The 84,287-nt window shown below is 63.7% G+C and carries 76 protein-coding genes, 2 tRNA genes and 2 riboswitches (1 of these 80 only partly in view); of the genes, 28 read left to right on the top strand and 50 right to left on the bottom strand.

From position 1 onward, the window contains the following. The 7 genes from JV551A3_RS19860 to JV551A3_RS19825 all read right to left on the bottom strand — a co-directional run. Positions 1 to 245: DUF1348 family protein (locus JV551A3_RS19860; RefSeq protein ID WP_133979051.1), on the bottom strand; the 245-nt coding region annotated here is incomplete at its 3' end. A 261-nt stretch (positions 246 to 506) separates the two neighbouring features. Beyond that, positions 507 to 1,679, bottom strand: coding sequence for an MFS transporter (locus JV551A3_RS19850; RefSeq protein ID WP_133971067.1), 1,173 nt, complete (start codon positions 1,677 to 1,679; stop codon positions 507 to 509). Continuing rightward, positions 1,676 to 2,020 carry a MoaF-related domain-containing protein gene (locus JV551A3_RS19845; protein ID WP_133971069.1) on the bottom strand — a complete coding sequence of 115 codons (345 nt, stop codon included), beginning with the start codon at positions 2,018 to 2,020 and terminating at the stop codon, positions 1,676 to 1,678. Before JV551A3_RS19845 ends, JV551A3_RS19850 begins: the two co-directional genes overlap by 4 nt. Continuing rightward, positions 2,017 to 2,970, bottom strand: coding sequence for a TIGR03571 family LLM class oxidoreductase (locus tag JV551A3_RS19840; RefSeq protein WP_133971071.1), 954 nt, complete (start codon positions 2,968 to 2,970; stop codon positions 2,017 to 2,019). The genes JV551A3_RS19845 and JV551A3_RS19840 overlap by 4 nt, the downstream gene beginning before the upstream one ends. Positions 2,971 to 2,974: 4 nt before the next feature. Next, positions 2,975 to 3,778, bottom strand: a complete 804-nt coding sequence (gene dkgB, locus JV551A3_RS19835; protein ID WP_133971073.1) for a 2,5-didehydrogluconate reductase DkgB — start codon at positions 3,776 to 3,778, stop codon at positions 2,975 to 2,977. 353 nt (positions 3,779 to 4,131) lie between these two features. Then, the gene (locus JV551A3_RS19830; RefSeq protein WP_013971943.1) at positions 4,132 to 4,626 is read right to left on the bottom strand and encodes a DUF934 domain-containing protein; all 495 of its coding nucleotides are present in this window, start codon (positions 4,624 to 4,626) and stop codon (positions 4,132 to 4,134) included. Beyond that, complete coding sequence (locus tag JV551A3_RS19825) at positions 4,610 to 6,262, bottom strand: nitrite/sulfite reductase (protein WP_133971075.1); 1,653 nt, start codon at positions 6,260 to 6,262, stop codon at positions 4,610 to 4,612. The genes JV551A3_RS19830 and JV551A3_RS19825 overlap by 17 nt, the downstream gene beginning before the upstream one ends. A gap of 213 nt (positions 6,263 to 6,475) precedes the next feature. On the opposite strand from JV551A3_RS19825, the gene JV551A3_RS19820 reads away from it, so the two are divergent. After that, entirely contained in the window at positions 6,476 to 7,552 is a 1,077-nt protein-coding gene (locus JV551A3_RS19820; protein WP_133971077.1) for an ABC transporter substrate-binding protein, read from the top strand. A gap of 378 nt (positions 7,553 to 7,930) precedes the next feature. Here the strand turns inward: JV551A3_RS19820 and JV551A3_RS19815 are convergent, their stop codons facing one another. After that, on the bottom strand, positions 7,931 to 8,146 hold the full coding sequence (locus tag JV551A3_RS19815; RefSeq protein ID WP_133971079.1) for a DUF2970 domain-containing protein: 216 nt from the start codon (positions 8,144 to 8,146) through the stop codon (positions 7,931 to 7,933). 160 nt (positions 8,147 to 8,306) lie between these two features. After that, entirely contained in the window at positions 8,307 to 12,014 is a 3,708-nt protein-coding gene (gene metH / locus JV551A3_RS19810; RefSeq protein WP_133971081.1) for a methionine synthase, read from the bottom strand. Positions 12,015 to 12,196: 182 nt separating this feature from the next. Between metH and JV551A3_RS19800 the strand changes: the two genes are divergently transcribed. The 5 genes from JV551A3_RS19800 to JV551A3_RS19780 all read left to right on the top strand — a co-directional run bounded on the left by JV551A3_RS19800 (position 12,197) and on the right by JV551A3_RS19780 (position 17,822). Beyond that, complete coding sequence (locus tag JV551A3_RS19800) at positions 12,197 to 14,497, top strand: fatty acid cis/trans isomerase (RefSeq protein WP_133971086.1); 2,301 nt, start codon at positions 12,197 to 12,199, stop codon at positions 14,495 to 14,497. Positions 14,498 to 14,706: 209 nt separating this feature from the next. Further along, positions 14,707 to 15,741, top strand: coding sequence for an acyltransferase family protein (locus JV551A3_RS19795; protein WP_133971088.1), 1,035 nt, complete (start codon positions 14,707 to 14,709; stop codon positions 15,739 to 15,741). A 58-nt stretch (positions 15,742 to 15,799) separates the two neighbouring features. Further along, positions 15,800 to 16,384 (top strand): Fe-S biogenesis protein NfuA, encoded by a 585-nt coding sequence (gene nfuA / locus JV551A3_RS19790; RefSeq protein ID WP_003250416.1) that lies wholly within the window; start codon positions 15,800 to 15,802, stop codon positions 16,382 to 16,384. Positions 16,385 to 16,730: 346 nt separating this feature from the next. Next, positions 16,731 to 17,339, top strand: coding sequence for an SCO family protein (locus tag JV551A3_RS19785; RefSeq protein ID WP_024086651.1), 609 nt, complete (start codon positions 16,731 to 16,733; stop codon positions 17,337 to 17,339). Further along, positions 17,340 to 17,822, top strand: a complete 483-nt coding sequence (locus tag JV551A3_RS19780; RefSeq protein WP_133971090.1) for a copper chaperone PCu(A)C — start codon at positions 17,340 to 17,342, stop codon at positions 17,820 to 17,822. 126 nt (positions 17,823 to 17,948) lie between these two features. On the opposite strand, the gene JV551A3_RS19775 is transcribed toward JV551A3_RS19780, so the two are convergent. The 8 genes from JV551A3_RS19775 to JV551A3_RS19740 all read right to left on the bottom strand — a co-directional run bounded on the left by JV551A3_RS19775 (position 17,949) and on the right by JV551A3_RS19740 (position 23,679). After that, the gene (locus JV551A3_RS19775) at positions 17,949 to 18,176 is read right to left on the bottom strand and encodes a hypothetical protein (RefSeq protein WP_003250422.1); all 228 of its coding nucleotides are present in this window, start codon (positions 18,174 to 18,176) and stop codon (positions 17,949 to 17,951) included. Between the two features lie 72 nt (positions 18,177 to 18,248). Further along, positions 18,249 to 19,082: an AraC family transcriptional regulator gene (locus JV551A3_RS19770; protein WP_112252370.1), complete on the bottom strand. Its 834-nt coding sequence runs from the start codon at positions 19,080 to 19,082 to the stop codon at positions 18,249 to 18,251. Then, positions 19,079 to 19,393: an AzlD domain-containing protein gene (locus JV551A3_RS19765; protein WP_112252371.1), complete on the bottom strand. Its 315-nt coding sequence runs from the start codon at positions 19,391 to 19,393 to the stop codon at positions 19,079 to 19,081. Before JV551A3_RS19765 ends, JV551A3_RS19770 begins: the two co-directional genes overlap by 4 nt. After that, positions 19,390 to 20,082 (bottom strand): AzlC family ABC transporter permease, encoded by a 693-nt coding sequence (locus JV551A3_RS19760; RefSeq protein WP_133971092.1) that lies wholly within the window; start codon positions 20,080 to 20,082, stop codon positions 19,390 to 19,392. The genes JV551A3_RS19765 and JV551A3_RS19760 overlap by 4 nt, the downstream gene beginning before the upstream one ends. 223 nt (positions 20,083 to 20,305) lie before the next feature. Then, positions 20,306 to 21,001 (bottom strand): SEL1-like repeat protein, encoded by a 696-nt coding sequence (locus JV551A3_RS19755; protein WP_133971094.1) that lies wholly within the window; start codon positions 20,999 to 21,001, stop codon positions 20,306 to 20,308. 138 nt (positions 21,002 to 21,139) lie between these two features. After that, a complete protein-coding gene (locus JV551A3_RS19750; RefSeq protein WP_133971096.1) occupies positions 21,140 to 22,222 on the bottom strand; it encodes a hypothetical protein in 1,083 nt (360 codons plus the stop codon). A 39-nt stretch (positions 22,223 to 22,261) separates the two neighbouring features. Continuing rightward, entirely contained in the window at positions 22,262 to 22,888 is a 627-nt protein-coding gene (locus JV551A3_RS19745; RefSeq protein WP_133971098.1) for a LysE family translocator, read from the bottom strand. A 2-nt stretch (positions 22,889 to 22,890) separates the two neighbouring features. Continuing rightward, positions 22,891 to 23,679 carry a YqcI/YcgG family protein gene (locus JV551A3_RS19740; protein ID WP_133971100.1) on the bottom strand — a complete coding sequence of 263 codons (789 nt, stop codon included), beginning with the start codon at positions 23,677 to 23,679 and terminating at the stop codon, positions 22,891 to 22,893. A 158-nt stretch (positions 23,680 to 23,837) separates the two neighbouring features. On the opposite strand from JV551A3_RS19740, the gene JV551A3_RS19735 reads away from it, so the two are divergent. The 7 genes from JV551A3_RS19735 (at position 23,838) to JV551A3_RS19705 (ending at position 34,884) form a co-directional block, all read left to right on the top strand. Further along, positions 23,838 to 24,758 (top strand): LysR substrate-binding domain-containing protein, encoded by a 921-nt coding sequence (locus JV551A3_RS19735; protein WP_133971102.1) that lies wholly within the window; start codon positions 23,838 to 23,840, stop codon positions 24,756 to 24,758. Positions 24,759 to 24,883: 125 nt separating this feature from the next. Further along, the gene (locus JV551A3_RS19730; protein WP_133971104.1) at positions 24,884 to 27,244 is read left to right on the top strand and encodes a DNA polymerase II; all 2,361 of its coding nucleotides are present in this window, start codon (positions 24,884 to 24,886) and stop codon (positions 27,242 to 27,244) included. Positions 27,245 to 27,324: 80 nt separating this feature from the next. Then, positions 27,325 to 31,827 carry an NEL-type E3 ubiquitin ligase domain-containing protein gene (locus JV551A3_RS19725; protein WP_133971106.1) on the top strand — a complete coding sequence of 1,501 codons (4,503 nt, stop codon included), beginning with the start codon at positions 27,325 to 27,327 and terminating at the stop codon, positions 31,825 to 31,827. A gap of 231 nt (positions 31,828 to 32,058) precedes the next feature. Continuing rightward, positions 32,059 to 32,613, top strand: a complete 555-nt coding sequence (locus JV551A3_RS19720; RefSeq protein ID WP_133971108.1) for a DUF4174 domain-containing protein — start codon at positions 32,059 to 32,061, stop codon at positions 32,611 to 32,613. A 163-nt stretch (positions 32,614 to 32,776) separates the two neighbouring features. After that, positions 32,777 to 33,268, top strand: a complete 492-nt coding sequence (locus JV551A3_RS19715; protein WP_133971110.1) for an HvfA family oxazolone/thioamide-modified RiPP metallophore — start codon at positions 32,777 to 32,779, stop codon at positions 33,266 to 33,268. Between the two features lie 76 nt (positions 33,269 to 33,344). Next, entirely contained in the window at positions 33,345 to 34,193 is an 849-nt protein-coding gene (locus JV551A3_RS19710; RefSeq protein ID WP_133971112.1) for an HvfB family MNIO-type RiPP peptide maturase, read from the top strand. Then, positions 34,186 to 34,884, top strand: a complete 699-nt coding sequence (locus JV551A3_RS19705; RefSeq protein ID WP_133971114.1) for an HvfC family RiPP maturation protein — start codon at positions 34,186 to 34,188, stop codon at positions 34,882 to 34,884. The genes JV551A3_RS19710 and JV551A3_RS19705 overlap by 8 nt, the downstream gene beginning before the upstream one ends. 124 nt (positions 34,885 to 35,008) lie before the next feature. Here JV551A3_RS19705 and JV551A3_RS19700 read toward each other — a convergent pair whose 3' ends face one another. From JV551A3_RS19700 to JV551A3_RS19685, 4 genes are all read right to left on the bottom strand, one after another. Then, entirely contained in the window at positions 35,009 to 35,497 is a 489-nt protein-coding gene (locus JV551A3_RS19700) for an HvfX family Cu-binding RiPP maturation protein (protein WP_133971116.1), read from the bottom strand. After that, entirely contained in the window at positions 35,494 to 36,129 is a 636-nt protein-coding gene (locus JV551A3_RS19695; protein WP_133971118.1) for a ferric reductase-like transmembrane domain-containing protein, read from the bottom strand. Before JV551A3_RS19695 ends, JV551A3_RS19700 begins: the two co-directional genes overlap by 4 nt. Positions 36,130 to 36,384: 255 nt before the next feature. Continuing rightward, the gene (locus tag JV551A3_RS19690; protein WP_133971120.1) at positions 36,385 to 37,671 is read right to left on the bottom strand and encodes a sensor histidine kinase; all 1,287 of its coding nucleotides are present in this window, start codon (positions 37,669 to 37,671) and stop codon (positions 36,385 to 36,387) included. Next, the gene (locus JV551A3_RS19685) at positions 37,668 to 38,408 is read right to left on the bottom strand and encodes a response regulator (RefSeq protein WP_003250463.1); all 741 of its coding nucleotides are present in this window, start codon (positions 38,406 to 38,408) and stop codon (positions 37,668 to 37,670) included. Before JV551A3_RS19685 ends, JV551A3_RS19690 begins: the two co-directional genes overlap by 4 nt. 218 nt (positions 38,409 to 38,626) lie before the next feature. Between JV551A3_RS19685 and JV551A3_RS19680 the strand changes: the two genes are divergently transcribed. Further along, positions 38,627 to 38,902, top strand: coding sequence for a DUF2790 domain-containing protein (locus JV551A3_RS19680; protein WP_133971122.1), 276 nt, complete (start codon positions 38,627 to 38,629; stop codon positions 38,900 to 38,902). Continuing rightward, entirely contained in the window at positions 38,892 to 39,422 is a 531-nt protein-coding gene (locus tag JV551A3_RS19675; RefSeq protein WP_133971124.1) for a thioredoxin family protein, read from the top strand. The genes JV551A3_RS19680 and JV551A3_RS19675 overlap by 11 nt, the downstream gene beginning before the upstream one ends. A gap of 116 nt (positions 39,423 to 39,538) precedes the next feature. Here JV551A3_RS19675 and JV551A3_RS19670 read toward each other — a convergent pair whose 3' ends face one another. Both JV551A3_RS19670 and aroQ read right to left on the bottom strand, forming a co-directional pair. After that, entirely contained in the window at positions 39,539 to 40,387 is an 849-nt protein-coding gene (locus JV551A3_RS19670; RefSeq protein ID WP_133971126.1) for a shikimate dehydrogenase, read from the bottom strand. Further along, complete coding sequence (aroQ, locus tag JV551A3_RS19665) at positions 40,384 to 40,833, bottom strand: type II 3-dehydroquinate dehydratase (RefSeq protein ID WP_133971129.1); 450 nt, start codon at positions 40,831 to 40,833, stop codon at positions 40,384 to 40,386. The genes JV551A3_RS19670 and aroQ overlap by 4 nt, the downstream gene beginning before the upstream one ends. Positions 40,834 to 41,155: 322 nt before the next feature. Between aroQ and JV551A3_RS19660 the strand changes: the two genes are divergently transcribed. The 3 genes from JV551A3_RS19660 (at position 41,156) to JV551A3_RS19650 (ending at position 46,894) form a co-directional block, all read left to right on the top strand. Further along, the gene (locus tag JV551A3_RS19660) at positions 41,156 to 42,376 is read left to right on the top strand and encodes a TolC family protein (protein ID WP_133979047.1); all 1,221 of its coding nucleotides are present in this window, start codon (positions 41,156 to 41,158) and stop codon (positions 42,374 to 42,376) included. 155 nt (positions 42,377 to 42,531) lie between these two features. Beyond that, a complete protein-coding gene (locus tag JV551A3_RS19655; RefSeq protein ID WP_133971133.1) occupies positions 42,532 to 43,731 on the top strand; it encodes an efflux RND transporter periplasmic adaptor subunit in 1,200 nt (399 codons plus the stop codon). Between the two features lie 16 nt (positions 43,732 to 43,747). Next, positions 43,748 to 46,894, top strand: a complete 3,147-nt coding sequence (locus JV551A3_RS19650; protein WP_133971135.1) for an efflux RND transporter permease subunit — start codon at positions 43,748 to 43,750, stop codon at positions 46,892 to 46,894. A gap of 134 nt (positions 46,895 to 47,028) precedes the next feature. Here the strand turns inward: JV551A3_RS19650 and JV551A3_RS19645 are convergent, their stop codons facing one another. From JV551A3_RS19645 to nhaR, 13 genes are all read right to left on the bottom strand, one after another. Beyond that, positions 47,029 to 48,366 (bottom strand): MFS transporter, encoded by a 1,338-nt coding sequence (locus JV551A3_RS19645; RefSeq protein ID WP_133971137.1) that lies wholly within the window; start codon positions 48,364 to 48,366, stop codon positions 47,029 to 47,031. Between the two features lie 329 nt (positions 48,367 to 48,695). Continuing rightward, the gene (locus JV551A3_RS19640) at positions 48,696 to 50,846 is read right to left on the bottom strand and encodes a TonB-dependent receptor (protein ID WP_133971138.1); all 2,151 of its coding nucleotides are present in this window, start codon (positions 50,844 to 50,846) and stop codon (positions 48,696 to 48,698) included. A 70-nt stretch (positions 50,847 to 50,916) separates the two neighbouring features. Beyond that, positions 50,917 to 51,327, bottom strand: a complete 411-nt coding sequence (locus JV551A3_RS19635) for a DUF2946 family protein (RefSeq protein WP_133971140.1) — start codon at positions 51,325 to 51,327, stop codon at positions 50,917 to 50,919. 174 nt (positions 51,328 to 51,501) lie between these two features. Then, a complete protein-coding gene (locus tag JV551A3_RS19630; protein ID WP_133971142.1) occupies positions 51,502 to 52,278 on the bottom strand; it encodes a ParA family protein in 777 nt (258 codons plus the stop codon). Positions 52,279 to 52,507: 229 nt separating this feature from the next. Then, on the bottom strand, positions 52,508 to 54,079 hold the full coding sequence (locus JV551A3_RS19625; RefSeq protein ID WP_133971144.1) for a sensor domain-containing diguanylate cyclase: 1,572 nt from the start codon (positions 54,077 to 54,079) through the stop codon (positions 52,508 to 52,510). 77 nt (positions 54,080 to 54,156) lie between these two features. Beyond that, a complete protein-coding gene (locus JV551A3_RS19620) occupies positions 54,157 to 54,636 on the bottom strand; it encodes a hypothetical protein (protein ID WP_112252401.1) in 480 nt (159 codons plus the stop codon). A gap of 208 nt (positions 54,637 to 54,844) precedes the next feature. Then, the gene (locus JV551A3_RS19615; RefSeq protein ID WP_133971146.1) at positions 54,845 to 56,185 is read right to left on the bottom strand and encodes an OprD family porin; all 1,341 of its coding nucleotides are present in this window, start codon (positions 56,183 to 56,185) and stop codon (positions 54,845 to 54,847) included. A gap of 16 nt (positions 56,186 to 56,201) precedes the next feature. Then, positions 56,202 to 56,990 carry an ABC transporter ATP-binding protein gene (locus tag JV551A3_RS19610; protein WP_133971148.1) on the bottom strand — a complete coding sequence of 263 codons (789 nt, stop codon included), beginning with the start codon at positions 56,988 to 56,990 and terminating at the stop codon, positions 56,202 to 56,204. Next, positions 56,987 to 58,003 carry a FecCD family ABC transporter permease gene (locus JV551A3_RS19605; RefSeq protein ID WP_133971150.1) on the bottom strand — a complete coding sequence of 339 codons (1,017 nt, stop codon included), beginning with the start codon at positions 58,001 to 58,003 and terminating at the stop codon, positions 56,987 to 56,989. Before JV551A3_RS19605 ends, JV551A3_RS19610 begins: the two co-directional genes overlap by 4 nt. After that, on the bottom strand, positions 58,003 to 59,013 hold the full coding sequence (locus JV551A3_RS19600) for an ABC transporter substrate-binding protein (protein ID WP_133971152.1): 1,011 nt from the start codon (positions 59,011 to 59,013) through the stop codon (positions 58,003 to 58,005). Before JV551A3_RS19600 ends, JV551A3_RS19605 begins: the two co-directional genes overlap by 1 nt. Positions 59,014 to 59,124: 111 nt before the next feature. Next, positions 59,125 to 59,322, bottom strand: a riboswitch (cobalamin riboswitch). A gap of 28 nt (positions 59,323 to 59,350) precedes the next feature. Next, a complete protein-coding gene (locus JV551A3_RS19595) occupies positions 59,351 to 60,517 on the bottom strand; it encodes a DUF1624 domain-containing protein (protein ID WP_133971154.1) in 1,167 nt (388 codons plus the stop codon). Positions 60,518 to 60,720: 203 nt separating this feature from the next. Next, positions 60,721 to 62,847, bottom strand: coding sequence for a TonB-dependent receptor (locus JV551A3_RS19590; RefSeq protein WP_133971156.1), 2,127 nt, complete (start codon positions 62,845 to 62,847; stop codon positions 60,721 to 60,723). A gap of 109 nt (positions 62,848 to 62,956) precedes the next feature. Then, positions 62,957 to 63,165, bottom strand: a riboswitch (cobalamin riboswitch). A gap of 34 nt (positions 63,166 to 63,199) precedes the next feature. Further along, positions 63,200 to 64,093, bottom strand: a complete 894-nt coding sequence (nhaR, locus tag JV551A3_RS19585) for a transcriptional activator NhaR (RefSeq protein ID WP_133971158.1) — start codon at positions 64,091 to 64,093, stop codon at positions 63,200 to 63,202. Between the two features lie 133 nt (positions 64,094 to 64,226). On the opposite strand from nhaR, the gene JV551A3_RS19580 reads away from it, so the two are divergent. Together JV551A3_RS19580 and JV551A3_RS19575 are read left to right on the top strand one after the other, a co-directional pair. After that, the gene (locus JV551A3_RS19580; protein ID WP_112252409.1) at positions 64,227 to 64,466 is read left to right on the top strand and encodes a hypothetical protein; all 240 of its coding nucleotides are present in this window, start codon (positions 64,227 to 64,229) and stop codon (positions 64,464 to 64,466) included. A gap of 29 nt (positions 64,467 to 64,495) precedes the next feature. Then, entirely contained in the window at positions 64,496 to 65,248 is a 753-nt protein-coding gene (locus JV551A3_RS19575) for a TerC family protein (protein ID WP_003260907.1), read from the top strand. A 133-nt stretch (positions 65,249 to 65,381) separates the two neighbouring features. On the opposite strand, the gene JV551A3_RS30725 is transcribed toward JV551A3_RS19575, so the two are convergent. After that, a complete protein-coding gene (locus JV551A3_RS30725) occupies positions 65,382 to 65,555 on the bottom strand; it encodes a hypothetical protein (RefSeq protein ID WP_166674237.1) in 174 nt (57 codons plus the stop codon). 222 nt (positions 65,556 to 65,777) lie between these two features. Here JV551A3_RS30725 and JV551A3_RS19565 point away from each other — a divergent pair, with 222 nt between their 5' ends. Then, complete coding sequence (locus tag JV551A3_RS19565) at positions 65,778 to 66,455, top strand: peptidase C39 family protein (protein ID WP_133971160.1); 678 nt, start codon at positions 65,778 to 65,780, stop codon at positions 66,453 to 66,455. A gap of 120 nt (positions 66,456 to 66,575) precedes the next feature. On the opposite strand, the gene JV551A3_RS19560 is transcribed toward JV551A3_RS19565, so the two are convergent. Next, on the bottom strand, positions 66,576 to 67,859 hold the full coding sequence (locus JV551A3_RS19560; RefSeq protein WP_112252412.1) for an NAD(P)/FAD-dependent oxidoreductase: 1,284 nt from the start codon (positions 67,857 to 67,859) through the stop codon (positions 66,576 to 66,578). A 202-nt stretch (positions 67,860 to 68,061) separates the two neighbouring features. Here JV551A3_RS19560 and JV551A3_RS19555 point away from each other — a divergent pair. The 7 genes from JV551A3_RS19555 to JV551A3_RS19525 all read left to right on the top strand — a co-directional run bounded on the left by JV551A3_RS19555 (position 68,062) and on the right by JV551A3_RS19525 (position 73,880). Beyond that, positions 68,062 to 68,138: transfer RNA gene (locus JV551A3_RS19555), tRNA-Val, on the top strand. Between the two features lie 261 nt (positions 68,139 to 68,399). Continuing rightward, positions 68,400 to 68,476 (top strand) — tRNA-Val (locus tag JV551A3_RS19550). 168 nt (positions 68,477 to 68,644) lie between these two features. Further along, positions 68,645 to 70,015 carry an oligosaccharide flippase family protein gene (locus JV551A3_RS19545; RefSeq protein ID WP_133971162.1) on the top strand — a complete coding sequence of 457 codons (1,371 nt, stop codon included), beginning with the start codon at positions 68,645 to 68,647 and terminating at the stop codon, positions 70,013 to 70,015. A 226-nt stretch (positions 70,016 to 70,241) separates the two neighbouring features. Continuing rightward, positions 70,242 to 71,384, top strand: coding sequence for a hypothetical protein (locus JV551A3_RS19540; protein WP_133971164.1), 1,143 nt, complete (start codon positions 70,242 to 70,244; stop codon positions 71,382 to 71,384). Positions 71,385 to 71,415: 31 nt separating this feature from the next. Further along, entirely contained in the window at positions 71,416 to 72,531 is a 1,116-nt protein-coding gene (locus JV551A3_RS19535; protein ID WP_133971166.1) for a glycosyltransferase family 61 protein, read from the top strand. A gap of 121 nt (positions 72,532 to 72,652) precedes the next feature. Continuing rightward, positions 72,653 to 73,222, top strand: a complete 570-nt coding sequence (locus JV551A3_RS19530) for an SPOR domain-containing protein (RefSeq protein WP_133971168.1) — start codon at positions 72,653 to 72,655, stop codon at positions 73,220 to 73,222. A 232-nt stretch (positions 73,223 to 73,454) separates the two neighbouring features. Further along, positions 73,455 to 73,880 carry a GTP pyrophosphokinase gene (locus JV551A3_RS19525; protein ID WP_112252417.1) on the top strand — a complete coding sequence of 142 codons (426 nt, stop codon included), beginning with the start codon at positions 73,455 to 73,457 and terminating at the stop codon, positions 73,878 to 73,880. Positions 73,881 to 73,893: 13 nt separating this feature from the next. Here JV551A3_RS19525 and JV551A3_RS19520 read toward each other — a convergent pair whose 3' ends face one another. The 12 genes from JV551A3_RS19520 to JV551A3_RS19460 all read right to left on the bottom strand — a co-directional run. Beyond that, complete coding sequence (locus JV551A3_RS19520; RefSeq protein WP_112252418.1) at positions 73,894 to 74,136, bottom strand: DUF1654 domain-containing protein; 243 nt, start codon at positions 74,134 to 74,136, stop codon at positions 73,894 to 73,896. A gap of 87 nt (positions 74,137 to 74,223) precedes the next feature. Continuing rightward, positions 74,224 to 74,979 carry an SDR family NAD(P)-dependent oxidoreductase gene (locus JV551A3_RS19515; RefSeq protein ID WP_085692097.1) on the bottom strand — a complete coding sequence of 252 codons (756 nt, stop codon included), beginning with the start codon at positions 74,977 to 74,979 and terminating at the stop codon, positions 74,224 to 74,226. 114 nt (positions 74,980 to 75,093) lie between these two features. Then, positions 75,094 to 75,801, bottom strand: a complete 708-nt coding sequence (locus JV551A3_RS19510) for a GntR family transcriptional regulator (protein WP_133971169.1) — start codon at positions 75,799 to 75,801, stop codon at positions 75,094 to 75,096. A gap of 218 nt (positions 75,802 to 76,019) precedes the next feature. Then, positions 76,020 to 77,045 carry a proline racemase family protein gene (locus tag JV551A3_RS19505; RefSeq protein WP_133971171.1) on the bottom strand — a complete coding sequence of 342 codons (1,026 nt, stop codon included), beginning with the start codon at positions 77,043 to 77,045 and terminating at the stop codon, positions 76,020 to 76,022. Between the two features lie 10 nt (positions 77,046 to 77,055). Further along, positions 77,056 to 78,537 carry an aldehyde dehydrogenase family protein gene (locus JV551A3_RS19500; RefSeq protein WP_133971173.1) on the bottom strand — a complete coding sequence of 494 codons (1,482 nt, stop codon included), beginning with the start codon at positions 78,535 to 78,537 and terminating at the stop codon, positions 77,056 to 77,058. Further along, entirely contained in the window at positions 78,534 to 79,814 is a 1,281-nt protein-coding gene (locus JV551A3_RS19495; RefSeq protein WP_133971175.1) for an NAD(P)/FAD-dependent oxidoreductase, read from the bottom strand. The genes JV551A3_RS19500 and JV551A3_RS19495 overlap by 4 nt, the downstream gene beginning before the upstream one ends. A 146-nt stretch (positions 79,815 to 79,960) precedes the next feature. Then, complete coding sequence (locus JV551A3_RS19485; protein WP_133971180.1) at positions 79,961 to 80,836, bottom strand: dihydrodipicolinate synthase family protein; 876 nt, start codon at positions 80,834 to 80,836, stop codon at positions 79,961 to 79,963. Between the two features lie 25 nt (positions 80,837 to 80,861). Then, positions 80,862 to 81,527: an amino acid ABC transporter permease gene (locus JV551A3_RS19480; RefSeq protein ID WP_133971182.1), complete on the bottom strand. Its 666-nt coding sequence runs from the start codon at positions 81,525 to 81,527 to the stop codon at positions 80,862 to 80,864. A gap of 10 nt (positions 81,528 to 81,537) precedes the next feature. Then, entirely contained in the window at positions 81,538 to 82,209 is a 672-nt protein-coding gene (locus JV551A3_RS19475; RefSeq protein ID WP_085692090.1) for an amino acid ABC transporter permease, read from the bottom strand. Between the two features lie 10 nt (positions 82,210 to 82,219). Next, a complete protein-coding gene (locus JV551A3_RS19470; RefSeq protein WP_133971184.1) occupies positions 82,220 to 83,041 on the bottom strand; it encodes an amino acid ABC transporter ATP-binding protein in 822 nt (273 codons plus the stop codon). Between the two features lie 56 nt (positions 83,042 to 83,097). Continuing rightward, positions 83,098 to 83,934: a transporter substrate-binding domain-containing protein gene (locus JV551A3_RS19465; RefSeq protein WP_133971186.1), complete on the bottom strand. Its 837-nt coding sequence runs from the start codon at positions 83,932 to 83,934 to the stop codon at positions 83,098 to 83,100. A 287-nt stretch (positions 83,935 to 84,221) separates the two neighbouring features. Further along, a protein-coding gene (locus JV551A3_RS19460; protein ID WP_133971188.1) for a LysR family transcriptional regulator crosses the window boundary here: on the bottom strand, positions 84,222 to 84,287 show its final stretch. It continues 861 nt past the right edge of the window; the window shows 66 of its 927 coding nt (coding positions 862-927); its start codon lies off the right edge, out of view; the stop codon is at positions 84,222 to 84,224.

The following is an 84,287-nucleotide window of genomic DNA, read 5'->3' as shown; positions in this document are numbered from 1 at the left end:
TTGCCTGTGAAAGCCCACAGTTCCTTGATCAGGCGGTACTCCAGTTCATGGTTCCATTTACGGGTCAGGAACGCCTCGACCTCGGTACGGCCGCGCGGGAACTCGACGCGGTTACGCCAGACGGTNTCGACGGTATAGGCAAGCGCGACCTTGGCCGGGTCGCGGCCGTTCCAGCCATCCTCGGCCAGGCGGACCTTTTCGATGGCGCTTTCGCGGGTGAAGGGCGGCAGGGGTGGGCGGGACATCGGGGTACTCCTCAGTTCGATTGGCCTGTAGGAGAGTAGTAGCCGCTGGCCGAACAGAGAATGGGTGTGCCTGGCACATCATAATTGCAGTGCGTGGAACAATGCTGAGGTGCCATGGCAGGCGCAGTCCACGTGTAGGAGCGGCCTTGTGTCGCGACAGGGCCGCCCAGCGGCCCCGGCAATTCATGCTGCGAAGCTGAAAGTCTGGGGCCGCTGTGCGGCCCTGTCGCGACACAAGGCCGCTCCTACAGGGGGGCTTTATCAGGCTGCGTCGGCTGCGGTTTTCCCGGCAGCCTTGCTACGGCCGCCCAGCCATACCAGCAGCAGCCCGGCAGCCGCCAGCACGCCACCTGCCATCGGCACTGCCGCATAGCCCAGGTCCAGGCTGATCACCGCACCACCCAGCGCCGCGCCCACGGCATTGCCCAGGTTGAACGCGCCGACGTTGATCGATGAGGCCAGCCCCGGTGCTTCGATGGCGGCGATCATCACCCGCATTTGCAGCGGCGGTACCACGGCGAAAGTGAACATGCCCCACACCAGCAAGGCGATGGCGGCGCCGATGTGGCTGCCCAGCACCAGCGGCATCAGCAGCATGATCACCACCAGTGCCGCGAGGAAGATCCGCGCCGCCCCATCCAGCGACCAGTCGGCCAGGCGGCCACCCAGGCTGTTGCCCAGGGTAAAGCCCACACCGATCAGCACCAGGCCGAGGGTGACGAAGCTGTCCGAGGCGCCGGTCAGTTCGGCCAGTACCGGTGCGACATAGGTGTACAAGGTGAACATGGCGCCCGCACCGAGCACGGTGGTGGCCATTGCCAGCAGCACGCTGGGGCGGGCGATGACCGCCAGCTCCCTGCGCACGTGCGGCACGCTGCCGCGTTCGCCCTTGGGCAGGGCATACCACAGCGCGGCCATGGCCAGCAGGCCCAGCACGGCGGTACCGGCAAAGGCCATGCGCCAGCCGACCTGCTGGCCGACCCAGGTGGCGGCCGGCACACCGCCGATGTTGGCGATGGTCAGGCCCATGAACATGGTGGCCACGGCACTGGCCTGTTTCTCCTTGGGCACCACACTGGCAGCCACTACCGCGCCAAGGCCGAAGAACGCGCCGTGGTTGAGGCTGGTGACCAGGCGTGAGGCGAGCAGGGTGTAGTAGTCCGGTGACAGCGCCGACAGCAGGTTGCCGAGGGTGAAGATGGCCATCAGCGCCATCAGCGCGGCGCGCTTGCCGAAACGGCTGAACAGCAGGGTCATGATCGGTGCACCGACCATCACTCCGATGGCATAGGCGGTAATCAGCATGCCGGCGCTGGGGATGCTGACATCAACCCCTTGGGCGATCACCGGCAGCAGGCCCATCGGGGTGAACTCGGTGGTGCCGATGCCGAAGGCGCCGATGGCCAGTGCAAACAGGACGCGTCCGGCTTTCATTGCGCAGGCTCCTGGGCGTCCAGCTCGGTCAATGGCCCTTGCATACGATAGAAAGTCAGGTCGCTGGCGGTGAAGAAGGCCTGTGAATGGCCGTTGGCGAAGTCATCGACATGCACCACGGTAGCACCGTCGGCTTCCTGCCAGGAGATCACGTAGACCCCTTCGGCAATCTGCTGCCACTGGCACTCGGCTTCGCCGCTGGCGCCAGCGTAAGGGCCGGAAACGATGGCGTAGCGCACGTGGCGGCCATCGGCGGAATAGATGTTGTGCGCGGCCAGGCCGGGGTATTCGACCTGGAAGCTGCGGCCTGCGAAGGCCGGCAATGGGGTAGGGGTACTCATGGGGTGGCCTCCGTCAGTTGGGCTTTTGTTTCATGGAATTGTGGCAATACGTATTCGGCAATTTCGCGCAGGGTTTCGTCCAGCGGCCGCACGTTACGCCGCAGGTGCAGGCCGATATGGTCGACGCCCGCCGCGCGCAGGGCGCCCAGCTCGGCCGCCAGCGCCTTGCGCCCGCCGCGGAAACCGAAGCGCCAGCGTTGCAGCGGTTCGTCGGGGTTGTCCGCCAGGTCCAGGTGGATGAAGCAGCTGTAGGGCTTGTTGCCCGCCACCGCGCGCCAGGCGGCGACCCGGTGCTGGTGGTCTTCCGGTGTGCCGGGGTAGGCCAGGCAGCCGTCCAGGTTGCTGCCGATCCATTCCGGGCTCTGCTGCGCCAGGCCGGCTACCAGCAATGGTAGCGGGGAAGCGGTGCCAGGTAACACGGCCAGCCCTTCGGGCAGGTGGCCGTTGGCACCATCACGCAGCAGGGCGACCTGTTCGCGGAATGCGTTGCCACGCCCCTCGAAATCCCGACCGAACAGTGGGTACTCCACCGGCCGGTCACCACTGGCCACGCCCAGCAACAGGCGGTTGCCACTGAGGCGCTGCACGCTGTTGGCCGATTTCAGGGTCAGCAGCGGTTCGCGAATCGGCAGCACCACGGCAGCCGTGCCGAGCAGGATGTCGCGGGTTACCCCGGCCAGGTAGCCGAGGTAGGCAAACACCTCGAACACCTGGGCGGCGTCGCCGAACGACGGGTCGTACAGCGGCACATCGCGAACCCACAGGGCGCGGTAGCCCAGGCGGTCGGCCAGTTGTGCCAGTTCTGCGTGGCGGGCCAGGTCCGGCTCGCCGAACTGACGGCCGTCGCGGCGCCGCGCCTGGTCGCCAGCGGGCGTCCAGTCGTGGTCCAGCGGCGCTTCCAGGCCGATGCTGAAGCCGCCAGCGGTCAGGCGTTCAAGGGGCGTGGTCATGGCTTCAGTCCCAGATTGGCGCCAGGCCGTCAGGGCTGACTTCGCGGCCATTGCGCTCGAGCTTGGCGATGCGTGCCATGTCGTCGGCGTCCAGCTTCAGGTCGCGGGCGAGCAGGTTGCTGGCCAGGTTTTCGCGCTTGGTCGACGACGGGATCACCGCGTAGCCCAGCTGCAGGGCCCAGGCCAGGGCAACCTGGGCGACGGTGGCCTTGTGCTTGGCGGCGATGTCGGCCAGTACCGGGTCTTTCAGCACCTTGCCGTAGGCCAGGGTCATGTACGAGGTGACGGTGATGCCTTGCTCCTTGAGGAACGCAGTCAGCTTGGCGTTCTGCAGGTACGGGCTGAGTTCGATCTGGTTGGTGGCGATTTCGCCTTTGCCGACCACTTCGATGGCCTGGCGGGTCAGTTCGATGTTGAAGTTGGACACACCGATCTGGCGCGTCAGGCCCAGTTTCTTGGCTTCGGCCAGGGCGGCCATGTACTCGGGCAGTTCAACGCCGTTGCCTGGGGCTGGCCAGTGGATCAGCAGCAGGTCGACGTAGTCGGTACGCAGTTTCTGCAGGCTGTCGCGCAGGCTGGCGATCAGCTTGTCGGCGGCGTAGTTTTCGACCCAGATCTTGGTGGTGATGAACAGCTCGCTGCGCGGTACGCCGCTTTCGGCGATGGCCTGGCCGACGTCGGCTTCGTTCTGGTAGATCTGTGCGGTGTCGACGACCCGGTAGCCCAGTTCCAGGGCGGACTTGACCGAGTCGATGACGGCTTGGCCGGTGAGTCGGAAGGTGCCGAGGCCGAAGGATGGAATGCTCATGGATCTGCTCCTGGTGAGTGAGGGGTGAATCGAACTGAGCCTATACGCTTGGGTTCGATTGCTCTTCGTGTGGGGAGCAGTGTGCGGCTTTGAAGGGGATTGATTAAGGTGGGGTGGGGCCAAGGTCATTTGATCTAGAGGCAAGAATAGGTCGCTGTGCCGTGACTGTTGCTGGGGGAATGCAGGGTACGCCTGAGCCGGCCTCTTCGCGGGTGAACCCGCTCCCACAGGACCGCTCCGCACTCAGGAACGGTGCAGTACCTGTGGGAGCGGGTTCACCCGCGAAAGGGCCGGTACAGGAAAACGAAACGGCCCGCCATAGAGGCGGGCCGTCTGGCATTGCAAGGTGACGATCAGCGGCGGCGGAACAACGGCAGTGGCTCGTCGGTGGCGGCCTGGTAGGTCACCGAGAAGTCCTTCAGGCTTTGCAGCGCGTCTTCCGGGTCCTTGTCGGCACGGATGGCGAACGCGTCGAAGCCGCAACGGGCCATGAAGAACAGCTGGTCGCGCAGCACGTCGCCAATGGCGCGCAGCTCGCCCTTGAACTTGTAGCGGTCACGCAACAAGCGCGCATTGGAGTAGTTGCGCCCGTCGGTGAAGGCCGGGAAGTTCAGGGCGATGACCTGGAAGTGCTGCACGTCTTCGCCGATTTCTTCGGCTTCTTCGTCACTGTCCAGCCAAATGCCCAGGCCGCCGTCGCGGGCTTTGAGCGCGTGGGCATGGTCGCGCCACATCTGTAGCGGGACGATGTAGTCGTCGCAGTTGGTCAGCTCGTCAAACGAGGTTTCCTTGGGCAGCAGGTGCCAGGTTTCGTCGACGATCTGGTTGTTCTTAATGATTCGCTGCATAGACGCGTTCCTTGAAGGGGTCGATGCCGATACGCTGGTAGGTGTCGATGAAACGCTCTTCCTCGGTACGTTGCTCGACGTACACGGCGATCAGCTTCTCGATCACATCGGCCATGTCATCCTGGGCGAACGACGGGCCGAGGATCTTGCCCAGGCTCGCGCCACGCGCGGCGTTGCCACCCAGCGACACCTGGTAGAACTCTTCGCCCTTCTTGTCCACGCCGAGGATGCCGATGTGGCCCACGTGGTGGTGGCCGCAGGCGTTCATGCAGCCGGAGATGTTCAGGTCGATTTCGCCGATGTCGAACAGGTAATCCAGGTCGTCGAAGCGGCGCTGGATGGATTCGGCGATCGGGATCGACTTGGCGTTGGCCAGCGAGCAGTAGTCACCGCCCGGGCAGCAGATGATGTCGGTCAGCAGGCCGATGTTCGGGGTGGCGAAGCCGCTTTCGCGCAGTTCCAGCCACAGGGCGTGCAGCTGGCGCTGCTCGACGTCGGCGAGGATGATGTTCTGCTCGTGCGAGGTGCGCAGGAAGCCGAAACTGTAGCGCTCGGCCAGGTCGGCCACGGCGTCCAGCTGCTTGTCGGTCACGTCGCCAGGGGCAACGCCGGTGGGCTTCAGTGACAGGGTCACGGCCACGTAGCCAGGGCGCTTGTGGGCGCGGGTGTTGCGTGAGCGCCAGCGGGCGAAGCCCGGGTTTTCGGCATCCAGAGCGCTGTAGTCGACATTGTCGAGCGCCAGGTACTCGGGGTCGACGAAGTGGCGCGATACACGCTGCACTTCGGCTTCGGTCAGGGTAGTGCTGCCGCCACGCAGGTGGACCATTTCAGCCTCGACCTTTTCGGCGAACACTTCCGGGGTAAGGGCCTTGACCAGGATCTTGATGCGCGCCTTGTACTTGTTGTCACGGCGACCGTAACGGTTGTACACGCGCAGGATGGCGTCGAGGTAGCTGATCAGGTCCTGCCACGGCAGGAACTCGTTGATGAACGAGCCCACCACCGGAGTACGGCCCAGGCCGCCACCGACCAGTACACGGAAGCCCAGCTCGCCAGCGGCATTGCGCACCGGCTCCAGGCCGATGTCATGCACTTCGATGGCAGCGCGGTCTTCCTGCGAGCCATTGATGGCAATCTTGAACTTGCGCGGCAGGTAGGCGAATTCCGGGTGGAAGGTGGTCCACTGGCGGACGATTTCGCACCACGGGCGCGGGTCGACGATTTCGTCTGCGGCCACACCGGCGAACTGGTCGGTGGTGGTGTTGCGCAGGCAGTTGCCGCTGGTCTGGATCGCGTGCATCTGCACGGTGGCCAGCTCGGCGAGGATGTCCGGGATGTCTTCCAGGGCCGGCCAGTTGTACTGCACGTTCTGGCGGGTGGAGATGTGGGCGTAGCCCTTGTCGTAGTCGCGGGCGATCCTGGCCAGGGTGCGGACCTGGGTGGCGTTAAGCTGGCCGTACGGCACGGCGACGCGCAGCATCGGTGCGAAACGTTGGATGTAAAGGCCGTTCTGCAGGCGCAGAGGGCGGAATTCTTCTTCGCTCAGCTCACCGGCCAGATAGCGGCGGGTCTGATCACGGAACTGCTTGACGCGGTCCTCGATGATCCGCTGATCGTACTCGTCGTATACGTACATAAAAGTCCTGTCTCAGGCATGCAGCTATTCGCGCGCACGGCCGCGCACTCCGCTTCGGAGCCGGGGAACGATAGCAGGTTGCGTTTATGCGCTAAAGTGATGTTTTTGCATATGAAAAGAACCAAATGGACTATGTGAGACTGACTGCCATTTGTGCGCTGGGTGTGGCCTGGCGTTTATAATCCGATGTTTGCTTTGCAGGGATGTCAGCCCATGCTCAAGGCGTTGTGCCAAAGCTTGTGTCTTGCCTTGCCGCTGGCGGCAAGCGCACAACCGGCTTCGGTGGTTTTCCTCAACCCGGGGCTATCCACCGAGGCGTTCTGGACCAGTTATACGCGTTTCATGCAGGCCGCCGCGAACGAGCTGGGCATGACCCTGCGCGTTGAATACAGCGAACGCCGCGCCGACCTGGCGCTGACCCAGGCCAGGGCTATCCTGGGCGGGCCGCAGCGCCCGGATTACCTGGTAGTGGTCAATGAGCAGTACGTGGCGCCAGAGATCATGCGGCTGTCGCGCGGCAGCGGGGTCAAGCTGTTCCTGGTCAACAACGGCCTCACTGCCAGCCAGGCCCGCAGCATCGAGGCCCAGCCTGACAAGTATGCCGAGCTGCTGGGCACCTTGACGGCCAACGACGAGCAGGCGGGCTTCCAGATGTTGCACCAGATGGTCGCGCAATTGCCCCGTGACAGCGGGCCGGTAGACTTGCTGGCGTTTGCCGGGGTCAAGACCACTCCGGCCTCGCAGCTGCGCGAGGAAGGCATGCGCCGGGCCCTGGCCGACTTCCCTCAGGTGCGCTTGCGCCAGGTGGTGTATGGCGGCTGGAGCCGTCAGCGCGCCTACGAGCAGGCGCAACAACTGCTGGAGCGTTACCCGGCCACCCGCCTGGTGTGGTCGGCCAATGACGAAATGGCCTTTGGTGCCATGCAGGCGTTCGAGGAGGCGGGGCGCAAGCCGGGGCGCGATGTGCTGTTCAGCGCCATCAACAGCTCGCCCGAGGCTCTGCACGCACGTATCGACGGGCGCCTTAGCGCGCTGATGGGCGGGCATTTCACCCTCGGCGGCTGGGCCATGGTGATGCTGCACGATGATGCCCTGGGGCTGGCGGTGAACCGCGATGGCGTGCGCGAGCATCGCGTGCCGGTGTTGCAACCGATCGACCAGGCCAAGGCAACCCATTGGCTGAAACTGCTGGAACAGCCCGACTACGGCATCGATTTCCAGCATTACAGTGCCGAAGGACGGCCGCCCGACTACCAGTACCCATTTTTGACATCACCGATCAATTATTGAAAGACCCTGCTTGAGAGAAGGGCATTGCTCGTCTTAACTGCTGGTGGTGAAGTGCATTCCCATAACCACTACAAGAGGCAATGCAATGGGAAACTCAACCAAAGTCCGCAAAGCTGACAGCAGCGTCGATGCCTGGGCGATCCTCTGCCTGATCGTTCTGGTGGTGGTCACTGCCGTGTATTGGGTCAGCCACCAGTAGACTTGTATTCAAGACCATGATGCAGCCAGAGCGCCTGCGGGAGGGAATCCCGCAGGCGTTTTTGCTTTTCCTGTGCTGGCCCTTTCGCGGCTAAAGCCGCTCCCACAGGTACTGCACAGGCCTTGGGCACTGTGGTGTCCCTGTGGGAGCGGCTTTAGCCGCGAAGGGGTCGGCACAGGCTAGCGGGCAAGGTGCATGGCCAATTGCACCAGGCCGATCAGCACGGCAATGAATATCAGGGTGAACAGCGTCCCCAGCGCAATGAAATGGCTGGCCTTGCCGTGGGTGAAGTCGCGGGCGCGGTTCTTGCCGCTTTGCACGCCGAAGGCGGCAGCTAGGATGCTGTGCAGCATCTGCCAGAAGGTCGGGGGTTTGCCCTGGCTGGAATCGTCCATGGTGGCTCCTGAGGAAATCAGAGGCAATCAGGGACAGTGTAGGTGGCTATTGGGGCTGCTGTGCAGCCCATCGCGACACAAGGCCGCTCCTACAAGGGATTGCATTCTCCTGTAGGAGCGGCCTTGTGTCGCGATGGGCCGCAAAGCGGCCCCCAAGGTCTTAGCTGTCGTACCCGAGGTTAGGCGCCAACCAGCGCTCGCTGACACTCACATCCTGGCCCTTGCGCGCGCTGTAGCGCTCGATCTGGTCCTTGTCGACCTTGCCCACCGCAAAGTACTGCGCCTGCGGGTGAGCAAAGTACCAGCCGCTGACCGCCGCCGCCGGGAACATCGCGAAGTGATCGGTGAGGAACACGCCGCTCGGCCCGGTCTCGCCGATGGCAGTGCCATCAAGCAGGCGGAACAGGGTTTCCTTCTCGGTGTGGTCCGGGCAGGCCGGGTAGCCGGGGGCCGGGCGAATGCCGCGGTACTGCTCCTTGATCAGCGCTTCGTTGTCCAGGTGTTCGTCGCGGGCATAACCCCAGTGCTCTTTACGCACCTGTTCGTGCAGCCATTCGGCACAGGCCTCGGCCAGGCGGTCGGCCAGGGCCTTGACCATGATCGAGCTGTAGTCGTCGCCCTTGTCCTGGTAGGCCTTGGCCACTTCCTCGGCACCGATGCCAGCAGTGGTGATAAAACCGCCCACGTAGTCGGTAACGCCGCTAGCCTTCGGCGCGACGAAGTCGGCCAGCGACCAGTTGGGCTTGCCGTCCGGCTTGATGGTCTGCTGGCGCAGGTGATGCAGGGTAGCCAGGGCCTGGCCGTCCTCACCGTACACCTCGATATCGTCATCGGCCACCTGGTTGGCTGGCCAGAAGCCGAACACCGCGCGGGCGCTGATGAGCTTTTCGTCGATCAGCTTGTCGAGCATCTCGCGGGCATCCTTGTACAGCGCCGTGGCAGCCTCGCCGACCACTTCGTCGGTGAGGATGCGCGGGAACTTGCCGGCCAGGTCCCAGGAGATGAAGAACGGGGTCCAGTCGATGTACTCGGCCAGGGTGCGCAGGTCGATGTCTTCCAGCACCTTGACGCCGGTGAAGGAGGGCACCGCTGGCTGGTAGCCAGCCCAGTCGTACTGCGGCTTGGCGGCGATGGCCTGGGCGTAGCTCAGGCGCTCGGTGCGGGCACTGCGGTTGGCGGTGCGCTCGCGTACTTCCACATAGTCCTGGCGGGTTTTCTCGACGAAGCCCGGCTTCAGTTCTTTGGACAACAGCTGAGTGGCCACGCCGACCGCACGCGAGGCGTCGGTCACATAGACTACGGCGTCGTTGCTGTACTTCGGTTCGATCTTGACCGCAGTGTGCGCCTTGGAAGTGGTGGCGCCGCCAATCATCAGCGGCAACTGGAAGCCCTGGCGCTGCATTTCGCGGGCAACGTGGACCATCTCATCCAGCGACGGCGTGATCAGGCCGGACAGGCCGATGATGTCGCACTTCTCGTCGCGGGCGGTTTGCAGGATCTTCTCGGCCGGCACCATCACGCCGAGGTCGACGATGTCGTAGCCGTTGCAGCCCAGCACCACACCAACGATGTTCTTGCCGATGTCGTGCACGTCGCCTTTTACCGTGGCCATCAGGATCTTGCCTTTGGCTTCCGGCTTGTCGCCTTTCTCGGCTTCGATGAACGGGATCAGGTGTGCTACCGCCTGTTTCATCACGCGGGCCGACTTGACCACCTGGGGCAGGAACATCTTGCCCGCGCCGAACAGGTCGCCGACCACGTTCATGCCATTCATCAGCGGGCCTTCGATCACTTCGATCGGGCGTGCGCATTGCTGGCGGCATTCCTCGGTGTCTTCGACGATGAACGCGGTGATGCCCTTGACCAGCGCGTGCTCCAGGCGTTTTTCCACCGGCAGCGAGCGCCACTCTTCGTTTTCCACTTCCCGGGTTGCGCCGCCGCCCTTGTAGTCGTCGGCGATGGCCAGCAGTGCGTCGGTGCCATGCGGGGTACGGTTGAGCACCACATCCTCGACCTTTTCACGCAGTGCAGCCGGGATCTCGTCATAGATTTCCAGCTGGCCGGCGTTGACGATACCCATGGTCAGGCCGTTCTGGATCGCGTGGTACAGGAACACCGAGTGGATGGCTTCGCGCACCGGGTTGTTGCCCCGGAACGAGAACGACACGTTGGACACACCGCCCGAACTCAGGGCGTGCGGCAGGTGGTCACGGATGTAGGCACAGGCCTCGATGAAGTCGACGGCGTAGTTGTTGTGCTCTTCGATGCCGGTGGCGACGGCGAAGATGTTCGGGTCGAAGATGATGTCTTCCGGCGGGAAGCCCACTTCGTTGACCAGGATGTCGTAGCTGCGCTGGCAGATTTCCTTCTTGCGCGCGGCAGTGTCGGCCTGGCCGACTTCGTCGAACGCCATCACCACCACGGCAGCGCCATAGCGCTTGCACAGGCGGGCGTGGTGTTTGAACTGCTCGACGCCTTCCTTCATGGAAATGGAGTTGACGATGCCCTTGCCCTGGATGCACTTGAGGCCGGCTTCGATCACTTCCCACTTGGACGAGTCGATCATGATCGGCACGCGCGAGATGTCCGGCTCGCCGGCGATCAGGTTGAGGAAGCGGACCATGGCGGCCTGGGAGTCGAGCATCCCCTCGTCCATGTTGATGTCGATCACCTGGGCGCCGGCCTCGACCTGCTGCAGGGCGACTTCCAGCGCTTCGGTGTAGTTCTCTTCACGGATCAGCCTGGCGAACTTGGCGGAGCCGGTGATGTTGGTACGCTCGCCGACGTTGACGAACAGCGACTGGCGGTCGATGGTGAACGGCTCCAGGCCGGACAGGCGGCAGGCCTTGGCGATTTGCGGAATCTTGCGCGGCTTGTACTTGGCCACGGCCTCGGCGATGGCCTGGATGTGGCCCGGAGTGGTGCCGCAGCAGCCGCCGATGATGTTGAGGAAACCGCTGGCGGCGAATTCCTCGACCACCGCGGCCATTTCCGCCGGGGTTTCGTCGTATTCGCCGAAGGCGTTCGGCAGGCCGGCGTTGGGGTGGGCCGAAACATGGGTGTCGGCCTTGGTCGCCAGCTCTTCCAGGTAGGGGCGCAGGTCCTTGGCGCCGAGGGCGCAGTTCAGGCCTACGGAAATCGGCTTGGCGTGGCGCACCGAGTTCCAGAACGCTTCGGTGGTCTGGCCCGACAGGGTGCGGCCCGAGGCATCGGTGATGGTGCCGGAGATCATGATCGGCAGTTCGATGCCGTCTTCCTCGAACACCTGCTGCACGGCGAAGATCGCCGCCTTGGCGTTGAGGGTGTCGAAAATGGTTTCGATCAGCAGCAGGTCGGCGCCGCCTTCGATCAGGCCGCGGGTAGCCTCGATGTAGTTCGTTACCAGTTCGTCGAAGGTGACGTTGCGGTAGCCGGGGTCGTTGACGTCCGGGGAAATCGAGCAGGTGCGGCTGGTAGGGCCGAGCACGCCGGCGACGAAGCGCGGCTTGTGCGGGGTTTCCAGGGTCTTGGCATCGGCCACCTGGCGGGCGATGCGCGCGCCCTCGACGTTCAGCTCGTAGACCAGCGACTCCATGCCGTAGTCGGCCTGGGAAATCTGCGTGGCGTTGAAGGTGTTGGTCTCGAGGATATCGGCACCGGCATCCAGGTAGGCCTTTTCGATGGCGGCGATCACATCCGGGCGGCTGAGCAGCAACAGGTCGTTGTTACCCTTGACATCGCTTGGCCAATCGGCGAACCGCGTGCCACGATAGTCGTGTTCCTCGAGCCGGTAGCTTTGGATCATAGTACCCATGCCGCCGTCGAGGATCAGGATGCGCTCTTCGAGTGCGTTCTGGAGTGCTTGGAGACGAGCGCTGCGGTCGGACATAGGAACTACCTGGTCGGGCGAATTTCAGAAGGTGCAGAATCATAACAAAGCTGCGCGGTTTTTAGGTGCATCGCCCATTTGCATGAAAATGGCTCATGTTGGGCGGCGTCGGCAAAGCAGGGCACCGAAGGACGACCAGGCAACAAATCGTGATGGCTTTCAATACCCAGGACTTTCCGCACATGGTGCATCGTATTCTTGCCGGCGTTTTCGCCCTGCTCATCAGCAGTGTGGCGTTCGGGCAAGCCCCCCAGTCGAGCCCGGCTATTTCCTATACCCGGGACATTCAACCGATCTTCACCGAAAAATGCGTGGCCTGCCACGCCTGCAACGACGCGGCCTGCCAGCTGAAGCTGGAAAGCCCCGAAGGCGCGGTGCGCGGGGCCACCAAGGTCCCGGTGTACCAGGGCGAGCGCAGCAAGGCAGTGCCCACCACGCGGCTGTTCTACGACGCCCACAGCGAGGACGAATGGCGCAAGAAGGGCTTCTACTCGGTGCTCGACAACCAGGGTAGCCAGGCCGCGCTGATGGCGCGCATGCTCGAACTGGGGCACAAGACCCCGCTCACCCCCAACGCCAAGCTGCCCGAGGAAATCGTCCTGGGCCTGAACCGCAACAACATGTGCCCGTTGCCGCATGAGTTCGATGCCTATGCCGGCGCCCACCCCAAGGAAGGCATGCCACTGGCGGTGACCGGCCTGACCGACAAGGAATACGACACCATGCGCCGCTGGCTGGCCGCAGGTGCGCCGGTCGAGTACCAGCCGATCAAGCCAAGCGCGGCCGAAGCCAAGCAGATTGCCGACTGGGAAGAGCTGCTCAACCGCCCGGGTTCCACCGAGGCGCTGGTCGGCCGCTGGCTGTACGAGCACCTGTTCCTGGCACACATCTACTTCGTTGGCGGCGAGCAGGGCCACTTCTTCCAGTGGGTACGTTCGCGTACACCGAGCGGCCAGCCAGTCGACCTGATCGCCACGCGCCGCCCCAATGACCCACCGGGCACCGACTTCTACTACCGGTTGATTCCGGTGCAGGGCGTGATCGTGCACAAGACGCACATCACCTACCCGATGGGGCCGCAGAAGCTCAAGCGGGTCAAGCAACTGTTCTACGCCGGCGACTGGCACGCCACTGCACTGCCAGGCTACGGCCCGCGCCACCGGGCCAACCCGTTCGAAACCTTCGAAGCGATCCCGGCCGTGGCGCGCTACCAGTTCATGCTGGATAACGCCGAGTACTTCGTGCGCACCTTCATCCGTGGCCCGGTATGCCGCGGGCAGATTGCCACCGACGTGATCCGCGACAACTTCTGGGCGTTGTTCCAGGAGCCGGCCCACGACCGCTACATCACCGATGCCAAGTACCGTGGCGAGGCCACGCCGTTGCTGGCCATGCCTGGGCAGATCGATGACGTAGGCAGCGTGCTGAGCCTGTGGCACGCCTACCGTGACAAGCGCAACGAGTACGAAAAACTGCGCCGCGAAGCCTATGCCGACATGCCGGCGCCGGGCTGGGCGACGCTGTGGGCCGGTAACGACAACGCGTTGCTGAGCATTTTCCGTCACTTCGACAGCGCCTCGGTGACCAAGGGCCTGGTCGGTGACGTGCCGCTGACCGTGTGGCTTTTCGACTACCCGTTGTTCGAGCGCACCTATTACCAGTTGGCGGTCAACTTCGATGTGTTCGGCAACGTCTCGCACCAGTTGCAGACGCGCCTGTACTTCGACCTTATCCGCAACGGCGCCGAGGTCAACTTCCTGCGCCTGATGCCGGCCGACCAGCGCAAGGCGATCCTCGGCGACTGGTACCAGACCAGCGGCAAGGTGAAAATGTGGATGGATTATGAAGACATCGACACCGACACCCCGAGCGGTATCCAGCTCGACCCGCGCAACCCCAAGCGCGACTTCGGCCTGAAGCTGTTGCAGCGTACCGGTAGCCTGAATGCCGCGCCTGACCCGATCAACCGCTGCCAGGGCGCGTTCTGCTCACGGCCGCAGGTGAGCGAAGAGTTCCGCAATGCCGAGCAGTCGCTCAGCCGCCTGGTGTCGCGCCCGGCTGCCGGGTTGAAGGTAATCAACCAGCTGCCCGAGGCGACCATGCTGCGCATCGAAGGGCAGGGTGGCCAGCGCCAGGTGTACAGCCTGCTGCGCAACCGCGCGCACAGCAACGTGGCGTTCCTGCTGGGCGAGGCATACCGCTACCAGCCGGGGCTGGACACCCTGACCCTGTACCCGGGCGTGCTCAGCAGCTACCCCAACTTCATCTTCAACATCCCGACCAAGGATGTGCCGGAGTTTGTCGAGGACATGGAATATGCGAAAGATGACCCGGCCAGGTTCGAGCGCATTGTCATGCGCTGGGGTGTGCGCCGCAGTCATCCAGAGTTCTGGCGCTACTTCCATGACTTGAACAGTTACATCAAGGAGACCGAGCCGGTCGAGGCGGGCGTGCTGGACATGAACCGCTACGAGAACCTCTGATCGGTTGGGCCGACCTTTCCGATTACCCTGCGGTCGGAAGGGGTGGATGGTCCGGGGGCTGCTGTGCAGCCCCATTCGCGGGCTTGCCCGCTCCCACAGGATATGTGGTGCTTTCAGGCATGGCATGAACCCTGTGGGAGCGGGCAAGCCCGCGAACGAGCGCGGTGCGCTCGCCGGGCCTCAATGCACCGGCAATCGCAGGGGACTCCATGCTGTATTCGCTTCAAGCACTGCGGGCGTTCGCCGCCTGGGTGGTGGTTTGCCACCATTTCATGCAAATCTTCTTCGACTTCCAAGCCTCCGGCCCCATCGGCCAACTGCTCACCGACCGTGGCGCCGCAGGCGTCGACATCTTCTTCGTCATCAGCGGGCTGGTCATCTACCTGTCGACCTGCGACAAGGCCATCGAGCCCCGCCAGTTCCTGCTCAACCGGGTGCTGCGTATCGTCCCGGCCTACTGGTTCTATACGGTACTGATGGCAGCCCTGCTGCTGGCCTTCAGCCAATGGATGCCGCACCAGGCATTCACCTGGCACCACCTGCTGCTGTCGCTGTTGTTCATACCGGCGGAAAACCCCGGCGGCTACGGCTTGTACCCGACCCTGAACGTGGGCTGGACGCTGAATTTCGAGATGTTCTTCTACCTGCTGTTCGGCCTTGCTTTCCTGGTGCGCCAGCGTCATCACCAGCTGCTGGTCACCGCCGCGCTGCTGCTGGCCAGCGAGATACTGGGCCGGCTGGGCGTGCTCAGCCACTTCTACAGCAACGACATCATCTACGAATTCCTGCTCGGCATCGGCCTGGGCGTGTTGCACCGGCGCGGGCTGATCCATCAGGGCCGCTGGCTGCCGTTGGTGCTGCTGGCGGTGGCGGGCCTTGCCATCTACCACCTGGACGCTTCCCGGCGCTTGCTGCACTGGGGCGTGCCGAGCGCAATGATCGTGCTGGCCTTCGTTGCCCTGGAGCCGGTGTTCCGTGGCAACCGGCTGCTCAAGGCGCTGGGCGACTGTTCGTATTCGGTGTACCTGGTCCATGTGCTGGTGCTGTATGCCGGCTGGTTCGCCAGCCAGCGCCTGCAGTTGAACCCGTACCTGGTGTTTGCCCTGTGCGTGCCGTCCATTGGACTAATGTCGTGGTTCAGCTACCAGTGGCTCGAGCGCGGCCTGTACCGGCGCATGCAGGCCTGGCTGGCGGCGCCACGGGGGCGAGCCCCTGAATATGCGCTTTCCCGAGTCAAATACTAGGACTTTGTTCGAGGGCCGGGTTGGCGTACACTTGGCCGCAAGTCTGTGAGGAACCTACATGAGCGCTATAACCATTACCGACGCCGCCCATGACTACCTGGCCGATCTGCTTTCCAAGCAGAACACGCCTGGCATCGGCATTCGCATTTTCATTACCCAGCCGGGCACCCAGTACGCCGAAACCTGCATCGCCTACTGCAAGCCGGGCGAAGAGAAGCCTGACGACACCGCCGTGGGTCTGAAGAGCTTCACCGCTTACCTGGACGCGGTCAGCGTGCCGTTTCTGGAAGACGCGCTGGTCGACTATGCCACCGACCGCATGGGTGGTCAGCTGACCATCAAGGCACCGAATGCCAAGGTGCCGATGGTCAACGAAGACAGCCCGATCAACGAGCGCATCAACTACTACCTGCAGACCGAGATCAACCCCGGCCTGGCCAGCCACGGCGGCCAGGTGAGCCTGGTGGATGTGGTCGACGACGGCATTGCCGTGCTGCAGTTCGGTGGTGGTTGCCAGGGTTGCGGCCAGGCCGACGTGACCCTGAAGGAAGGCATCGAGCGCACCCTGCTCGAGCGTATTCCCGAGCTGAAGGGTGTGCGTGACGTGACTGACCACAGCCAGAAAGAGAACGCCTACTACTGATTTAGAGGCAGGCGCGGTCTGTTGTGTGTGGGAGCGGCCTTGTGTCGCGAAAGGGCCGAAGCGGCCCCAACAATATCAGCTTCGCCGCCAATACCCCGGGGGCTGCTTCGCAGCCCTTTCGCGACACAAGGCCGCTCCCACAACGACCGCACAACCTGGTCAGGCCCTAGCAACAAAGTGTTACTGTTTCAACCCCTGCGACAACAGGCCGCAGCCCGTATTCAAAGGGCTGCAGCCGATCCTCGCCTTCGTCGGGTAGAACCCCTCGGGGTGCCGTGCCAGAATGCCCCGGTTTTTCGACCGGCCCGTCCCGAGGGCCGGCACCTTCCCTGTAAAGGATGGTTTCATGAATGATCTATATACCCGGCGCGCAGTTGTCGCCGGGATGGGCGTTCTCGGGCTTGGCCTGTTGGCAGGCTGCAGCCCGGCCCGGGGGCTCGAGTTCAAGTACGGCAAGAACATGAGCAATGAAATCCTTGGGCGCAAGTTCAGCCTCAAGGACACCCAGGGCAATGTGCGCACCCTGTCGAGCTTCTACGGCAGCATGCCGATGATCTTCTTCGGCTTCACCCAGTGCCCGGCGGTTTGCCCGACCACCCTGGCGCGCGCTGCGCAAATCCGCAAGCTGCTGCGCGGCCGCGATCGCGACCTGTTCCAGGTGGTGTTGATTACCCTGGACCCGGAGCGCGACACCCCCGAAGTGCTCGATGCCTACGTCAAGGCGTTCGACCCGTCGTTCACCGCGCTGACCGGCACCCCCGAGGAAATCGCCGCGGTGGCCAAGGAATTCAAGGTGTTCTACGAGAAAGTCCCGGCCGGTGACACCTATACCGTCTCTCACTCGTCCACCAGCTACGTCTACGATACGCGTGGCACCCTGCGCCTGAGCCTGGGCCATTCCCTGACCGCCCAGGAATGCGCCGAAGACCTGGTCACCCTGATGGAGATCTGCTGAATGTCGATGCAACCGATCAAGCAAGGCCTGACTGCCCTGGCCCTGTTGGGCCTGGCGCTGCCGGCCCTGGCCCAGACCACCGTGAGCGACGCCTGGGTCCGTGCGACTGTGCCGCACCAGCAGTCCACCGGTGCCTTCATGACCCTGACCGCCAGCAGCGACAGCAAGCTGGTGGGCGTGGCTTCGCCTGTGGCCAAGACCGTGCAGGTGCACGAGATGACCATGAACGGCGACGTGATGGGCATGCGTGAGGTCAAGGCGGTCGAGCTGCCGGCCGGCAAGGCGGTGACCCTCGACCCGAATAGCCTGCACGTGATGCTGATGGGCCTGAACAACCAGGTGAAGGAAGGCGAGAAAGTGCCACTGACCCTGACCATCGAAGATGCCAAGGGGGCCAAGGAAACCCTGGATGTGCAGGCCGAAGTGCGTGCGCTCAACGCCGAGGCGGGCGCTGGGCATGATCACATGCACATGAAGCACTGATCAGGCGGAACCCTTTGGGGGCGCTTTGCGTCCCATCGCGACACAAGGCCGCTCCCACAGGAGAACACGTACCCCCTGTGGGAGCGGCCTTGTGTCGCGATGGGCTGCAAGGCAGCCCCGGTTCAATCAGCTGCGAAACCTGGGCAGCGGCCTGTCGAGGGTCAGCGAGGTCAAGGTCTTGCGGACCTGGGCCTCATCAGCCTCCAGGGCCTTGAGACTTGCGCGGATCTTGCCGGCGGCGGGCACGTCGCCCTGCCGGTCGATCCAGTCGGCTATCTCCTTGCAGGCACTGCTCAGGCAGGCCTGGCGCTGGTTCATCAGCGACAGGAGGGTGGTGAGCTCTCTTTCGGACATGGCAGGATCCTCCATTCAGCCTTGTCAGTGTAGCAGTGGCTGGCCGACCTGCCCGAGGCCGGTTGTCGCAGCTCAGCCTTGCAGGCAGGCGCTGCGATAGGCGCCTGGCGTTACTCCGTAGGCCTGCTTGAACTGCCGGCTCAAATGGCTCTGGTCGGCAAAGCCCAGGTCGAACGCCACCTCCGAAGCTGCCCAGCCACGCTTGAGCATTTCCCGTGCACGGGCCAGGCGCCGCTGCTTGAGCCAGGCATGTGGCGGCAGGCCGGTGGCCTGGCGGAACACCCGGGCGAAGTGGAATGGCGACAGGTTGACCGCCGCCGCCAGAGCTTCGAGCGAGGGCGGGTCGGCCAGCTGGCTTTCCAGCAGCTCACGGGCGCGGGCCACTGCCAGCGGCTCGTGCCCGGGGGCGGCAGGTTCGGCGCATTGCCCGTGCCGTTGCACCAGGGCCAGCACCGCCTGGCGCCAGGCGGTCTGCTGCTGCAGGGCACTGGCGCCGGCTTCGGACAGCTGGTGCAACTGGCTGAAGGCAATCGCCAAGGCCGGGTCGTGGATCACGCTGTCCTTGAAGCTGGGCATGCCGTGGCGGCCAAGTTCCAGTTCGTCGAGCACCCCGGTTACCCGTTCATGTTCCGGGTAGAACCCACGGTAGCGCCAGCCCGCTTCGTGGGCGGTGGCACCGGTATGCAGCTCGTCGGGGTTGATCAGCACCATGCTGCCGACCGGCGCCAGGTGCTCGCTGCCGCGATGCCAGAAGCGCTGTGCGCCCGACTCGATCACGGTGAATACATAGCCTTCATGCACGTGCGGGGCGAAGCGCTGCTGGAAATAGCGCGCGTGCAGCATCTCGACGTCGCCCAGTGCCGGCGCCTGCCAGAGGTGTGTCTGCTCGCGCAGGGGCGTGCTCATGCCAGCCAGCTGCGCAGAAGGAAGAAGATCAGCATGCTCACCAGCATGCTCAGCAACACGCTGCGGGTCAACAGCACCAGGGCGATGGCCACCAGCGAGCCCAGCAGGTAGGGGTTGAGCAGGCTCAGGTTAAGCTGGTGCTCGGGCATGAAGATGATCGGGCCGCAGATAGCGGTGAGCATGCCCGGCACGGCAAAACCGAGGAATTGCCGTGCGTTGGAGCTCAGGCGCAAGGGCAGGCGTGGCTCCAGGAACGCATAGCGGTTGAGGAACACGATGGCGCCCATGGCGAAAATAAGGATCCAGGTCATGCGCGGGCTCCGGCGAACTTCTGGCAGATGAAACCGGCGCTCATGCCCAGCAGGCCTGCGGCCACCAGGGCGGTTTCCCAGTGCCAGTAGCTGAACAGCACCGAGCACAACAGCGACACCGCCACGCACACCAGCGTGGCCAGGTTGCGTACCAGTGGCGCGATCAGAGCGACGAAGGTAGCGACGATGGAGAAGTCCAGGCCGAGCTGGTCCAGGTGCGGAATGTTCTGCCCCAGCAGGATACCGGCCAGGGTGAACAGGTTCCAGGCGACGTAGAAGGTCAGGCCCACGCCCAAGGCGTACCAGCGGTTGAACTGCTGCTGGTCGTACTGGCTGGTCAGGGCGAAGAACTCGTCGGTCAGCAGGAAGCCCAGGCCCAGCCGCCAGCGCAGCGGCTGGCTGGACAGCACCGGGCGCATTGTCAGGCCATACAGCAGGTGCTGCGAGGTCAGCAGCAGGGTGGTCAGCAGGATCGACGCCAGGTTGGCGCCGCCCTTGAGCATGCCGATGGCCACCAGTTGCGCGGCACCGGCGAAGACGATGGCCGACAGCCCTTGCCCCTGCCAGGCGCTGAGGTTGGCTTCGATGGCCATGGAGCCGGCCAGCAGCCCCCAGGGGGCAACGGCCAGGGACAACGGGAGAATGGCGATGGCGCCGTGGAGAAAGGCTTGGCGGGCGATGTGGGGCATGGTGGCTGCAGTGCGTGTAAGGTGGTAGGCCAGCATGCCAGACGGGGCGGGGGATGGCTTGAACGATCTTGCTATGCCTGGCACGGTCCCTTGTAGGAGCGGCCTTGTGTCGCGATGGGGCGCGCAGCGGCCCCAGGATTTCAGCTTCGCCGCAGATATNGCCGGGGCCGCTGCGCGCCCCATCGCGACACAAGGCCGCTCCTACACAGACACCGCGTTCGTGTTACGGATGACTGGTCAGGTGCTGCTGCGCCGTCACGCAGCCGTTGGTGTCCACGGCCTTTTGCAGCAGGCTCTGGCGGTGCTGCGGGTCCAGGTCGCCGAGCAGGCGGTAGACCTCGGCCTGGTAGTCACGCTGGCGCCCCCACTGCATTTCCAGGCCTTGTGGCCGGTTGCGGTTGCAGGCCAGGCGCGTGGCCGGTTGTGGATAGTAGGGCGCATACAAGGTGGCCATGTTGGGGATGGCCTCCAGCGCAGTCCGGTACTCGTTGCTGACGTTATAGGGCGGGCACCAGGTGGCGATGGCCGGGGCCGGTGCGGCAAAGCCCTGCCTGAGGCTGGCTTCGAGCAGCGGGCAGGCGGCATCCGGGATTTGCGCTGCGGGCAGGTACGTCATGTAGTACAGCGCCAGGCGGTACTGTGCGACCGGGTGGCCCAGCTCCACGGACTTTTTCAGCAAGGCGACTGCTGTCGGCAGGGTGTGGGCCATGGCCTGGCCCTGGCGGCTGAGCTCCGGGTCGCCGCCGATGGCCGTGCGCAGCGTGCTGGCGCCGTCGTCCTGGCTGTCTGCCTGCTCCAGCAAGGGCAAGGCCTGGCGGTAGAGCAGGTCGGCATGAGGGTCGATGCGCACTTCCAGCGCATGCGTGGCCAGTGGCATCAGGGCGATCAACAGTGGGGGCAAGCGCAGCATGCGGCTCACAGGCAAGCTCCATGGGGTGCCAGGTACTGATGGATGGCTTCGATGTTCATGGCGGTCAAGCGTGCGCCTCGGGCAGATCGGAACGACGGCCTATTCTAGCCACCCAAAGGGCCTGGCCGAAAGTCCACCCGGCAACTGTCAGACGAGCTTGATCGGCGTGACCTTGCGCTGGGCATGTTTTTCCTGGGCCAGGCCAAGCTTGGCGGTAATGACCTTGGCCAGGGCATTGTTGCCCAGGTCGTTCAGGTGCAGGCGGTCGATGAACAGGTCGGCGCCGAATACCGGTGAGCTGCTGAGCATGCAGTTCATGTCATAGCAGGGCACCGGGTCGGCCTGGTTCTTGATGCGACGGAAGAAAGCCGAGTGCAACTGGCTGTCGAACGCGCCGTCCAGCAGCCGGTCAAAATTCGCCGGTCGCCGCTGCAGCGCGTCCAGCATGGCCTGCTCGCCAGCGGGCAGGCTATCCCGGCACCAGGGCAGCAACGGCTGCAGGATGAAGGTGAGGGTGGAATGGCTGTCTGCCAGCAGCCGCTCCCATTGGCGCAAAGTCCGGCCAATGCTGTCGGCGGCACGGGCCAGGCGCTTTTCTGGGGGCGACAGCGGCCAGGTCGCAGGTGTTGTGACCGAGGGCGTGGCCAACACCTGGCCGATACGCTGCCACAGCGATTGCCGGCGGGGTGACGTCGTGGGCTGCATGCCTTCGCTGAAACTGTTGAGAAAATCCTGGTAGGCCTTGGCGTGCTGAGGGCCATTCAGGTTGGCGAGGACCTCGCAAAGGGCTTCGTGGGCCAGGGTGTTGAGGCCGCTGAGCACCACCACATGGCCGAGCTGGCCAAGGCGATGTTGGTGGGTCAGGAACATCAGCAGTTCCTGGCTGGCATTCAGCCCGCAGCCGGCCAGGCTCAGCCAGACTTCGCCGGTAAGCATCGACAGGTGCGAGGCCACCGTGTGTCCGTCGGAGCTGGCGCCGATGCCCAGGGCAGCGGAGCCGCCGACCAGCAGGTTGATGCGTGATGCGCCCCCGCGTTCGGCCACCGAAAAGCGCTTGCCGGCGCAGTGGCTGTAACGCAGGCCCAGGGCATCGGTGTTGATGGTGCCGGAGCGGTAGCCGGTTTCGTGCACATGCACGGTGTGCGGGGCACGTCGGCTGCCCAGCAGCAGAAAGCGCTGGTAGTCCTGTTGCAACGGCGAAGGCGAAGGGCTCGTGTCAGTCGCGGTCATGGGTTCTCCTTCTGTTGCAGCGGGCGCTTTGCATCACATTCAGGCCGCCAGCTCCTTGACGTTGTACAGCAGGCCGCCAGCGGCGATCAGCAGCAGGGCGACCCCCGAGGCCAGGCTGATCATACGGTTGCTGCGTTGCGAGGCGATCTTGCCGATGGCGAAGATGTAGAGGCTGAGCACGGCAAAATCGATGGCCACCCACAGCAGCGACAGCACCACCATGCTCTTGCCGAACGACTCGGTGATCTGGATGAACTGCGGGAAGAAGGCGATGAAGAAGATGATGTCCTTCGGGTTGGAGATGCCCACCATGAAACCTTGCAGCAGCCCGCCGCGGCCAGGCTTTGCGAGCTCGCCTGGCGCCTCGGCTGCAGGCGCCTGCAGGGCTTCCCGCAGCGTGCCGACGGCGATGTAGCCGATGAACAGGCAACCCAGCAGGCTCATGGCGCTGAGCCAGGCCTTGTCGATGGCTGCACTGGTGAGGATGATCCAGGCCGCCGCGCCGATCAGCACCAGTGATGCCCAGTTGGTGCCGACAGCGGTAAACATGGCCTTGCGCGAGCCCGAGGCGGCCGCGGTGTTGACGATCAGTGCCACCACCGGGCCGGGGGTGGCGATCAGTAGCAGGACGGTGAGGGCATAGGTGGCGGTGAGTGCGGTATTCACGGTCAGGTCTCGATCAGTATGTCGGGTGTTGCCGAGTGTGCGGCATGGGCGTGGAACGGGCAGCGGGACGGGTTGAGCGACCCTGCCTCCTGCAGTTGGTACTGCTTCCACTCGAAGTTGTCGGCATCGCCGAAGAAGCCAAGGGTGTCGGGCATGACGCCGTCGTTGTAGTGATGCACGCGCTCGCGGATGCGTTCGCGGATACGCTGGCCGCTTTCGGTGTTGGCATTGGCCACTTCGTCGAAGTTCGCCCGCGGGTTGATGACGAAGGTGATGTGTGACCCGAGGTTGCGGCTTTTCATCTGCTGGTGACCGGGGAAGTTCATGTTGATGAACAGCGGCATGCCGGCAAAGCAGAATGACCAGGCGTTGTCGTCGGGGTCGGTCGGGATGCCCTGCGGCCAGGGCTGCGGGTCGCGCGCGTGCACGCCACGCAAGACCTTCCAGGCCAGCGCCTGTTGCTCGGCCAGTGTGCAGTCGGCGGCGGTTTCGAGAAATACCACCAGCGGGCTGCCGATACGCTGCTTGGGTGGAATAGGTGCGACGATGCGCACGTAGTCGGCCAGGCCCATGGCGATGTCATCGGCCAGCTGCCCGGCGCGGGCGAAGAGGATGTGGCAGGTTGCACCGTTTACCGCTTTGCGGCCGAACAGGCAGGGAAACTCGGGGTTTGCGAGAATACTGCGAAAATGTTCTACGGCTTTGAAGGTCCAATGTCGCGTGTTGCGAACATATTCAGCGGCCAGCTCTAGCGCATCCAGGCGATAGCAAGTTCCATAACCCGTCGACATGATTTCCCCAGGCGTAAATTGATGAACGTTCCAGTCACATGCAGGCAGGATCTTGGTTAGGTTTATTATTTACCTGCATTTTCCGAGACGTCCTTGACGTTGTAAAACGCGTGGAACTATGACCTACTATTAGTCTTACTCATGCTCGGGGCGTTGCCATGTCGGAACGGATTCAGGCCTTGCACGCACTGCGTGCCTTCGAGGTGGCCTCTCGCTATGGCTCATTTACCCGTGCCGCAGAAGAGCTGGCCTTGACCCAGGGCGCCGTCAGCCATCACATCAAGACCCTCGAAGCCATGTTCGGGTGCGACCTGTTCGAACGTCGCGGGCCGAAACTGGCCCTGACCGAGCACGGCCGCCTGCTGGCGCAGGAGCTCAAGGTTGGCTTCAAGATCATCGAGAATGCCTGCGCCCTGCTGCGCCAGGACCGCTACGGCCTGCGTCTGAAGGCGCCGTCCACGCTCACCGTGCGCTGGCTGCTGCGGGCGCTGGATGCGTTCAAGAAGGTCGAGGACAACTGCAGCGTGCAGCTGTCCAGCGTGTGGATGGACATCGACAGCGTGGACTTCTATTCCGAGCCCTACGACTGCGCGATCCTCCTGGCCAACGGGCGTTTTCCCGCCGATATCGAGAGTTTCAAGCTGTTCGATGAATGGCTGATCCCGGTGTGCCACCCCGACTACATGGCCCAGCCGCAACCGGACCTGGCCGACCTGGCCCAGTGCGAGTTCCTGCACCCGTCCCCCGACCGGCGAGACTGGCGGCGCTGGCTGGCTCGCATGGACGCGCTGGACATCAGCATCGACCACGGGCAGGTGTTCGATACCCTCGACCAGGGCATCTCGGCTGCCCAGCAAGGGCTGGGTATCTCGGTGGTCGACCTGGTGCTGGCCAGTGCCGACCTGGCCGCCGGGCGGCTGGTCACGCCGTTCAAGCACGCGGTGGCCACCGGCGACGGTTATTACATGACCTGGCTCAAGGCCAGCCCCAAGGCGCGGCAAATGCACAAGTTGCGCGAGTTCCTGCTTGGCCAGGTGCCACCGCTGGTCTGCAAGGACATCAATTACCTGTACGGTTGAACACGCGTTCGAGTAGGCGGCCGGCCGACGGCAAACGCCCGCTGGCCTCAACAAAACGCGCTGCGACAGTGCATCAGCGGTAGAATCGCCGCAACCAGCACAACAACGATTCAGAGGTCGACGCGGTGGAGTTGCAGCAGGGCTTTGTCCTGACCCGACATTGGCATGACACGCCCGAAGGCACCTGCGTGGAATTCTGGCTGGCCACCGACCAGGGGCCACGGCAGCTGCGCCTGGCGCCACAGGTATCGGTGGCATTCATCCCCCAAGCGCAGGAAGCGCACGCACGAGTGCTGCTGGCCAATGAGCCTGGTATCGAGCTGCGGCCGCTGCAACTGAAGGACTTTGACCAGCGCCCGGTGCTGGGGCTGTACTGCCGCCAGCACCGGCAACTGATACAGCTGGAGCAGCGCCTGCGCACGGCCGGTATCGATGTGTTCGAAGCCGATATTCGCCCGCCCGAGCGCTACCTGATGGAGCGCTTCATCACCGCGCCGGTGCAGTTCACCGGCCAACCGGATGCCCAGGGCGTGTTCTGCGATGCCCAGCTCAAGCCTCTGGCGGGTTATCGGCCGCCGCTGCGCCTGGTGTCGCTGGACATCGAGACCAGTGAGCGGGGCGAGCTGTACAGCATTGCCCTGGAAGGCTGTGGCCAGCGCCAGGTGTACATGCTCGGGCCGGCCAACGGCACGGCTGAGGGCCTGGACTTCGATTTGCACTACTGCACCGAGCGCGCCGACATACTGGCCTGCCTCAACCAGTGGATGGCCAAGCACGACCCGGATGCGATCATCGGCTGGAACCTGATCCAGTTCGACCTGCGCCTGTTGCATGAGCACGCCAAGTTGCTGCAGGTACCGCTGGCACTTGGGCGCAATGGCGCGCCGATGACCCTGCGCAGCCAAGCCGGTGGTGGCCACGTATTCGCCGATGCCCCGGGGCGGCTGCTGATCGACGGCATCGAGGCGCTGCGCTCGGCGACCTGGAGCTTCCCGTCATTCAGCCTCGAAAGTGTCGCCCAGACCCTGCTCGGTGAAGGCAAGGCCATCGACACGCCGTACCAGCGCATGGATGAAATCAACCGCCGTTTCGCCGAGGACAAGCCGGCGTTGGCGCGCTACAACCTCAAGGATTGCGAGCTGGTGACGCGCATCTTTGCCCACACCCGCCTGCTCGAGTTCCTGCTGGAGCGGTCTTCGGTGACCGGCCTTGCGGTGGACCGCAGCGGTGGCTCGGTAGCCGCGTTCTGCCACTTGTACATCCCGCAGATGCACCGCCTGGGCTTCGTCGCTCCCAGCCTCGGCAGCCGCCCCGACGAAGCCAGCCCCGGTGGTTTCGTCATGGATTCGCGCCCGGGCCTTTACGACTCGGTGTTGGTGCTGGATTACAAGAGCCTGTACCCGTCGATCATTCGCACCTTCCTGATCGACCCAGTGGGGCTGGTCGAAGGCTTGCGCCAGCCCGACGATGAACACTCGGTGGAGGGCTTTCGGGGCGGGCGTTTTTCCCGTAGCGAGCATTGCCTGCCGGCCATCGTCGAGCGGGTATGGCAGGGCCGGGAGGCGGCCAAGCGCGAGGGCAACGCGCCGCTGTCGCAGGCGCTGAAGATCATCATGAATGCCTTCTACGGAGTGTTGGGTTCGAGTGGCTGCCGCTTCTTCGACCCGCGCCTGGCTTCATCGATCACCATGCGCGGCCACCAGATCATGCGCCAGACCCGTGCGTTGATCGAAGCCAGGGGGTATGAGGTGATCTACGGCGATACCGACTCCACCTTCGTCTGGCTCAAGAGCCCGCATGACGAAGCGGCTGCGGCCTCCATTGGCCGGGACCTGGCAGCGCAGGTGAACGACTGGTGGCGCCGCCATCTGCGCGAGCAGATGAACCTGCAAAGCGCGCTGGAACTGCAGTTCGAAGTGCATTACCGGCGGTTTCTGATGCCGACCATTCGGGGTGCCGAAGAAGGCAGCAAGAAGCGCTACGCGGGCTTGGTGCGGCGCGCGGATGGCACCGAAGAAATGGTCTACAAAGGGCTGGAATCGGTGCGCACCGACTGGTCACCCTTGGCTCGCCAGTTTCAACAGGAATTATACGGTCGGATCTTTCGCGGTCAGCCGTATCGTACTTTTGTACAGGGGTTCGTGCGCCAGACCTTGGCAGGTGAAATGGCCGCGCTGCTGGTGTACCGCAAACGCCTGCGTCGACCGCTGGCAGATTATCAGCGCAACGTGCCGCCGCATGTCCGCGCTGCGCGGCTGGCGGATGAATACAACCAGCGCCTGGGCCGCCCCCGGCAATACCAACGAGGTGGCTGGATCAGCTACGTGATGACCGTTGCCGGGCCAGAGCCGCTGGAGAATTGCCCGTCTCCAATCGACTACGAGCATTATCTGACCCGCCAGTTGCAGCCCGTGGCAGACGCGATCCTGCCCTTCGTGGATGATAGCTTTCAGGCGTTGACGGGGCGGCAAATGGCGTTGTTTTGAGGGCGGTGCTAGTTATGTAACCCACTGCAGCGTCATTGCGAGCCTACTGTCCTGGTTTTTCATCGCTACCCAGGTACAGCATGACCATACCGACGCAGCACGACCCCGCTATCGACACGTTAGCCGCCGAGCAAAGTTATCAGGACAGCCTGATCGTAAATCGCATGCCACTTTGGATGCGAAGATTGAAGATCGCTTTGCCAACCGACCAGAACATTCCCGCCCATGGCTTCTTCCAGTCGGAACACGATGCGCTGTGTGATGCGTTGAAAGCCAGCCTGGAATGTCGGCAGTGGCTGAAAAAGACGATGGCCCGCATTGAGCAGGTCGATACGTTTACCTTGCGCATGCTGGACCAAGCCATGCGCGATACCTTCGGCATCGATCAAGCCTCGGGCCTGGCTCTGCGAAAGTGGTACACCTACTTCGATCCTGCCCCAGGCATCAGCTGGGGGCGATACCCGCTCCAGCAAAAAGGCCACTACGATGTCCCTTTGCATGATGCGGCGCTGGAAAATTTCACCGAGGGAGAGGGCAAGACGGATCAGCACAAGGACAACTGCATCGTTGACGGGCGAGAGCGCACGATCAAAGCAGTCAGTGCGCCAGCCTTTGCCCGGATGTGTCGGACGTTGGATCTTGGTGCCCAGTACCAGCGCCATCTGGACAGCGTGCTGAACGCGCCCGCGAGCGAACGCACGCAATGGCAGAGCGCCGTCTCGACATTCGCCCGCCTGTACCGGTCGCAAATGTTGATCGATGCGTGCAAGGCCAAAAGCGAAGGTGTGCTCAGCCCATCCCAGTTTCGGATGGTCCTGGCGTTATGCAAGCAAGGCCGAGCGGGCCTGCTCGATGAATCGCGGGTGGAGCTGCGACAACTCACGGCGTTCAACTGCGTCTTGCAGCAGATCGTGGTCTTTGACGTGACTCAGCAGGCCCCGCTGTGGGATTTCACTCGCCAGATCCTGGTATACATTCCGGGAGACCCTAATGGCCCTTGGAGCGTAAGCACCAATCTGGAGACGTTCATCCGCAAGGTGTTGGGCTATCGATTGCGGAAAAACTCATATCTGCAATTCTTCCAGCGTTTTGTGCTGCGGCGAAACAGGCAGGATTTTTTCAGCAAGGTGCAAGAACGGCTGGGGGACCTGACAGACAGCGCCACCCGGGAGATGGACCAGAGCCTGAAAGATTATACCTTGCCATTGTTCGAGCAACTTGCGGCGGACAGAGTCGCGCAAATCAAGGATGACGCGGCCATGATCGCCACGCCAGTGGCCATGCTGGACCGCGAAGCGCAGGAAAAACACCGCGAGCGGATCAAGGCTGAAGGATGGACACTCATCACCTTGGCGGGGGCGTTCATCCCTGGGCTGAACACCTTGCTGCTGGCAGTGATGGCGTGGGACATGTTTGGCGAAATTTTTCATGGGCTGGAAAGCTGGCTTGAAGGCGACACCAGGGCGGCCATCGATCATTTCACGACACTGTGCAAGGACGTGGCAATCCTTGGGGTCACGTTCGCGATCGTGCGCGGAGCGAGTCGCGCGTGGGCAGCTGTGGACAACTGGATCCCGGCCCGGCTGGAAAACGGCAGCCGTAAACTCTGGAATGGTGATCTACAACCTTTCCGCAGTGAGGCCCCACCCGATGGCGCGGTAGCGGATGCTGCGGGCGTCTGGCGCGCAGGCGACAAGAAATGGATCGTAATGGATGGTTATTACTACCAGGTCGTCGAGCGCGTCGATAGCGAGTGGCAACTGCGCCCACACGCGGGGCACGCGCCGCTGCTGAGGCATAACCAGGCCGGCGCCTGGCGGCTGTGGTGCGAGCAGCCGGCCAGCTGGACCGACACGCATCGAATGTTCCATCGCCTGGGCGAGCCATTTTCGCAACTTGACCCCGCGCAAATCGACCAGGCCCTTGCGATCCATGGTATCGAACCGGATCACCTGCGGGCGCTGCACGTGTATGCCCGGCCCGCTGAAGCCGAGCTGGTCGACACGGTTCAAAGGTTGTTGATCGATCGCAGGATCGCCACGCTGCTGCAGGGCCTTGGCACCGGCCGCGGGGTTGATGATAGTGAACTGCTCGACCTTGCGCGGGCATTGCCCGGGGCAGCCGACCACCAGGAGGCGGCACTGATCACGCAGGTGCGCGCTCAGCGGCGTTTCTTGTTCCAGCAGTTGTACCAGGCGCAGCAGGCTCAGGGTGCTGATGAGCCTGCCGTGGCGATACTGCGCAAGGCGTTTCCACGCCTGCATCGGCTTGCAGCACGACAGTTGCTCGATGCAGCGACCAGCGAGGATCGAGAGTACCTGAACACGCACGGCAAGATGTCCTGGCAATTGACGCGCAGGGCACGCCAGAGCGTGTTGAGAATCCGCGTGGCCCGTGCGTGTGAAGGGTTGTTCATCGAAACGCCGCAGTCCCTGGACCATGCCAAGGTCGTGCTGACACTGCTGGACACGCTCCCCGACAACGCAGGCCGGCCGCACTGGCGCTTGTACGATGAGGATGCGCTGCGGCCGATATTCAGCTCAGGTGGCAGCGGGCGCAGCTACAGGCTAGTGCATCGCTCCGGCCAGTTCGAAGTCGAGGATGCCCTGGGCGTTCCACTGGTCGAGGCCAGCACGTTATGCGAAGCCTTGACGGATGTGCTCGACAATGAGGACCGCCTGGCCCTGGGCTTGAGCGAACCCTATGCCGAAAGTTTACGCGCGGCATTGGCCCGACAGGTAGCCGGACGTAGCGAACTGCTTGCTCAGGTTTTGGGCAAAGAACTCGACTCGCGCTGGTTGCAGCCCCCTCAACGGCTGGATGAAGGCCGGATCGGCTACCCATTGGGAGGCAGTGTAGGAGGTTTTGCCAGGCCCTTGTCGCGGCCCCGTGGGTTGGCGGCGCGCCTTCGCGATTTGTATCCGGCCTATTCGGATCAGCAGATCGATGCCTGGCTGGTTAAGCTGCGCAACCGAAACCTTGACGCGGAACTAGGCGCACTGGAACGACAAGTCGAGCAGTTGGGCGATCACTTGCGCCAGTGGGAGAGCGGGGCGCCGTTGTTGCAGAGATCGCAATACAAGGAATTCAGGAAAGGTTTACTGGAGTGTTGGCGCGAGCTGATACCTGGCCGAGCGTACCCAGTGCGTTCGGATGACATGTGGGAATGGGGCTATACGACCCGTCATCTTCGCTCGTTGCCAGCGTTAGGTGCGCAGTTTCGCTTCCCCCATGTGCAGTCATTGGCATTGCGCGAGCTGCGCCTGAAGTCGATTCCCGATCAATTCCTGTTGAGTTTCCCAAATCTCAAAAACTTGGAGCTGGCACATAATCGGCTGACCAAGGTGCCTTCGTATCTGGCATTGCTGGATTATCTGAAGTTTCTTGATTTATCGCACAACCGGATTGCATTGGACGACGATCAGGTCCTCGGCCTCGCAGGCTGCCGGCATCTGCATTACCTGAACCTTTCAGATAATCGGCTGGGTCGCACGTTCTCCGTTCGCTCGATGACGCAGTTGCGAGAGCTGCGGTTTGCCGGAAACGGTTTGAACGCACTACCAGACGGATGGCGCAGTTGTGAAGAGCTTTATTACCTGGGCGCTGGAAATAACAGCATCGCAAACCTGCCAGATGAATTTTTTGAGTCTGATGTTTGGCAAACCGGGTACGTCGTATTGCGCGGTAATCCCACCGCCCACCAGCAGACGGCTCAGTACCAGGATGCCTGGTTGCTGCCCGACTTGAGTGAGGTGCCCGCCAAGCTGAACTGGCTTGATCGATTGGACGAGAACAAGGAAGATTTTTCCAACCTCTGGATGCAGGTGCGCAACAAAAAGAACTCTAGCGGTTTTCTGGAGCTAATGCGCGGACTCACTCGCTCTCGAGACTTCAGCCATGACCGTCACGTGGAGATATTGGCTGCTCGTGTCTTTGACTTGATGGAAGATATTGTCGATAACGAGCCGCTGGGCGAGCACATCTTGAGCGTGGCCCGGCTGGAGAACTGCGCGGACAGTGCCTCTGTGTGGTTGAATCAACTGGAAGTCAGTGTGCTGGAGTGGAAGGCCGAGCAAGAAGCAGCGGACGACGGTATTGAAGAGGAGCTGATTGTGCTAGGTCGTCGCCTGTGGCGCTGGCACCAGGTGCGCCATGAAGCAGTATTGGCCGCACGGGCAGTAGGCGAGGAAAACGAGAGCGTGGAGTGGGCGCTGGCCTTGTCCATTGAGTTGCGTGAAAGGCTGGACTTGCCGTTTGGCGGTAGGTCGATGCGCTTTCCAGCGATGGCCGCCTATGCGCCTGGGCAAATCGACGCCATTTTCGCAAGTATTCGGCTGCGCGAGACAGAGGACAACGTGGCAAGGTTCATGCTCGATCATCAATTCTGGCGCGCTTATGTGGATACCCACTGGGAAGAGGATCGGGTCATCCCTGCTCGTTTTCATGAACAACTGGAGGTACTGTTGGCGCGCGATCCCGAGGGACCCGAGGTAACCGCGCTTCAGCGAGAACAGAAAGAATGGGTCGTGCAGAACGACCTCCAGTTGACGGTCGCGGCTTTGCAACGACATATGCAAGCGTAGTCTCATCGGACTGGGACGTCCGGGCCTGGCCCCCTTCCAAGCCACATTGAACTATGCTCAAACGCATGTCCGAGCGTGGGAGCGTTGGGTTGTGCATCCGGCAACAGCGATCAGGTAACGGCAAGTTACCTTTCGCTCACACCTTTTGCCGGTAGCTGGTTTAACCTTTGCCGTCGGATCTTTCTCCCTGATCTGTAGTCTTTGGTTTGTCGAGAGAATAAGGAGATACGCATGCTTGTTCGGTCAGTGACCCTCGCCACATTGCTCGCTTTAAGCTGGCCCCTGCTTGCCGCCGACAGTGATGCGCCATTGGCGAAGGAGCTGGGCAAGGCCAGGCCATTGGTAGTGATCGCACCGAGCAGTGCCGATCCCACTTTGCGTGGGCTGAACAAAGCGCTTGAGGATCCTGCCACCCAGAAGGCGTTCAAGGAGCGCAACCTGGTGCTCTACAGTGTTGCCAGCATGATGGGCAAGCGTGAGGACAAGAACCTCGAGCAGCAGACCACCATGGCCTTGATACGCGAGTTGAAGCTGGGTGCCAGCAAAGGTACCAAGGTGATCCTGGTGGGCAAGGACGGTGAACGGCACATGCTCAAGGACGATGAGGAGGGCGAGGCCATCGACCTGCAGGTTATTTTCAAGGCGGTCGATGAGCTGCCTGCCAGCGAAAAAGCCATGACGGCGCCCGAACCTGTGGCTGCAGCGGCACCGGAAGCCAAGGCCAAGGACAGCAAGCCAGCCAAGCCCGCCAAACCTGCCGCGCCGCCCAAACCGCTGGAAGACTGACCCCGCACAACGGCCCCGAGGCACCTTGGGGCCGCCGTGTATCCCACTGTATCTGCCCACGCCGCAGACCCATTCCCATACAAAACCGCACCCCGCGCGATACATCCACGACATACCGCAACGGCCTAATGGCTCCACATTCCAACCACAGTGGAGCGACACCATGACTCAAGTACGAAATACCCTCGGCCTGCTCGGCGCAGCCCTGATCGGCAGCATGGCATTGAGCAGCAGCGCCTTCGCCGTCGAGCCGTTGGCCCAGGGTTACCAGCTGGCTTCGGCCAAGGTGGCCGGCGAGGGCAAATGTGGTGAAGGCAAATGTGGTGGCAGCGCCAAGGCCACCCAGGGCGAAGGCAAATGCGGTGAGGGCAAATGCGGTGCCAGCGCCAAGGCCGGTGCCGAAGGCAAGTGTGGCGAGGGCAAGTGTGGTGATGCCTCGTTCGCCAAGACCGACAGCAACCACGACGGCAAGGTCTCGCGCGACGAGTTCCTGGCGGTGGCCAAGGACCGTGCCGGAGACTTCGACAAGATCGACAGCAACCATGATGGCTTCATCTCCGAACAAGAGGCGGCGGATCACCTGAAGGCGATCTACCAAGCCAATGGCAAGGCCATGCCCGACGGCTTGTTCAGCCACCTGACCGGTAAACCCTGACCTCCTGGCCCATGAACCGCACAACGCCCCTCCTGCTGGTCAGGTGGGGCGTTGTGCCTGTTGCGGAGAGCTGTTCATGCATCCCTCATCTTTATCCCCCGTTCCTTTACAGGCCGGGCTTGGCCTGCGCCGTGGCCTGTTGCCGGAACTGCTGGCCCTGGACGCTGGCACCGTGGACTTTCTCGAATGCGCACCGGAGAACTGGATTGCCGTGGGTGGTGCCTACGGCAAGGGCCTGTCGCAGCTGGCCGAGCGTTTTGCCATTACCTGCCACGGGCTGTCGTTGTCGCTGGGTGGCAGCGAGCCGCTGGACCGCCATTTCCTTGGCCAGACCCGCCAGTTTCTCGATCGCCACCAGGTGCGCCTGTACAGCGAGCACCTGAGCTATTGCAGCGATGACGGGCACCTGTACGACCTGATGCCCATTCCATTCACCGACGAAGCGGTGCGCCATGTGGCCGCGCGGATTCGCCAGGCCCAGGAATACCTGGAGCGGCGTATTGCCGTGGAAAACATCAGCTACTACGCCGCGCCGTACCAGGCGATGAGCGAACTCGAGTTCATCCGTGCGGTACTCGATGAGGCCGACTGCGACCTGCTGCTGGACGTCAACAACGTCTTCGTCAATGCCTGCAACCACGGTTACGACGCCCTCGAATTCCTTGCCGGCTTGCCCCCGGTGCGGGTGACCGGCATGCACGTGGCTGGCCATTACGATGAAGCGCCGGACCTCAAGGTAGACACCCATGGGGCTGCGGTGAAGGAAGATGTGTGGGCACTGTACGCGGTCGCCTGTGCGCGCTTCGGTGTGAAACCGACCGTACTCGAGCGTGATTTCAACTACCCGCCGCTGGCCGAACTGCTCGCTGAAACGGCGCGCATCCGCACTGCGCAGCGTGCTTCGGGAGGGCATGCAAATGAATGAGACCTTGCGTGAGCAGCAGTACACCTTGGCCCGGCACCTGCGTGACCCACAGCGCCATGCGCCACCGCCGGGTGTGGAGGCCCGGCGCCTGAAGGTTTATCGAGAGTTGTTCTATGGTGCTATCGAAGGTTTGCTGGCCGGCAGTTTTCCAGTGATGCGCCAGGCATTGGGCGAACAGCGCTGGCATGCCCGAGTGCGAGATTTCTATGCCAATTACCGCAGCCAGACACCGTTGTTCACCGAGATTGCCGAAGCGTTCGTCGATTACCTGCAAGGCATCGAGCTGGACGCGCCCTGGCAGCTGGAGCTGGCGCACTATGAGTGGGTCGAGGCGCAGTTGTATCTGAGCGATGCCGAGGACCCGGCCCATGACCCGGCAGGCGACCTGCTGGAAGGGGAGCCGCTGTTGTCGTGCGTGGCGCGGGTGTTGGCCTATCGTTGGCCGGTGGAACGTATCGGGGCGGATTACCAGCCAGCGGTCGCGCCAGCGGCGCCGACCTTGTTACTGGTTTATCGCGATGCGCAGTTGAAGGTGCGCTTCGCACGCTTGGCGCCGCTAGCGTACCGGTTGCTGGCACTGGAACAGGGCAGTGGGCGGGCGCGTTTGGAGGCGCTGGGAGGTGGTGTGGAAGAGGGGTTGGCGCTGCTGGAGGGGCTGCGCGAGCAGGGGGTTATCATCGGTACATGTTGAATCGTGGCATTTTGGGGGGGCGCTTTGCGCCCCTATCGCGACACAAGGCCGCTCCTACAGAGATACGCGATCCCTGTAGGAGCGGCCTTGTGTCGCGATGGGCTGCAAAGCAGCTCCGGCGTTCTCACCTGCAGAACCGCGCCCTCAGCCAATGATCCAGGCTCAACCGCCCAGCCCCTTTCAGCAGCAGCGGCAGCAACGCCACCAGGTAGATCAGCGGCAACTTGAAGTTGCCAAAGCCCTGGTCGGTAATCGCATACCCTTGGGCCAGCTCGGCCAGGCTCGACCAGTGCGCCGGCCAATGCACCGCGGCGATCGCCACCACGGTCACCACCATTAGCCCCAATGAGGCCAGCCGGGTACCGAGCCCCAGCAACAGCAATAACGGCAGGATCAGCTCCGCCCACATCGACAGCTGCCAGTTCAGCTCTGCAGGTAGCAGGTTGAAGGGGAACGGGAAGTTCGCTTGCAGGTCGGCGAACCAGTTGCTGCCATTGAATTTCTCCCAGCCGGATTCGAAAAATTCCCAGGCCAGGAACAGCCGCAACGGCAGGTCGGCGCTCCAGGTACCGAAACGGTCGAAGGTGGTCAGGGTGCGGGTCAAGGTGGTCATGCTGGTTTTCTCTCTTCAGGAAGTACACGGGCGTTACGGCGTTGCTGGCGGGCCAGCTTGGCGGTGAGCTTGACGGCGATGGCGCTGAACATCAGGGCGAACGCCAGCGGGTACCAGCCACCCATGGGGATGCGTTTGTAGAACGACAGGCAGAACACCGCGGCCAGTGCCCACATGCCGGTGCTGTGCAGCGCCTGCCAGGCACGGCCACCCAACAGGCGCATCGGGGCCTTGAACGAGGTGATGGTGAGCAGCAGCAGGGACAGATAGCCGAGGGTGCCGGGCAGGCTGGAGGTGAGTGTGCGGCCGGCCCAGAACAGCTCGGGGAATTGCTGGGCGTAGCGGTAGATCAGTACCCCATGCACGGTGTGGGAAAAGGCGAATGCCAACCCCAGGTAGCGCCGTTCCTGCAGGATGCGGCGGCTGCTGGTGCCAGGCAGCAAGGTCACCAGCGACGAGGCCAGGAAGGCCAGCAGGAATAGCGCGAAGGAGCTGCGCGCAGTGGCACGGATCGCGCTGCGCAGGCCGTCCGGATCAGGTTGGCTGGCCAGCACCACGGCGGTCATCGCCAGGGTCAGGCCGGCCAGCGTGGCGAACAGCCTCCAGCCGGAGGGAAGGGTGAGGGGTTTCATCAGGGAGGCTCCCGGGGTGTGGTTATGTAACCGGGAGTGTGTGGGGGTGGGGTATCTGCAGTGTGTCGGCGGTGGTGGGGTTGTGTATCGGATTGTAGAAGTCGCTCAAGCGCCGCATTCCCTGTAGGAGCGGCCTTGTGTCGCGATCGGGCCGCAAAGCGGCCCCAGGTTTTCAGCTTCGCAGCATAAATTGCCGGGGCCGCTTTGCGGCCCGATCGCGACACAAGGCCGCTCCTACAAAGGACTGCGAGCCATTCATTTGAGTTCGATCTGCGCGCACAGCCCGCCGCTTGCGCGGTTACTCAGGGTCAGTCGACCGCCCATGGCCTGGATCAGCTGGTGGGCAATCGCCAACCCCAGTCCGGTACCGCCGGTACTGCGGTTGCGTGAGCCTTCCACGCGATAGAACGGCTTGAGCACTTCATCCAGTTCGTCACCGGGTATGCCTGGCCCGTTGTCGAGCACGCGGATCACGGTCAGGTCACCCTCGCGACATACCTCCAGCTCGGCAGCACCGGCAAACTTGAGGGCGTTGTCCACCAGGTTCACCAGCACCCGGCGCAGTGCATGCGGGCGGGTTTCCAGCAGGCTGCCGCTGCTGCCATGGCGCTCGACCTGGGCGCCACTGTCCTGGTAGTCGAACACCAGGCTGTCGAGGAACGCATCGAGGTTGACCCGGCACGGTGCCTCGGTGCTGGTGTCCATGCTGCGGGCATAGGCCACGCCTTCACGCACCAGGTGTTCCATCTCGCCAAGGTCGCTCCACAGCTTGTCCTTTTCCACCCCTTCGTCCATCACTTCGACACGCAGCTTCATGCGCGTGATCGGCGTTTGCAGGTCGTGGGAAATGGCCGCCAGCAACTGCATGCGTTCCTTGAGATAGGCAGCGATGCGCGCCTGCAGGGCGTTGAAGGCCGCGGCGGCGTAGCGCACCTCGCGCGGGCCGCTTTCATCCAGTTTTACGCCAGGCTTGTCCGGGTCGAGGTTGTCCACCGCGCGGGCCAGGCGGGTCAGCGGGCCGATCGCCAGGCGTACCGCCAGCCAGGTGCACAGCAACAGCACGGCCAACTGGATCAGCAGGACCACGGGCAGCCAACGTGCCACAGGGACCGGCGATGGGGTTACGTCGATGGTCAGCGGTGCACCATCGGCCAGGGTCAGATGTGCCTGGAAGTGCGCATTCGGGCCGGGGATTTCCTGGAAGGACAGGCGATAGTCGGCACCAATGGCCTTGACGATCGAGTCGGCGGCCATGGGCGGGTCGCTGGTCGGCATGGCTTCGCCCGCCAGGCCCTGGTCCAGCCGGTAGCGGTAGGTACGCCGCTCCAGGCGCGGCAACCACGCGGCGCGTTCGGCCGCAGGCAGGCGGTCGAGGATGGCCACCGAGGTGGCCACGTCCTGCTCCAGGGTGCTGAGCATCATCGAGCGGCTGCTGATGTAGCGTTCGTACGCCTGCAGACCAAACGACAGTCCGTAGGCCAGCACCAGGCCGGTGAAGAAGATCAGTGCCAGGCGCGAGGCCAGGGTACGTGGCCACTTCATGATGGCGACTCGAGCAGTTGCACCGGCAGCGAGAACACGTAGCCCTCGCTGCGCACGGTCTTGATGCAGCTGGGCTCGCGCGCGTCGTCACCCAGGCGCTGGCGCAGGCGGCTGACCAGCAGGTCGATGGAACGGTCGAAGATGTCGGCTTCGCGGCCTTGGGTCAGGTTGAGCAACTGTTCACGGCTGAGTACCCGCTGCGGGTGGTCGAGAAACACCCGTAGCAGGCGGTATTCGGCACCACTCAGGGCTACCAGGGTGCCTTCGCTGTCGAGCAGATGGCGCGCGGTGGTGTCCAGCCGCCACTGGCCGAAGCCGAGCAGGCGGCTGCTTTCGCTGATGGTCAGGTTGGGCGGCAGCATGCGCGTGCGGCGCAGCACGGCGTTGATACGGGCCAGCAGTTCGCGGGCCGAGAACGGCTTGGTCAGGTAATCGTCGGCGCCCATTTCCAGGCCGATGATACGGTCGGTTTCGTCGTTGCGGGCGGTCAGCATCAGCACCGGGGTATTGCGGTGCTTGCCGGCGCGCAGTTCGCGGCACAACAGCAAGCCGTCGTCGCCGGGCATCATGATGTCGAGGACGATCAGGTCCACGCTGTTGGCTTCGAGAAAGGCGCGCATCTGCCGGCCGTCGGCGACGATGCTGGTGCGCAGGCCGTTCTTCTTCAGGTAGTTGCCGACCAGTTCGCGGATTTCGCGGTCGTCGTCGACGATCAGGATGTGATCGACATGTTCCATGCGCTGCGTTCCTGTGCAAAAGGGATGGGCGCAGTGTACCGAGCGCGTTCGCGCTTGCCTGCGGGGCTTTGTATTGCAGTGTATCTGGCATATGTACAGACACAGGAGGAAGCACATCACAGCTTCGGGCGACACATGCGGGATACCTGGCCGGCGTGAAATGGCTCTCGACCGGGGAGCACAACTCCCCACCCTCAAGCGTTACCAGGAGAGATGCCATGAACTTCAACACCTTCGCCCGTGCCACCCTGTTCGCCGTGCTCGGCTTCGGCGCCATTGCCGCTCAGGCTTCCACCATGCCGATGGACGATTCCGGGGTCATGCAGTACCGCTACGGTGATAACCTGGATGTGAAGAAAGTGCTGTCGATACAGGATGACCAGAGCGACGCCTGCGGCCTGGTGAACACCCGCATGGACTACCTCGACTCCAAGGGCCAGCAGCAGAGCGTGCAGTACCGTACCTACGCCACCGGCGGTTGCCATGAAAATTGATCGCCGCTTGTTGGTTGGCGGAATTGCGGTGGTGCTGGCCGGCCTGGGCCTGGCCGGGCACCTGATGGCCCGCGACAGCTACGGTGCCATGCCGTCGCTGTCGGGCGCCAGCCAGTGGCTGAACTCGGCGCCGCTGGATGGCCCCGGGCTCAAGGGCAAGGTGGTGCTGGTGGACTTCTGGACCTGGGACTGCATCAACTGCCGACGCAGCCTGCCGCATGTGAACGAATGGGCGCGGCGCTATGCCGACCAGGGTCTGGTGGTGGTCGGTGTGCACACCCCGGAGTATGACTACGAGCACGATGTGGGCACCTTGCGTGACAAGGTGGCCAGGCTGGGGATCGGTTACCCGGTGGCGGTGGATAACGACTACAAGGTGTGGAATGCCTGGGGCAACCAGTTCTGGCCGGCACACTACTTTGTCGACCGCAAGGGGCAGGTGCGCCATGTGCACTTTGGCGAAGGGGATTATGGTGGGCAGGAGCAGGTGATACAGGCGTTGCTGGATGAGAAAGGATGAGTTGTCTGTGCCGGCCTCTTCGCGGGCTTGCCCGCTCCCACAGGTACTGCACCGCTTGCAGACTGTGCGAACCCTGTGGGAGCGGGTTTACCCGCGAAGAAGCCAACACCGATCCGTCAGGTGAAACTGGCAAAATGCGCCTGCATCCGCTCCGCATCCGCCTGGCGCCCGCTGAATAGTTCGAACGCCTTCACCGCCTGGAAAACGGCCATGTTGCTGCCATCCAGGGTGCGGCAGCCCAGTGCCCGGGCAGCGCGCAGCAGTTCGGTCTCCAGCGGGAAGTAGATGATTTCCGCCACCCACAGGCGCGCATGCAGCAGCTCCACCGGCAGCGGTGTGCCCGGCAGCTTGGCCATGCCCACCGGCGTGGTGTTGACCAGCCCGTCCGCCTCGGCCAGGGCCGTGGCCAGGTCGGTGCCGAGCACGGCACGCCCGGCACCGAAATGGCCATTCAGGTTGTCCACCAGGGCCTGCGCCCGGGCCGCGTCCACTTCGAACAGTACCAGCCGCTCGACCCCTTCACCCAGCAAGGCATGGGCGACGGCCGAGCCTGCACCACCGGCACCCATCTGCACTACTTGGCGCCGTGCCACATCCGGCAGGCCACGACGCAAGCCTTCGGCAAAGCCCAGGCAGTCGGTGTTGTGGCCAACCCGCTTGCCGTCCTTGAGCACCACGGTGTTCACCGCGCCGATGCCGCGGGCTTCGTCCGACAGTTCGTCGAGCAACGGCAGGATCGCCTGCTTGAACGGGTAGGTGATGTTGAGCCCGGTGAAACCGGTGTGCTGGGCGGCGTCGAGCAAGCCGGGCAGGGCGTTGTCGTCCAGTTGCAACTGGTCGGCATCGATCAGCCGATACAGGTAGCGCAGCGCCTGGGCATCACCTTCGTGTTCGTGCAGGGCTGGGGTGCGCGAGAGCTGGATGCCGCGGCCGATGAGGCCGGCGAGGATGGCCTGCTGGCTCATGCGCTGTGCTCCTGCAGCATTTCGGCGAAGTGGCTGAGGGCCATGCGGTAGCCATGGCTGCCCAGGCCGCAGATGACCCCGACGGCGACGGACGATACGAACGACAGGTGACGGAACGGTTCGCGCTTGTGCACGTTGGACAGGTGCACTTCGATGACCGGCACTTCGCTGGCTACCAGGGCATCGCGAATGGCCACCGAAGTGTGAGTCCAGGCACCGGGGTTGATCACGATGCCGGCGCAGCGGCCACGGGCGGCATGGATCCAGTCGATCAGTTCGCCTTCATGGTTGGTTTGACGGAATTCGATTTCCAGGCCGTGGGCATGGGCGGTATCGGCACAGCCCTTGGCCAGGTCGGCGAGGGTTTCGTAGCCGTATTGTGCAGGCTCACGGGTGCCCAGCATGTTCAGGTTAGGGCCGTTGAGCACGAGAATAATGGGCTTCATGACGGGGCATCGCTTTGTTGTTGTTGGATGCGTTTAGTTTTGTACCGCCTGGTTAGTTTAGTCAATTGGACTAAACCGCTGCACCCGGAAAGTGGGCGATTATCGAACCCTCAACACACCCTCTGTAGGAGCAGCCTTGTGCTGCGAAGAGGCCGGCAATGCCATTACATCTGCTGAGACAATACCGGCCTCTTCGCAGCACAAGGCTGCTCCTACAAAGAGAATGCAGCTGGATTACAAAATTGTAATTTTCCCGCCACCGCCCCGATAAGCACGGTTTTCTACAGTCCCTCGCCAAAGCTCGCCGACGAGGACCTGTTTCGTGCCCATCCCCCGCAAGACCGCCTTGCTCTGCCTGTTGCTTGCTGGCGCCGCCAGCGCCCAAGGCAACCAGAGCCTGAGCCTGCCCCAGGCGCTTGATGCCGCCTTTGCCCAGAACCCGGAGCTTGCCGCGGCCGGCCGGGAAATCGGCATTGCCGATGGCGAGCGGCGCCAGGCCGGGTTGATCCCCAACCCGGAACTGTCCTGGGAGGTCGAGGACACCCGCCGTGACACCAGCACCACCACTGTCACCCTCAGCCAACCGCTGGAGCTGGGCGGCAAGCGCGGCGCACGCATCGCCGTGGCCGGTGCCGGGCAGGCCATTGCCCAACTGGACCTGGAGCGCCAGCGCAACGGCCTGCGCGCCGATGTGGTGCAGGCCTTCCACGCGGCCCTGCGCGCGCAAACCGCGCTGGAGCTGGCGCAGCAATCGCAGGCATTGACCGAGCGTGGACTGCGGGTGGTGCAGGGGCGGGTGACCGCTGGCCAGTCATCGCCCGTTGAGGCCACCCGGGCCCAGGTGCAGCTGGCTCAGGCCCAGGCCGAAGTGCGCCGTGCGCAAACCCAGCGCAGTGTGGCCTACCAGGCCTTGGCACGGTTGACCGGCAGCCCGCTGGCAAGCTTCGACCAGTTGCAGGCAGCCAACCTGTCCCCTGGTGATGCGCCCAGCGCCGACGCCCTGCTCGACCAGGTCGAGCAGACTGTCGAATGGCGCCTGGCCGCAGCCCAGGTCGAGCGTGGCGAAGCGTCCCTGGGGTCGGAAAAGGCCCTGCGCATCCCCAACCTCACCGTCAGCCTTGGCAGCCAGTACAGCCGCGAAGACCGCGAGCGGGTCAATGTGGTGGGCCTGTCGATGCCCTTGCCGCTGTTCGACCGTAACCAGGGCAACGTGCTGGCCGCGGCCCGCCGCGCCGACCAGGCCCGTGACCTGCGCAACGCCGTGGAGCTGCGCTTGCGCAGCGAAACCCGCAGCGCCGTTAGCCAGTGGGCCACGGCCATGCAGGAAGTGCAGGCCTACGACCGCACCATCCTGCCTTCTGCCCAGCAGGCCGTGGACACTGCCACACGCGGTTTCGAAATGGGCAAGTTCGCCTTTCTCGATGTACTCGACGCCCAGCGCACGCTGATCGAGGCGCGCGGGCTGTACCTCGAGGCGCTGGCCACGGCGACCGACGCGCGGGCGCAGGTCGAGCGGATCTATGGTGACCTCGGTTCACGGTAGGAGCGGCCTTGTGTCGCGATCGGGCCGCAGAGCGGCCCCAGGTTCTCGACGGCATGCACATTGCCGGGGCCACTCTGCGGCCCGGTCGCGACACAAGGCCGCCCCAACAGGCGATGGCATCAGCGCAGACTTTGCATTCAACCGCAGGAGCAACAATGAACAACCCACGCAAGCTCGCCCTACTGGCCATGGCCATTGCCGCGCTTGGCCTCGGTGGCCTGGCCTGGACCGGCAACCTCGGCATCGCGTCGAGCACTGAAGCCCGGCACGACGACCTCGGCGAAGACAGCCATGGCCACGGCGAGCAACAGGCCGGCGAAGGCCACGAACAGGAGGAGGGCAAGCTGCACCTGTCCTCCGCCCAGATTGAGGCCGCCGGTGTGCAACTGGCCGATGCCGGCCCTCGTGAACTGGGCACCGCCATCAGCTTCCCGGGTGAAATCCGCTTCGACGAGGACCGCACCGCCCACGTCGTGCCACGCGTGCCTGGTGTGGTCGAGTCGGTGCAAGCCGAACTGGGCCAGGCGGTCAAGCGTGGTCAGGTGCTGGCGGTAATCGCCAGCCAGCAGATTTCCGACCTGCGCAGCGAACAGCAGGCTGCCCAGCGCCGCCTGGAACTGGCGCGCCTGACCTTCCAGCGTGAACAACAACTGTGGCAGGAACGCATCAGCGCCGAGCAGGATTACCTGCAGGCCCGTCAGGCGTTGCAGGAAGCCGAGATTGCCTTGGCCAACGCCCGGCAAAAGGTCGCCGCCGTGGGGCCGGCCGGCGCCGGCAACCGCTATGAACTGCGCGCGCCGTTCGATGCAGTGGTGGTGGAAAAGCACCTGACCGTGGGCGAGGTGGTCGATGAGACCAGCAATGCCTTCACCCTGTCTGATCTGAGCCGCGTCTGGGCTACCTTCGCCGTCGCCCCGCGCGACTTGGACAAGGTCACCACAGGCCGCAATGTCACGGTCAGCGCGCCGGACCTGGGCGCCCAGGTCGAGGGCAAGGTCAACTACGTCGGCAGCCTGCTCGGCGAGCAGAACCGTGCCGCCACTGTCCGCGCCACGCTGGCCAACCCCAACGGCGCCTGGCGCCCAGGGCTGTTCGTCAATATCGCGGTCAGCGTCGAACGCTTCGACGCCGCCGTGGTGGTACCGGAAAGCGCCCTGCAAACCTGGGAGGAGCAGACCGTGGTGTTTGCTCGGACCGAGGAAGGCTTCGAGGCCCGCCCGGTGAAGACCGGCCGCCGCGACGCCGGCCAGGTGGAAATCACCACCGGCCTTGCCGCCGGAACCCAGGTGGCCGCTGCCGGCAGCTTTGTCCTCAAGTCCGAACTGGGCAAGGGCTCGGCCGAGCACAGCCATTGATAACGGGGACACCTGCATGTTCGAACGCCTGATCCAATTCGCCATCGAGCAGCGCCTGGTGGTGATGCTGGCCGTGGTGCTGATGGCCGCGGTGGGTATCCACAGCTACCAGAAACTGCCGATCGACGCTGTACCGGACATCACCAACGTCCAGGTGCAGATCAACACCGCCGCGCCCGGCTATTCGCCGCTGGAGACCGAGCAGCGCATCACCTTCGCCATCGAGACCGCCATGGCCGGCCTGCCCGGGCTCAAGCAGACCCGCTCGCTATCGCGTTCGGGCCTGTCCCAGGTCACGGTCATTTTCGACGACGACACCGACCTGTTCTTCGCCCGTCAACTGGTCAACGAGCGCCTGCAGGTGGCACGCGAGCAGTTGCCCGAGGGCATCGAAGCGGGCATGGGGCCGATTTCCACCGGGCTGGGTGAAATCTTCCTGTGGACGGTGGAAGCCGAGCAGGGCGCGCTGAAGGAGGACGGCACGCCGTATACCCCGACTGACCTGCGGGTGATCCAGGACTGGATCATCAAGCCGCAGCTGCGCAACGTGCCCGGAGTGGCCGAGGTCAACAGCATCGGCGGCCATGCCAAGCAGTACCTGATTGCGCCGGAGCCCAAGCGCCTGGCGGCCTACAAACTCACCCTCAACGACCTGATCGCGGCGCTGGAGCGCAACAACGCCAACGTCGGTGCCGGCTACATCGAGCGCAATGGCGAGCAGTTGCTGATTCGCGCGCCAGGCCAGGTGGCGTCGGCCGAGGACATCGCCAATATCGTCATCTCCAGTGTCGATGGCACGCCAATCCGCGTCAGCCATGTTGCCCAGGTCGGCCTTGGCGAAGAGCTGCGCTCGGGCGCGGCCACCGAAAACGGCCGGGAAGTGGTGCTGGGCACGGTGTTCATGCTGATTGGCGAGAACAGCCGCACGGTGTCCCAGGCGGTCGCCGCCAAGCTGGTCGAGATCAACCGCAACCTGCCCAAGGGCGTGGTCGCTGTTACGGTGTACGACCGCACCAACCTGGTGGAAAAGGCCATCGCCACGGTGAAGAAGAATCTGGTCGAAGGCGCCATCCTGGTCATCGCCGTGTTGTTCCTGTTCCTGGGCAACATCCGCGCTGCGCTGATCACCGCCATGGTCATTCCGTTGTCGATGCTGTTCACCTTCACCGGCATGTTCAGCAACAAGGTCAGCGCCAACCTGATGAGCCTGGGCGCCCTGGACTTCGGCATCATCGTCGACGGCGCGGTGGTGATCGTGGAAAACGCCATCCGCCGCCTGGCCCACGCCCAGCAGCGCCATGGCCGCATGCTCACCCGCAGCGAGCGCTTCCATGAAGTATTCGCTGCCGCCCGTGAGGCGCGCCGGCCGCTGATCTACGGCCAGCTGATCATCATGGTGGTGTACCTGCCGATCTTTGCCCTGACCGGGGTGGAAGGCAAGATGTTCCACCCCATGGCCTTCACCGTGGTCACCGCCCTGCTCGGTGCCATGATCCTCTCGGTTACCTTCGTGCCGGCGGCCATTGCCCTGTTCGTCACCGGCAAGGTCAAGGAAGAGGAGGGCCTGGTAATGCGCACGGCGCGTCAGCGCTATGCCCCGGTGCTGGCCTGGGTGCTGGGCCGGCGCAAGCTGGCGTTCGCTGCCGCTGCCACCCTGGTGTTGTTGTCCGGGCTGATGGCCAGCCGCATGGGCAGCGAGTTCATCCCCAGCCTCAGCGAAGGCGACTTCGCCCTGCAGGCCTTGCGCGTGCCGGGCACCAGCCTGTCGCAGTCGGTCGACATGCAGCAGCGTCTGGAACAGGCGATCATCGCCCAGGTGCCGGAAGTGGAGCGGGTGTTCGCCCGCACGGGCACTGCCGAGATCGCCTCCGACCCGATGCCGCCGAACATTTCCGATGCTTATGTGATGCTGCGCCCGCGTGAGCAATGGGCCGACCCGGGCAAGCCGCGTGATGAGCTGATTGCCGAGGTACAACGTGCCGCCGCCAGCGTGCCGGGCAGCAACCACGAGCTGTCGCAGCCGATTCAGCTGCGCTTCAACGAGCTGATTTCCGGGGTGCGCAGCGATGTGGCGGTGAAGCTGTTCGGTGATGACATGGAGGTGCTCAACCGTACCGCCGTGCAGATCGCCAGCAGCCTGCAAGGCGTGCCGGGCGCGTCCGAGGTAAAGGTCGAGCAGACCACTGGCCTGCCGGTGCTGACCATCGATATCGACCGCGACAAGGCAGCCCGCCATGGCCTGAACGTGGGCGATGTGCAGGACGCCATTGCCATTGCCGTGGGTGGCCGCACGGCCGGCACGCTGTACGAAGGTGACCGCCGTTTCGACATGGTGGTGCGCCTGTCGGAAACCCTGCGCACCGATGTCGATGGGCTGGCCAGCCTGCTGATTCCGGTGCCGGCCAGTACCGCTGCGGGAGCCGGGCAAATCGGCTTTATCCCGCTGTCGCAGGTAGCCACGCTGAACCTGCAGCTGGGGCCGAACCAGGTCAGCCGCGAGGATGGCAAGCGAGTGGTGGTGGTCAGTGCCAATGTGCGCGGGCGTGACCTGGGCTCGTTCGTCGAGCAGGCCGAACAGACGCTGATCGAGCAGGTGCAGATACCGCCGGGTTACTGGACCCGCTGGGGCGGCCAGTTCGAGCAGCTGCAGTCGGCGGCCAAGCGCCTGCAGGTGGTGGTGCCGGTGGCCTTGCTGCTGGTCATGGCGCTGTTGCTGATGATGTTCAACAACCTCAGGGATGGCCTGCTGGTATTCACCGGCATCCCGTTCGCCCTTACCGGCGGGGTGCTGGCGCTGTGGTTGCGGGACATTCCGTTGTCCATTTCCGCTGGCGTGGGGTTCATTGCCTTGTCGGGCGTGGCGGTGCTCAACGGGCTGGTGATGATCGCCTTTATCCGTGGCCTGCGGGAAGAAGGACGCACGCTGCGGGCAGCGGTCGAGGAAGGCGCGCTGACGCGCTTGCGGCCGGTGCTGATGACGGCACTGGTGGCGTCGCTGGGGTTCATCCCGATGGCCTTGGCTACCGGCACCGGGGCCGAGGTGCAGAGGCCGCTGGCGACCGTGGTGATTGGCGGGATTCTGTCTTCTACTGCACTTACCTTGCTGGTGTTGCCGGCGTTGTATCAATGGGCGTATCGGCGGGAAGAGGTGCAGGAGGGTTGAGCGTTTTGGGGCTGCTTTGCAGCCCATCGCGACACAAGGCCGCTCCTACAAGGGTTTGCGTCAATTTGCGGCTGATGCGATCCCCTGTAGGAGCGGCCTTGTGTCGCGATGGGCCGCAGAGCGGCCCCAAATTCTCAAACAGTACGACGAGCCCCAGCCCTTGCACCGTCGCCCCCAGCCTCATCATGCAACGAAATCCGCGAAGTTTCCGGCAACGACAACCCGCCCACCAGCGCCACCAGCGCAATCACCACCAGGTAGAAGGCCGGTGCCAGGCTGCTGCCGGTCTGCCCGATCAGCCAGGTCGCCACCAACGGCGCGGTGCCGCCGAACAGCGTATAGGCCACGTTGTAGGTAATTGCCGAAGCGGTATAGCGGGTACGGGTGGGGAAGCTTTCCGACAGCAATGCCGCCGTGACCACGCCACTGCACAACGCGCCAACCGCCAGCAGGATCACCCCCAGCAGCGCCCCGGACATCGAGCCGGAGCTGGCCAGCCAGTACGCCGGGAACACGCACAGCATCACCCACAGGCAGGTAAAGCCGATGGTCTTGCGCCGCCCGACGCGGTCCGAGAATGCCCCGGCCAGCGGGCAGCCGACCGCGGCGAACAGCAGGGCCACGGTGGTTACCAGCAGCGATTGCGCGCGGGTCAGGTTGCCGACCAGTTGCAGGTAGGTAGCGAAGTAGGTGGTGAACATGTAGAACGACAGCGCGGTCAGCGAGATGAAGGCCCCCAGGTTGCGGATCGCCCGGCCATGGTTGCGCAGGGTTTCCTTGAGCGGCGAATGTTCATGCTCCTTGCCTTGGGCGATGGCTTCGCGGAACGCGGGGGTTTCTTCCATGCGCCAGCGCAGGTACAGGCCGACCAGCCCCAATGGCGCGGCGATCAGGAACGGTATGCGCCAGCCCCAGGCATTCATCGCCTCGGCCGACAGGCTGGCTTCCAGGCCATAGGCGATCACTGCCGCGCAGGCAAAGGCGGAAAAGGTCGACACCGGCACGAAGCTGCCATAGAAGGCGCGCTTGTCGTTTGGCGCGTGCTCCATCAGGTAGGCGCAGGCCCCGGCATACTCGCCACCAGCGGAAAAGCCCTGCAGGCAGCGCGCCAGGGTCAGCAGCGCGGGGGCTGCCAGGCCGATGCTGGCGTAGGTCGGCAGCAGGCCGATGAGGGTCGTGGAGCCGGCCATCAGCAGGATGGTCAGCGACAGGATGCGCTTGCGCCCCAGGCGGTCACCCAGCGCGCCGAACACGATGCCGCCCAGCGGGCGCAGGGCGAAGGCCACGGCAAACACCGCAAAGGTCTTGAGCAAGGCCACGCTGGCGTCCTGGCTGGCGAAGAACTGGCTGGCGATCAGGGTAGCGAGAAAGCCGTAGACGGCGAAGTCGAACCATTCGACGAAATTGCCGATGGCCGAGGCGGCGATCACCCGGCGCAGGGTGGCGGGGGATACCTCGTGAGGTGCGGGCATGCGAGTGCTCTCCGGTTCCATTGGCAGGCATGATGAAAGTGGCGCGGTCGGGCCGCGCCATCATTGTTGTGCTTGCCAGTAGATAGCCGGGCGCTGCAGGGCGCTTTGTCGAGGGCGACCTCGGGATGCCTGATTCAACCGCGAGTTGTTCGCTTGGCGCGGTCCACTGTGGGAGCGGCCTTGTGTCGCGAAAGGGCTGCGCAGCAGCCCCTCGATTGCAGCTTCGCCACTGACATCGCCGGGGCCGCTCTGCGACCCTTTCGCGACGCAAGGCCGCTCCCACAAAAGCCGATGCAGGGCAGGATGTTCATGCAAGACAGGCCATGCGCTCAGAAACGCATATCCAGCGCCAGTTCGAAGGTACGCGGCGGCCCCATGTAGTACTGGCTGTTGTAGGCCTGCTTGGCATACACCTCATCGGTCAGGTTGCGTACCCGCCCGGTCAGCGTGGTGTGTTCATCCAGCCGGTAGCGGGCGAACGCACCGAACAGGGTGTAGGCCGGGGCCTTGAGGCTGTTGGCATTGTCGGCATACACCGAGCCCACGTAGCGCCCGTCCGCCCCCACCGACCACGCCGGGGTCAGGCTGTAGGTCAGCCACAGGTTGGCGACGTTGGCGGGTACGTTCACCGGTGCGTTGCCCTTGCGCGACACCGATACACCGTTGACTGCCTCGTTGAACTCGTCGTACTGCGCATCGACATAGGCATAGTTGGCCTCGGCCAGCAGCTTCGGCGTCACCTGCAGGCGCCCGGACAACTCGACACCACGCGAGGTCTGCTGCCCGGCCTGGACCGTGAGGTTGGCGTCGTTGGAGTCGCGCACGGCAAAGTCCTTGCGCACGATCTGGTACAGCGCCAGCGTGGCCGCACCGCGCCCGTCGAGAAAGTCGAACTTGCTGCCCACTTCCCACTGCTCGCCCTTCGACAGGTCGAACAGCCCGACGTTGGAATAGGTCGCTGCTGCCAGCGAGCCGGCCGGCAAGTCGGCAGAGGTACTGTACTGCGCATAGAGGCTGGCGGACGGGGTCAGCGCATAGGTCAGGCCGATACGCCCGGAAAGCGGCTCCCAGCGCCGTTCGAAGTACGCCGGCGAGGTTGGCGTTACCGCGCCATAGTTGGTCACTTGCATGTCCAGGTAGTCGTAGCGCAGGGCGGTCAGCAGGGCCAGGCGTTCGGTGAGTTGCAGGCGGTTTTCGGCAAACACCGCGCGGTTGGTCACCTCGTGGCGGCGTTGCTTGGTCAGGCCGGCATTCACCCCGGGGATGTCGTCGAAGCTGCCGGGGTCGAAGTGCTCGGCATCGACCACGTCGCTCCAGCTGCTCGAGGTAGGGTAGAGGGTCTGGCGCATGCGCGAATACTCCAGCCCCAGTGACCACTGGCTGGCCAGGCCGAACAGCTGGTTGTCGTGGCGCAGCTCGATGCGGTCGCCTAGCAGGTTCTGGTCGTGGCGCTGCAGGTAAGGGCTGCTGCGCTGTACCCTGCCATCGTTGGTGTAGCTGTAACGTTCGAGGTTGCGGTAATCGCGCTGGGCGTTGTAGTGGTACAGCGTGTTCTGCACGCTGGTGCTGTCGCTGAGCTGGTAGTCGAGGATCGAGCGTAGCCAGCGTACCCGCTGCTCATAGCGCCCGTCACCGACGTTGTAGTTTTCGAAACGGCGGCTGTTGTCGATCTTCATCGTGCTGCGCCCAGGCAGGATCGGCGAGCCCCAGTAAGGGCTGTCTTCGCGGTCTTCCTGGTATTCCAGGGCCAGGGTGTGGGTGAGGTTGGGCGTGAGGTCGCTCAGCAACGAGAAGGCCAGGCTGTCGGTGTGCCGTTCGTTGCGGTCGATGTAGCCGTTGCCATGCCCACGGCTGAAGTCCAGGCGCATGAAGTGGCGGGCATCGGCGGGGTTGCTGGCCAGTGCCTGGTTGATGCCGAACGCCACTTCGCTGTCGTCGAAGCTGCCGTAGCGGATGCGGCCGTCGATGGTCTGCTGATCGCGGCTGGCCAGCTTGGTGATGTAGTTGATCGAGCCGCCCACCGCGCCCGCACCATGCAGGAACGACGACGGCCCGCCAATCAGTTCGACGCGGTCGAGTACCCAGGCATCCACGGGCCGGGTGGCGCTGCTGTAGCCCAGGTTGATGCCGTTGTACAACTGGGTAACCTGGTTCTGGGTGAAGCCGCGATAGGCGACGAAGCCGCCAAAGCCGGGGTTGGCCGAGGCGTTGACGCCGGTCATGGCGTTGATCACGTCCTGGCTGTCCTTGGCGCCGCGCTCTTCGATCAGGCGGCGGTCCGAGACACTGACCGAGGCCGGCGTTTCCCGCGCGGTCAGGCCCAGGCGCGAGCCGGTGCGGATCGGCTCGTCCAGTTGCACGCCGCTGGCCGCGTCGCGTTCACCGTCGATGGTGGTGGCGCTCAGTTCCACCGGGGCAGCATCCGCCCAGGCAAGGTTGCAGGTGCCCATGAGGAGCACCAGGGAGGTATTGCGAAGCATGTTGATGTGTCTTCCACGCAAAGGTCATGGCTGACCGCGAGCGCGCACAGTCAGGCGCGCCCGGCTGAGGTCAGGCGAAATGAAGTACGGCTGCGGGGAAAGCGACGGGGGAGGCGCGGGGATTGAGGGCGGGGCGTTGATAGCGCGGCGGCGGCTGCGCCCAGCTGCGCACCACGTTGGGCGAGCTGGCCACGGCTTGCGCCGGGGTGAACGACCAGCCGCCGCTGCTGAGCGGTACGGCCAGGCCGAACGAGGAGCACACCGGGCAGTCGAGCTGTGCCATGTGCTGGTCGCCGCCGGCGCTATCCAGGTCGATGGCTACGCCGTGTTCGCTGTTGATCGAGCAGAAACCGCCTTCCAGGCCGGCCAGGCGCAGGCCACCCATCTGGCCATGGTGCAGGCCGCACAGAACCAGGCTGAACAGGACGCTGGCGTAGAGCGTCCAGGCGGTCAGCGTGCGGGTGTGCCGGGTGGTTTTCATGACGGCGAATCTACCATCCGGACGAACGGTCGGGTAGTGCTTCGGGATTGATATTTTGGGGCTGCCTTGCAGCCCATCGCGACACAAGGCCGTGCACAGCCTTCAATGGCGGCGCGGTCTTTGTGGGAGCGGCCTTGCGTCGCGAAAGGGGCGCAAAGCGCCCCCAGGGTTCTGTCAGGCCGCACGCTCCAGTACATCCAGCAAATCGACAAACTCCAGCGCCAGTTTGTGCCGCGGCGCCAGGTGCGCCAGTGGCACCGAGGCCTGGTGCGATTCACGCATCTTGATCGAACTGCTCAGGTACACCGGCAGCACCGGCATGCCTTCGCTGCGCAGTTGCTCGACCAGGGTCTGGTGCAGCGCGGTGCGCCCGGCGAACTGGTTGACCACCACGCCTTCCACCTGCAAGGCCGGGTTGTGGTCCTGGCGCAGTTCTTCGACCTCGGCCATGACGCAGTGCAGGGCCTGGCGCGAGAAGCTGTCGCAGTCGAACGGGATCAACAGCCGCTCGGCCGCCACCAGCGCACTGAAGGTATAGAAGTTGAGCGCTGGCGGGGTGTCGATGTAGATCCGCTCGTAGTCCTCGCCCAGTTCCACCAGCAGCTTGCGCAGCTTGTTGATCTTGAACTTGCTCTCCAGCTTGCCTTGCAGGTCGCCAAGGTCGGGGCTGGCGGTGATCAGATGCAGGTTGCGGTAGCGGGTTTCGGTGATCGCAACCCGGTGCTTCTTGCCGGCAGCGGTGACTGGCGACAAGGTCTGGCGGAAGAAATCGGCGATGCCGGAAGGAATGGCGTCATTGACCAGGCCGGTCAGGTAGTAGGTGGCATTGGCCTGCGGGTCCAGGTCTACCAGCAAGGTCCGGTAGCCTTCGGCGGCACTGGCGGCGGCAAGGTTGCAGGCGATGCTGGACTTTCCGACGCCACCTTTCTGATTGAAAACCACACGACGCATGAGACGCTCATCCATGAAGTGAAAAATGTCAGGCTGGGGTCAATCCTATGACTGGAACAAGACAGTTTTATGACAGGTAATGTTACAACCTGCCCATTCATCATTGTTTGTGCCGGCCCTTTCGCGGGTGAACCCGCTCCCACAGGTTATGCACCGACCTTGAGAGCAGTGGGGTACTTGTGGGAGCGGGCGTGCCCGCGAAAGGGCCGGACCAGGCAAGCAAAAGCGCTCAGGCAACCACTACCCGGTTGCGCCCCTCCTGCTTGGCCCGGTAAAGCGCCCGGTCAGCCTCGCTCAACGCATCCCCTGGTTCGCTCTCTGCCTCGCCATCCCAATGCGCCACTCCCAGCGACACCGTCACTGCCCCCACCGGTTCCACCGGCGTATCCTGCACCGTTACCCGCAGCCGCTCGGCCACCACTGCGGCAACGTCCAGGCTGGCCCCCGGCAGCAGCATCAGGAACTCCTCGCCGCCGGTGCGGCACAGCAAGTCACCCTCGCGGCAGCAGCGGCGCATCAGTTCCGCCAGCCGGCGCAGCACCTGGTCACCCACCTCGTGCCCGTAGCCGTCGTTTACCCGCTTGAAATGGTCGACATCCAGCACGATCGCCGCAAACGCCCGACCCTCGGCTTCCAGCAACGACAGGCTGAACTCCAGGCTACGACGGTTGCCCAGGCCGGTCAGCGGGTCGGTCTGGGCGTCACGGTTGAGCCGGCCGATGCGTTCATGCAGCAGGTTCAGCCCGAACAGCAGCGCGCGCTTCAGCTCGGCCGCCTCGAAGTACCAGGCCGGTACCCGATGCAGGCGCTCGGCAGTGCCGGCCCGGTCCATCGAGCGGGCGCCGGCGGCCAGCTGCCACAGCGGGCGGGCGATGGTCATGGCCAACCACCACAGCAGCACGCTGCCCACCAGCGCCAACGGCACGGAGGTGCCGACCACGTTGAGGATCAGGTGGCTCAGTGGCGTCACCGTCTGGGTCAGCGGCTGCTGCGCCACCACGCCCCAACCGGCGCTGGGCACGGTGGCGAACCCGGCGAGCATTTCCACGCCCAGGCTGTTGGACAATTGCCGGGTACCACTGCCCAGGGTCGCCAGCTGATCGATCAATGCGTTGCCTTCAACCACCGTACCCACGCGCTGGCTGTCGGGGTGGTACAGCAGGCGGCGGTTGCGGTCGACCACGTACAGGTAGGAACCGTCCTTGTAGAAATGCTCGCCCAGCAGGCTGTTGAGGATGTTGCGTTCACGTAGGTACAGGCTGCCGCCGACATACCCCAGGTAGCGGCCGTTGCTGTCGAAAATGGGTTGCGACAGCGCCACCACCAGATTGTTGGCCGCCGACATGTAGGGCGTCGACACCAGTGGGCGGCGCGCCTGCAGCGCCTCCTGGACACCGGGCGAGTGCATGTGGCTGCCGACCAGGTGCCGCAAGGGCGGGGGGGAAATCGCCAGCAGTACCCCGTCGGCATCGATCACGAACGTGGAGTTGAAAGCCATGCTCTGGCTGAGGACGCGCTCGGTCTCCGCCTGCAGGGCGACGGCGTCACCCAGCTGTCGGCCTTGCACGCCGGCGCTGAACGACAGCTGCTGCAAGGCGTTGCCGATAAAGGTCTCGGTGATGCTGGCCAGCTTCATCGCATACACCCGGTTGGCTTCCAGGGCATGGTCGATCAGCAGTTGGCGTTGCACCCGGTAACTGGCGAAATAGCTGGCGCACAGCATGACCACGGCGGTAAGGGCGCAAAGCACCAGAATGAGTGTGCGTAGATCCAGGCGCAGTCCGTGCTTGGCGTGTGGCAATCCTGACCTCGGGTGATCGAAAAACAGCTAGGAAATGGGCACAACCTTACGCTTTGTGGGCGCAGTGGGGAACCGCCTTAGGAGCCTGCGTCTTCCAGCGCGTCCAGCTCGTCTTCAACCTGTTGCATGCGCTGCTCGGCCAGGGCCTGCACCTTCGCGTCGCGGGCCGATTCGCGCATCAGGGCGGTGAGCTTCTCGCTCAGGCGCTTGCCTGCCTCGGTGTCTTCCAGGGCGCGGGCCTTGGCCGGGTCCTGGGTGGCCTCGACGATGGTGGCGAACTCGGCATCGCTGAAGTTCTTTTCGCTGTACAGGCGGAACAGGTCCTGGCGCTGGTCCTCGACCGTCAGGTGCTTGCGCAGCACGCCCTGGATCGTCGCCTGCGACAGCTGCGGGTGCGTGCGGCCGAGCAGCGCGGCCATGCGCTCGATATTGTGCGTGTAGGCATCCTGCAGCGGCAGTTGGGCCAGGATCTGTTCTTCGCGGGAGGGTTTCTGATCGCAGGCGGTGAGGGCTGCAGCCAGCAGCAGGGGTAACAGCAACTTCTGGAGGCGAGGCATGGTGTGGCCTGGTTGGGCAGTGAGTGCTGCCGATTATACGGCAGTTGTGGTTGCCTGATGGATTTTGGGGGCCGCTGTGCGGCCCATCGCGACACAAGGCCGCTCCTACAGGGAGCGCGCCTGGCCGGATTTTTGCGCGAATCCCCTGTAGGAGCGGCCTTGTGTCGCGATGGGCTGCAAAGCAGCCCCATTCAGACAACGCGAAACATCAGAACCCACCCCCCAACGGCCATTCCACCGCCAACCGTATCTGGTCCCCATCCAGCTCCGCCTGCGCCGTATTGCCCCGATGCACGTTATGCCGCAGCGAAAACGCGGTGCCCTTGGCCTTGCCGCTCTGCACCACATACCGTGCCTCGAGGTCGCGCTCCCAATGCTTGCCCCCCTTGCCATACCCCAGGTACGCGTAGCCGCCCGCAGGGTCGACATGGCTGCCGTCGATATCGAACCCGCGCACGTACAACGCCGTCAGGTTCAACCCCGGTACGCCGTAGGCGCCCATGTTCAGGTCATAGCGCGCCTGCCACGACTTCTCGTTCGGTGCGTTGAAGTCCGACATCTGCACCGCGTTGGCGATGAAGATCGCCCCTCGCGTCACGTAGTCGAACGGCGTGTTGCCGTCCACCTGCTGCCAGCCCAGGCTGAAACCATGCGGCCCGTGGTGGTAACGCGAGACCAGGCTCCAGGTGGTGTTGTCGATGCGCCCGGACAGCGCCTTGCCGATGTCGGTGGTGCGGTACAGGTTGAGGTCGAGGGTGAGGCTGCGGCGCTCATCAAGGGCATGGCTTAGGGTGCTGCCCAGGTAATGCTGGTTCCAGCTGTCCTCGTAGCGTGAGGTGTACAGGCTGCCGCTGAAGGCGGCGCCGGGGTTCCACACTACGCCGGCCAGGTCGAAGCTGTTGCCCTGGCGACCATTGGAGTAGTTCACCACGAAGCCCTGGTCATGGCTGGAAGCGTTGCGGTCGGCGCTTTCGTTGAAGTGCCCGGCAACCAGCCTGAGGTTGTCGAACTCGGTGCTGTCAAGGAAGAACCCGGATGCGGTCTCGGGCAGCAGGCGGCTGTCGGAGGAGCTGAACACCGGAGTCTTGACCCGTTGCTCACCGTAGGACAGCACGGTATCGGACATGCGCAGTTTCACTGCCGCGCCGGCACGGCTGTATTCGTTTTTCGGGTGCCCCTCGTTATCCACCCCCAGCAAGCGTGCCTTGCCCACGCGCCCGCCGCCGCTGTCGAGTTGCACACCCAGGTAGGCGTGGGCGTCGACCCCGACACCGATCAGCCCCTGGGTGAATCCGGACCGAAAGGTACCCATCAGGCCATAGGCCCATTCCTCGGCCTTGCCGCTGCGTTGATTGCGCGGCTTGTAGGCGTTGCGCCCGGCACTGTTGCGCCCGCCATGCTTGTAGTCGCGTTGGTCGAATACGCTGCGGTTGAGCAGGCTCCAGCGGCCATCTTCGATGAAGCCGTTGCTTTGCGACTGGGCGGAGTCGGCCAGCGCTGGGGGCGCGAGCAGGGCGCTGGCAAGCAGCAGGGCGACAGGGCGCGGCATGGGCAGAACTTCCTGTTCAGGGGGCGCGAAAACGCAGGATGTGCGCGCCGTCGAAGGGGTCGATAAGGTAATGGGCGTGCACGCCGAAGGTGTTCAGCAGGCGCTCGGGGGTGAGCACCTCGAGCGGTTTGCCCAATGCGACCAGGCGGCCCTTGTCGAGCACCGCGACGCGGTCGCAGGTGAGCGCCTGGTTGAGGTCGTGCAGGGCTACCAAGCTGGTCACCGGCAGTGCCTGCACCTGTTGCAACAGGCTCAGCTGGTGCTGGATATCCAGGTGGTTGGTCGGCTCGTCCAGCAGCAGCACCTGCGGCCGCTGTGCCAAGGCACGGGCGATGTGCACGCGCTGGCGCTCGCCACCGGACAGTGACCCCCACAGGCGTGCGCGCAGGTGCAGGGCGTCGAGGTCGGCCAGGGCCTGTTCGACGATCGCGCGATCTTCCCGGGAAAACGGCGCCAGCGCCGACAGCCAGGGTGTGCGGCCCAGGGCAACGGCGTCGAACACGCTGATCGCATCGAGGGTGTCGGCCTGCTGTTCGACCAGTGCCAGGGCCTGGGCGACACGGCGGCGGGGCAACCGTGCCAGCGGTTCGCCCTGCAACTGCACGCTGCCGCTGCCTGGCTTGCGCAGCCCGGCCAGTACCTTCAGCAGCGAGGATTTGCCCGAGCCGTTGGGGCCGACGATGCCCAGGGTTTCACCGGCGACAACGCTCAGCCCGATATCGCTGAGCACGGTGTTGCCGGCCAGTTGCAGCCCCAGGTCGTGGCAGCTCAAGGGGGCCATCCGTACCGCCGTCATGACCGTCATGGGTGCCCCCGGCGGCTGACCAGGATCAGCGCGAAGACCGGTGCGCCAAGCAGCGCGGTGACCACGCCAACGGGGACCACCTGGCCAGGGATCAAGGTGCGCGACAGGATGTCGGCGGCAATCAGGAACAGGGCCCCGCCCAGTGCGCTGGCTGGCAGCAGGCGGCTGTGCCCGGGGCCGAGCAGCAGGCGCAGGGCATGGGGGATCACCAGCCCGACAAAACCGATGGCGCCGACGATGGACACCATCACGGCGGTCACCAGTGCCGCGCAGCTGATCAGCAGCAACTGGGTACGCCGCACCGGGATGCCCAGCGACGCAGCCGAGTCGGCACCGAAGGTGAAGGCATCCAGGGCACGGCGATGCCACAGGCACACCAACAGCCCGAACAGTACAACTGGCACGGCCAGCCACACCGAAGGCCAACGTACGCCACTGAGGTTGCCCAGCAGCCAGAACAGGATGCCGCGCGCCTGCTCGGCAGTGGCCGACATGGTGATGAGGAAGGCGGTAAGGGCGTTGAACAGTTGCGAGCCGGCGATCCCGGCAAGGATCACCTGGGCGTTGTTGTTGCTAGGGCCAGCTGCCCGGGCCAGCACCAGTACCAGAGCGAACGCTGCCAGGGCGCCGATGAAGGCGCCGCCGGACATGCTCAGCGCCAGGCTGCCGAAGCCCAGCAGGCCGACCAGCACCGCACCGGTCGAGGCGCCTGCAGACAACCCCAGCAGGTAAGGCTCGGCCAACGGGTTGCGCAACAGTGCCTGCAGGATCACGCCGCAGGTGGCAAGGCCTGCACCGCAGGCCGCAGCGACCAGGGTGCGGGGCAGGCGGTAGTTCCAGACGATGCCGGCGTCGATCGGGTCGACCGGGTAGCCGGCCTGCCACAGGTGGTTGGCCAGCACCTGGCCGACCACGCCGGGCGCCAGGTTGGTTTCACCGATGGCAGTGCCGGCCAGCAGCGCGGCCAACAGGGCGGCCAGGGCAACGGCGATGCAGGGTAACAGGCGCATCATCATTGGGCCGCTTTGCCGCTGGCGAAGGCGGCGGCCAGCGTCTGCAGGCCGCTGAACAAGCGAATGCCTGCCTGCATGGCGTCGGCGTCGAGGATGACGATGCGATCGTGCTTCACCGCGTCCATGTTGCGCGTTACCGGGTCGCTACGCAGGAATGCCAGCTTCTTCTGGTAGTCATCGGCGGGGTAGCGGCGGCGGTCCATGCGGGCAATGATCAGCCAGGTGGGGTTGGCCTTGGCCAGGGTTTCCCAGCCTACGGTCGGCCATTCTTCGCTCGACTCGACCACGTTGCGCACGCCGAGGGTACGCAGCATGAAGTCGGCGACCCCCTGGCGGCCCGCCACGTAGGGGTCGATGTGCAGGTCGGCGCTGGAGAACCAGAACAGCGCCGAGGTGGCGGACAGGTCCTTGCCGGCCAACTGCGCCCTGGCACTGTCCAGGCGGCCTTCGAGCTCGGCATTCAGGGCGGTGCCACGGTCCTGCACGTCGAAGATTGCCGCCAGCTGGCTGATGCTCTTGTAGATGGTATCGACCTGGAACGCCTGCAGGCGGGTGCCATCGGCGCCTACCAGGTTGTCCTTGCCTTCGCAGTCTGACGGCAGCAGGTAGGTGGGGATGCCCAGTTCATCGAACTGCTCGCGGGTGCCGACCACGCCCTGGGCACCGACCATCCATTCGAACTGCACCGTCACCAGTTGCGGGCGCTTGCCCACTACCGCCTCGAAGCTGGGCTCGTTGTCGGCCAGGCGCGGCACCTTGGCGTTCTGCACCTGGTACTCGGGCAGCACGTTGTTGAACCACAGCGAGGTGGCAGCCAGTTTGTCGCCCAGCCCCAACGCATAGAGCATCTCGGTACTGGCCTGGCCAATGGTGACCGTGCGTTGCGGCGCCTGGGCGAAGGTTTGCGGCTTGCCGCAGTTGTCCAGCGTCAGCGGGTAGTGGGTGGCAGCAGCCTGGGCCAGGCCGGTGAGGCCCAGGCCGGCGAGCAGGGTGGCAAAACGGGGCAGCATGCTGGGCGATCTCCTATCGGACAGTTCGGGTGAGGAACGCACGGACAGGCATCGCCGAGCCCCCACTGGCGGCAGGGGCAACACTGATGGCCAATCCCGGACACCCCGCCGGTTGGTGAATGTAGGCCGGCAGGTCTCCTGACTGGTGCGTCATTGCCTGGCTCCGGCCTTCCCGGGTTCGTGGCCCAGTGGCATCGATGGAGCAGGCTCGGCACCTACAGTTGCGGGGGCAGTTCCGTTTGGCCCGAATCGGCGGGCCTGGGATTCCCTATTGTTTCCGTGGTGGAAACCGGCGGCCGGCATGGTAGACCATCGTGCCGCCGGGTGAAAACGCTTTTCAGAAGTACTTCAGCCAGGTGATGTCGCGCCGCCGCGCCTTCAGGCGGGCGAACCAGCGCACCGGCAGGTACAGCGAAACCGCCAGCAGCACTGCCGCGAGCCACACCGCGGCAATGCCGTCGAAGCCGAAGTAGTCACCCTGGTTGCGGCCGAACAGCGCCAGGCTGGCCAGGTACAGCAGCTTCAGCACATACAGGTGCAGCAGGTAGAAGAACATCGGTGCCGCGCCGAACACCGCCAGGGCACTGATCCAGCGGGCCTGGCCGGCACGTTCGAAGGCGCGCAGCAACAGCAGGCCACAGCCCAGGGTCAGTGCCAGGAACAGCAGCGACGGCGGGTACTTGGTGATGTTGAAGAAGCTCATCAGGGTTTGCGTGACGGCCGGGTAAGTGCTCCACGGCGCCTCACCGTAGCCGTTGACCAGGCGCAGCACGACAAAGCCCAGCAGCGCGATCAGCCCGGCCAGCAGCAGGCGATGCTGGCGTTGGCCGGCCCCGCTGCCACGGGCGAACCAGGGGCCCAGGCCGTAGCCCAGGGCGATGACACCGATCCACGGCAGCACCGGGTAGGAGGTGCGCAGGCGCAGGCTTTCGGAGAACTCCAGCCAGCCCCGGTCATGCAGGATTGCCCATGGCACATGCAGGGCGGATTCGGCGCCAAAGTGCAGGCCATCGAGCAGGTTGTGGCCGGCGATGATGATTGCGCCCAGGGCGATCAGGGCGGCACGTGGCAACCACACCAGCAGCGACAGGGCGATCATGCTCACGCCGATGGCCCAGATCACTTGCAGGTAGATGACGCTGGGTGGCAGCTGGAAGGTCCAGGCGAAGTTGACCAGGGTGAATTCCAGCGCCACCAGGAACAGCCCGCGCTTGAACAGGAACGCCGCGACATCGCTGCGGCCCTGGTGTTTCTCGCCGTATAGCCAGGCCGACAGGCCGGTCAGCATGACGAACACCGGCGCGCACAGGTGGGCCAGGGTGCGGCTGAAGAACAGCGACGGCTCGGTGGCGTCGATGGCCATCGGGTCGCTGACCTGGCGATGCAGGAAGAAGGTCTCACGGACGTGGTCCAGGAGCATGAACAGGATCACAAGGCCGCGCAGGGCATCGATGCTCTGCAGGCGCTGGGTGAGCAGGGTGGGGGTGGCGCTGGCGCTTGTCATGGGAGGTCGCTGATAGGAATGGATGTCAACTGAAACGTTATCTTATAACTAAATTATTCCGGAGAGGTAGATGTTTTTGTGCTGCCTGTGCCGGCCTCTTCGCGGGTAAACCCGCTCCCACAGGTACGTCACCGTATTCGAATTCTGTGATATCCCTGTGGGAGCGGGTTTACCCGCGAAGAGGCCGGTGCAGGCAGTTCTTATCAGAAGCTGTAATCCACCGTCGCAAAGTACGACCGTGGCATCCCCATCAGCCACTGCTGCCCACTGAACGCCGACTGCACATACGCACGGTCGAACAGGTTGTTCAACTGCAACCCCAGCCGCACGTCCGGCAACACCTGCCAGCCGATGTTGGCATCGACCACGGTGTAGCCGGGGGCGCCCTGGGTGTTGGCGGTGTTGGCATAGCGCTCATCCACATAACGCGCGCCAAGGCCGGCCTCCAGCCACTGGCCGAAGCCTTTGCTGAGCCACAGGTTGGCGGTACGCCGCGGCACATTTGCCGGGCGATTGCCCGCACGATCCTGCGCCACGCCGCCGACCATTTCGTCGAAGTCGTCATACCTCGCGCGCACGATCGCCGCGTTGGCCGATACCTGCCACTGGTGCGCCAGCGCCAGTTCCAGGGTTGCCTCCAGGCCGTCGGAGGTCTGCTGGCCAGCCTGTTGCTTCTCGTGGGTGAGCGGGTCATCCACCAGCAGCTTCTTCTTGACGATGTGGTAGGCCGCCAATGTCCATTCGCCACGCCCCTCCCAGAAGCGCTGCTTGAGGCCCACCTCGGTCTGCCTGGCCTCGGTCAGGTCGTAGTGCATCTGGTTGGCGCTGAGGCTGATGAGGTTGTCGACCCCGTCCTCGCTGGTGGAGTACTGGCCATACAGCGACAGGTCGTCGCTGACCGCAAACACCAGCCCGGCGCGCCAGTTGCCGCCTTGCAGGCTACGGTCGCTGCGGCTGTCGGTGGTCCGTTTCTCCTGGACGATGTGGTTCTGGTCGCGACGCACACCAGTGACCAGTGACAGGCGATCGCTCAACTGCAGGCGGTTTTCGGCGAACAGGGCAAAGGTGTGGGTGCTGGACAGCGTTTGCGGGCGCAGTGGCGAGGCGCTGTGGAACCAACCTGGTTGCGGCTGCCACGGGTCGATATAGTCACCGCCCACATCGTTGTAGGGCGCATTGCTGTCGACGTTGAAGCGGACCTTGTTGTACTCGGCGCCGACCACGGTCTTGCTGGCCAGGCCGAACAATGTATGGTCGAGGGTGAAGGCCTGGCGATCGCCGAACTGTTCCTGGTTGTGCTTGATCTGCAGGTAGCTGCCACGCAGCAGTTGCTGGCGGCCTGCATCCCAGCTGTAGTCCTCGGCATTGCGCCAGTGACGGCGGCTCTTGATGTAGTACAGCTGGTTGCTGGCGCTGAGGTGGTCGTTCACCGTCCAGTCGGTGTTCAGGCGGGTCCATTCATCGACGTAATGCTGCACGTCATCCTGCACGTTGTAGTTCTTGTTGCGCAGGCTGCTGCGGTAGCGGCCGTCGATCAGCGGGGTGCCGTAATAGTTGGCAGGCTCCGCATCGCCACGGTCGTGGGCGAGGGTGAAGCTGAGGTCGTCGCTGGCATCGAAGCGCAGCGCGGCGCTCAACGCCAGGCTGCGCGATGGGGTGCGGTCGACCCAACCGTTACCGGCTTGCTGGTTCAGGGCCAGGCGGTAGCTCAGGCGCTCGCCAAGGCTGCCGCCGCTGTCCAGGCCGAGCTGCTGGCGGTCCCACGAACCGTAGCCCAGGCGCAGGTGGTTGCGTATCTCGCCGGCAAACGGCTTTTTCGGGATCACGTTGACCACCGCACCGGTGGCCCCTTCGCCATACAGCACCGAGGCCGGGCCGCGAATCACATCGATGCGCTCGACCATCCACGGGTCGACCGGGAACGTCTGGGTGCCGGCACCGGTGTAAAGGCGTGCGCCGTCGAACAAGGTCATCACCGAGTTGTGCCCGGTAAAGCCGCGGGCGGACAGGCCCGTGCCGCCGTCGCCCGGGGAGCCTATGTAGCTGATGCCCGGTGAGCGGGTCACCGCGTCCTGCACGGTGAGGTTGTTGCGCAGCTGGATCTGCTCGGCGCTGATGCTGCTGGTGCTGGCCGGTGTCTCCAGGGCGCTCAGGCCCAGGCGCGAGCCAGCCTGGGTCGGGGTGGCCAGGTCGATGGCGTGGCTGACGGGTGTGTCGGTGATGGCCGTTGAGGGCAGGGCCAATGGTTGTCTGTCGAGGCCATCGGCCAGGGCCGGCAGGGAAACGGCCAGGCAGGCCGCCAAGGGGTGAAGCTTGAAGATACGGGACATGTCGTTCCACTACTGCAGGAATGAATGGATCCCGGTGGAAAACACGCAAAGGCACACCGTGCACGCAGACGCGCGCACCGATACCGGCCTGCGCCCGCCCACCGCGGGTTGCCAAGTGAAGCTCCAGGCCGGTCTCCGGGCTTGCGAGGGGCATGAAACCTTCACCTTCCCATGCAGGTGCACAGTGGTATCTCGAAGGGTTCGCTCGCTTACCGTTGCGGGGGCAGCGCCGGACTTGTCGTGGGGTAACACGACGCACCGGCTTCCCGTTTCACCCTACGCGCGGCGGCGCAGGGCACCTGAAACTGGCAGGCATATGACCATTGAAACGCGGGGGCGTCAAATCTGCCCTCTACCAATGAAACAACTCCCGTCGCGCCCCCTCGGTAATCGCCACGATCCCCGGGTGCTTGACCTTGCGCTCAACCGAAATGGCATAGAACGACTCGTGCACCGCCTCGGTCTGCCCGATCAGCTCCACACCGTACTGGCGGCACACTTCCTCGGCGATCACGCTGGGCGCGACGAAGATGCCGCTGCCCGACTGCCCGAATGCCTGCATCAAGGCACTGTCATCGAACTCGCCCACGATCCGTGGCTGCACCTGCTGTTCACCCAGCCAGCGCAGCAGGCGGCTGCGTACCACGGTTTCCTGCCCGGGGATAAGCAATGGCGCATCCTGCAGGCAGGCGGGGAAGGGGCCTTCCAGGCGTTGTGCAAGCGCCGGGGTAGCGAAGAAGCTCAACCCGCATTCGCCCAGTTTCTGGCTATAACCTTTGATGTCCAGGTGGCTGGGCATGGGGCTGTCGGAAATCACCAGGTCCAGGCGCTGGATCGCCAGGTCGGCCAGCAGCCGTTCGAGCTTGTCTTCGCGGCAGTTGATGCGCAGCACCTCGTCCAGTTCCATGGTCGGTGCCAGCAGGCGGTAGACGATGGACTTGGGCACCACGTCCGCCACACCCACGCGGAACAGGATCTGCTCCTGCGGGCCGGCCCGCAGCATGGCCTCCAGCTCGCTACCCAGCTGGAACATCTGCTCGGCATAGACCAGCGTCTGGCGCCCTGTTTCGGTCAGTTCCAGCTGGCGCCCCACGCGCTGGAACAACTCCAGGCCGTAGGTCTGTTCGAACAGGCTGATCTGCCCGCTGATGGTTTGCGGGGTGAGGTTCAACTGTTCGCTGGCGCGGGCGATGCTGCCGGTCTTGGCCACGGCCCAGAAGTAGTGCAACTGCCGATAATTGAGCATCGGTATGTTTCCGGATTCGTAAAACCCGAAGTATAACCGCTGAAAAAACGAATTTTCCTGATGTATTGCGCTCTTTAGAATGCGGCTCCATCAGGCGCCGTGCGCGCCGCCGGAATATGAAAGCGAGGAACCCATGCTGCAACTCAAATCCATCGGCACGCCGCTGGTGCTGGCCTTGGCCCTGTTCACCCTGGCCGGTTGCGAGCAGGCCGAGAAATCCGCCCAGCAGATGCTCGACCAGGCCGCACAGTCGGCCAAGCAGGCCATCGACGACACCAACAAGGCTGCACAGCAGGCGTTGAGCGAGGCCATCGGCAACGAAGGGCACAAGCCCAAGGACGCCGACAAGAAAGAAGACACCCAGGAAATCTGACCCCCAACCGCTGCTGCAGGATTTGAACAATGGAATATTTGCTGGAACTCGTCGCTAGCCCTACCGCCTGGGTTGCCTTGGCTACCCTGGTGGCCATGGAAGTCGTGCTGGGCATCGACAACCTGATCTTCATCTCCATCCTGACCAACAAGCTGCCGGTTGAGTATCGCTCCAAGGCGCGCCGTATCGGTATCAGCATGGCCTTAGTCATGCGCCTGGCCTTGCTCAGCACGGTGGCCTGGATCGTCCAGCTGACCGACCCGGTGTTCGAGGTGTTCGGCAATGCCTTCTCCTGGAAGGACGTGATCCTGATTGCCGGTGGCCTGTTCCTGCTGTGGAAGGCGACCAAGGAAATCCACGAGAACGTCGACCCGCACGGTGCCAAGGAAGAAGCCAAGGTATCGTCGACGGTTACCTTGGGCTTTGCTGCGGCGATCTTCCAGATCCTGTTGCTGGACATCGTGTTCTCGGTTGACAGCATCATCACCGCCGTGGGCATGACCGAGCACCTGCCGATCATGATCATCGCCGTTATCACTGCCGTGATCGTCATGATGGTGGCCGCCGACCCGTTGGCCAACTTCATCAACGACAACCCGACCGTGGTGATGCTGGCCCTGGGCTTCCTGATCATGATCGGCATGACGCTGATCGCCGAAGGTTTTGGCGCCCATGTACCGAAGGGTTATGTGTACGCAGCCATGGCCTTCTCGACGGCGATCGAGATCCTCAATATCCTTGCCCGTCGGGCGCGGTTGAAGCGTGAGGCGGCAGAAGGTTGATGTGAAAAGAGCGGGGCGCTTGCGCCCCGTTCGCGGGTGAACCCGCTCCCACAGGTAACTCACCGCTTCTGAAAACAGTGGAGGATCTTGTGGGAGCGGGTTCACCCGCGAATGGGCCTCGAAACTTCTGAAGTCAGTGCACCCCGGCATGCCGCCGCGCCCGGCGCACCGGCTGTGGCTTGGCGGTGGTCTGCTGTGGCAGGTGGTGGGAATGACGCCGCACGATACGCAGTACACCCCACAGCATGGCGGCTGCAACGCTCAGCCACATGCCCACCAGCATGAGGATTGCCATGGTCAGGCTCATTTGTGCCTCCATCTCTATGGGCCGCGTTCGGTCGCCGACGCTGGCCTTCCAGACACTGCTTTAGTCTAGCCCTTCGCCTGTGACGTTCCATTGACCAAAGGTCTATCGCTTGGTCCGATTTGGCACTAGCCGGTGTCGGACTATACCCGCGCCGCTGTCCGACCTATGATCGTTGGCCAGAGCCGGGCGCTGCCTGCCTGGCGTTGAAGCAAGCGAGTGTCCATGCAGCAACATTCCTTCAAGACCATCCCTCGTCGGCTGCTGGCTGCCTGCCTGGTAGCGGCCAGCCTGGCCGGTTGTGCCGGCGCACCTTCCGCCAACCTCAAGGGCCTGCCGCAGCGGGTCGAGATCAGCAGCGTGCCGTTCTACCGTGGCAACGCCAACCACAGCGGGGCCATGGCATTGGCGGCGGTGCTGTCGCAACAGGGGGCTCCGATCACGCCGGGGCTGCTGGACAAGCCGCTGAACCTGCCACAGGGCGCCGAGGCGCTGGACACGGGCATCCCCCGGGTAGCGCGCGACTACGGCATGGTGGTGTATCCGCTGGACAAGCAACTGGACGCGCTGTTGACCCAGGTGGCGGCGGGCAACCCAGTGCTGCTGCGTTACGAGGATGGTTCGGCCTGGTGGAGCGAGCCACGCTATGCCGTGCTGATCGGCTACGACCGCTACAAGCAGCGGGTGCTGTTGCGCTCAGGCATGCACCGGCGGCAGCTGATGGCGTTCGATGACTTTGCCTCGGCGTGGGCGAAGCTTGGGAGTTGGGCGGTGCTGGTGCAGCCACCGCGGCAACTGCCGGCCCAGGTGGACCGCCAGCGCTGGTTGCAGGCTGCGGATGAACTGGCCCGGGCGGGGCAGGAGATTGCGGCCAGGCAGGCTGTGAGTAGCCTGAACAAGTAGCTTTGCCTGTTCAGGCCCTATCGCGGGTGAACCCGCTCCCACAGGGACCCCGCTGCCCTCAAGTCCAGTGATATCCCTGTGGGAGCGGGTTCACCCGCGAAGAGGCCAGGCCTGCCTACATCAGAAGCCCAGGCGATCACGCAGGCTGTAGTACCAGGCGCCAAGGGCGCTGAACGGTACGCGCAGCATCTGGCCACCCGGGAACGGGTAGTGCGGCAGGCCGGCAAAGGCGTCGAAACGCTCGGCCTGGCCACGCATGGCCTCGGCCAGCACCTTGCCCGCCAGGTGGGTGTAGGTCACGCCGTGACCCGAGCAGCCCTGGGAGTAGTAGATGTTGTCGCCGATACGGCCAACCTGTGGCAGACGCGACAATGTCAGCAGGAAGTTGCCGGTCCAGGCGTAGTCGATCTTCACGTTCTTCAGCTGCGGGAAAGCCTTGAGCATCTTCGGACGGATGATCGCCTCGATGTTGGCCGGGTCACGCGCGCCGTACACCACGCCGCCACCGAAGATCAGGCGCTTGTCGCTGGTCAGGCGGTAGTAGTCGAGCAGGTAGTTGCAGTCCTCGACGCAGTAGTCCTGCGGCAACAGGGTGCGCGCCAGTTCGTCGCCCAGCGGCTCGGTGGTGATCACCTGGGTGCCGCATGGCATGGACTTGCTGGCCAGCTCCGGCACCAGGTTGCCCAGGTAGGCGTTGCCGGCAACGATGATGAACTTGGCGCGGACCTTGCCCTGCGGGGTATGCACCACTGGGTTGGCGCCACGCTCGATGCGTACGGCCGGGGTTTGCTCATAGATGATGCCGCCCAGCGACTCGACCGCAGCGGCTTCGCCCAAGGCCAGATTCAGCGGGTGAATGTGGCCGCCGCTCATGTCCAGCATGCCGCCCACATAGTTGTCGCAGGCGACCACTTCGCGGATGCGCTTCTGGTCCATCAGCTCCAGCTGGTTGTGGCCGAAGCGTTCCCACAGGCGCTTTTGCGACTCCAGGTGGCCCATCTGCTTGCTGGTAAGGGCAGCGAACACGCCACCGTCCTTCAGGTCGCACTGGATGTTGTACTTGGCCACGCGCTCACGAATGATGCGCCCGCCTTCGAAGGCCATGTGGCCCAGCAGCTGGGCCTGCTTGGGGCCGACGGTGCGTTCGATGACGTCGATATCGCGGCTGTAGCTGTTGACGATCTGGCCACCGTTGCGGCCCGATGCGCCGAAGCCGACCTTGGCCGCTTCGACGATGCTCACCTTGAAGCCGTTCTCCAGCAGGAACAGGGCGCTGGACAGGCCGGTGTAACCGGCGCCGATGATGCACACATCGGTTTCCACCTCACCCTGCAGCGCCGGACGTGGCGGCACCGGGTTGGCCGAGGCGGCGTAGTAGGACTGGGGGTAGGGGGTGTTAGCCATGCTGCAGGAACCTCGTGTTTTATATTTTTAACGAATGTACCGATGCTATCAATAATAATAAACACCCGCTAGTCGTCCGGTGAAAATCCTTTACTCGGTCCTGCCAGCGCGCCTTTCTATAAAGAGTTTAAGATTCAGTAGGTTAGCGCGAAAAAAAGTGTTGACACGGTTTTTGGAATGCGTAGAATGCGCACCACACGACAGGCACATAGCTCAGTTGGTTAGAGCACCACCTTGACATGGTGGGGGTCGTTGGTTCGAGTCCAATTGTGCCTACCAAATCGAAGAAGGGGTGATCCGCAAGGGTCATCCCTTTTTTCATTGGCCGATTTTGTAGGTAGTCGTTGAGTTGTAGGAGCAGCCTTGTGCTGCGAAGAGGCCAGTCCTGCAGCCGGTACTGAGTCGCCCATGCTGGCCCTTTCGCAGCACGAGGCTGCCCCTACAAGAAGCGCGATCCGCTCGGATTCGAAAGTTTTTGATTTTTCTGAAAAAAACGCTTTACAGCTACGCTTTCGATCACTAATATGCGCCCCACACGACAGGCACATAGCTCAGTTGGTTAGAGCACCACCTTGACATGGTGGGGGTCGTTGGTTCGAGTCCAATTGTGCCTACCAAATAGAAGTCCCGGTTTCCGGGCATCAAAAGGGCGACCCCAAGGGGTCGCCCTTTTGTTTTTGTTGTGCCCGGCGGAGGGCGATTTCACGCGCTACAGCCTGCTCGGATAGCCCCATGGCGAATTGTGACTATAGTGAGTCTCTAGCGATGGGTTCAGAGATGCGGCTATGCCTTCGATAGATGTGTCGCTTCCGTTGAGCCTGCGCAAACGGGCCATGTGGGCCAGTGCGTTGAACCTTGTCGCTGTCTTTGCTTCCCAGGTCATGCGCCTGGGCGGCAATCTGGTTATCACCCGCTTGCTCGTGCCGGAAATGTTCGGCGTGATGGCCATTGCGACCACTGTATCCGTGCTGCTGCAAATGCTTTCCGATGTCGGGCTGCGGCCGAACGTCATTCAGAGTTCGCGCGGCGACGAACCGCTGTTTCTCGATACCGTGTGGACAGTACAAGTCATCCGTGGCTTTGTGCTGTTCCTTCTCACGTTGCTATTGGCCCTGGGGGCACAATTCACGCAACACATCGAGCTGTGGCCGGCCCATTCCACCTATGCCGCTCCAGAGCTACCGATGGTACTGGCTTTGTCTGGGGTCGCCGCAATCATCTATGGCTTCCAGTCGCCCAAGGTCGATGTGGCCATCCGTGTCTTCCAGCAGAAGAAGGTGGTGATCGCCGAGCTGATTGCGCAGTTTGTCGGTTTGATAGCAATGCTCGTGGCAGGCTATCTCACCCGCTCCATCTGGTCATTGGTGGCCGCAGGCCTGCTGAGCACACTGGTTTTCACCGCACTCAGTCACCTGATCTTCCAGGGGCCGCGCAACCGCCTGCGATTGGAGCCGGCTGCGCTGCGCGAAGTGTTCGATTACGGGCGCTGGATCTTGTTATCGTCCTCTGTAGGGGTCCTGGCGATGCAGGGTGACCGGATCTGGTTCGGCGGTAGTATGTCGGTCGCGGAACTAGGGGTCTATTCCATCGCTGTGGCCATCCTCGGGGCCATTCAGTCGGTCCTGCTGCGGCTGGCGGGGGCAGTCGCCTTGCCGGCCTTCAGTGAGGCGACGAGAAGTGGCGACAAAGAGCGGGTGCGCAGCCTTTATTACCGCTCCAGGGCGCTGTTCGACCTGACCTCGCTGTTTGCTTGCGGTTTTTTGCTGACTGCCAGCCCACTGATGATCAGTTGGCTTTACGACGACCGTTATGCCGGCGCCGGCAATACCATGGCGATTCTCTCGCTCTCGCTTTTCACCTTGCGCTTCACGCTGGCACACCAGCTCTGGTTGGCCATGGGGCTGACCAAATACGTGGCGATGGACAACATCATCCGGGTCGTTTCGCTGTTTATCCTGCTGCCGGTCCTCATGGCCATCGGTGGCGTGACCTATGCCATCTGGGGTGTGGCGCTGCATACCTTCTTCACGCTTTTCCTGATTTTTCCTGTCAACCGCAAGCTGGGTCTGCTGGACCTGAAGCGCGAGCTTGTAGTGCTGCCCGCCCTGCTGATCGGCGTCCTTTTCGGTGAAATGATTACCAGCCTGTTCACCTGATTGGGCCGTGAAGATATTCCACAAGAAAAAATGGCGCCATAAAACATACTGTTTTTACTGGCTAACCATTGAATATTCAATGATTAGGCGTGTTTGACAGATCTTTTTCGCGGATCTTTAATATTTTTGTATCTGGCAGCCTATGGCGTTTAAGTGCCAAAGGTGATTGGGTGTTTATTTGACAGTGCTTATAACCTGTTATCCGCGTGAGCTCCAGGGACATAAAATGAGAGAGCACATACGAAAGCTCATAACGCCGTCGATGCGCTTCGAAATAAGAAAGTTCTTGATTTGGACCCAGGATATAATGGGGCGCGCGTGTTTGTGGCGCTGGGAAATCGCCAGGTTCCGGCTACAGAAAAGTAACGACTACGAGGTCTTGTATGTCGGTCGAAAGAGCCGCAGGGAAATGGCCAAGCTGCTCATCGGCGGTAAGCCCGAGGCCGGCACCAAGCCTGGCAATGGCGCGCAACAACCTGGCCCCGCGTCCCATAGGTTGTTGATCAGCGAGATGCCCAGTGCAGGGGCCCTGTACGTACCCCATTACCTGAGTGCCATCATCCCCCTGGGGCGTCCGCTGGAGGAGATCATCGCTCGCTACGACGGTGAACTCCGCCGCAGTATTCGCAAGTGCCGGCCGCTATACCGTATGCAGCAGGTGCTGACCGACGAGGCGATTGGCAAGGCCGATCGGGAAATGCTGCAGCCTTATGCTCAGGCGCGGCATGGCCTGCATGCCAAGCAGTTCGACTCGCAGGAAGTGGTGCGCATCGCCCAGACCGTTGGCCGGCTCGACCTGATAATGAAAGGCGACGAGGTTGTCGCCTGTCATTTCGGTTGTGTAATAACCCGGGCCGGCAAGCGCTATTGGAGCACGCTTCGCTTTGGCTACCCGGAGGCTGTCTTCAGCGACCCCAAACGACTGCGCGAGGTCAACTCCATCACTACTTTCATGGCCCTGGAATGGGCCATCGAGCAGGGTTTCGATTATTACGATATCGGCCAATGCCTGGCACGTCCGGACGATGGGCTTTTGAAATGGAAGCGCCGGCGCGGCGGTGATGTGGATACCTTGGGCAACCAGGCCTATATGTTCGTCCGGCTACCGAAGACCGGCATCGCCAAGTTCCTCTGGGAGTTCCCATTATTCGCCGTCGAGGACAGTAAGCTCACACTGCATCTGGGGCTGCCGGATGGGCCAAGTGACGAGGAAATTGTCGACCGCTATCGTGAAATGGTCTTCGGTGGTTTGTTCAAGATATACATTTACTGTGCGAAAGCGCCTGGCGAATTACTGCTGGAGAACTTGCGAGATCGGTATGCCCACTTTCAGTCCCCTCCCATTCTGGAAAGAGTAGCGTCCAACTGAGCGTGAAAGATGCCTTCAATGAGAGTGCTTCATGATGAACGATATTTCGGATGTAGACACGAAGGGATCGGACCGTAAAAGCTGGAGCTTGGCCGCATACACGTACCTGGCAAGAAAGCGCTTGGTACGAAAGCCGTCGGAGAACCTCAAGAGCCTTGCGGTCAAGACCTGGGATATCGCGCCGGCCGAGGTCACCCCGGCGCCTCCCGCTTTCTTCCTGCCGAACCAGTTGGAGCGAGTGACCGGCTGGGAAGCGAAGCGTTTCTTTCCTTTCGAGCATCCGCGGCGAACCATGGAGGGGTTGGGCAGCGTCGAACAGGCTCCGACCAGGGGCTATCTGATCAAGGATGTCATTCTGATCGATGGCGCGCTGTACAAGAACAATGCCAGCTTCTGGCTGTCTGACCGACCCAACGGGTTGCCACGGGTCGTCGTGGAGCAAGAGATCGAGCGTGGGGCCGCTTATTGTTCACGTTACGGCAACCGTTGGTTTGGAACATGGCTGGCCGAGGATTGCGTAACCTATGCTTTGGCCCGTAACGAAGGGGTGCCGGTAACCACGGCGCCCTCGGGCAGGTTCCCGCTTTTTTCCCAGGCTCCGCAGTACGAAGAATGGCTTTGCATGCATCCGCTGCGGCTGCGCACTGCGTTTTTTCGAGAGTTGGTGCTGTTCGATGACTTCAGCCACAACACAAACCAGTCCGAGCGATACCGCGCCATGGGCCAGAAGTTGTTGTCGCGGGTGAATTACCAGCCCCACCCGGGGGTTTTCATCCTGCGGGGCTGTGACGGAGATCCGCGCCTGCTGCACAACGAACTGGAAATTGCCGAGCATCTGCATAAACATCGCGGCTTTCGCATTCTTAATCCTTTGAAGTGCGACCTGGCAACCATCGTGCAAACTTGTGCCGGGGCGAGGGTAGTGGCGGGCGTCGAGGGCAGCCAGCTGATCCACGGTATCAATGTGCTATCGCCCGGCGCTTCGGTGCTGACGCTGCAGCCACCTGATCGCTTTGTCTGCTTCTACAAGTACCTGACTGATCGCGATCAACAGCATTTCGGCTTTGTGGTCGGGATACCCAATGGCATCGGCTTCCGCATCGACCTCGATGAACTCGAACGGACCTTGGATCTGCTGCCGTCATGACGAAGCATGCCATGACTGCCTGAGGTGCAGGGCCACTGGTCGCACGGTGTAACGTATGTTCGCGGTCCTCGCCCAGGGCGGGCGTGGTAGAATCCGCGCCTTCGAATCTGGAGGTACACGCGTGCGCAAACTGGCTGTGGTAATGGCAGTGCTCGCCCTGGCGGGCTGTGAGAACGAGGTCGAAGGCGTGCACAAACAGGTGGCCGAACACCTGCACAACCCCAAGACCGCCAAGTTCGGCAACGTGCGGATCGACACCCAGGGCACCATCTGCGGGCAGGTCCGTGGCAAGGATGACGCCGGGCAGTACGAAGCCTACCGCAGCTACGTGGCGATCAAGCGCGATGACCAGTACGAAATCATCGTCGACGACAGCGGCAACAACCTGCGCATCCGCGAGATGTGCGGTGGCGCCGAGCTGCAGCGCCGTGCCGAAGCCCTGGCTGGCCAGCCGGCCCCGCAAGGCTGGGATGTGGAGGTCATCCAGGGCGCCAACATGGGTGCGCTCAGCGACATGACCGCACGCCTGATCGAAAAGGGCATCCCGTCCTCGGTAGAGTACCGCGATGGCAAACCGGTGGTGCTGATGGGGCCGTTCCCCAGCCGTGAGGAAGCCGAAGCACGCAAGGCCGAGGTAATGGCCAAGCTGGGTACCGATTCGGTGGTCATACAGCACGGTGCAGCGCGCTAACCCCGCTTCCTGCGGGGAGATAACCGGTGTTGCTCAAGATTCAGATGCCTGCGCAAACCTTGTGGGAGCGGCCTTGCGTCGCGAAAGGGCTGCGTAGCGGCCCCGATATCTGAACCTGGCACAGATGGCCGGGGCCGCTTTGCGGCCCAATCGCGACGCAAGGCCGCTCCCACACATTGTCCTCGCAGTTTTGGCTATGCTTGGCAGGAGGAAGCTGAACGGGGAGGGCCTCATGTCTACACTGGAGCGGGCCATTGCCGTGGCCGCCAGGGCGCATGAAGGGCAATACGACAAGGGTGGGGCTGCTTATATCCTCCACCCGCTACGCGTGATGATGCGGGTTGGCACAACCGAACAACGGATTGTCGCGGTGCTTCACGATGTAATCGAAGACACCCCGCTGACCCTATCCGACCTGGCGCGCGAGGGTTTCGCGCTGAAAATCCTTGCCGCCTTGCTGGCGCTCAGCCGCCGTGAGGGCGAGGCCTACCAGGACTTCGTGGTGCGCCTGGGCGGTGACCCGCTGGCGCGCACCGTCAAGCTGGCCGACCTGGCCGACAACAGCGACCTTTCGCGCATTCCCTGCCCAGGCCCCACCGACCTGGCGCGGCTGGCGCGTTACCGCGAAGCCAGTGCCTACCTGCAGGCACTGGCTTGAGGTTGATGCGCGGTCAGTCTTCCTTCGGTACTGTCCAGAAAATCTGCACACCGCCATCGTCGCGGTGGGCGAGGGTGACGTTGTCGTTTTCGGCGATTTCCCCAAGCAGGGTTTCCCAGTCTTCCGGGGTTTCCTGTTCCAGACGAAAGATCAACGCCGCACGGCTGCGCTGTGCCGTGGGGCTGTTGATGATCTTCTGGATGCGCATACCCAGTTGTTCGTAGCTGCTCGGGGTGGCGGAGGCGGTGCTGGACACAAGTGTTTCCTTGTTTTTGCTGTATGCACATACAGTATTTCACTGTAAGTAATTTCGCAACAGCTTGTCAGGCGAAAGAGTGGTACGTCAGGCCACCGCCTGCGCCCCGGTGATCTCCACCAACGACCCGCACATGAATGCTGCTTCGTCCGACGCCAGGAAGGCCACCAGCGCGGCCACTTCTTCCGGTTTGCCAATACGCCCGAACGGCACCATGCGGTCGAGGTCGGCAATGGTGCGGCCCGAGCGCAGTACCCCTGCTTCCAGCATCGGCGTGTGAATCTCGCCCGGGCATACGGCATTCACGCGGATTTTCTGCGGCGCGTAGTCGCGTGCCAGGTTCTGCGTGAACGAGGCTACCGCGGCCTTGGTCACGTTGTAGGCGATGTGCCCGGGTGCCGGGTACAGACCCCATTGCGAGGCAGTGTTGACGATGGCGCCACCACCGGCTTCGATCATGCCCGGCAGCACGGCCCGGCACAGATGGAACATGGCATCGAGGTTGACGGCAAAGCTGCTGTGCCAATCGTCTTCGCTCAGAGCCAGGAGGTTGCCGCGGCGGTTGATGCCGGCATTGTTTACTAGCACGTCGATGCGCCCGAATTCACTTGCGACCGCCTGCACCAGGCCGCGGCAGGCCTCACCCGAGGCAATGTCTGCGGCCATCGCCCGGGCCTTGCCACCCGCTGCTTCGATGGCCTGTGCCACGGCCTGCGCCGCCTCTAGGTTGACGTCACTGACCACTACCGTGGCGCCTTCGCTTGCCAGCCTGCTGGCAATGGCGGCGCCAATGCCTCCAGCACCACCGGTAACGATTGCCACTTTGTTCTCGAACCTGTTCATCGGCGACTCCTGTTTGTTGTGTGCAGGGTTGCATGCAACATAGTGAGTGGACGTGCGCGTGTCAACAGGACTGATGGGATCAGCCCCGGCAACGTGGTGTGGATGCTTTGCGGGTCAGGCGATGGACATGCGCGCCGTCAGGTTCTGCTGCATGTAGTCGAGGAAGCGGCGCTGGAACAGCATGGTGTGTTCGTGCGCGGCGGCCTCGGCGGCGTCGGCGTCGCGGGCGGCAATGGCCTCGATGATTTCATCGTGGTCGCGGCCCAGGCGGTGGGCGCTGGCAGAACTGACCACATGGTCGAAGTGCAGGTGCAGCAAGCGCTGGCCTTCGCCCAGCAGGCGCTCGTAGTAGTTGATGAAGTAGGGGTTGCGGCCGGCGTGGGCAATGGCCATGTGGAAGGCCTTGTTCAGCTCGGACATCGCCTGGAAGTCGCCACTGGTCACGGCCTTGAGGTAGGCGGCGTCGGCCTGGCGGATGGCTGCCAGGTCTTCTTCGCGGTGCTGGGTGGCGGCCAGGCGGGTGACGGCGCGCTGAATCAGGTCGAGGGCGGAGATGTAGTTGGGGAACTCCTCGATCTCGAACGGCGTTACCAAGGTGGTGCGGTTCGGCAGGATCACCACCAGGCCCTCGGTGATCAGGCGGGCCAGGGCATCGCGCACCGGCGAGCGGGACAGGCCGAACTGCGCGGCCAGCGAAACTTCGTCCAGCTGCACGCCCGGCTTGAGCTTGAGGGTGAGGATCTGTTTGCGCAGTTCTTCGTATATGTAGCGGCCGCTATGGCGTCGTGGTGCGCCTTCGGTTTCGGTGTCTTTGGCCATCATCAGGTCTCGGTTGGGCTCGCTCGTATCATACAGGCCAGCCCTTGTAGTTTTCATCCCGGCTTGATCCGGGCCCGTGTAGGAGCGGCCTTGTGTCGCGATGGGGCGCGCAGCGGCCCCGGCAATCTCCGCGGCGGCATCGAAACTTCGCGGCGACATCGAAACCTGGGGCCGCTGCGCGCCCCATCGCGACACAAGGCCGCTCCTACAGGGTGTATGGGTCAGGAAATGCCGGCCCCCCATGTGTCGCTCAGCATGAAGCCTGCAGCCAGCGGGTCGTCCGGGTCCACGCCGAGCTGTTGCAGGCCATACAGCCAGGCTCGCCCGGTCACCCGTGGCAGTACCGCCGGGCGCCCGCCGACCTCGCCGTGGCCCAGCAACTCGACCTGGAACTGACCGCCAATGGTCGAGCGCGATACCAGTTGGTCACCGGGCTGCACCAACCCGCGTGCCGCCAGGGTGGCCAGGTTGGCCGAACTGCCGGTGCCGCATGGCGAGCGGTCGACCCGCCCTGGTGGCAGGGTGGTGCAGGTCTGGTAGGTGCGATCGTCCAGGCGGTTGCGGAACATCACGTAGGCCACTTCATTCACCGACGGCAGCAACGGGTGCTGGATGTCCAGCTGGCGGTTGATCACCGCCTTCAACGCCACGCCGGCATCGGCCAGGGCACGGGCATGTTCCGGGGCGATCGACAGGCCGGTCTGCGCCACATCGATCAGGGCGTAGTACACGCCGCCAAACGCCACATCGATCTTGAGGGGGCCGAACTGCTCGGTCTCGATGGCCAGGTCCAGGTGCTCGACGAAGGCAGGCACCATGTCCAGCGACACACTCAGGCAGCGGCCGTCCGCGCACCGGGCGCGGGCGGTGACCAGGCCAGCGGGGGTGTCCAGCACCACCGTGGTCTCGGGTTCCTGCATCGGCACCATGCCCAGCTCCAGCAGGGCAGTGACCACGCAGATGCAGTTGCTGCCAGACATCGGGTGAGCCTTGTCCGCCTGCAGCACGATAAAGCCAGCGTGGGCTTCCGGGCGGGTTGGCGGCAGCAGCAGGTTGACCGACATCTGCAGGCAACCGCGCGGCTCCAGCGTTACCAGGCGGCGCAGGCTGTCATCCACCTCGTTGATGTAGTTCATCTTTTCCAGCATGCTGGCGCCGGGTATGCCCAGTACGCCGCCAGTGATGACCTTGCCGATTTCGCCTTCGCAGTGCACTTCGGCCAGCTGAAGGGTCTGTTTCCAACGCATGGGTGTTACCTCACTTGATGTACCAGCCCCAAGGCTGCTCGCTGTCGTAGCGGGTGATCTGCTTGGTTTCCAGGTAGTTGTTCAGGCCCCATTCACCCAGCTCGCGGCCGATGCCGCTCTGCTTGTAGCCGCCCCACGGTGCTTCGGTGAAGGTGGGCTGCGAGCAGTTGATCCAGACGATGCCTGCACGGAACCTGCGCGCCACGCGCTCGCAACGCTGCAGGTCTTTCGACATCACCGCGGCGCCCAGGCCGAAGCGCGAATTGTTGGCCGATCTTACCGCTTCTTCTTCGCTGTCGAACGGGCGGATGCATACCACGGGGCCGAAGATTTCCTCGTTCCACACCCAGCTGTCTTCCGGCACGTCGGCGAACACTGTGGGTTGCAGGTAGAAACCCTTGTCCAGATGCGCCGGGCGTTCACCGCCGCATACCAGGCGTGCGCCTTCTTCCAGGCCGCGGGCAATGGCCTGCAGGGTGCCTTCGTACTGGCTGCGGTTGACCAGCGGGCCCAGCAGCACGCCTTGCTCCATGCCGTTGCCGATCTTGATCTTGCGGGTTTCCTCGGCCAGGCGAGCCAGCAGTGGCTCATAGGCCGCACGCTCCACCAGCACGCGGGAGGTGGCCGAGCAGACTTCGCCCTTGTTCCAGAAGATGCCGAACATGATCCACTCGACAGCCTGTTCGATATCGCTGTCGGCGAAGATCACGAACGGCGATTTGCCACCCAGCTCCAGGGTGACGTTCTTGATGTCCTGGGCGGCCGCTTGCATGATGCGGCTGCCCACCGGCACGCTGCCGGTGAAGGCCAGCTTGTCGACGCCAGGGTGCGCGGTAATTGCTGCCCCCACCGTGGAACCCGGGCCGGTGACGATGTTCAGCACCCCGGCTGGCAGGCCGGCTTCATCGGCGATACGTGCCAGCTCCAGGGCAGTCAGCGAGGTTTGCTCGGCGGGCTTGAGGATAATGCTGCAACCAGCGGCCAGGGCCGGGGCGATCTTCCACGAAGCCATCAGCATCGGGAAGTTCCACGGCACGATGGCGCCGGCCACCCCGATTGGTTCCTTGCGCGCCAGCGAGCTGAAACGGTCGTCGGCCAGTGCCACCGGCTTTTCGCGCTGGGCATCCAGCTCTTCGGCAAGGTTGGCATAGAAGTCGAAGCAGCCGGCGGTGTCGCCGATGTCCCACATCGCTTCAGGGAATGGCTTGCCGTTGTCGCGGACTTCCAGCTCGGCCAGGGCTTCCTGGCGGGCACGGATGCCATCGGCGATCTTGCGCAGGCAGGCGCCGCGCTCGGCCCCGCTCAGGCGTGGCCACGGCCCCTCGTCGAAGGCAGCGCGGGCTGCCCTGACCGCAACATCGACGTCCGCAGCACAACCCGAGGCAACGGTGGCGATCAGGCTTTCATCGCTCGGGTCATACGAATTGAAGCTGCCACCATTGATCGGGCTGACCCACTGGCCATTGATGTAGAGCTGGTCGTAGCGGTTCATGCGTTTCCTCCAAGGACGGCGAAGCGTCGAGCACTGAATGCAGAAAGATTCTGGGTTGGGCTGCGTCGGGCGGCGAGGTCGCTGACCAGGCGGCCGGTGGTGGCGCCAAGGGTGAGCCCGAGCTGGCCATGGCCGAAGGCCAGGATCGCGTTTTGCAGCCGTGGCGAGCGGTCGATCACCGGTTTGGTGTCGGGCAGGAACGGGCGGTAGCCGACGCCGAATTCCATGCCTTGGGTGTTCAGTTGTGGCAGTACGCGGCGGGCCTTTTCCATGATGATTTCGGCGCGCTTGAAATTGGGTTCGGCATTGGCGCCGGCGAACTCGATGGTGCCGCCGATCTGCAGGCCGCGGGTCATGGGGGCGAAGCAGAAGCCGCCGTCGGCGTAGATGACCGAGTGACGGATTTCCACGCCCGGCTGCGGCAGTACCGCCTGGTAACCGGCGATGCCAGCCAGTGGGATGTTCACCCCGAGCGAGTCGAAGAAGGCGCGGGCGCCGGTGCCGGCTGCGATCACCAGCAGCTCGGCGGGCACGCGTGCGCCGTCTGCCAGGGTGACGCCGGTCGCCTTGTCGTGGTGTTCGTCGATCTTCACCACGCGTTGGCGTACACGCACGCCACCCTGGGCAATGAAGCTTTCGGTGAGGGCGGCGATGAAGCCTTCGGTGTCGTTCACGGCGCGCCAGTCAGGGAACATCAGGCCATGCTGGAACTTGCCGGCCAGGGCCGGTTCCAGGTCGCCGATTGCGGCGCCGTCCAGCTCTTCGGAACAAAAGCCCAGTTGCTTGCGCAGCTCCAGGTGCGGGCGTTCGTGTTCAAGGCCGGCGGGCGAGTCGAACACCTCCAGGATTGGGCGGTCGCCGAGCAGGGTCTTGTCGGGGCAGGCCGCCAACAGCGGAGCATAGTCTTGGTACACATGCTGGGTCAGGCGCGCCATGTCCTGGGCGATCTCGTTGATCTTCGACGGGCGGGCACAGGCCAGGAAGCGCATGAACCACGGCAGAATGCCGGGCAGGGCGCTGGGGCGCAGGGCCAGCGGGCCTTTCTGGTCGAGCAGCCAGCCGGGGATTTTCATCAGGATGCCGGGCTTGGACAGCGGGATGACTTCGCTGACCGCCATCTGCCCGCAGCTCCATTTGGCGGTGCTGTCGCCGGGGGCGGCGGGGTCGATGAGGGTGACCCGGTGGCCGTCGCGCTGCAGGTACAGCGCGCAGCACACGCCGACAATGCCGCCGCCGATGACTACAGCCTGTTGCGGTGAGGGGTGCGGGTTGTTCATGGATCACATGCTCTAAAGGGTGTGTGAGGTCCCTGTGGGAGCGGGTTTACCCGCGAAGCAGGCACTGCGGTGCCTGGCACCGGCTTTGCCGGTGTTCGCGGGTGAACCCGCTCCCACAAGGTTCTGCTCAGGTCATTGCATTTGCATCAGGCCTGGGAAGCCTCGAACACCTTGCGGAATTCGGCCTTCTCCACATCGGTCAGCGGCAGCAACGGGGCGCGGGCATTGCCAACCTTGAAACCGGCCAGTTCGGCGCCGTACTTGACCTTCTGCACGAACTTGCCGCTTTCCAGGTTGGCCATGGCCGGGAACAGGCTGCGCATTACCTGCTGGGCACCACGGATATCGCCGCTGGTGAAGGCCTTGTGGAAGGCCACGACCTTCTCCGGGAAGATATTGGCCGGGCCGCAGATCCAGCTGTCGGCACCCCACAGGTAGAAGTCCAGGGCCTGGTCGTCGGAGCCGCAGGACAGCTGGATGCCTTTGTATTTTTCACCGATCTCGATGGCGCGCAACAGGTTGCCGCTGCTTTCCTTGATACCGATCACGCGCGGGTGCTCGTGCAGCGCGGCAATCACGTCCAGGCCCACTTCGACGTTGGTGCGGATCGGGTAGTTGTAGAGCACCACGTTGATTTCGGGGAAGGTCGAGAGGATGGTGTTGTAGTGGGCCAGCAGCTCTTCCTGTGACGGCAGTGCATAGTAGGGCGGGGCGATCAGCAGGTTGTTGTAGCCAGCGTCGACGGTCTGCTTCACCTGCTCCAGCACTTCACGGGTACAGGAGCCGTTTGCCCCGGCGATCAGCGTGCCGCGCTCGCCGACCACTTCCTTGACGGTGGCCAGGATCTGCCGGCGTTCGTCGTTGCTCAGGGCGTAGTACTCACCGGTCGAGCCCAGTGGCACGAAGCCGCTTACGCCAGCGGCCAGCTGGTGTTCGAGGATCGCGGCCAGGGTGTCGTGGTCGACTTTGCCGGCGGCGTCGAACGGGGTGACCAGGGCGGGCAAGATGCCATTGAGTTTCATGTCGTAAGTCTCCTTGGGGAAGGTATCAGTAGGCGTAGCGACGAAGCAGGCGCCCCTCGACCACACCGACCAGGCGGGTGAGCGGGAAGGCCACCAGGAAATAGATGACGGCCACCGCCGAGAGGAACTCGACCGGGCGTGCCGTGCTGTTGGAAATGTTCTGGCCGACGAACATCAGGTCGGCGACCCCCACCGAGGAAATCAGCGCGCTTTCCTTGAACAGGCTGACCACGTTCGACAGCAGTGGTGGCACCGAGCGCAGCAGCGCTTGCGGGAACACCACGTACAGCACTTTCACCCGCGAGGTCAGGCCAAGGGCGATGCACGCATCGTGCTGTTCGCCGGCGATCGACTTGAGCGCGCCGCGGAAGGTTTCGCTGGTGATCGCGCCCATGTACAGGGTCAGGGCGATCAGCACCGACACGTACGGCGGGATGTCCAGGCCGAACACCACCGGGAAGCAGAAGAACACCCAGAACAGCTGGATCAGCAGCGGCGTGCCGCGGAAGAACTCCACGTACAGGGTCAGCGGCAGGCGCAGCAGCTTCAGCTTCACCTGGCGCAGCAGGCTGACCACGAAGCCCAGCAGGCTGCCCAGCAGGGCGCACACAGCGGTGAACGCCAGGGTCAGGGCCAGGCCCTTGAGCAGCACCGGCCAGTAGTGCAGAACTACCGAAAAATCGAGTGGCATGACGTTCTCCTCAGCGCTGTGCGGCCAGTTCCTGGCGCCGTTCGAACCACTGCACCAGCTGCGCGATCGGCAACGACAGGGCGAAGTAGATCAGCGCGATCAGGGTGTAGGTTTCCAGCGGGCGGTAGGCTTCGGTGGCCAGGCTCTTGCCCACGTACATCAGGTCGGCGACGGCAACGATGGCCACCAGCGCGCTTTGCTGCAGGGTGCCGATGCCGTTGGTGATCAACACCGGCAAGGCGCTGCGCAGCGCTTGCGGCAGCACCACGTACAGCGTGCGTTGCCAGCCTTTGAGGCCAAGAGCGATCGAGGCATCCAAATGTTCGCGTGGCACCGCCTGCACACCGGCGCGGTAGGCCTCGGCGTTGAATGCCGTCAGGTTCAGCCCCAGGGCCAGGAAGCCCATGACGATCGGGTCGATGAACACGTCGAACAGCATCGGCACGCAGTAGAAGAACCAGACGATCTGCAGCAGCGCCGGGGTGCAGCGGAAGAACTCGATGAACAGCTGCGCCGGCCAGCGAATGAAGAACCAGCGGCTCAGGGTCATCAGGCACAGCACGAAGCCGCAGGTCAGGCCGATCAGGTTCGAGACCAGGGCCAGCTCCAGCGTCACCTTCAGCCCGTCGAGCAGGGCCGGCAGGCTGCCGTTGAGAAAGTGGAAATCGAATTGGTAGTTCATCGCGGCGCCCTCAATCGAACTGCACGACCTTCTCGAGGAACTCACGCGTGCGTGTTTCCCGAGGCTGAGTGAAGATCTGCTCGGGGTGGCCTTGCTCCACCACCTTGCCGTTGGCGCAGAACACCACGCGGGTGGCGATATGCCGGGCGAAGTGCATGTCGTGGGTGACGATGATCATCGCCATCTTCTGCTCGGCCAGCTGCATCATCACGTTCTGCACTTCGATGACCATTTCCGGGTCGAGCGCCGAGGTGACTTCGTCGAACAGCATCAGGCGGGGTTCCAGCATCAGCGCCCGGGCGATCGCCACGCGTTGCTTCTGGCCGCCGGACAGCTGGCTGGGGTAGGCGTGCAGCTTGCTCTCCAGGCCCAGGCGGGCGAGGTAGGCGCGGGCCTTTTCGGTGGCTTCGGCTTTGCCCATGCCGTGCACCTTGACCGGTGCCAGGATCAGGTTGCCCAGCACCGACAGGTGCGGGAACAGGGTGTAGTGCTGGAACACCATGCCAATCTGCTTGTGCAGGGTTTCGTCCAGTGGCTTGCCCTGTTTGCGGCTGCCGTCGATGTAGGGCTTGCCCTGGAAATGGATGCTGCCGCCCTGGATACCTTCCAGGCCCATCAGCACCCGTAGCAACGAACTCTTGCCGCTGCCGGACGGGCCGATGATCACCAGGCGATCGTCGGCGCGCATGTCCAGGTTCATCTGGTCCATCACCACCAGCTGCTCGCTGTAGGCCTTGCGCACGCCGCGCAGCTGGATAAAGTCGCCGCCCAGGGCGGAATCCGGGGTGAGCGAAGCCTGTGGCTGGGCAGCCACCAAATGAGGAGTGGTCATTACAGTCGTCTCCGCGAGGGCGCCCTTGGCCGGGGCCCTCGGCATGTCAGCGGGAGTTACTGGGCTTTCTGGCCCGCGATGATCTGGGCCGAGGCCTTGTCCACCAGCTGGTCGATCTCGCCGCTGGCGCGGCGCTGGCTGAGGTAGGCATCGAGCTGGGCAAGGTCGGCGGCCGGGGTGCTGCGCGCCAGGGCGAACGACACGCCTTGCCTGGCCAGGGCCGGTACTGGCAGTACCTCCTTCGCCCAGCTGTTGGCCATGGCGAACAGGTGGTTGGTGTCGTTGGCGTCGGCCAGCACATCGGCGCGGCGCGACATCAGGGCCATGCGGGTTTCATCGGAGCCGGGCAGGCGCATCAGCGTGGCGTTCCTGATGGCGGCCGATACCGCCTTGTCGGCGGCGGTGCCTGAGATCACGGCGATGGTCACGCCGGGTTTGTCATAGTCGGCCAGGTTGTTGCCGGCGCTGCCGAACTTGGGGTTCTTGCCATTGACCAGCAGCGAGACCTGGTAGTCGGTGGCCGGCACCGAGAAGGCCACGGCCTGGGCACGTTCCGGGGTCTGGTTCAAGGCCATGGCCATGTCCCACTTGCCGCTTTGCAGGCCGGCAACCTGGTTGTCCCAACTGGTGTCGACGAACTGCGCCTTCACTTTCAACACCTGCTCGGCAAAGTCACGGCACAGGTCGACGAAGTAGCCGCTGTACTGCCCGGAGGCCGGGTCTCGCATCACATAGGGCGCCGCTACCGCCGCGCCGCAACGCAGCACGCCGGCCTTCTGCACGGCTTGCCAGGTCTGGGTGTCGGCGTGGGCCGCAGGGTGCATCACAAGTGCCAGTGCTGCGGTGAGGCAAGCGATGCCGCCACCGAGTGTGCGGGAAAGGGACCGTGCCATTTTGAATCTCTCCGGTGATTTTTCTTGTAGGCAGAAGAGCAAGCAAAAAATAGATCGCAGTGTGTTTTGTTGGATTCTGCAATGTGTGCATTGTTGTATTCAGGCTATTCCCGAGCCGACGGAGCTGTCAACACGCGGCAAAGAATTTTTTGCAGCAGGTGAATTTCAACTGGACGCGGTTCCTGTAGGAGCAGCCTTGTGCTGCGAAGAGGCCAGTACAGGCGCAGCTTTTGTGCTGTTCGTACCGGCCTCTTCGCAGCACAAGGCTGCTCCTACAGGGGACCGCGTCAGTTCGAAGCAGGGGTGTCAGTCAGCTTCAGCTCATCGAGGAACCGTTCGAGAATCAGGTTCTG

Source organism: Pseudomonas inefficax, assembly GCF_900277125.1.
Lineage (GTDB): Bacteria > Pseudomonadota > Gammaproteobacteria > Pseudomonadales > Pseudomonadaceae > Aquipseudomonas > Aquipseudomonas inefficax.
This window is presented reverse-complemented; position numbering and strand designations above follow the sequence as displayed.

Bases quoted from the DNA above. Each gene is read 5' to 3' on its own strand.
- JV551A3_RS19470 (WP_133971184.1), bottom strand. From the start codon at position 83,041: ATGACCACTCCTCATTTGGTGGCTGCCCAGCCACAGGCTTCGCTCACC.
- JV551A3_RS19695 (WP_133971118.1), bottom strand. From the start codon at position 36,129: ATGAAACCCCTCACCCTTCCCTCCGGCTGGAGGCTGTTCGCCACGCTG.
- JV551A3_RS19715 (WP_133971110.1), top strand. From the start codon at position 32,777: ATGACTCAAGTACGAAATACCCTCGGCCTGCTCGGCGCAGCCCTGATC.
- JV551A3_RS19700 (WP_133971116.1), bottom strand. From the start codon at position 35,497: ATGACCACCTTGACCCGCACCCTGACCACCTTCGACCGTTTCGGTACC.
- JV551A3_RS19605 (WP_133971150.1), bottom strand. From the start codon at position 58,003: ATGATGCGCCTGTTACCCTGCATCGCCGTTGCCCTGGCCGCCCTGTTG.
- JV551A3_RS19645 (WP_133971137.1), bottom strand. From the start codon at position 48,366: ATGCCCGCACCTCACGAGGTATCCCCCGCCACCCTGCGCCGGGTGATC.
- JV551A3_RS19545 (WP_133971162.1), top strand. From the start codon at position 68,645: ATGCCTTCGATAGATGTGTCGCTTCCGTTGAGCCTGCGCAAACGGGCC.
- aroQ (WP_133971129.1), bottom strand. From the start codon at position 40,833: ATGAAGCCCATTATTCTCGTGCTCAACGGCCCTAACCTGAACATGCTG.
- JV551A3_RS19760 (WP_133971092.1), bottom strand. From the start codon at position 20,082: ATGCCCCACATCGCCCGCCAAGCCTTTCTCCACGGCGCCATCGCCATT.
- JV551A3_RS19705 (WP_133971114.1), top strand. From the start codon at position 34,186: ATGAATGAGACCTTGCGTGAGCAGCAGTACACCTTGGCCCGGCACCTG.
- JV551A3_RS19680 (WP_133971122.1), top strand. From the start codon at position 38,627: ATGAACTTCAACACCTTCGCCCGTGCCACCCTGTTCGCCGTGCTCGGC.
- JV551A3_RS19560 (WP_112252412.1), bottom strand. From the start codon at position 67,859: ATGGCTAACACCCCCTACCCCCAGTCCTACTACGCCGCCTCGGCCAAC.
- nfuA (WP_003250416.1), top strand. From the start codon at position 15,800: ATGAGCGCTATAACCATTACCGACGCCGCCCATGACTACCTGGCCGAT.
- JV551A3_RS19770 (WP_112252370.1), bottom strand. From the start codon at position 19,082: ATGAGCACGCCCCTGCGCGAGCAGACACACCTCTGGCAGGCGCCGGCA.
- JV551A3_RS19505 (WP_133971171.1), bottom strand. From the start codon at position 77,045: ATGCGTTGGAAACAGACCCTTCAGCTGGCCGAAGTGCACTGCGAAGGC.
- JV551A3_RS19845 (WP_133971069.1), bottom strand. From the start codon at position 2,020: ATGAGTACCCCTACCCCATTGCCGGCCTTCGCAGGCCGCAGCTTCCAG.
- JV551A3_RS19850 (WP_133971067.1), bottom strand. From the start codon at position 1,679: ATGAAAGCCGGACGCGTCCTGTTTGCACTGGCCATCGGCGCCTTCGGC.
- JV551A3_RS19615 (WP_133971146.1), bottom strand. From the start codon at position 56,185: ATGCCGCGCCCTGTCGCCCTGCTGCTTGCCAGCGCCCTGCTCGCGCCC.
- JV551A3_RS19720 (WP_133971108.1), top strand. From the start codon at position 32,059: ATGCTTGTTCGGTCAGTGACCCTCGCCACATTGCTCGCTTTAAGCTGG.
- JV551A3_RS19620 (WP_112252401.1), bottom strand. From the start codon at position 54,636: ATGCCTCGCCTCCAGAAGTTGCTGTTACCCCTGCTGCTGGCTGCAGCC.
- JV551A3_RS19735 (WP_133971102.1), top strand. From the start codon at position 23,838: ATGTCGGAACGGATTCAGGCCTTGCACGCACTGCGTGCCTTCGAGGTG.
- JV551A3_RS19495 (WP_133971175.1), bottom strand. From the start codon at position 79,814: ATGAACAACCCGCACCCCTCACCGCAACAGGCTGTAGTCATCGGCGGC.
- JV551A3_RS19575 (WP_003260907.1), top strand. From the start codon at position 64,496: ATGGAATATTTGCTGGAACTCGTCGCTAGCCCTACCGCCTGGGTTGCC.
- JV551A3_RS19590 (WP_133971156.1), bottom strand. From the start codon at position 62,847: ATGTCCCGTATCTTCAAGCTTCACCCCTTGGCGGCCTGCCTGGCCGTT.
- JV551A3_RS19710 (WP_133971112.1), top strand. From the start codon at position 33,345: ATGCATCCCTCATCTTTATCCCCCGTTCCTTTACAGGCCGGGCTTGGC.
- JV551A3_RS19480 (WP_133971182.1), bottom strand. From the start codon at position 81,527: ATGCCACTCGATTTTTCGGTAGTTCTGCACTACTGGCCGGTGCTGCTC.
- JV551A3_RS19465 (WP_133971186.1), bottom strand. From the start codon at position 83,934: ATGGCACGGTCCCTTTCCCGCACACTCGGTGGCGGCATCGCTTGCCTC.
- JV551A3_RS19640 (WP_133971138.1), bottom strand. From the start codon at position 50,846: ATGCTTCGCAATACCTCCCTGGTGCTCCTCATGGGCACCTGCAACCTT.
- JV551A3_RS19830 (WP_013971943.1), bottom strand. From the start codon at position 4,626: ATGCAGCGAATCATTAAGAACAACCAGATCGTCGACGAAACCTGGCAC.
- JV551A3_RS19595 (WP_133971154.1), bottom strand. From the start codon at position 60,517: ATGACAAGCGCCAGCGCCACCCCCACCCTGCTCACCCAGCGCCTGCAG.
- JV551A3_RS19795 (WP_133971088.1), top strand. From the start codon at position 14,707: ATGCTGTATTCGCTTCAAGCACTGCGGGCGTTCGCCGCCTGGGTGGTG.
- nhaR (WP_133971158.1), bottom strand. From the start codon at position 64,093: ATGCTCAATTATCGGCAGTTGCACTACTTCTGGGCCGTGGCCAAGACC.
- JV551A3_RS19600 (WP_133971152.1), bottom strand. From the start codon at position 59,013: ATGCTGCCCCGTTTTGCCACCCTGCTCGCCGGCCTGGGCCTCACCGGC.
- JV551A3_RS19815 (WP_133971079.1), bottom strand. From the start codon at position 8,146: ATGGACGATTCCAGCCAGGGCAAACCCCCGACCTTCTGGCAGATGCTG.
- dkgB (WP_133971073.1), bottom strand. From the start codon at position 3,778: ATGAGCATTCCATCCTTCGGCCTCGGCACCTTCCGACTCACCGGCCAA.
- JV551A3_RS19535 (WP_133971166.1), top strand. From the start codon at position 71,416: ATGATGAACGATATTTCGGATGTAGACACGAAGGGATCGGACCGTAAA.
- JV551A3_RS19510 (WP_133971169.1), bottom strand. From the start codon at position 75,801: ATGATGGCCAAAGACACCGAAACCGAAGGCGCACCACGACGCCATAGC.
- JV551A3_RS19515 (WP_085692097.1), bottom strand. From the start codon at position 74,979: ATGAACAGGTTCGAGAACAAAGTGGCAATCGTTACCGGTGGTGCTGGA.
- JV551A3_RS19725 (WP_133971106.1), top strand. From the start codon at position 27,325: ATGACCATACCGACGCAGCACGACCCCGCTATCGACACGTTAGCCGCC.
- JV551A3_RS19525 (WP_112252417.1), top strand. From the start codon at position 73,455: ATGTCTACACTGGAGCGGGCCATTGCCGTGGCCGCCAGGGCGCATGAA.
- JV551A3_RS19775 (WP_003250422.1), bottom strand. From the start codon at position 18,176: ATGTCCGAAAGAGAGCTCACCACCCTCCTGTCGCTGATGAACCAGCGC.
- JV551A3_RS19675 (WP_133971124.1), top strand. From the start codon at position 38,892: ATGAAAATTGATCGCCGCTTGTTGGTTGGCGGAATTGCGGTGGTGCTG.
- JV551A3_RS19630 (WP_133971142.1), bottom strand. From the start codon at position 52,278: ATGCGTCGTGTGGTTTTCAATCAGAAAGGTGGCGTCGGAAAGTCCAGC.
- JV551A3_RS19765 (WP_112252371.1), bottom strand. From the start codon at position 19,393: ATGACCTGGATCCTTATTTTCGCCATGGGCGCCATCGTGTTCCTCAAC.
- JV551A3_RS19800 (WP_133971086.1), top strand. From the start codon at position 12,197: ATGGTGCATCGTATTCTTGCCGGCGTTTTCGCCCTGCTCATCAGCAGT.
- JV551A3_RS19635 (WP_133971140.1), bottom strand. From the start codon at position 51,327: ATGAAAACCACCCGGCACACCCGCACGCTGACCGCCTGGACGCTCTAC.
- JV551A3_RS19650 (WP_133971135.1), top strand. From the start codon at position 43,748: ATGTTCGAACGCCTGATCCAATTCGCCATCGAGCAGCGCCTGGTGGTG.
- JV551A3_RS19670 (WP_133971126.1), bottom strand. From the start codon at position 40,387: ATGAGCCAGCAGGCCATCCTCGCCGGCCTCATCGGCCGCGGCATCCAG.
- metH (WP_133971081.1), bottom strand. From the start codon at position 12,014: ATGTCCGACCGCAGCGCTCGTCTCCAAGCACTCCAGAACGCACTCGAA.
- JV551A3_RS19685 (WP_003250463.1), bottom strand. From the start codon at position 38,408: ATGGAACATGTCGATCACATCCTGATCGTCGACGACGACCGCGAAATC.
- JV551A3_RS19750 (WP_133971096.1), bottom strand. From the start codon at position 22,222: ATGACCGCGACTGACACGAGCCCTTCGCCTTCGCCGTTGCAACAGGAC.
- JV551A3_RS19475 (WP_085692090.1), bottom strand. From the start codon at position 82,209: ATGAACTACCAATTCGATTTCCACTTTCTCAACGGCAGCCTGCCGGCC.
- JV551A3_RS19580 (WP_112252409.1), top strand. From the start codon at position 64,227: ATGCTGCAACTCAAATCCATCGGCACGCCGCTGGTGCTGGCCTTGGCC.
- JV551A3_RS19655 (WP_133971133.1), top strand. From the start codon at position 42,532: ATGAACAACCCACGCAAGCTCGCCCTACTGGCCATGGCCATTGCCGCG.
- JV551A3_RS19840 (WP_133971071.1), bottom strand. From the start codon at position 2,970: ATGACCACGCCCCTTGAACGCCTGACCGCTGGCGGCTTCAGCATCGGC.
- JV551A3_RS19820 (WP_133971077.1), top strand. From the start codon at position 6,476: ATGCTCAAGGCGTTGTGCCAAAGCTTGTGTCTTGCCTTGCCGCTGGCG.
- JV551A3_RS19500 (WP_133971173.1), bottom strand. From the start codon at position 78,537: ATGAACCGCTACGACCAGCTCTACATCAATGGCCAGTGGGTCAGCCCG.
- JV551A3_RS19565 (WP_133971160.1), top strand. From the start codon at position 65,778: ATGCAGCAACATTCCTTCAAGACCATCCCTCGTCGGCTGCTGGCTGCC.
- JV551A3_RS19785 (WP_024086651.1), top strand. From the start codon at position 16,731: ATGAATGATCTATATACCCGGCGCGCAGTTGTCGCCGGGATGGGCGTT.
- JV551A3_RS19610 (WP_133971148.1), bottom strand. From the start codon at position 56,990: ATGACGGTCATGACGGCGGTACGGATGGCCCCCTTGAGCTGCCACGAC.
- JV551A3_RS19485 (WP_133971180.1), bottom strand. From the start codon at position 80,836: ATGAAACTCAATGGCATCTTGCCCGCCCTGGTCACCCCGTTCGACGCC.
- JV551A3_RS19825 (WP_133971075.1), bottom strand. From the start codon at position 6,262: ATGTACGTATACGACGAGTACGATCAGCGGATCATCGAGGACCGCGTC.
- JV551A3_RS19540 (WP_133971164.1), top strand. From the start codon at position 70,242: ATGAGAGAGCACATACGAAAGCTCATAACGCCGTCGATGCGCTTCGAA.
- JV551A3_RS19740 (WP_133971100.1), bottom strand. From the start codon at position 23,679: ATGTCGACGGGTTATGGAACTTGCTATCGCCTGGATGCGCTAGAGCTG.
- JV551A3_RS19780 (WP_133971090.1), top strand. From the start codon at position 17,340: ATGTCGATGCAACCGATCAAGCAAGGCCTGACTGCCCTGGCCCTGTTG.
- JV551A3_RS30725 (WP_166674237.1), bottom strand. From the start codon at position 65,555: ATGAGCCTGACCATGGCAATCCTCATGCTGGTGGGCATGTGGCTGAGC.
- JV551A3_RS19690 (WP_133971120.1), bottom strand. From the start codon at position 37,671: ATGAAGTGGCCACGTACCCTGGCCTCGCGCCTGGCACTGATCTTCTTC.